The sequence below is a fragment of the Micromonospora taraxaci genome (assembly GCF_007830095.1).
Lineage (GTDB): Bacteria > Actinomycetota > Actinomycetes > Mycobacteriales > Micromonosporaceae > Micromonospora > Micromonospora taraxaci.
In genome coordinates this window covers 5,935,381-6,050,723 of record NZ_VIWZ01000001.1, presented here as the reverse complement: position 1 = coordinate 6,050,723, position 115,343 = coordinate 5,935,381, and the positions used below count along the sequence as shown (strand labels likewise).

Annotated in this window: 97 protein-coding genes and 2 pseudogenes (2 of these 99 only partly in view); 69 read left to right on the top strand and 30 right to left on the bottom strand. The window is 70.4% G+C overall.

The window, feature by feature from the left end; genetic code table 11:
• The 5 genes in view from lepB (FHU34_RS27335) to FHU34_RS27315 are tightly spaced (at most 53 nt apart) and all read left to right on the top strand, a layout consistent with a single transcriptional unit that may run on beyond the window.
• Positions 1–695, top strand: partial view of a signal peptidase I gene (gene lepB, locus FHU34_RS27335; RefSeq protein WP_145785080.1) — the 3' portion only. 178 nt of this gene lie to the left of the window's left edge; only the last 695 of its 873 coding nucleotides appear in the window; its start codon lies off the left edge, out of view; it ends in the stop codon at positions 693–695.
• 10 nt (positions 696–705) lie between these two features.
• Positions 706–1,341: a signal peptidase I gene (gene lepB, locus FHU34_RS27330; RefSeq protein ID WP_145785079.1), complete on the top strand. Its 636-nt coding sequence runs from the start codon at positions 706–708 to the stop codon at positions 1,339–1,341.
• Between the two features lie 53 nt (positions 1,342–1,394).
• A complete protein-coding gene (locus FHU34_RS27325; RefSeq protein ID WP_145785829.1) occupies positions 1,395–1,928 on the top strand; it encodes an NUDIX hydrolase in 534 nt (177 codons plus the stop codon).
• Positions 1,922–2,734 (top strand): ribonuclease HII, encoded by an 813-nt coding sequence (locus FHU34_RS27320; RefSeq protein WP_145785078.1) that lies wholly within the window; start codon positions 1,922–1,924, stop codon positions 2,732–2,734. Before FHU34_RS27325 ends, FHU34_RS27320 begins: the two co-directional genes overlap by 7 nt.
• Entirely contained in the window at positions 2,731–3,054 is a 324-nt protein-coding gene (locus FHU34_RS27315; protein WP_007075222.1) for a DUF2469 domain-containing protein, read from the top strand. The genes FHU34_RS27320 and FHU34_RS27315 overlap by 4 nt, the downstream gene beginning before the upstream one ends.
• Positions 3,055–3,108: 54 nt before the next feature.
• Here FHU34_RS27315 and FHU34_RS27310 read toward each other — a convergent pair whose 3' ends face one another.
• Positions 3,109–4,251 carry a sulfite oxidase gene (locus FHU34_RS27310; RefSeq protein ID WP_145785077.1) on the bottom strand — a complete coding sequence of 381 codons (1,143 nt, stop codon included), beginning with the start codon at positions 4,249–4,251 and terminating at the stop codon, positions 3,109–3,111.
• A 237-nt stretch (positions 4,252–4,488) separates the two neighbouring features.
• Here FHU34_RS27310 and FHU34_RS27305 point away from each other — a divergent pair, with 237 nt between their 5' ends.
• Both FHU34_RS27305 and FHU34_RS27300 read left to right on the top strand, forming a co-directional pair.
• A complete protein-coding gene (locus FHU34_RS27305) occupies positions 4,489–4,935 on the top strand; it encodes a DUF4240 domain-containing protein (RefSeq protein WP_167524913.1) in 447 nt (148 codons plus the stop codon).
• Between the two features lie 130 nt (positions 4,936–5,065).
• Positions 5,066–5,773, top strand: coding sequence for a murein hydrolase activator EnvC family protein (locus FHU34_RS27300; RefSeq protein WP_145785075.1), 708 nt, complete (start codon positions 5,066–5,068; stop codon positions 5,771–5,773).
• Here FHU34_RS27300 and FHU34_RS27295 read toward each other — a convergent pair.
• The 5 genes from FHU34_RS27295 to FHU34_RS27275 all read right to left on the bottom strand — a co-directional run bounded on the left by FHU34_RS27295 (position 5,694) and on the right by FHU34_RS27275 (position 11,348).
• Complete coding sequence (locus FHU34_RS27295) at positions 5,694–6,875, bottom strand: aminotransferase class V-fold PLP-dependent enzyme (RefSeq protein ID WP_145785074.1); 1,182 nt, start codon at positions 6,873–6,875, stop codon at positions 5,694–5,696. The genes FHU34_RS27300 and FHU34_RS27295 overlap by 80 nt on opposite strands.
• Positions 6,876–6,919: 44 nt before the next feature.
• Complete coding sequence (locus FHU34_RS27290; protein WP_145785073.1) at positions 6,920–7,963, bottom strand: tyrosine recombinase XerC; 1,044 nt, start codon at positions 7,961–7,963, stop codon at positions 6,920–6,922.
• Between the two features lie 272 nt (positions 7,964–8,235).
• Positions 8,236–9,528 (bottom strand): DNA-processing protein DprA, encoded by a 1,293-nt coding sequence (locus FHU34_RS27285; RefSeq protein WP_425280588.1) that lies wholly within the window; start codon positions 9,526–9,528, stop codon positions 8,236–8,238.
• A complete protein-coding gene (locus FHU34_RS27280) occupies positions 9,438–10,958 on the bottom strand; it encodes a YifB family Mg chelatase-like AAA ATPase (protein ID WP_145785071.1) in 1,521 nt (506 codons plus the stop codon). The genes FHU34_RS27285 and FHU34_RS27280 overlap by 91 nt, the downstream gene beginning before the upstream one ends.
• Positions 10,959–10,988: 30 nt before the next feature.
• The gene (locus tag FHU34_RS27275) at positions 10,989–11,348 is read right to left on the bottom strand and encodes a YraN family protein (protein WP_145785070.1); all 360 of its coding nucleotides are present in this window, start codon (positions 11,346–11,348) and stop codon (positions 10,989–10,991) included.
• 369 nt (positions 11,349–11,717) lie between these two features.
• Between FHU34_RS27275 and FHU34_RS27270 the strand changes: the two genes are divergently transcribed.
• From FHU34_RS27270 to FHU34_RS27235, 8 genes are all read left to right on the top strand, one after another.
• Positions 11,718–12,878 carry a hypothetical protein gene (locus FHU34_RS27270; protein WP_244311854.1) on the top strand — a complete coding sequence of 387 codons (1,161 nt, stop codon included), beginning with the start codon at positions 11,718–11,720 and terminating at the stop codon, positions 12,876–12,878.
• Between the two features lie 390 nt (positions 12,879–13,268).
• A complete protein-coding gene (gene rpsB / locus FHU34_RS27265; protein WP_145785068.1) occupies positions 13,269–14,174 on the top strand; it encodes a 30S ribosomal protein S2 in 906 nt (301 codons plus the stop codon).
• Between the two features lie 134 nt (positions 14,175–14,308).
• Positions 14,309–15,136, top strand: a complete 828-nt coding sequence (tsf, locus tag FHU34_RS27260) for a translation elongation factor Ts (RefSeq protein ID WP_145785067.1) — start codon at positions 14,309–14,311, stop codon at positions 15,134–15,136.
• 161 nt (positions 15,137–15,297) lie between these two features.
• Positions 15,298–16,065 carry a UMP kinase gene (gene pyrH / locus FHU34_RS27255; RefSeq protein WP_030335195.1) on the top strand — a complete coding sequence of 256 codons (768 nt, stop codon included), beginning with the start codon at positions 15,298–15,300 and terminating at the stop codon, positions 16,063–16,065.
• Positions 16,066–16,144: 79 nt separating this feature from the next.
• Positions 16,145–16,702, top strand: a complete 558-nt coding sequence (gene frr / locus FHU34_RS27250) for a ribosome recycling factor (protein ID WP_088991032.1) — start codon at positions 16,145–16,147, stop codon at positions 16,700–16,702.
• A gap of 351 nt (positions 16,703–17,053) precedes the next feature.
• Positions 17,054–18,487 (top strand): phosphatidate cytidylyltransferase, encoded by a 1,434-nt coding sequence (locus FHU34_RS27245; RefSeq protein ID WP_145785066.1) that lies wholly within the window; start codon positions 17,054–17,056, stop codon positions 18,485–18,487.
• Positions 18,488–18,591: 104 nt separating this feature from the next.
• Positions 18,592–19,749, top strand: coding sequence for a dual-specificity RNA methyltransferase RlmN (rlmN, locus tag FHU34_RS27240; protein ID WP_145785065.1), 1,158 nt, complete (start codon positions 18,592–18,594; stop codon positions 19,747–19,749).
• A 31-nt stretch (positions 19,750–19,780) separates the two neighbouring features.
• Positions 19,781–20,935, top strand: coding sequence for a DivIVA domain-containing protein (locus FHU34_RS27235; protein ID WP_145785064.1), 1,155 nt, complete (start codon positions 19,781–19,783; stop codon positions 20,933–20,935).
• 84 nt (positions 20,936–21,019) lie between these two features.
• Here FHU34_RS27235 and FHU34_RS27230 read toward each other — a convergent pair whose 3' ends face one another.
• Positions 21,020–21,241: a DUF2631 domain-containing protein gene (locus FHU34_RS27230; RefSeq protein ID WP_088991027.1), complete on the bottom strand. Its 222-nt coding sequence runs from the start codon at positions 21,239–21,241 to the stop codon at positions 21,020–21,022.
• A gap of 198 nt (positions 21,242–21,439) precedes the next feature.
• Between FHU34_RS27230 and FHU34_RS27225 the strand changes: the two genes are divergently transcribed.
• A complete protein-coding gene (locus FHU34_RS27225; RefSeq protein ID WP_145785063.1) occupies positions 21,440–23,020 on the top strand; it encodes a Rieske 2Fe-2S domain-containing protein in 1,581 nt (526 codons plus the stop codon).
• A 140-nt stretch (positions 23,021–23,160) separates the two neighbouring features.
• Here FHU34_RS27225 and FHU34_RS27220 read toward each other — a convergent pair whose 3' ends face one another.
• Complete coding sequence (locus FHU34_RS27220; RefSeq protein WP_145785062.1) at positions 23,161–24,753, bottom strand: phytoene desaturase family protein; 1,593 nt, start codon at positions 24,751–24,753, stop codon at positions 23,161–23,163.
• Between the two features lie 146 nt (positions 24,754–24,899).
• Between FHU34_RS27220 and FHU34_RS27215 the strand changes: the two genes are divergently transcribed.
• Positions 24,900–26,063 carry an alkaline phosphatase PhoX gene (locus FHU34_RS27215; protein ID WP_145785061.1) on the top strand — a complete coding sequence of 388 codons (1,164 nt, stop codon included), beginning with the start codon at positions 24,900–24,902 and terminating at the stop codon, positions 26,061–26,063.
• 71 nt (positions 26,064–26,134) lie between these two features.
• Here the strand turns inward: FHU34_RS27215 and FHU34_RS27210 are convergent, their stop codons facing one another.
• Complete coding sequence (locus FHU34_RS27210; RefSeq protein WP_145785060.1) at positions 26,135–26,983, bottom strand: YhjD/YihY/BrkB family envelope integrity protein; 849 nt, start codon at positions 26,981–26,983, stop codon at positions 26,135–26,137.
• A 51-nt stretch (positions 26,984–27,034) separates the two neighbouring features.
• On the opposite strand from FHU34_RS27210, the gene FHU34_RS27205 reads away from it, so the two are divergent.
• Positions 27,035–27,586, top strand: a complete 552-nt coding sequence (locus tag FHU34_RS27205) for a GNAT family N-acetyltransferase (RefSeq protein ID WP_145785059.1) — start codon at positions 27,035–27,037, stop codon at positions 27,584–27,586.
• Positions 27,587–27,962: 376 nt separating this feature from the next.
• Positions 27,963–31,934, top strand: coding sequence for a CARDB domain-containing protein (locus FHU34_RS27200; RefSeq protein WP_145785058.1), 3,972 nt, complete (start codon positions 27,963–27,965; stop codon positions 31,932–31,934).
• Here FHU34_RS27200 and FHU34_RS27195 read toward each other — a convergent pair.
• Both FHU34_RS27195 and FHU34_RS27190 read right to left on the bottom strand, forming a co-directional pair.
• On the bottom strand, positions 31,931–32,260 hold the full coding sequence (locus FHU34_RS27195) for a hypothetical protein (protein WP_244311853.1): 330 nt from the start codon (positions 32,258–32,260) through the stop codon (positions 31,931–31,933). The two genes, FHU34_RS27200 and FHU34_RS27195, sit on opposite strands and share 4 nt — an antisense overlap.
• A complete protein-coding gene (locus FHU34_RS27190) occupies positions 32,257–32,496 on the bottom strand; it encodes a hypothetical protein (RefSeq protein ID WP_145785057.1) in 240 nt (79 codons plus the stop codon). Before FHU34_RS27190 ends, FHU34_RS27195 begins: the two co-directional genes overlap by 4 nt.
• A 132-nt stretch (positions 32,497–32,628) precedes the next feature.
• Here FHU34_RS27190 and FHU34_RS27185 point away from each other — a divergent pair, with 132 nt between their 5' ends.
• The 5 genes from FHU34_RS27185 (at position 32,629) to FHU34_RS27165 (ending at position 35,561) form a co-directional block, all read left to right on the top strand.
• Positions 32,629–33,510, top strand: coding sequence for a helix-turn-helix domain-containing protein (locus tag FHU34_RS27185; RefSeq protein WP_145785056.1), 882 nt, complete (start codon positions 32,629–32,631; stop codon positions 33,508–33,510).
• Between the two features lie 4 nt (positions 33,511–33,514).
• Positions 33,515–33,691 carry a DUF397 domain-containing protein gene (locus FHU34_RS27180; RefSeq protein ID WP_145785828.1) on the top strand — a complete coding sequence of 59 codons (177 nt, stop codon included), beginning with the start codon at positions 33,515–33,517 and terminating at the stop codon, positions 33,689–33,691.
• Positions 33,692–33,730: 39 nt separating this feature from the next.
• Positions 33,731–34,183: a hypothetical protein gene (locus FHU34_RS27175; RefSeq protein ID WP_145785055.1), complete on the top strand. Its 453-nt coding sequence runs from the start codon at positions 33,731–33,733 to the stop codon at positions 34,181–34,183.
• Positions 34,184–34,312: 129 nt separating this feature from the next.
• Entirely contained in the window at positions 34,313–34,909 is a 597-nt protein-coding gene (locus FHU34_RS27170) for a hypothetical protein (protein WP_145785054.1), read from the top strand.
• 151 nt (positions 34,910–35,060) lie between these two features.
• The gene (locus tag FHU34_RS27165) at positions 35,061–35,561 is read left to right on the top strand and encodes a hypothetical protein (RefSeq protein WP_244311852.1); all 501 of its coding nucleotides are present in this window, start codon (positions 35,061–35,063) and stop codon (positions 35,559–35,561) included.
• A 209-nt stretch (positions 35,562–35,770) separates the two neighbouring features.
• Here the strand turns inward: FHU34_RS27165 and FHU34_RS27160 are convergent, their stop codons facing one another.
• On the bottom strand, positions 35,771–38,887 hold the full coding sequence (locus tag FHU34_RS27160; protein WP_145785053.1) for a DNRLRE domain-containing protein: 3,117 nt from the start codon (positions 38,885–38,887) through the stop codon (positions 35,771–35,773).
• A 445-nt stretch (positions 38,888–39,332) separates the two neighbouring features.
• Here FHU34_RS27160 and FHU34_RS27155 point away from each other — a divergent pair, with 445 nt between their 5' ends.
• The 6 genes and pseudogenes from FHU34_RS27155 to FHU34_RS27130 all read left to right on the top strand — a co-directional run bounded on the left by FHU34_RS27155 (position 39,333) and on the right by FHU34_RS27130 (position 50,533).
• On the top strand, positions 39,333–47,117 hold the full coding sequence (locus tag FHU34_RS27155; protein WP_145785052.1) for an RHS repeat-associated core domain-containing protein: 7,785 nt from the start codon (positions 39,333–39,335) through the stop codon (positions 47,115–47,117).
• Positions 47,111–47,608, top strand: a complete 498-nt coding sequence (locus FHU34_RS27150; protein WP_145785051.1) for an SUKH-4 family immunity protein — start codon at positions 47,111–47,113, stop codon at positions 47,606–47,608. The genes FHU34_RS27155 and FHU34_RS27150 overlap by 7 nt, the downstream gene beginning before the upstream one ends.
• A gap of 316 nt (positions 47,609–47,924) precedes the next feature.
• On the top strand, positions 47,925–48,347 hold the full coding sequence (locus tag FHU34_RS27145; RefSeq protein WP_145785050.1) for a hypothetical protein: 423 nt from the start codon (positions 47,925–47,927) through the stop codon (positions 48,345–48,347).
• 102 nt (positions 48,348–48,449) lie between these two features.
• A complete protein-coding gene (locus FHU34_RS27140) occupies positions 48,450–49,109 on the top strand; it encodes a Uma2 family endonuclease (protein ID WP_145785049.1) in 660 nt (219 codons plus the stop codon).
• Between the two features lie 66 nt (positions 49,110–49,175).
• A pseudogene (locus FHU34_RS34310) lies at positions 49,176–49,574 on the top strand (polymorphic toxin-type HINT domain-containing protein); the annotation flags it as partial.
• Positions 49,575–49,960: 386 nt separating this feature from the next.
• Positions 49,961–50,533 (top strand): suppressor of fused domain protein, encoded by a 573-nt coding sequence (locus FHU34_RS27130; RefSeq protein WP_145785048.1) that lies wholly within the window; start codon positions 49,961–49,963, stop codon positions 50,531–50,533.
• 462 nt (positions 50,534–50,995) lie between these two features.
• On the opposite strand, the gene FHU34_RS27125 is transcribed toward FHU34_RS27130, so the two are convergent.
• A complete protein-coding gene (locus FHU34_RS27125) occupies positions 50,996–51,244 on the bottom strand; it encodes a flavin reductase (RefSeq protein WP_145785827.1) in 249 nt (82 codons plus the stop codon).
• Between the two features lie 271 nt (positions 51,245–51,515).
• Between FHU34_RS27125 and FHU34_RS27120 the strand changes: the two genes are divergently transcribed.
• The 8 genes and pseudogenes from FHU34_RS27120 to ispG all read left to right on the top strand — a co-directional run bounded on the left by FHU34_RS27120 (position 51,516) and on the right by ispG (position 59,527).
• Positions 51,516–52,238, top strand: coding sequence for a helix-turn-helix domain-containing protein (locus tag FHU34_RS27120; protein ID WP_244312012.1), 723 nt, complete (start codon positions 51,516–51,518; stop codon positions 52,236–52,238).
• On the top strand, positions 52,235–52,708 hold the full coding sequence (locus FHU34_RS27115; protein WP_145785046.1) for an NUDIX domain-containing protein: 474 nt from the start codon (positions 52,235–52,237) through the stop codon (positions 52,706–52,708). The genes FHU34_RS27120 and FHU34_RS27115 overlap by 4 nt, the downstream gene beginning before the upstream one ends.
• A 4-nt stretch (positions 52,709–52,712) precedes the next feature.
• Positions 52,713–53,901: pseudogene (locus FHU34_RS27110) on the top strand (RHS repeat-associated core domain-containing protein); the annotation flags it as partial.
• A 545-nt stretch (positions 53,902–54,446) separates the two neighbouring features.
• Positions 54,447–54,737 (top strand): hypothetical protein, encoded by a 291-nt coding sequence (locus tag FHU34_RS27105; RefSeq protein ID WP_145785044.1) that lies wholly within the window; start codon positions 54,447–54,449, stop codon positions 54,735–54,737.
• A 331-nt stretch (positions 54,738–55,068) separates the two neighbouring features.
• Positions 55,069–55,701 carry a Uma2 family endonuclease gene (locus tag FHU34_RS27100; protein ID WP_145785043.1) on the top strand — a complete coding sequence of 211 codons (633 nt, stop codon included), beginning with the start codon at positions 55,069–55,071 and terminating at the stop codon, positions 55,699–55,701.
• A 182-nt stretch (positions 55,702–55,883) separates the two neighbouring features.
• Positions 55,884–57,095, top strand: coding sequence for a 1-deoxy-D-xylulose-5-phosphate reductoisomerase (gene dxr, locus FHU34_RS27095; protein WP_145785042.1), 1,212 nt, complete (start codon positions 55,884–55,886; stop codon positions 57,093–57,095).
• Positions 57,095–58,345: a M50 family metallopeptidase gene (locus tag FHU34_RS27090; RefSeq protein WP_145785041.1), complete on the top strand. Its 1,251-nt coding sequence runs from the start codon at positions 57,095–57,097 to the stop codon at positions 58,343–58,345. Before dxr ends, FHU34_RS27090 begins: the two co-directional genes overlap by 1 nt.
• Positions 58,346–58,354: 9 nt before the next feature.
• Positions 58,355–59,527, top strand: coding sequence for a flavodoxin-dependent (E)-4-hydroxy-3-methylbut-2-enyl-diphosphate synthase (gene ispG, locus FHU34_RS27085; protein WP_112588507.1), 1,173 nt, complete (start codon positions 58,355–58,357; stop codon positions 59,525–59,527).
• 191 nt (positions 59,528–59,718) lie between these two features.
• On the opposite strand, the gene FHU34_RS27080 is transcribed toward ispG, so the two are convergent.
• Positions 59,719–60,303, bottom strand: a complete 585-nt coding sequence (locus FHU34_RS27080) for a PadR family transcriptional regulator (protein ID WP_145785040.1) — start codon at positions 60,301–60,303, stop codon at positions 59,719–59,721.
• 113 nt (positions 60,304–60,416) lie between these two features.
• On the opposite strand from FHU34_RS27080, the gene FHU34_RS27075 reads away from it, so the two are divergent.
• Entirely contained in the window at positions 60,417–61,757 is a 1,341-nt protein-coding gene (locus FHU34_RS27075; protein WP_145785039.1) for an MFS transporter, read from the top strand.
• Positions 61,687–62,526 (top strand): GNAT family N-acetyltransferase, encoded by an 840-nt coding sequence (locus FHU34_RS27070; protein WP_145785038.1) that lies wholly within the window; start codon positions 61,687–61,689, stop codon positions 62,524–62,526. Before FHU34_RS27075 ends, FHU34_RS27070 begins: the two co-directional genes overlap by 71 nt.
• A 350-nt stretch (positions 62,527–62,876) precedes the next feature.
• Here the strand turns inward: FHU34_RS27070 and FHU34_RS27065 are convergent, their stop codons facing one another.
• Positions 62,877–63,437: a hypothetical protein gene (locus tag FHU34_RS27065; RefSeq protein WP_145785037.1), complete on the bottom strand. Its 561-nt coding sequence runs from the start codon at positions 63,435–63,437 to the stop codon at positions 62,877–62,879.
• A gap of 764 nt (positions 63,438–64,201) precedes the next feature.
• Between FHU34_RS27065 and FHU34_RS27060 the strand changes: the two genes are divergently transcribed.
• Complete coding sequence (locus FHU34_RS27060; RefSeq protein WP_145785036.1) at positions 64,202–67,783, top strand: ABC transporter ATP-binding protein; 3,582 nt, start codon at positions 64,202–64,204, stop codon at positions 67,781–67,783.
• A 48-nt stretch (positions 67,784–67,831) separates the two neighbouring features.
• Here FHU34_RS27060 and FHU34_RS27055 read toward each other — a convergent pair whose 3' ends face one another.
• The 4 genes from FHU34_RS27055 to FHU34_RS27040 all read right to left on the bottom strand — a co-directional run bounded on the left by FHU34_RS27055 (position 67,832) and on the right by FHU34_RS27040 (position 72,092).
• Positions 67,832–68,899 carry an NADH:flavin oxidoreductase/NADH oxidase gene (locus FHU34_RS27055; RefSeq protein WP_145785035.1) on the bottom strand — a complete coding sequence of 356 codons (1,068 nt, stop codon included), beginning with the start codon at positions 68,897–68,899 and terminating at the stop codon, positions 67,832–67,834.
• 76 nt (positions 68,900–68,975) lie between these two features.
• Positions 68,976–70,268, bottom strand: coding sequence for a dicarboxylate/amino acid:cation symporter (locus FHU34_RS27050; protein ID WP_208745213.1), 1,293 nt, complete (start codon positions 70,266–70,268; stop codon positions 68,976–68,978).
• A 149-nt stretch (positions 70,269–70,417) separates the two neighbouring features.
• Complete coding sequence (locus FHU34_RS27045; protein ID WP_145785033.1) at positions 70,418–71,134, bottom strand: DUF998 domain-containing protein; 717 nt, start codon at positions 71,132–71,134, stop codon at positions 70,418–70,420.
• Positions 71,127–72,092: a glutathione S-transferase family protein gene (locus tag FHU34_RS27040; RefSeq protein WP_145785032.1), complete on the bottom strand. Its 966-nt coding sequence runs from the start codon at positions 72,090–72,092 to the stop codon at positions 71,127–71,129. The genes FHU34_RS27045 and FHU34_RS27040 overlap by 8 nt, the downstream gene beginning before the upstream one ends.
• A gap of 108 nt (positions 72,093–72,200) precedes the next feature.
• Here FHU34_RS27040 and pcaF point away from each other — a divergent pair, with 108 nt between their 5' ends.
• From pcaF to FHU34_RS27015, 5 genes are all read left to right on the top strand, one after another.
• Positions 72,201–73,406 carry a 3-oxoadipyl-CoA thiolase gene (gene pcaF / locus FHU34_RS27035; protein WP_145785031.1) on the top strand — a complete coding sequence of 402 codons (1,206 nt, stop codon included), beginning with the start codon at positions 72,201–72,203 and terminating at the stop codon, positions 73,404–73,406.
• A gap of 101 nt (positions 73,407–73,507) precedes the next feature.
• Positions 73,508–74,320, top strand: coding sequence for an SAM-dependent methyltransferase (locus FHU34_RS27030; protein WP_145785030.1), 813 nt, complete (start codon positions 73,508–73,510; stop codon positions 74,318–74,320).
• A gap of 4 nt (positions 74,321–74,324) precedes the next feature.
• A complete protein-coding gene (locus FHU34_RS27025) occupies positions 74,325–76,535 on the top strand; it encodes a putative bifunctional diguanylate cyclase/phosphodiesterase (protein WP_145785029.1) in 2,211 nt (736 codons plus the stop codon).
• A 50-nt stretch (positions 76,536–76,585) separates the two neighbouring features.
• Complete coding sequence (locus FHU34_RS27020) at positions 76,586–77,086, top strand: DUF456 domain-containing protein (RefSeq protein WP_145785028.1); 501 nt, start codon at positions 76,586–76,588, stop codon at positions 77,084–77,086.
• A gap of 367 nt (positions 77,087–77,453) precedes the next feature.
• Positions 77,454–79,040: an amino acid permease gene (locus FHU34_RS27015; RefSeq protein WP_145785027.1), complete on the top strand. Its 1,587-nt coding sequence runs from the start codon at positions 77,454–77,456 to the stop codon at positions 79,038–79,040.
• A gap of 14 nt (positions 79,041–79,054) precedes the next feature.
• Here the strand turns inward: FHU34_RS27015 and FHU34_RS27010 are convergent, their stop codons facing one another.
• On the bottom strand, positions 79,055–80,200 hold the full coding sequence (locus tag FHU34_RS27010) for a PQQ-dependent sugar dehydrogenase (protein ID WP_145785026.1): 1,146 nt from the start codon (positions 80,198–80,200) through the stop codon (positions 79,055–79,057).
• 91 nt (positions 80,201–80,291) lie between these two features.
• Between FHU34_RS27010 and FHU34_RS27005 the strand changes: the two genes are divergently transcribed.
• The 6 genes from FHU34_RS27005 to FHU34_RS26980 all read left to right on the top strand — a co-directional run bounded on the left by FHU34_RS27005 (position 80,292) and on the right by FHU34_RS26980 (position 89,109).
• On the top strand, positions 80,292–81,656 hold the full coding sequence (locus FHU34_RS27005) for a glutamine synthetase family protein (protein ID WP_145785025.1): 1,365 nt from the start codon (positions 80,292–80,294) through the stop codon (positions 81,654–81,656).
• A gap of 111 nt (positions 81,657–81,767) precedes the next feature.
• Positions 81,768–83,123: an aldehyde dehydrogenase family protein gene (locus tag FHU34_RS27000; RefSeq protein WP_145785024.1), complete on the top strand. Its 1,356-nt coding sequence runs from the start codon at positions 81,768–81,770 to the stop codon at positions 83,121–83,123.
• Positions 83,123–83,896, top strand: a complete 774-nt coding sequence (locus FHU34_RS26995) for a 3-oxoacyl-ACP reductase (protein ID WP_145785023.1) — start codon at positions 83,123–83,125, stop codon at positions 83,894–83,896. Before FHU34_RS27000 ends, FHU34_RS26995 begins: the two co-directional genes overlap by 1 nt.
• Before the next feature lie 55 nt (positions 83,897–83,951).
• Positions 83,952–84,746: a gamma-glutamyl-gamma-aminobutyrate hydrolase family protein gene (locus FHU34_RS26990; protein ID WP_145785022.1), complete on the top strand. Its 795-nt coding sequence runs from the start codon at positions 83,952–83,954 to the stop codon at positions 84,744–84,746.
• Complete coding sequence (locus tag FHU34_RS26985; protein ID WP_145785021.1) at positions 84,706–85,257, top strand: pyridoxamine 5'-phosphate oxidase family protein; 552 nt, start codon at positions 84,706–84,708, stop codon at positions 85,255–85,257. The genes FHU34_RS26990 and FHU34_RS26985 overlap by 41 nt, the downstream gene beginning before the upstream one ends.
• Positions 85,258–85,449: 192 nt before the next feature.
• A complete protein-coding gene (locus FHU34_RS26980) occupies positions 85,450–89,109 on the top strand; it encodes a SpoIIE family protein phosphatase (protein ID WP_145785020.1) in 3,660 nt (1,219 codons plus the stop codon).
• A 21-nt stretch (positions 89,110–89,130) separates the two neighbouring features.
• On the opposite strand, the gene FHU34_RS26975 is transcribed toward FHU34_RS26980, so the two are convergent.
• Complete coding sequence (locus FHU34_RS26975; protein WP_208745084.1) at positions 89,131–89,445, bottom strand: STAS domain-containing protein; 315 nt, start codon at positions 89,443–89,445, stop codon at positions 89,131–89,133.
• 95 nt (positions 89,446–89,540) lie between these two features.
• On the opposite strand from FHU34_RS26975, the gene map reads away from it, so the two are divergent.
• Together map and FHU34_RS26965 are read left to right on the top strand one after the other, a co-directional pair.
• Positions 89,541–90,398 carry a type I methionyl aminopeptidase gene (map, locus tag FHU34_RS26970; RefSeq protein WP_145785019.1) on the top strand — a complete coding sequence of 286 codons (858 nt, stop codon included), beginning with the start codon at positions 89,541–89,543 and terminating at the stop codon, positions 90,396–90,398.
• Positions 90,399–90,510: 112 nt separating this feature from the next.
• On the top strand, positions 90,511–91,224 hold the full coding sequence (locus FHU34_RS26965; protein ID WP_145785018.1) for a VIT1/CCC1 transporter family protein: 714 nt from the start codon (positions 90,511–90,513) through the stop codon (positions 91,222–91,224).
• 6 nt (positions 91,225–91,230) lie between these two features.
• Here FHU34_RS26965 and FHU34_RS26960 read toward each other — a convergent pair whose 3' ends face one another.
• The 7 genes from FHU34_RS26960 to FHU34_RS26930 all read right to left on the bottom strand — a co-directional run bounded on the left by FHU34_RS26960 (position 91,231) and on the right by FHU34_RS26930 (position 97,743).
• Complete coding sequence (locus FHU34_RS26960) at positions 91,231–91,968, bottom strand: nucleotidyltransferase domain-containing protein (RefSeq protein WP_145785017.1); 738 nt, start codon at positions 91,966–91,968, stop codon at positions 91,231–91,233.
• A 151-nt stretch (positions 91,969–92,119) separates the two neighbouring features.
• Complete coding sequence (locus tag FHU34_RS26955; RefSeq protein WP_145785016.1) at positions 92,120–92,620, bottom strand: nitroreductase/quinone reductase family protein; 501 nt, start codon at positions 92,618–92,620, stop codon at positions 92,120–92,122.
• 85 nt (positions 92,621–92,705) lie between these two features.
• Positions 92,706–95,474, bottom strand: coding sequence for an FtsX-like permease family protein (locus tag FHU34_RS26950; protein ID WP_244311848.1), 2,769 nt, complete (start codon positions 95,472–95,474; stop codon positions 92,706–92,708).
• Positions 95,471–96,205 (bottom strand): ABC transporter ATP-binding protein, encoded by a 735-nt coding sequence (locus tag FHU34_RS26945; RefSeq protein WP_145785015.1) that lies wholly within the window; start codon positions 96,203–96,205, stop codon positions 95,471–95,473. The genes FHU34_RS26950 and FHU34_RS26945 overlap by 4 nt, the downstream gene beginning before the upstream one ends.
• The gene (locus FHU34_RS26940) at positions 96,202–96,804 is read right to left on the bottom strand and encodes a PadR family transcriptional regulator (RefSeq protein WP_145785014.1); all 603 of its coding nucleotides are present in this window, start codon (positions 96,802–96,804) and stop codon (positions 96,202–96,204) included. Before FHU34_RS26940 ends, FHU34_RS26945 begins: the two co-directional genes overlap by 4 nt.
• Positions 96,805–96,856: 52 nt before the next feature.
• Positions 96,857–97,294, bottom strand: a complete 438-nt coding sequence (locus FHU34_RS26935; RefSeq protein ID WP_145785013.1) for a ferritin-like domain-containing protein — start codon at positions 97,292–97,294, stop codon at positions 96,857–96,859.
• Positions 97,291–97,743 carry a hypothetical protein gene (locus FHU34_RS26930; protein WP_145785824.1) on the bottom strand — a complete coding sequence of 151 codons (453 nt, stop codon included), beginning with the start codon at positions 97,741–97,743 and terminating at the stop codon, positions 97,291–97,293. Before FHU34_RS26930 ends, FHU34_RS26935 begins: the two co-directional genes overlap by 4 nt.
• Before the next feature lie 230 nt (positions 97,744–97,973).
• Here FHU34_RS26930 and rimP point away from each other — a divergent pair, with 230 nt between their 5' ends.
• The 10 genes from rimP to FHU34_RS26880 all read left to right on the top strand — a co-directional run bounded on the left by rimP (position 97,974) and on the right by FHU34_RS26880 (position 107,851).
• Positions 97,974–98,663 (top strand): ribosome maturation factor RimP, encoded by a 690-nt coding sequence (gene rimP / locus FHU34_RS26925; RefSeq protein WP_145785823.1) that lies wholly within the window; start codon positions 97,974–97,976, stop codon positions 98,661–98,663.
• Entirely contained in the window at positions 98,660–99,703 is a 1,044-nt protein-coding gene (gene nusA / locus FHU34_RS26920) for a transcription termination factor NusA (RefSeq protein WP_145785012.1), read from the top strand. Before rimP ends, nusA begins: the two co-directional genes overlap by 4 nt.
• Before the next feature lie 16 nt (positions 99,704–99,719).
• Positions 99,720–100,052 (top strand): YlxR family protein, encoded by a 333-nt coding sequence (locus tag FHU34_RS26915; protein ID WP_145785011.1) that lies wholly within the window; start codon positions 99,720–99,722, stop codon positions 100,050–100,052.
• A gap of 93 nt (positions 100,053–100,145) precedes the next feature.
• Positions 100,146–103,163 carry a translation initiation factor IF-2 gene (gene infB / locus FHU34_RS26910; RefSeq protein ID WP_145785010.1) on the top strand — a complete coding sequence of 1,006 codons (3,018 nt, stop codon included), beginning with the start codon at positions 100,146–100,148 and terminating at the stop codon, positions 103,161–103,163.
• A 90-nt stretch (positions 103,164–103,253) separates the two neighbouring features.
• Positions 103,254–103,550, top strand: a complete 297-nt coding sequence (locus FHU34_RS26905; RefSeq protein WP_145785009.1) for a DUF503 domain-containing protein — start codon at positions 103,254–103,256, stop codon at positions 103,548–103,550.
• Between the two features lie 126 nt (positions 103,551–103,676).
• A complete protein-coding gene (rbfA, locus tag FHU34_RS26900) occupies positions 103,677–104,168 on the top strand; it encodes a 30S ribosome-binding factor RbfA (RefSeq protein WP_145785008.1) in 492 nt (163 codons plus the stop codon).
• On the top strand, positions 104,165–105,223 hold the full coding sequence (locus FHU34_RS26895; protein ID WP_423436756.1) for a DHH family phosphoesterase: 1,059 nt from the start codon (positions 104,165–104,167) through the stop codon (positions 105,221–105,223). Before rbfA ends, FHU34_RS26895 begins: the two co-directional genes overlap by 4 nt.
• A gap of 101 nt (positions 105,224–105,324) precedes the next feature.
• Entirely contained in the window at positions 105,325–105,732 is a 408-nt protein-coding gene (locus FHU34_RS26890) for a hypothetical protein (protein WP_088990968.1), read from the top strand.
• Entirely contained in the window at positions 105,732–105,941 is a 210-nt protein-coding gene (locus FHU34_RS26885; protein WP_208745211.1) for a DUF6186 family protein, read from the top strand. The genes FHU34_RS26890 and FHU34_RS26885 overlap by 1 nt, the downstream gene beginning before the upstream one ends.
• 587 nt (positions 105,942–106,528) lie before the next feature.
• On the top strand, positions 106,529–107,851 hold the full coding sequence (locus tag FHU34_RS26880; protein ID WP_145785006.1) for an MATE family efflux transporter: 1,323 nt from the start codon (positions 106,529–106,531) through the stop codon (positions 107,849–107,851).
• A gap of 9 nt (positions 107,852–107,860) precedes the next feature.
• Here FHU34_RS26880 and FHU34_RS26875 read toward each other — a convergent pair whose 3' ends face one another.
• Positions 107,861–108,838, bottom strand: coding sequence for a hypothetical protein (locus tag FHU34_RS26875; protein ID WP_145785005.1), 978 nt, complete (start codon positions 108,836–108,838; stop codon positions 107,861–107,863).
• 10 nt (positions 108,839–108,848) lie between these two features.
• Positions 108,849–109,151, bottom strand: a complete 303-nt coding sequence (locus tag FHU34_RS26870) for a hypothetical protein (protein ID WP_145785004.1) — start codon at positions 109,149–109,151, stop codon at positions 108,849–108,851.
• A 199-nt stretch (positions 109,152–109,350) separates the two neighbouring features.
• On the opposite strand from FHU34_RS26870, the gene truB reads away from it, so the two are divergent.
• The 5 genes from truB to FHU34_RS26845 form a co-directional block, all read left to right on the top strand.
• Complete coding sequence (truB, locus tag FHU34_RS26865) at positions 109,351–110,235, top strand: tRNA pseudouridine(55) synthase TruB (protein WP_145785003.1); 885 nt, start codon at positions 109,351–109,353, stop codon at positions 110,233–110,235.
• Positions 110,236–110,291: 56 nt separating this feature from the next.
• Complete coding sequence (locus FHU34_RS26860; protein ID WP_145785002.1) at positions 110,292–111,221, top strand: bifunctional riboflavin kinase/FAD synthetase; 930 nt, start codon at positions 110,292–110,294, stop codon at positions 111,219–111,221.
• 190 nt (positions 111,222–111,411) lie between these two features.
• Positions 111,412–111,681, top strand: a complete 270-nt coding sequence (rpsO, locus tag FHU34_RS26855; RefSeq protein ID WP_030337594.1) for a 30S ribosomal protein S15 — start codon at positions 111,412–111,414, stop codon at positions 111,679–111,681.
• Between the two features lie 228 nt (positions 111,682–111,909).
• Complete coding sequence (locus FHU34_RS26850; protein WP_145785001.1) at positions 111,910–114,291, top strand: polyribonucleotide nucleotidyltransferase; 2,382 nt, start codon at positions 111,910–111,912, stop codon at positions 114,289–114,291.
• 47 nt (positions 114,292–114,338) lie between these two features.
• Positions 114,339–115,343 carry the 5' portion of a M16 family metallopeptidase gene (locus tag FHU34_RS26845; protein WP_145785000.1) on the top strand. 393 nt of this gene lie beyond the right edge of the window, so only the first 1,005 of its 1,398 coding nucleotides appear in the window; it begins with the start codon at positions 114,339–114,341; its stop codon lies off the right edge, out of view.

Below are 115,343 nucleotides of genomic sequence, written 5' to 3'. Positions count from 1 at the left end.
TGGAGGACACCCTCCTCGTCGGGGACCGGGTGCTGGTCAACAAGGTCGTCTACGACGTCCGCGACCCGGTACGCGGTGAGGTGGTCGTCTTCCGGGGCACCGACCGCTGGGCGCCGCAGGTCGACGAGCAGCCGAAGCCGGGCGTCGCCGGTCGGCTCGCCCGCACCGTCGGCGACCTGGTCGGGGTGAGCCGCCCCGGTGAGAAGGACTTCATCAAACGGGTGATCGGCGTTCCCGGCGACCGGGTCGCCTGCTGCGACAGCCAGGGGCGGGTGACGGTCAACGGCACGCCCCTCAACGAGCCGTACGTGCTGCGGGACTCCCCGCTGGACCTTCCGCCCAACCCGTCGGAGTGCCGCTCCCGGCGCTTCGACGAGGTGGTCGTACCGCCGGGTCAGCTCTTCGTGATGGGTGACCACCGCGAGGTCTCCCAGGACGCCCGTTGCCAGGGCCCGGTGCCGATCGACAACGTCGTCGGTCGGGCCTTCATGGTGGTCTGGCCCTCGTCACGGTGGAATTCGTTGTCGGTGCCGTCGACGTTCGACGACGTGTCCGGGCCGGCCACGGCCTCCCCCGGAGCACCACCGGTGCGACCGACCCCGCAGGGTGACGTGGTGCTGATGGTCCCGGCGTTGGTAGCCGCGCTGCGTGGTTCCCGCGCGTTCCGGACGGTGACGTCCAGTCCGGCAACGTAGGCTCCTTGGCGTGATTGACGAGCAGACCGACAAGCCGCGCAGCTCCTTCTGGAAGGAGCTGCCGATCCTGCTGGGTGTGGCGATCCTGGTCGCGGTTCTGGTCCGCGCCTTCGTGCTGCAGACCTTCTTCATCCCCTCTCCGTCCATGGAGAACACACTCAAGATCGATGACCGGGTGTTGGTCAACAAGCTGGTCTACGACTTCCGGTCGCCGCACCGCGGTGAGGTGATCGTGTTCAAAGCCCCCACCACGTGGAGCGGCAACCCCGACGGTGAGGACTTCATCAAGCGGGTGATCGGTGTCCCCGGTGACCACGTGGTCTGCTGCGACCCGCAGGAACGGCTGATGATCAACGGCAAGTCGCTGGACGAGCCGTACATCTTCTCCCTGGACGGGGTGCGCGACAAGCCCGCCGACCAGGAGTTCGACATCACCGTGCCGGAGGGTCGGCTGTGGGTGATGGGTGACCACCGCTCGGCCTCCGGTGACTCGCTGGAGCACTGGCAGCAGTCCGGGCAGAACATCACCGAGGCCACGATCCCCGAGGACGACGTGGTCGGGCGGGCGTTCACCGTCTTCTGGCCGGTCAACCGGGCCACCTGGCTCACCGTGCCCGACTCGTTCGACGGCATTCCCAAGCCGTAGACCACCGGGGCGTGGGCGATCCGCCGTCGGTCTGGCAGGCTGGTGCGGTGAACGTGAGCGCGAGGAGTGAGCTTGCGAGCCCCGCAGTCGCGAACAGCAGCAGCCGTGTCTACACCCCTCGACGCGCGGCCCGCGTGCTGCTCGTCGACGCGGCCGGTCGGGTCCTGCTGTTCGAGGGCTTCGACCCGGCCCGACCAGGGCATCGATACTGGTTCACCCCCGGTGGTGGGCTCGATCCGGCGGAGACCCCGGCAGCCGGCGCGGCACGGGAGTTGGCCGAGGAGACCGGGCTGCGGCTCGACCCGACCGCGCTGGGTGAGGCGGTCTTCTCCGACACGACCGAGTTCACCTTCGACGGCAACTGGTACCGCCAGGAGCAGGACTTCTTCCTCCTTCGGGTGCAGTCCTGGCAGGTCGACACCACCGGCTTCAACGACATCGAGCAGCGCAGCATCGCCGACCACCGTTGGTGGCTCCCGGACGAGTTGGTGGCCAGCGGTGAGCGGTTCTACCCGCCCGAGTTGCCCGCCCTGCTGACCAGCCTGAGCCAGTCGACGGCCGCAGGTCGGGACGAGGCTCCGTGCTGACCCCGCCGCGTACCGTCGTGCGCCGCGAGGCCGGCCTCTACGCCCTGGAACGAGCACTGCAGCGGCGCGGGTTCCGGCACGTCGCCGGCGCCGACGAGGCGGGCCGGGGAGCGTGTGCCGGTCCGCTGGTCGCGGCCGCTGCGGTGTTGCCCGAGGGGCGGCGCGGCGAGATCGAAGGGCTGGCCGACTCGAAGCTGCTCACCTCGGCCAGCCGGGAACGGGTGTACGCGGAGGTCGTGGACCGTGCCCTCGCGTACGCCGTGGTGGTCATCCCTGCCGACGAGGTCGACGCCCGGGGGCTGCACGTGTGCAACCTGGCGGCGATGCGCCGGGCGCTCGCCTCGCTCACCACCCGCCCGGAGTACGTGCTGACCGACGGCTTCGGCGTGGACGGCCTGGGCGTGCCCGGCCTGGCGGTGTGGAAGGGCGACCGCGTGGCCGCGTGCGTGGCGGCGGCCAGCGTGCTCGCCAAGGTCACCCGGGATCGGATCATGGTGGAGCTGGACGGGGTGTTCCCGGCGTACGGCTTCGCCGAGCACAAGGGCTACATCACCCCGGAGCACTCGGCGGCGCTGCGGGAGCACGGGCCGTGCCGGGAGCACCGGTTCTCGTATGTCAATGTCGCCGCGGTCTCCGGCCGCGACGGTCGGCCGCCGCGCGCCCGACGGCCCGGCGGCCACGCCTCGGAAGAGCCGATGGAGCGCTCCTGGGCGTCAGGGGGTACCGTCGGCGTGGCGTTGGGCGAGCAGCCTCGGCCTCCGGCGCCGGTGGGGGAAGATGTGGCCATGGAAGGCGGAGTGCGATGAGCGCGGAAGATCTCGAGAAGTACGAGACCGAGATGGAGCTGCAGCTCTACCGGGAGTACCGCGACATCGTCCGCCAATTCTCGTACGTGGTGGAGACGGAACGCCGGTTCTACCTGGCCAACCAGGTCGACCTGCACGTGCGCAACTCCGACGGCGAGGTCTACTTCGAGGTCGAGATGCACGACGCCTGGGTGTGGGACATGTACCGTCCCGCCCGCTTCGTGAAGAACGTCCGGGTGATGACCTTCAAGGACGTCAACGTCGAGGAGCTGGAGAAGCCCGACATCTCGCTGCCCGCCGACTCCGGCTTCGGCGGCTGACCGCACCCGGCCACGCCACGGGCCCCCCACCCGTGGCGTAGCACCTGCCGCCGATCACTCGGCCGGCACCACGACCTCGACCCGCTGCACCAGGTTGTTGGCGAAACCGCCACGGTTCCACGGCTGCTCGACCGGCTGGGTCCGCCCGGACGCGTCGGTCGCCCGGGCACCCAGCACGTAGCGGCCCGGGGCGGCGGTCCACTCGTACCGCCAGCGCCGCCAGGCGAAGTCCCCAGAATCCGCCGGATCCAGCTCGGCCGACGCCCAGCTCTCCCCACCGTCGGTCGTCACCTCCACGCCCACCACCGGGGCGTGCCCGGACCAGGCCCGACCGTCGACGGTGCACGGGCCGGGGCGCAGCACACGGCGGCGGGACATGAAGTCCGGGAAGCCGGGCGGGCGGACCAGCGCACGCGGCTCGATCCGGGTGACCGGCACGCCCGGGTCGTCGGCGTCCTGGCGTACCCGGTAGGCCACCGCGTTCTGGTACCCCTCGAACGGTTCGGTCCGCACCTCGATCGAGCGCAGCCACTTCACGTGCGCCATGCCGTACCAGCCCGGCACGATCAGCCGTAGCGGCGCGCCGTGCTGCGGCAGCAGGGGAGCGCCGTTCATCTCGTACGCCAGCAGCACCTCCTCGCGCAGCGCGTCGGCGACCGGCAGCGCCCGCTGGTAGTCCTGCTCGACCCCGCGCTCGACGCCGTGATCGGCGCCGGTGAAGACGATGTCCACCGCGTCCGGCCCGAGCCCCGCCTCCCGCAGCAGTGGAGCGAGGGGAGTGCCGGTCCACTCGGCGTTGCCGACCGCCTCGACCAGCCACGGCTGGCTGACCGGCCGGGGATGCAACAGGGCCCGGCCGTTGCCGGCGCACTCCAGTGTCACCTGCCGGGTGACCCGTGGCCGCAGGCGCAGGTCGGCGAGGCTGACCGTCAGCGGCCGGTCCACCGCGCCACCGATGGTCAGCGCGTGCGTCGCCGGGTCGACCTCCGGGATGTCGTAATGGATCAGCAGGTAGTGCAGCCCGGCAGGGGTGACGTCGTAGCGCAACGCCTCCAACGGGATTCCGTGGTTACGGGCGGCGAGCTGCAACTCCTCGGCGCTGATCGCCTCGTGCGGCTCCGCGAGCCGGGACGGGTCGCTCACGTCCGCCACCGTCGGGCCGGCGGGGGACGTGGTCCGGTCGTCGAGAGTGGTCATGCGGGCCTCCCCGGTCCAGACGGCGGCACCCGCCGTACGCGGCCCAGCTTAGGGCCTGTTTCATAAGGGCGGTCGAGCCGAGGCCGGTCGTCGTCCGGGCCCGCCGCAGGCCGGCCAGTTCTTATGAAACAGGCACTTAAGCCTTCCCTCGCGGCCCGAGAACGGCACCGGAGGTACGGCGCGGTGTGGGGCCGCCGGTCTCGTATCCGTTCGGCCGCGCGATCATCGTGGATTGTGATGCTCACTGATGAGGACTTCTGGCGGCTCGTCGCGATGCTCGGCGGTCGGCCCGAGCTCCAGGACGACCGGCCGTACGAGCGGTTGACCGCCGTACTGTCGGAAGAGCCGGTGGAACGGATCGTCGGCTTCGCCGAGACGCTCGCGTTCAAGCTCTACCACCTGGACCGTCGGGCGCTCGCTCAGGCTGTCCCGCCGGGCGCGGACCACCTGTCCGACGACGGCTTCCTGTACGCGCGCTGCGCGGTGGTGGTGGCGGGTCCGACGGCGTTCGATGCCGTGCTGGCCGATCCGGCGGCGTTCGCGCGTTTCACCACCGTCGAGGCCGCCCACGCGGATTCGATCCTCGACGTTCCCTCCAACGCCTACCAGAAGGCGACCGGCAGGGAGTGGGAGCACGTCGAGGAGTACGACTACGAGACCGGATCCAATGAACAGTGGTGGTGACCTGGACCGTTAGGCGTCGCGCATAGCAGATCATCGAGGGCGTCGGGTGGTCGTCCACAGCGCCGCCGGTTGTCCACAGGTTCGCCGGCCGGGCTGGCGTACCACCCGACCGTGGCCGGAGGCTGCCGTCATGCGACAGCCATCGGTCCGTTCGATCCGCCGCACCGTGCTGCTCTGCGCCGCCGTTCCACTTGCGCTGACCGTGCAGCTCTGCGGTCTGGCGGTGCTTGTCGCGGCGGTGCCCGGCCAGCCACCGACGCCGACCGTGTCGATCGCGTTCCAGGCGTCCGCTCCTGCGTCCGTTCCCGCCGAGCGCTTCCGCTGGCCGCTCGACGGGCCACCGCGACTGGTGCGCCGCTTCGACCCGCCACCCCAGCCGTGGCTGTCCGGCCACCGGGGCGTCGACCTGGCCGCCCCGGCTGGAGCTGTGGTCCGCAGTGCCGGGCCGGGCACCATCCTCTTCGCCGGTCTGGTGGCCGGCCGACCGGTGGTCACAGTGGGGCACGCCGGTGCGCTGCGAACCACCCACGAGCCCGTGCAACCCGGGGTACGCCCCGGTCAGGCGGTCGCCGCAGGCGCGCCACTGGGCGAACTGCTGCCCGGCCATCCGGGTTGCCCGGCGGACGCGTGCCTGCACTGGGGCCTGCGCCGGGGCGAGGAGTACCTGGACCCGCTCGCCCTGCTCGGCCTCGGCCCGGTGCGCCTGCTCCCGGTCAGCGGGCCCTCCGCCGGTGCCGGCCTCCTGTCGATGCGTTCGGTCAGCGCTGGGCGAGCAGGGCCGGCAACCGTGTGGCCAGCCGCTCGTACTCGTCGGCGGTGTTGTAGACCTGACCGGTGAGCCGCAGCCACCCACGGCCGTTCCAGCTCATCACCGCCACCTCGGCGGCGAGCCGCTCGCCGATCCGCGCCTGCAACGCCCGTGCGGCGTCGATCGTGGTGCCCGTGCCGGCCGGCAGCGGGATGAGGCGCAGAGACACCCCCGGTCCGCCGGGGTCGGGCAGGTCGGCGGGGGGCACCCCCAGAGCGTCCCCCACCACCCGCTGGCCGTACGCGGCGAGCGCCGCGTTGTGCGCCCGCACCCGGTCCACACCGAGACTGCGCATCGTGAACAGCCCTGCCGGGGCGGCCAACCAGGGCGTGTAGTCGAGGGTCGCCTGCCACTCGAGCCGGGCCGGGAAGCCCGACTCCTGCTCCCAGGAGACCACCAGCGGCTCGATCCGGTCCCGCCACTGCGGTGCCACCGCCAGCAGGGCGGTCCCGCGTGGGGCGTACGCCCACTTGTGCAGGTTGCCCACCCAGAAGTCGGCACCGATGCTGGCCACCGTGGTGGGCAGCATCCCCGGGGCGTGTGCGGCGTCCACCAGCACCGGCACGCCGTGTTCCCGGGCCACCCCGACGATCGCGGCGGTCGGGAAGAGCTTGGCGGTGGCCGAGGTGAGCTGGTCGACGACGAGCAGTCGGGTCCGGCCGGGGCGCAGACCGTCGCGGACGATCTGCACGAGCTGCTCGTCGGTGGCCGACAGCGGAATCGGCAGGACCCGGCTGACCGCCCCGGTACGGCGGCACTCGCGCTGGATGGCCAGGCTCACCGCCCCGTACCCGTGGTCGGTGCTGAGGATCTCGTCGCCGGGTTGCAGGCCCATCGACTGGAGCACGACGGCGACGCCGGTCGTGGTGTTGCCCACCAGGGCACTGCCGTCCGGGTCGGCACCCAGGAAACCGGCGAGGTGCCGACGGGTGTGCGCGATCCGGTCGACCAGCCCCTGGGTGAAGAAGCGCAGCGGGTTGGCCTCCATCTCGTCGCGCAGCCGCTGCTGGGCTCGCTGCACGCCGACCGGGACCGCGCCGAACGAGCCGTGGTTGAGGTGACTGACCGCCGGGTCCAGGGAGAAGAGCAGGCGGGCACCCGGGATCGACTCAGGGGGCTGCGGGACGCTCACCCGATGATCGTAACCGCCGGGGATGCTCGCCCTCCGGCCCTTGATCAGGCGCGGGGGTGGGCCTGACGGTAGGCGGCCCGCAGCCGCTCCACCGAGACGTGCGTGTAGATCTGCGTGCTGGCCAGCGACGAGTGGCCCAGCAACTCCTGCACGGCGCGTAGGTCCGCACCACCCTCCAGCAGGTGGGTGGCAGCCGAGTGTCGGAGGCCGTGCGGGCTCGTCCGGGGCAGGCCGGCGGCCTCGGCGTACGCACCGACGATCTGACGCGCTGTCGTCGGGTTGAGCCGACCACCCCGGGCACCCAGCAGCAGCGCGTCCCCGGAGTGGGTGCCCACCATCGCCGGTCGGCCCCGGTGCAACCAGTCGTCCAACGCCCGCTGAGCGGGCACCCCGTACGGCACCGAGCGCTCCCGTCCGCCCTTGCCCAACACCCGGATCACCCGTCGGCCGTGGTCGACGTCCCCGACGTCCAACCCGCAGGCCTCACTGACCCGTACGCCGGTGGCGTAGAGCAGCTCCAGCAGCACCCGGTCGCGCAGTGGCACCGCGGCTTCGCCCGATGTCGCCCCGGCCGCCCTGCCTGTGGTTGCGGGGTTCGTGGGTGCTCCGTGCGTGTTCGGTAGGTCCGCGGCTGGCGGGTTGTCGGTGGGCGTTACCCGCCGGGTCGGGCCGTCGACCAGAGCGGCAGCCTGGTCGGCGCGGAGCACACTGGGCAACTCCCGATGCGCACGAGGGCTGGCCAGCGCCGCACCGACGTCGGCAGAGAGCAACCCGGCCCGGTGCGCCCAGGCGCAGAACGCCCGCGCCGACGCGGCCCGCCGCGCCAACGACGTGCGCGCCGCGCCGGTGGTGCGTAGCCGCGCCAGCCAACTACGCAGCACCGACAGGTCCAGCTCGGCCAGGTCGACGCAGCCCATCCGTACGGCATGGTCGAACAGCGAGACCAGATCGGTGACGTACGCGCGGACGGTGTGCGTCGACCGGTTCCGCACCCGGGACAGGTGCTCGGCGAAGTCGTCGACCGCTTCGCGCAGGGCTGGCGGCAGTGCCTGGTGCATGGCCCGGGTGCTCCGGTCACTGCGGCTCATCGCGGACGCGCGGATCCGCCGGCCGGCCTGTCGACCCCGACACCCTCACTGGCTGCTGGCACACCCGTCAGCCTACGGCCGCTGGGTGCGCCCCACCGGTGACGTGATGCTCGGCTAACGGCGATTGTTCCTCTTGGCCAGGAATACGACCAGGCCAACAGCGAACACAGCGGTCGTGACGAGACAGCACAGGATGGTGACGTGCCATGGCTTGATTGCACCCATGACCGCGCACCGTACCGGTAACACCGAGTGTCGGGATGCCTCGTCACTCACCGTGCCGTGACGGTCGCGCTGCCGCGTTTGGGCGTGACAGGTGCCGCGAGCGCGTAGCCGCCGTCGCGACGTACCACCATGGACAGCTCCTCCAACAGGGACAGCTTGCGCATCGCGGTGCGGACGTCGAGGCCGGCCCGGGTCGCGAGGGCGTCCACACCGCGAGCGCCCCGCCGGGGCAGCGCCTCCAGCAGTGAACGCGCGTCGTCGTCGAGTGTGTCGGCGGGCCGCTGCGGACCCCGCGCCGGCGGCGCCAGGTCCGCGCCGATCCGGCCCACCTCCTCGAGTACGTGGGCGACGCCGGTGACCAGGCGGGTCTTGGGGTTGTCGCGGAGGAACTCGTGCGCGCCGACGGACATCGCCGAGGTCACCGGCCCGGGCACCACCATCGCCACCCGATTGGTGTAGACGGCTCGTCGCGCGGTCTGGGTCGCGCCACTGCGCGCCGACGCCTCCACCAGGACCGTGCCCACGGTGCCTGCGGCGATCACCCGGTTGCGGATCAGGAACCGGGGCCGCAGCGGCTCGGCGCCGGGCGGCCACTCGCTGACCAGTAGCCCCGTGTCAGCGATCCGGTCGAAGAGCGCGGCGTTGCCCATCGGATACGGCCGGTCCAGTCCACAGGCGAGCACGGCGACGGTCAAACCGCCCGCGTTCAGGGCACCCCGGTGAGCGGCAGCATCGATGCCGAACGCGCCACCCGACACGACTGTCCAGTCCCGTTCGGCCAGCCCGTATCCCAGCTCAGTGGCGACGTGCTGCCCGTAACCGGTGGCCGCTCGCGCTCCGACCACCGCCACCGAACGATCCAGGGCTTCGCCCAGCGGCCAACCTCCGCGTACCCAGAAACAGAGCGGTGGCGCGGTCTCACCGTCCACCCGGCGGGTGACGTCCGGCAGGCGCAGCGTGGCCAGATCGGCAACCTGCGCCGGCCACTCCTCGTCGTCCGGCGTGACCAGTCGGGCACCGAGCCGGTCCGCGCGCTCCAGCGCCTCGGCCGCCACCGCCCGGGCGTCGCCGCCCGCCAACCGGGCCGCCACCGTGCTGTGCAGCCAGCCGTCCGGACTGCCCCCGTCCAGCAGCAGATCCAGGGTCGCCACCGGGCCGAGCCGTTCCACCAGGCGGTAGACCACACGGGTGCCCGGCTCGGCCAGCCAGGTCAGCGCGACCCGGGCCAACCTGCGCTCTTCGTCGGCGCTCACATCGCTTCTCCCGTCCGGAGTTGGATCGCTTCCCGCACGTCGTCCCGGTCCGGCCGGTCTCGGCCGTCCAGGTCGGTGATGGTCCAGGCCATCCGGATCACCCGGTCGAAGCCGCGTGCCGACAACGAACCGGAGTCGAGCCGGCCGCGCAGCTCGGCGGTGACCCGGGCGGGCAGCCGCCAGGGCGGTCGACGCAGGTGCGGGCCGTCCACCTCGGCGTTGAGCCTTCGGCCGAGGCCGGCCCAGCGGGTCGCTGCCGCCTGCCGTGCCGCCGCCACCCGCGCGGCGACCGTCGCCGACGGCTCGACATCGCCGTCGGGTGCCATCAACTCGGCCGCCCGCACGGGCATCAGCCGTACCTGCACGTCGATCCGGTCGAGCAGCGGCCCGGAGAGTCGGCCCAGGTAGCGGCGACGGACCAGCGCGCTGCACTCGCAATGTGAGTCGCCGGCCGGTTTCGCGCAGGGACAAGGGTTGGCCGCCAACACCAACTGGGTCCGGGCCGGGTACACGGTGCCGCCCCCGGTGCGGCTCAGCTGGATGCGGCCGTGCTCCAGGGGTTGGCGCAGCGCCTCCAACGCGCCCTTGCTGAACTCGGGAGCCTCGTCCAGGAACAGGACCCCACGGTGAGCCAGCGACACCGCGCCGGGCCGGGCCAGCCCCGAGCCACCACCGACCAGCGAGGGCACCGTCGCGGTGTGGTGCGGCGCCTGGAACGGCGGGCGTCGCAGCAACCGGCCGCCCGGCGGCAGCAGCCCTGCCACCGAGTGCAGTGCCGTCACCTCCAGCGCCGCCTCGTCGTCCAACTCGGGCAGGAGCGACGGCAATCGTTCGGCGAGCATCGTCTTGCCGGCGCCCGGAGGGCCGAGCAGCGCGATGTGGTGCCCGCCGGCGGCCGCCACCTCCAACGCGCGCCGGCCCACCTGCTGCCCGGCGACCTCGGCGAGATCTGGCCCACCGACGACGGGTGTCGGCGTGGCCGCCGGTGGCTCGATCAGCGGGGTGCCGTCGCGGACGAAGGCGACCAGCCGGTGCAGATGGTCCACCGCTCGCACCCGTACCCCAGGGATGACCGCGGCCTCGGCGGCGTTGCCGATCGGGACGATCACCCGCTCGACGCCGGCCTGGGCCGCGGCGGCGACCATCGGGAGCACGCCGCGCACCGGTCGGACCGTGCCGTCGAGCCCCAACTCGCCGAGGACCACCACCCCCTCCAGGGGGAGCAGCGGCAACTCACCCGAGCCACCCAACAGAGCTGCGGCGATGGCCAGGTCGAAGGCCGAGCCGAACTTCGGCAGAGCGGCGGGCAGCAGGTTGAGGGTGATGCGCCGGTTGGGCCAACGCTGACCGGAGTTGACCACGGCGGCGCGGACGCGGTCGCGGGCCTCGTGCAGGGCGGTGTCCGGCAGGCCGGAGATCACCACGGCCGGGAGCCCGGCGGCCAGGTCGGCCTCCACCTCGACCAGGTGGCCGGTCACCCCGACCAGACCCACGCAGAGCACCTTCGCGTAGCTCATGACGCCGCCCGAACCTTCGGAGTACGCATCTCAGAACGCGCCCTTGAGGTGGTCCACCCGTGCCGGGCCGGCCTCGGGCAGCCGCACCGACAGCACGTCGAAACGCACCTCCTCGGCGGTCGTGCCGGTCTCGGTCAGCCAGCGCGCGGCCAGCCCTCGCAACCGGCGGGCCTTGGCCGGCACGACAGCCTCGGCGGGGGTGCCGAAGGCGTCGCCCCGGCGGGTCTTCACCTCGCAGAAGGCGAGCACCGGCCCGTCCCAGGCGATGATGTCGATCTCTCCGGCCGGGCAGCGCCAGTTGCGGGCGATCGGCCGCAGCCCTGCCTCGGTGAGGTGTCGGACGGCGCACCGCTCCCCGTACGCGCCGACCGCCTGGTTCCGCTTCGTCATGGACGGCACGGTGCCCGCCGAAGTGCGACCGCCGCGACCTCGGCAGCAGCAAATCTGTGGACAACCAGTGACCTGTGGACAACCGGACGATCAAGCCCGTGCCGTGCTAGGAAGCCACGGCCTGGCGCCTCTCCCGAACTCGATGCCGCCGGCCGCACCATGATCAAGTGATGAAAAATAGGTCTCAGGGCAGCTGTGGACCTACTTTTCATCACCTGATCAACGCTGATGGTGGGGCGTGAGGGGGGCCGGCGCGTCTCCACCGGCTTCCGCCCGCTCGCGCTGACTGCAGCGCTGATTGCCGCGCTGTCGGCAGCGCGGAGCGGGCCGAAATGGCGCGGGCGTGGCCGGTCGCATACGGTGCCTGACGTGGACGGACGACGGAGTTTTCCGGAAGATCAGGAGCCGCGCTGGTACCCCGATGAGCGGGGTCGCGGTCACGGCGAGTCGGAGTGGCGCGGCGCGGGCGAACCGCGGTACCGGGACACCGACGTCCCCGAGCAGCGTGGCCCCAACGAGAGCCACTCCGTCGAGGACACCGGCGTCGGCCGACGCCGCGAGCCGGACTCCGGGCGCTTCGGCGCCGTGGACGCAGGCCGGTTCGGCGGTGCGGCGGAGTCGGATTCGGGTCGGCTGAGCGCGGTGGACACGGGCCGGTTCGGCGGTGCGCCGGAGTCGAACTCGGGTCGCTTCGGCGCTGTCGATGCCCAGTCTGGTCGGTTCGGCGCGGGCGAGCCCGAGTCGGGACGGTTCGGCGCGGTCGACCCGTTGGGGGATGCTCGGCCGGAAATCGACGGGTACCGGGCGACCCGGTCACGGCGCGCCGACCGGGATCCTTCGGAGATCTCCGGGGAGCTGCCCGGTCGTTGGGGCGTCCCAGAGTCGACCGGGGCGGGAGCACCGCTCACCGTCCGGGATCCTTCGGAGACCTCTGGCGAGTTGCCTGGTCGCCGGGCCGCCCGGGAGTCGACCGGGACTGACGCACCGCTGACCGTCGCTCGCGAGGAGGCCGGCCGTTCGTTGACACCGGTAGGCGAGACCCCGCCCGGCGCTGTCGCCGACCAGGCTCGCCCCGCCCCCCTCGGCGGGTATCCGATCATCGAGCCCACACGTGGCGGTGGCGAGACTCCGCATCCGCTGGAAATGCCGACCGGTCCGATGCCGGGGATCGGCCCCCGCCCCGACCTGCCCACCGGCGAACCGTCGGTGTATCCGCCGGCCGCCGACGGCGTCTACCGGACCCGTCGGCCGGTGTTGGCCGTACTCTTCGCCCTGTTGGTGTTGATCTTCGAGGTGCCCGCGCTGCGGGTGCTGCTCGCGGGCGTGACCGGCGATCCGGTGGACGCCGGGAACGTCGTGGTGGGCATCGCCCTGGTCGCCGCGCTGCCGATCTTCGCGATCGGGCTCTACGGGCTCCGAACCGGAGGTCTGGCGCTTTCCGACACGGGTCGGGGCTGGCTGCGCCCACCGACGGCCTATCTGACCGTCGGCCTGGTGCTCTTCATCGCCGCCGCGCTCGCCGCCGGCTGATCCTCCGCCCGCCCGGCCGGCTGATCGGTCGGACTGATCCCCCGCGCTCGCCGCGGGCGTGATCGACACCAGGTCGGCCATGTGGGGGTGTCAGGGCCGGGGGATGGCACCACCTCGCCGACGTGGAGTCGATCATGGGGGCGGATCGGCGGGGTGCGCGGTGGCGGTGCGGCGCACCCCGGGGCGGCTGAACGGGTGAGGGGCGTACACTGGCCAACTGGCGACCGCCTCGTGCGGTCGACCTCGCGCGCCCTCTTCACGAATCGTCGTGGAGCGACGGCCTCCCTGGTCCCGATCTTGATCGGGCCCACCATGGGTCGGCGACCAGGCGCCAGGACGCCCGGCCACCGGCCGGGCGTGACAACCAGGGATCCAGAGGAGTACCCAACCATGGCCGTCGTGACCATGCGCCAGCTGCTGGAAAGCGGTGTCCACTTCGGGCACCAGACCCGGCGCTGGAACCCGAAGATGAAGCGCTTCATCATGACCGAGCGCAACGGCATCTACATCATCGACCTGCGCCAGACCCTCGACTACATCGAGAAGGCGTACGAGTTCGTGCGTGGAACCGTCGCCGAGGGCGGCAGCATCCTGTTCGTCGGCACCAAGAAGCAGGCCCAGGAAGCGATCGCCGAGCAGGCGACCCGGGTCGGCCAGCCGTACGTCAACCACCGCTGGCTCGGTGGCATGCTGACCAACTTCCAGACGGTGTACAAGCGGCTCCAGCGGATGAAGGAGCTGGAGGGTCTGGGTGACCTCAGCGGCACCGCCGCCGGTTACACCAAGAAGGAGACCCTGCAGCTCTCCCGCGAGAAGATCAAGCTGACCCGCACCCTCGGTGGTCTGCGGGACATGCAGAAGCTTCCCGCCGCGGTCTGGATCGTCGACACCAAGAAGGAGCACATCGCCGTCGACGAGGCCCGCAAGCTGGGCATCCCGGTGATCGCGGTGCTGGACACCAACTGCGACCCGGACGAGGTCGACTTCCCGATCCCGGGCAACGACGACGCGATCCGCTCGGCTGAGCTGCTGACCAAGGTCGTCGCCGCCGCCGTCGCGGATGGTCTGATCGCGCGTTCCGGCCGTCGCCGGGGCAACGACGAGAAGCCCGAGGGCGTCGCGAGCGACGAGCCGCTGACCGAGTGGGAGCGCGAGCTGCTCGAGCCGAAGAAGGCTGACGAGTCGACCGCCGCTGCCGCCGAGCAGCCCGCCGCTGCCGCTGCCGAGCAGCCCGCCACCCCGGAGCAGCCGGCGCAGGCCGCCACCGAGCAGCCGGCGGCCGCTACCGCGGAGTGATCGCACCGTCGCTGCCCCGCCGTCCGTTCTTTCGGAATCGGGGCAGCGGCGGTACGCCGGGCACGATCCGCCCGGATCCGGGTAACCGGCACCTCTGACCATCCACACGCCGTCTCAACACCGAAGAGAGAGCCATGTCCCAAATCACCGCCGCGGACGTCAAGAAGCTCCGCGACCTCACCGGCGCCGGCATGATGGACAGCAAGAAGGCGCTGACCGAGGCCGAGGGCGACTTCGACAAGGCCGTCGAGATCCTGCGCGTCAAGGGCGCCAAGGACGTCGGCAAGCGGGCCGGTCGTACGGCCGCCAACGGCCTGGTCGCCCACTCCGGCAAGGCCCTGTTGGAGCTCAACTGCGAGACCGACTTCGTCGCCAAGACCGAGTCGTTCATCGCGCTGGCCCAGCAGCTGGTCGAGCACGGTGAGCGCTCCGGCGTGAACACCGCCGAGGAGCTGCTCGCCAGCGAGCTCGACGGCAAGGTCGTCGCCGACCTGATCCAGGAGCAGTCGGCCAAGATCGGCGAGAAGCTGGTCCTCAACCGGTTCGCCAAGGTCGAGGGCACCACCGCCGTCTACCTGCACCGCAAGGCCCAGGACCTGCCGCCGGCCGTTGGCGTGCTGGTGTCGTACACCGGTAAGACCGACGAGGCCGGCGACGCCGACGCCCGTGGTGTGGCCATGCAGATCGCCGCGATGCGACCGAAGTACCTCACCCGGGACGAGGTTCCGGCCGAGATCGTCGAGTCCGAGCGGCGCATCGCCGAGCAGACCGCCCGCGAGGAGAACAAGCCCGAGGCGGCCCTGCCGAAGATCGTCGAGGGTCGGGTGAACTCGTTCTTCAAGGACTACGTCCTGATCGAGCAGTCGTCCGTCGCTGACAACAAGAAGTCGGTGAAGCAGGTGCTGGCCGAGGCCGGCATCGAGGTCACCCGCTTCGTGCGGTTCGAGGTCGGCCAGGCCTGAGCCGTCACCGGGCGCCCTGGGCGCCCGTGGGCAGGAGACGTCGACGAGGAGGCCGCCGGTGTACGTGACAGGCACCGCGGCCTCCTTGTCACATAGGGTCGGCAGCGGCAGGTTCGCGGTACGCGCCGCACGGGGCGTGCGCGTGGTGAAGGGCGGGGCGGATGACGCAGGTTGTGAGTGACCGGACGCTGGAGCTGGACGATCCGACGGCACCGCCGCCGGGGCGGGCCCGCCGGGTGGTGCTGAAGCTCTCCGGTGAGGTTTTCGGTGGTGGCGCGATCGGCGTCGACCCGGACGTCGTCCAAGCCATCGCCCGGCAGATCGCCACAGTGGTCCGCCGCGGCGTGCAGGTCTCCGTGGTGGTCGGCGGCGGCAACTTCTTCCGCGGCGCGGAGCTGCAGAAGCGCGGGATGGACCGGGCCCGCGCCGACTACATGGGCATGCTCGGCACGGTGATGAACTGCCTCGCGCTCCAGGACTTCCTGGAGAAGGAGGGCATCGAGACCCGGGTGCAGAGCGCCATCACGATGGCCCAGGTCGCCGAGCCGTACATCCCGTTGCGGGCGATCCGGCACCTGGAGAAGGGCCGCGTGGTCATCTTCGGCGCCGGTGCCGGCATGCCGTACTTCTCCACCGACACGGTGGCCGCCCAGCGGGCTCTGGAGATCCGGGCCGATGTGGTGCTGATGAGCAAGAACGGCGTGGACGGCGTCTACACCGCCGACCCCCGGATCGACCCCACCGCCAGCAAGCTCGACTCGATCACCTTCTCCGAGGTGCTGCGCCGCAACCTGCGGGTGGCCGACGCGGCGGCGTTCAGCCTCTGCATGGAGAACGGCCTGCCGATGCTGGTCTTCGGCGCGCAGGGTGACGACACCATCATCCGCGCGGTGGGTGGCGACAAGATCGGCACCCTGATCACCGCCTGAGCCCCGCCGATCGCGGTGGCGGCGGTCTGACGACTTTCAGCAGAGCCCACGACGAGCACAGAAGGAGGCGAGGAGACCGGTGATCGACGACACCCTCCTCGAGGCCGAGGAAAAGATGGAGCGTGCGGTGGAGCACGCCAAGGAGGAGTTCGGCGCCATCCGCACCGGTCGCGCGAACCCCGCCATGTTCTCCAAGGTCATCATTGACTACTACGGCACTCCCACGCCGCTGACCCAGATGGCGTCCATCGCGATCCCCGAGCCGCGGATGGCGATCATCAAGCCGTACGACAACTCGCAGATCAACGCGATGGAGAAGGCGATCCGCGACTCGGACCTCGGGGTGAACCCGAACAACGAGGGCAGCCAGCTGCGCATCCTGCTTCCCCAGATGACCGAGGAACGCCGCCGCGACATGATCAAGGTGGCCCGGCACAAGGGCGAGGAGGCCAAGGTGGCGATCCGTAACGTCCGCCGCCGTGGCAAGGAGGAGCTGGACCGCATCGTCAAGGACGGTGAGGCCGGCGAGGACGAGGGTCGCCGCGCCGAGAAGGAACTCGACGACCTGACCCAGCGCTACGTCGCCAGCGTCGACGACCTGGTGAAGCACAAGGAAACCGAGCTGCTCGAGGTGTGACGGTCCGCCCGCTGGCGGGTGTGATGTTCCGAGGCCCGTTCCCCGATGTGGGAACGGGCCTCGTGTCGTACGTCGAGGGCATCCGGCTGTGGATTCCGTCCGCGATGCCGTACCGGCTGGGTGGGCGCCGCCGTCACGCGGGCCGCCGACCAGGGCGGGGTCCGTAGGCGTGCCTCGTCCGCCGTGCCGTTCCGGTGAGTGCAGTAGGCTCGGCAGGATTCCCGGCCACCGGGTGGTGAACCATGGGAATCGACCGACCGTCGAGGCGGTCAACCGGAGAACATCGCGCGTGTAGGGGATGCTTGTGGTCGTGCGTCATGTGGTGGTCCTCGCGCCCCGTCGCGGTGCGTGATGTCCCGCCCCGACCCCTACGGCAGCGAGCCTCGCGGCTGGGACCGCCCGGAGCGCCCGGTGGCGCTGCCCTGGCCCGACCAGGAGTTGGACGCCGGCCAGTGGAGCCGCGGCCCGACCGCCGGCCCCGAGCTGTACGCCGACCCGCACACCCGGCCGTACGCCGAGCCACACCCGACGGGCCCGTACGACGAGCGCGGCCGTGCGGTCCGCCCGGACGACCGGGACCGTTTCGACGACCGTGACCGGCGCGATCGCTTCGACGACCGTGACCGGCGCGACGACGACCGGAACCAACCCGACCGGAACCAACCCGACCGGTACGAGGACCGGGGCCGCTCCGGCTGGCCCGGTGATCGTGCCCCCGTCGGCCCGGACGGCGCCCCCACCCGCCCGGAGCGGTTCGACGAGCCCGCCCGGTACGACGAGCGGGAGCCTTTCGACGGTCCGGTCCGCTTCGACGACGACGCGTACCCGACCGCGCAGCTCGCGCCGATCGGTGCCGAGTTGTTGCCGGACCCGGAGCCGGTGGACGGGCCGGAGCCGCCGGCCGGTCGACGGATGAAGGGTCGGCGTCGGGCCAGCGTCGATCGACCGGCCACGCAGCAGGTGGGCAACGGACGAGCCGGCCGTAATCTTCCGGCGGCGATCGGGGTCGGGCTGGGGCTCGGCGCGCTGATCGTGGTGCCGCTGGTGTTCTACCCGTTGGCGTTCCTGCCGGTGATCGCCGGTGCCGTCGCCGTCGGCATCTGGGAGATGGCCCGCGCGGTCCGGCGCAGCGGCGCCCACCCACCCCTGGTGCCGCTGATCGCCGGCGGAGTGCTGACCGTGGGCCTGGCCTGGTTCGCCGGCCCGGACGCGCTCAGCCTGGGGCTGCTCGTCACCGTGCTGGGCACGATGATCTGGCGGCTCGGTGACGGTCCGGCCGGTTTCCAGCGGGACCTCACGGCGGCCACCCTGATCGCCGTCTACGTGCCGTTCCTCGCCGGTTTCGCGGCGTTGCTGGCGGCGGCCCCCGGCGACGGTTGGATGCGGATCCTGGCCACCCTGGTCGCGGTGGTCCTCTCCGACACCGGCGGGTACGCGGCCGGCGTCTCGTTCGGCAAGCACCCGATGGCCCCGTCGATCAGCCCGAAGAAGTCCTGGGAGGGCTTCGCCGGCTCGGTCACCGCAGCGGCCCTGGGCAGCGCGTTGCTGCTGTGGCTGATGTTCGAGGTGGCTCCCTGGTGGGGTGCGCTGTTCGGGGTGGCGGTGTCCTGCGCGGCGGTCCTCGGCGACCTGGCCGAGTCGATGATCAAGCGGGATCTCGGCGTCAAGGACATGAGCAACCTGCTGCCCGGCCACGGCGGTCTGATGGACCGACTGGACTCGATCCTCTTCGCGGTGCCGACCGCCTACCTGTTGCTGGCCGTCCTGGTGCCGGTGGTGAACTGAGGCATGGATCACGGCGTTCCGGTCGTCCGGCTGCGGGGGTCGCGGCCTGTTCGGCACCTCCGGATCGGCACCTGCCGCCAACGGCGTGACACACTGGACCAGCCATGACGAGCCTGCCGTTGATCCCCGCCATCTCGGATGCCCCCGCCGCGCGCCGGGCCTCCATGCCGCCGAAGCACCTCGCCGACCTGGACCTGGCCGGCCGCCAGGCGCTGGTCACCCAGTTGGGTGAGCCTGCCTTCCGTGCGAAGCAGGTCTCGAACCACTACTTCGGGCGGCTGGTCCGCGACCCGCAGGCCATGACCGACCTGCCGGCGGCGACCCGGGAGCGGCTGTCCGAGCAGTTGATGCCCACGCTGCTCACCCCGGTGCGCGAGCTCGCCTGTGACGACGGCGCGACCCGCAAGGCGCTCTGGCGGCTGCACGACGGTGCGCTGGTGGAGAGCGTGCTGATGGGCTACCCGGACCGGGTCACCGTCTGCATCTCCAGCCAGGCGGGCTGTGGCATGGCGTGCCCGTTCTGCGCGACCGGCCAGGCCGGGTTGACCCGCAACCTGTCCACGGCCGAGATCGTCGACCAGGCGGTGTACATGGCCGGGGTGGCCGCCTCCGGCGTGGTCGCCGGGTCACCGCCGCGGCTGTCGCGTGTCGTCTTCATGGGCATGGGCGAGCCGCTGGCCAACTACAACCGAGTCATCGCGGCGATCCGTCGGCTGGTCAGCCCTGCTCCGGAGGGGCTCGGCCTGTCCCAGCGGCACATCACCGTTTCCACGGTCGGCCTGGTTCCGGCCATCCGCCGACTGGCCAGCGAAGACCTCTCTGTGACCCTTGCGCTGTCGTTGCACGCGCCCGATGATGATCTGCGCGACGAACTCGTGCCGGTAAACCAGCGCTGGAAGGTAGCCGAGGTGCTGGACGCAGCGTGGGACTACGCCGCCCGGACGGGCCGTCGCGTGTCGATCGAGTACGCGATGATCAAGGACGTGAACGACCAGCCCTGGCGAGCCGACCTCCTCGGACGGCTGCTGGCCGGCAAATTGACCCACGTGAACCTCATTCCGCTCAATCCGACGCCGGGCAGTCGCTGGGACGCGAGCCCGAAGCCGGTCGAGCGGGAGTTCGTCCGGCGGTTGCGCGACGCCGGGGTGTCCACCACCGTACGGGACACCCGAGGTCGCGAGATCGACGGTGCGTGTGGCCAACTCGCCGCCGCCGAGGACAACGACACCAACACCGACCGCGCCGGAGAGGCACCGGCGTGACCGGGCGTGGCGAACGAGACCAGGAGACATAGTGGCGAGTCAGGGTCAGCGTTTCCGGCGCAAGGCGCTCCGCCGGGGATACAAGGTCGACGAGGTGGATGCCTTCCTCGACCGGGTCGAGGCGACGCTCGACGGCCGACAGGTCGGTGCGCCGGTGGCCTCCCAGGAGGTCCACGACGTCGTCTTCCGGGTCCGGTTCAACGGCTACGACGAGTGGCAGGTCGACCTTCACCTCGACCGGGTGGAGCGGCAGTTGGCCGAGCTGGAGGAGCGCAACAGCGCCGGGCGCGGTGGCGACCCCCGGATGGCTGACCGGTTGGGCCCACCGGACCGGATGGGGCCGCCGATGCGCGATGAACGGGGCATGGCCCCGCCGATGCCGCCGCGTCCGATGCCCGCCCAGGCTGGCCCGCCCGCCGACCGGTACGGCCGCTACGACGAGCCGACCGGCGCCTTCGCGGGTGGGTACGACGGCCCCCGCGGCGGTTACGACGCCCCGCGTGGCCCGGCCGGCCCCGGCCCGATGGGCCCCGGTGGTCCGATGGGCCCTGGCGGTCCGATGGGGCCCGGCCCGATGGGTGGTCATGGCGCTCCGCCGCGCGGTCTCCCCGCCGGCCCTTCCGGCTATGGCCAGGACGACCAGCGCGCGCCGGGTGGTTACGGCCAGGACGAGCAGCGCGCGCCCGGCGGGTACGGCCCGCCGGAGGAGCCGCGTTTCGACGGCTTCGAGGCCGGTCGGCACGGCCGCACCGACATGACCGCCGAGATCCGGATGCCCGAGCGGGACCTGCGTGACATGCGCCGGGGCCCGGCTGGCCCGCCTCAGCTGCCCCAGCAGGGCATGGGTGGCCCGCCGATGGCCGGTCCGCCCGCTGTCGCCGGTCCTCCGATGGGCGGCCCCCCGATGGTCGGTCCGCCGATGGCCGGTCCTCCCGGCAGCGACCTGTACCGGGTCGACCAGATCCGCCGCAGCTTCCAGGTCCGTCGGTTCGGCAGCGGGTACGACCCCGACCAGGTGGACCGGTTCTTCGAAACCCTGCTGGGTGGGATGCAGCGCCGCAACCCGATGCCGGTCGACCCGAAGGACCTCGACACGCTGCGGTTCGGGCTGGTTCCGGGCGGCTACTTCGAGGCCGAGGTGGACGCCGCGCTCAAGGACGTGCAGGACATTCTCTTCGGGCGCTGACCCGACGCGTACGGACGAGGGCCCGTCCCCGGGTGGGGGCGGGCCCTCGGCGTACGTCGGTCGGTCGTCCGGCGGACGGTCGGGTCAGGAGCGCAGACCGCTGCGCCGCAGCACGATGTCGCCGATCACGATGATCAGCAGCAGTGCGGCCAGGCCGATCAGCCAGAGGTCCTCGACCCTGCCCTCGTGGTTGCCGCAGATCATCGCCAGCAGCGCCAGCGCCGACAGCACCGCGCCGATCTGCCCGGCTTTGCGGTGCCCGGGCTTGTGCTGGTCTGGCGACGTTACCGGCTCGCTTCCTGCCACTGTCGGTCCTTCCCTCGCGATCGGATCTTTGGTTAGTCTGGCACGCCTCCCGCTCGGGGCGGCGAGGTGGGGGTTTCCTGGCCATCAGGCTCTGCCCACCCGGGCCGGACGGCACTACCGGCGTCGCGGGGCGACGGTCAGACTCACTCCGGTAGCGTTTGGCGTACACCTGATTGTCTGTTTGAGGGGGACTGTGCGGTGCGAGTGACCGGAACCGGGCACGCCAGCATGCGGATCGACACGGCCGCGGGCAGCATCCTGTGCGACCCGTGGGTCAATCCGGCGTACTTCGCCTCGTGGTTCCCCTTCCCGGACAATTCCCTGCTCGACTGGGAGAGCCTGGGCCAGGTCGACTACCTGTACGTCTCCCACCTGCACCGGGACCACTTCGACGCGAAGCACCTGCGGGACTTCGTCTCGAAGGACGCCACCGTCCTGCTGCCCGAGTTCCCCACCTCGGAGATGGAGGACGAGTTCCGGGCGCTGGGCTTCACCAAGTTCCTGAAGGCGCCCAACGAGCAGGTGGTGGAGCTGCCCGGCGGGCTGAAGATCATGATTCAGGCGTTGACCAGCCCGACCGACGGCCCGATCGGCGACTCGTCGCTGTGGGTCGAGTACGACGGGGTGCGGCTGCTCAACCAGAATGACGCCCGTCCGACCGACCTGAGCGTTTTCGCCGAGCTGGGGCACGTGCACGCGCACCTGCTCCAGTTCTCCGGCGCGATCTGGTACCCGATGGTCTACGAGTTGCCGCAGGCGGCGAAGACCGCGTTCGGCAAGCAGAAGCGTGACCGGCAGTTCGACCGGACGTGGCGCTACATCGACGACCTGAAGGCCGACCACGTCTTCCCGATCGCCGGCCCGCCCTGCTTCCTCGACGACGAGCTGTGGCAGTTCAACGACATCCACGGCGACGAGGGCAACATCTTCCCCGACCAGTCGGTCTTCCTCACCGAGTACGCGAAGGTCGGCGGCACCAACGGGATCGTGCTGCTGCCGGGCAGCGTCGCCGAGGTCACCACCGAGGGCGCGAGCACCACCCACCCGGTGCCGGTGGAGGAGTTCTTCGCGAACAAGGTCGCCCACCTGGAGGAGATGCGGGAGCGTAAGCGCCCGGTCATCGAGGCGGAGAAGGCGTCCTGGCGGCACCCCGAGGTGGACGTGCTCGGCGAGATGAAGCGTCGGATCGAGCCGCTGCTCGACGAGTCGATCTACCTGGCCAAGGGTGTGGGCGGTCCGGTCCGTTTCGACCTGGTCGGGTACGACGGCGAGAGCGTCGAGTCGATCGTGGTGGACTTCCCTGGTAAGGAGGTCCGGCCGTACGCCGACGAGAAGGTCCGCTACCGGTTCCGGACCGAGCGGTCGTTGATCGAGCACCTGCTCTTCATCGACGAGGTGGACTGGGTCAACTCGCTCTTCCTGTCCTGCCGGTTCTCGGCGGCCCGGATCGGTCAGTACAACGAGTTCGTCTACGCGTTCTTCAAGTGCCTGTCCGAGGAGCGCCTCCAGTACGCCGAGGGCTGGTACGACGAGCACGAGCGCACCACCGACGCCGAGGACATCACGCTGGGCGACTGGGTGGTGCAGCGGCGCTGCCCGCACCTGAAGGCCGACCTGACCCGCTTCGGCATCGTGGACGGTGACCAGCTCACCTGCCAGTTGCACGGCTGGCGCTTCGACCTGCCCAGTGGGCGCTGCCTGACGAGCGTCGGCCACAAGGTCCGCGCCCACCGGGTGGACGCGGAAACCCCAGCCCCCGCCGGCGAAGCCCTCTCCTAACCCCAACCCGCCCCACCGACCCGGTCCAGCCCAGCCCGTTCCGGCCCGTTGATCATGAAGTTATTACCACGACACGCCGCGGTGTCGGGCAATAACTTCATGATCAACGGGGTCAGGGTGCGGGGCAGGGCGGGGCGGGGTTAGGGGAGGTCGGCGAGGATTCGGCGGGCGGCGTTGTGGCCGGCGGCGCCGATGACGCTGCCGGCCGGGTGGCAGCCGGCGCTGCCCGCGTACACGCCGTCGATCCCGGTGGCGTAGGGCATTCGGTCGGTGAACGAAACAGTGTTGTCGACGTGGTGGATGTGCCCACCGGTGATGCCGAAGTGCGCCTCGATGCCGGGCGGGGGCAGGGGCACCGCGTCGGCGATCAGGTCACCGGTGCCGGGGGCGTACCGCTCGACGATCTCGACCAGCCGGTCGACGTAGCCGGGCAGTTCCGCGTCCCAGGTCGTGCCGGCCAGCTCGTAGGGGACCGACTGGACGAACAGCGCCGACGAATGGTGCCCGGCGGCGTCGGAGAGCGACGGGTCGACGGTGGTGTGCAGGTACCACTCGATGGTCGGCTCGGCCGGCAGTCGCCCGGCCTGCACGTCCGCCCACATCGCCCGCAGCGCGGTCATCGGCGAGGTGGCCTCCCCGCCGACCAGCGAGGCAGAGCCGGGCAGCAGGTGGATGGTCGAGCCGAACGGGCTCGGCGTGCCGGCCGGCAGGCAGGAGAACCGGGGCAGCCCGGTGAGCGCCAGGTTGAGCTTGAGGGTGGTGCCGGGGCGGCGGACCGCCGCCATCCGTTCGCCGAGTGGCGCCGGGAGCGCGCCGTCGGGCAACAGGTCCATCAGCCGGTACGGGTCACACGCGCCGAGCACCACAGGCGCGGCGACCTGTCGGCCGTCGGCCAGTACGACACCGCTGGCCGCGCCGCCGTCCAGTGTCACCGCGCTCACCGGCGTACCGGTCAGGATGGTCGCCCCGGCGGCGCGGGCGGCCTCGGCGAACGTCCGTGAGACGGTGCCCATCCCGCCCTCGGCGATCATCCAGGTGCCGCCCGACCCGGGGAGTCTGCACATGTTGTGCACGAGAAAGTTGTGGCCAGTGCCGGGGTCGTCCGGGCCGGCGTTGAGGCCGGACAGCCCGTCGGTGACGGCGTACATGCTGACCAGCAGCTCGGAGCGGAACTCGAACCGGGCCAGGTAGTCGGCTACCGAACCCTGGACGAGGTCGACGAAGACCTGCCGCAGGGCCGGTCGGACGTGCTGCTCGGCGGTCTCCTGGACACTCAGCGGTTCGGCCAGCCAGGCCGGGGCGAGGTCCTCCCGCAGCGCCGCCAGCTCGGCCTGCATGGCGTCGTCGGCGGCCACGTCGGCGGGGGAGAAGAACTCGGCGAGCTGCGCCCGGGTCGCGGCGGTGTCACTGCCGAAGAGCAGGTACGGCGAGCCGAGGCCGCCGGGCGTGGGCAGGAAGTAGTGCGGGTCGCGGCGCAGCACCGGGATCCGTACGTCGAGGGTGGCGAGCAGTTCCGGCGGCATCAGCCCGAGCAGGTACGAGCCGGTGGAGTGGCGCAGCCCCGGCACCTTCGGGAAAGGGTTCTCGGTGCGGGTCGCGCCGCCGAGCACGTCGGCGGCCTCCAGCACCAGGACGTCCAGTCCGGCGCGGGCCAGCAGGACTGCGGAGACCAGGCCGTTGTGCCCGGCACCGACGATCACGACGTCGGCGCGGGCCGGAATCTCACTGCTCATGCCGCGGCAGCCTAGTCCGCGCCGCCCGGCCAGGTCAGCCCTTCGCCCGCCCAGCCGTCACCCCTCGTTCACCGGGCAGTGGCTGCGATCGATGCCGCTGCGGTCCTACCGTCGGTTGGACATCGACCACTCCGGGAGGTTCACCGATGGACCGTCGTACCGTCCTGCGTTCCGCCGTCGCCGGCGCGGCCGCCTTCTCCGGCAGCCTCTGGGCCGGCGCTGCCCTGGCTGCCCCCGCCCAGCCCGGCCCCGGCCCGTACGGGGACCTGTTGGCGGCAGACGTCAACGGCATCCAGTTGCCGGCCGGTTTCACCAGTCGGGTTGTCGCTCGTTCCGGTCAACGGGTCCCGGGCACCTCGTACCTCTGGCACTGGGCTCCGGACGGCGGCGCCTGTTTCCCCGCCGGCGACGGCTGGATCTACGTGTCGAACTCGGAGGTCCCGTTCGTCGGGGGCGCGTCGGCGGTCCGCTTCGCGGCGGATGGTGCGGTCGTCTCGGCGTACCGGATTCTCGGCGGCACGAACGTCAACTGCGCCGGTGGGGCGACCCCGTGGGGCACCTGGCTGTCTTGCGAGGAGGTGCCACTCGGTCGGGTCTTCGAGACGTGGCCGGACGGCAGCCGGTCGGCCGAGGAGCGGACCCGGATGGGCCGGTTCACCCACGAGGCCGCCGCGTGCGATCCGGACCGCGGGGTGGTCTACCTGACCGAGGACGAGGAGGACGGCTGCTTCTACCGCTTCGTGCCGGACACCTGGGGCGATCTGCGTACCGGTCGGGTGCAGGTGCTCTGCGCACCGGCCGACCAGGTCGCCGGGCCGGTCACCTGGCGGGACGTACCGGACCGGGACGGCTTCCCGATCCCCACTCGGCTGCAGGTGGGCGCGGCGAAGCACTTCGACGGCGGCGAGGGTTGCTGGTACGACCGGGGTACCTGCTGGTTCACCACGAAGGGCGACAACCGGGTCTGGGCGTACGACGCGGTCAACCAGCGTCTCGACCTGGCGTACGACGATTCGTTGGTGCCGGTGGGCGCGGCACCGCTGACCGGGGTGGACAACATCACGGGCACCGCCTCCGGTGACCTCTACGTCGCCGAGGACGGCGGCAACATGGAGGTCAACGTCATCACGCCGGCTGGAGTGGTGGCACCCATCGTGCGGATCATCGGGCAGTCGTCGTCGGAGATCACCGGCCCGGCCTTCTCGCCGGACGGCTCCCGCCTGTACTTCTCGTCCCAACGCGGCACCAGTGGTGCGTCAACCGGTGCCAACGGCATCACCTACGAGATCCACGGCCCCTTCCGCCGCTGACCCCACCCGCTGCCCTGGTGATCAAGAGGTTTGCGTCAGCGGACGGCGCGAAACTGACGCAAACCTCTTGATCAACCTGGCTGGGCGGGGGTGGCGGCGCGGTTGGTGCGCCAGGTGGAGAGGGCCAGGGTGGCGGAGTAGCCGGCCAGGACGATCACGTGGAACAGGTACAGCCAGAGGAGCACGGCGACTCCCGCGCCGATCTCGTCGAAGCCGCCGAACGGCACCCCCAGGTTCAGGGGGAGCGAGGCGAAGAGCACGAAGCCGTGCAGGAAGCCGGAGAGGTTGGCCGCTGTGAACGACCCGATCGCGAGCGTGGAGAGCCAGTCCGGTGAGGCCGGCCCGACCACCCGGAACACCCACATCAGCACCGGCGTGAGCACCAGCCAGACCGCGAGGAACGACAGGACCACGCCGAGGACACCGAGCCAACCGCCCTGGCGTACGAGGCCAGTGGTCAGCGGGAGCGCCAGCAGGATCGACAGCAGCAGCGCGGGGGCCGGCGCGAGCAGTGGCAGCAGCAGCAGTCGGCCCCGCCAGCCGACCAGGTGCTCGTCGGTCCGGGGTGCGGCCACCGACACGAAGGCCCGGCGCAGGCCCTCGCCGTAGAGCGACGCGGGCAGCAATGAGGCCAGTGCCAGCAGCGGGGTCAACTCCACACCGGCGTTGACCAGCGCGTCCACCGCCCGGGGTGCGCCGATCGCGGTGGGTAGGGCCTCCACGGCGTGCGAGGTGAGCCGGCGTACCCGATCGGCCCCGGCCAGCAGTGCGGTGAGCCAGATGGCGAGGAGGGCGACCGGCACCACAGCGATCGCCCCGTAGAAGGTGATCGCGGCGGCGTGCAGCGACAGGTCCCGCCCACGTACCGGGCGGAACGCGGCGCTGGTGATCCGCTTCGCCCGCTGCCATCCGTTGCCCATCGCCGTCTCCTTCCCTGTCGTCGGGGCCGCCACTCCTTAAGATCGCCGGTCATGACTGTTGTCACGACCGAACGCCTCATCCTGCGCGATTGGACCGATGATCCGGCGGACCTGGCCCGGATCTACGACATCTACTCCCGCCCGGACATCACCCGTTGGCTGGCCGTGTCGCCCGGCCTGCCGATGACCGACCCGGCCCAGGCCGCCGAGCGGCTGCAGATCTGGCGGGACCGGCACGCGGCCGACGACGGCCGGTACGGCACCTGGGCGATCGAGGTGCGCGAGACGGGTCAGGTGGCGGGCACGGTGCTGCTCAAGCCGCTGCCGGGCATCGACGAGGCGGTGCTCACCGAGCACATCGAGACGGGTTGGCACCTGCACCCGGACTCGTGGGGTCACGGGTACGCCACCGAGGCGGCCTCCGCGCTGTTGGCGCGGGAGTTCGCCGCCGGCGCCCCGGAGGTCTACGCGTTGGTGTCGCCGGGCAACGAGGCGTCGATGGCGGTCTGCCGGCGACTCGGGATGGCGCACGTGGGTCAGCGCACCGACTGGTACGGCGGCGAGCTGTTGGAGACCTTCGTGTTGCGGGCACCAGATGCCTGATCGTTCCGTTACGGCCTAACGCAAGATCCGCGCAAGTTCGGGGAAGGTGTCGTCTCCAGTCGTCGGAGGCGGCACCTTCCTTCGCGTTGTCGGCAGTCGAGAGTGGGCAACTCCGTCAATAGTTACGGCGGTCGAAGTGTTGACGCTCCCGTAGCACGTCAGTAACCTTTGGTCAAAGTAGCGCAAGATTTCGACAAAGACGTGCACGGTTCTGTGCATGCATGCGGAAGATTCAACGGGCCTCCTGGGGAGGCCCGTTGATGCTCGGTACCCCCTCGTCGCCGACCCGCCCTCACCGGCCGGCGACGCACCGCCGCTCACCCCCACCCGTGGTCACCCCCGCCCGCGGCAACCGTCCCCCGACGACAGGACAGCCATGAGACGAACGAATCTGTTCAGGATGGTCGCGGCGACAGCCGCGGCCACGCTGATCGCCACGGCGGGAGCGACAGCAGTCGCGAACCCGGCCGGCGCCGCCCGCCCTGCCGACGCGGCGGCAGCGCCGAGCAGCGGCTTCGCCCCGGCAGCCACCAACCTCGCCCAGGGCCGACCCACCCAGGAGAGCGGCCACGCCGACGTCTACGACTCGTCGAAGGTCGTCGACGGCAACGCGGGCAGCTACTGGGAGAGCCTCAACAACGCGTTCCCGCAGTGGGTGCAGGTCGATCTCGGCTCATCGCAGAGCGTCAACCAGGTCGTGCTGAAGCTGCCGACGAACGGCTGGGCGACCCGTACGCAGACGTTGAGCGTGCGGGGCAGCACGAACGGTTCGTCCTTCACCGATCTGGTCGGGTCGCAGACGTACACCTTCAACCCGGCGAGCGGCAGCACTGTCACGATCAACTTCAGCTCGACCTCCACCCGCTACGTCCGGATCACCGTCACCGCGAACAGCGGCTGGCCGGCCGGGCAGCTCTCCGAGCTGGAGGTGTACGGCAGCGGAGGCACCACCCCGGACACCACCGCCCCGAGCGTGCCGGGCAACCTCTCGTACACCCAGTCGGGCACCACCATCAGCCTCAACTGGGTCGCGTCGACCGACAACGCGGGCGGCAGCGGCATCGCCGGCTACGACGTCTACCGCAACGGCGCGTTCCTCCAGTCCGTCGGGAACGTGACCACCTTCAACGACACGCAGCCGGCCACGGCGACAGTGTCCTACTACGTGCGGGCGCGCGACGCCGCCGGCAACCTGTCCGGTAACAGCAACACGGTGACCCGCACCGGCAGTGGCGACACCACCGCGCCGAGCGTCCCGGGGACGCTGTCGCAGAGCACGTCGGGCAGCACGATCACGCTGAACTGGGGTGCCTCCACCGACTCCGGTGGCAGTGGCCTGGCCGGCTACAACGTCTACCGGGGCGGCAACCTGATCGCCACGCTGGGCACCGTCCTCACCTACCAGGACACCCAGCCGGCCACGGCGACCGTGTCCTACTACGTCCGGGCCCGCGACGGCGCCGGCAACCTGTCCGGCAACAGCAACACCGTCACCCGGACCGGCAGTAACCCGCCCGCCTGCACCAACGTGGCACAGGGCAAGAGCATGACGGCGAGCGGCTCCACGTTCAGCTTCACCCCGGACAAGGCAAACGACGGACAGCTCGGCACCTACTGGGAGGGCGCGGCCAGCTACCCGCAGAACCTGACCGTGGCACTGGGCGCGAACCACTCGATCTCCGGCGTCACCGTCAAGCTCAACCCCGACTCGGCCTGGGGCACCCGTACCCAGACCATCCAGGTCCTCGGTCGCGACCAGGCGTCGTCGTCGTACACCAGTCTGGTGTCGGCGGCGGCTTACCAGTTCGTGCAGGGCACCAACGTGGTGACCATCCCGGTCAGCGCGACCACGGCGGACGTGCAGTTGCGGTTCACCGGCAACACCGGCGCACCGTCCGGTCAGGTCGCGGAGCTTGAGGTGTGCGGTACGCCGGCACCCAACCCGGACCTGGTGGTCAGCTCGGTGACCTGGTCGCCGTCGTCGCCCAGCGAGGCCAGCGCGGTCACCCTGTCGGCAGTGGTGCAGAACATCGGATCCGCCGCCGCAGGCTCCACCACTGTCAACTTCAGCCTGGCCGGCGCGGTCGTCGGCAGCGCCACGGTCGGCGCGCTCGCCGCGGGTGCCTCGACCACTGTGTCGTTCAACGCCGGTACGCGGCCGATGGGCAGCTACGCCGTCTCGGCGGTGGTCGACCCGACGAACACGATCGTCGAGCAGAACAACGGCAACAACAGCTTCACCGCGGCGTCGCCTCTTGTGGTGACGCAGGCGCCGGGCCCGGACCTCCAGGTGCTCAGCATCGCCTCGAACCCGCCGAACCCGGCGGTCGGGGCGTCCGTCACCTTCACCGTGGCGGTCCGCAACCGGGGTACCACCGCGACCGGCGCGACCACCGTCACCCGGCTGGTGGCGGGCAGCACCACGCTCAACACCAACACCGCCTCGATCGCGGCCGGCGCGACGGTCACCGTGGCCGTCAGCGGCAGTTGGACCGCCACCAGCGGCGGTGCCACCCTCACCGCCACCGCTGACGCCACCAACGTGGTCGCCGAGACCAACGAGACCAACAACGCGTTCAGCCAGTCGATAGTGGTCGGACGCGGGGCAGCCGTCCCGTACACCTCCTACGAGGCGGAGGCCGGTCGCTACCAGGGCACGCTGCTGGAGACCGACCCGCTGCGTACCTTCGGCCACACCAACTTCGCGAGCGAGTCCTCGGGCCGCAAGTCGGTACGGCTCACCAGCACCGGCCAGTTCGTGGAGTTCACCTCGGCCAACCAGGCCAACTCCATCGTGGTGCGCAACTCCATCCCGGACGCTCCCGGTGGCGGCGGCATCGAGGCGACCATCAGCCTCTACGTCAACGACGTCTTCTCCCGGAAGCTGACCCTGTCGTCCAAGCACAGCTGGCTCTACGGCAACACCGACGGGCCGGAGGCGCTGACCAACACCCCGCAGGCCGACGCCCGACGGCTCTTCGACGAGTCGAACGCGTTGCTGGCGCAGTCGTACCCGGCGGGCACCCGCTTCAAGTTGCAGCGCGACTCGGGTGACACCGCCTCGTTCTACGTCATCGACATGATCGACCTGGAGCAGGTGGCGGGGCCGGCGAGCCAGCCGGCCGGCTGCACCTCCATCACGTCGTACGGCGCGGTGCCGAACGACGGGATCGACGACACCGCAGCCATCCAGCGGGCGGTGACCGACGACCAGAACGGTGTCATCGGCTGCGTCTGGATCCCCGCCGGGCAGTGGCGGCAGGAGCAGAAGATCCTGACCGACGACCCGCTGAACCGGGGCATGCACAACCAGGTCGGCATCAGCAACGTCACGATCCGGGGTGCCGGCATGTGGCACTCGCAGCTGTACACGCTGACCGAGCCGCAGAACGTGGTGGGCGGCATCAACCACCCGCACGAGGGCAACTTCGGCTTCGACATCGACAAGAACACCCAGATCTCCGACATCGCCATCTTCGGCTCGGGCCGGATTCGGGGTGGTGACGGCAACGCCGAGGGTGGCGTCGGTCTGAACGGCCGCTTCGGAGCCGGCACGAAGATCAGCAACGTCTGGATCGAGCACGCCAACGTGGGTGTCTGGGTCGGCCGCGACTACGACAACATCCCCGACCTGTGGGGCCCGGCCGACGGGCTGGACTTCAGCGGCATGCGGATCCGCAACACGTACGCCGACGGCATCAACTTCAGCAACGGCACGCGCAACTCGCGGGTGTTCAACTCGTCGTTCCGCACCACCGGTGACGACGCTCTCGCCGTCTGGGCCAACCCGTACGTGAAGGACCGCAGCGTCGACATCGCCCACGACAACCACTTCGTCAACAACACCATCCAGTTGCCCTGGCGGGCCAACGGCATCGCCATCTACGGCGGCTACGACAACTCGATCCAGAACAACCTGATCTACGACACCGCCAACTACCCGGGCATCATGCTGGCGACCGACCACGACCCGCTGCCGTTCTCCGGCACGACGCTGATCGCCAACAACGGGCTCTACCGCACCGGCGGCGCATTCTGGAACGAGGACCAGGAGTTCGGTGCCATCACGATCTTCCCCGCCACCCGGGACATCGTCGGGGTCACCATCCGCGACACCGACATCATCGACTCCACATTCGACGGCATCCAGTTCAAGAACGGTGGCGGCAACATACCGAACCTCGCCATCACCAACGTGCGGATCGACAAGTCCAACAACGGTGCCGGCATCCTCGCGATGAGCGGCGCGCGCGGCAACGCCAATCTGACGAACGTGACAATCACCAACTCGGCCGACGGCAACATCGTCATCCAGCCGGGCTCACAGTTCGTCATCAACGGCGGCTAGTCCGCCGCTTGATCACCACGTTTCAGTGAGGTCGGGGTGTCCGCGGACTGCGGACACCCCGATTTCCATGAAGCCGAGTCGATCGCCGCAGCGCAGGGTCCGTCGTGGGCGTCGCGCCGCCGGCAACGACCGGCATCGTCGAGCAGGCCGTCACAGAACACTCGGGTACGCAGGAACTGCGCGTCCTCCTCGCTGAGCGTGGTCTCGCCGAAGTCGACGACGGCGAGGTGACCGAGCGAGTCGCGGAGCGCCACGGCCAGGGCGGTCACCTCGTCGAGGCTGGTCAGGGTGGTCGGCAGGTGGATGATCCACCGTGGCGCGGTCATCGCAGCGCCACAGTTCCTCCGGAGAGCAGCGTCTGGATCTGCCCGTCGGTCAGGCCGCGCTCTTCCAGGACGCGTCGGCCCCAGCGGTGCAGCCGGCACGGGTGCGCTGCCTCGTCCTTGCGGCAGCGCGCACCGTCGGGCTGCTCGGGGGCGTGCACGGTGACCGCTCTCAGCGCCAACACGACGTCAACCGTGGTGACGTACTGCGGCAGCGGTAGATCATCGACAGGTCCCATGGTCCTCCCGTCCCGAATTGTTCTCTGGCTGTCCACGAATGGTCGTTTCACTGCTGGCCCAACGCAATCTTTCGCGGCAGAATCCAGACCAAGGGGCGAGGTGTCTTACACGACGACAGTCAGGGAGATGACGTGGACGACTCCGGCAGCACAGTCCCACGGAGGCAGCTCGGCAGATATCTGAGAGAGCTTCGCGAAAATGCCTATGTGACGGTCACGGCGGCGGCCAAGGAATTGGAATGGTCGGCACCCCGAATCTGGCGGTACGAAACCGGCCAGGTCCCCATGCACCCGAACGACGTGGCGGCCATGTGCCGGGTCTACAACGCGTCTCCGGAGACGATCGAGACGATGCGGGCGCTGGCCCGGGAGACCAAGGCGCACGGCTGGTGGCACAGCTACGGCGAGGCGATCAAGGACTGGTTCAAGCTGTACGTCGGTCTGGAAGCCGCCGCCACCCGCATCCGCAAGTACGAGGCGGACCTCATTCCCGGGCTGTTGCAGACGGTCGAGTACATGACCGAGGTGATCGCCACCGACCATCCGCAGCTCGGCGAGGCGGAGCGCAAGGCTCGGGTGGACATCCGGCTGCGTCGGCAGCGCTTGCTGGCCCGTGCGGTGCCCCGCGCCCCGCATCTCGACGTCATCCTGAACGAATCGGTGTTGCGCCGGCCGCTGCGCGATCGATCGGCCATGGTCCGGCAACTGGAGGCCCTGGTGGTGACGAGCGAGCGGCACAACATCAACCTGCGCGTGCTGCCGCTGACCGCTGGGCTGTTCCGCTGGGCATCGTCTGGCACCTTCACCATGCTCGACTTCCCGACCGACGTGCGGTCGCCGGAGCCGACCACGATCTATATGGACGGTCCCTGCGGCGCGGTTTACCTTGACAAGGCGCACGAAATCGAGGTCTACGAGACCGTATGGCGCTCACTCGGGGAGCGGGCGTTGACCCCGATTGAGTCCCGCGAACTGATTGCGGCGATAGCGAAGGAGATGACCGATGCAGCGTGACGGAGTGTGGCGCACGTCGACCCGATCCGGTGGCGACGGCGACTGCGTCGAGGTGGCGGGCTTCGCCGAGTCGGTAGGCGTACGCGACAGCAAGGACCGGCAGGGGCCGGTGTTGACCTTCACACCCTTGGCCTGGGCCGCGTTCGTCCAGTTCACGGCGGTGAGTCAGCCCGTGCAATGATCAAGGCCGGCTCGCTGGCGGGGAGGCTGAGAAATCACGATGGGTGTCGTCACGACGGGGCTCTGTCTCGTCGTACCCGCTCTGTTCGTGCTCTGGTTGTGGGGCCGACCTCTGCTCACCGGCCGCTGGAAGACTCCGGGCTGGTTCGCCGCGACGGCCGGGCTCTCGATCGTCGCCACCGCCGTCACCTGGTTCGTCGGGGTGTTCGCGGGTTCCTCCATGAACTCGGAGGAGTCCTGTCGACAGGCCGGCGTCAGCTACGACAGTGCCTACCGCGCGGCCCACTGGCGTGAGTCGTCGCGGTGGTTCCCCCTCCACGACCGATGCAACGCCACCCATGACCTGGTGCCCGCCTGGGTCAACCCGGCCCTGGTGTTGCTGTCCCTGCTCGCCGTCCTCTGCATCGGCGCAGCGGTCCGGCTGGCCGTCGTGCGACACCGGACCGCAAGGAGTCGGCGACGGTACGCGCAACTGTCCAACGACGTGGCGTAGAGGCGGCGAAGCCAGGTGACCAGCGATTCGGCACGCTGCGAGACCCTTGCCGGAGATGATGACGGTCGATCGAAGAGATCAGACAGGTGGATGGCAGGCCCAGCGAACGTCGTTGCGATGATGGCTCGGTTGTCGAAGAGCCGCGGGCAGACTTTCGACAGCGTGCTGCGCGCCGCGGAGGTCGATCAGTCCGAGATCGAAGTGGCCGGTCCGTCAGCCCTGCGACGACTCGCTCCCGTGCTCGGTGTGCACCCGGCAGACCTCTTGGTCCTCGCCGGCCTCGACGTGCCGAGTGACCTGGCACCCTGCGCGGCTCCGGTCGGCTCGATCCTGGACCACCTCGTGAAGACCGCTCTTCGTCTGCCCGTCGAGCAGCGCGAACACCTTCTCGGGGCGGCCAGATCGATGCCGCTTCCGGAGTCGGCAGCACCGATCGTGCGGGGGCGAGATCCGTTTCCGTACGGACCCGGAGCGGTGATCGTGCGCCTGCTGCGTAACCGCAATCTGGACAGCCTGAACTCGGCGAAAATGGTGTACCGGCTGGCCGGCATCGGGCCGTTGTCGGCGGCGACCATCAATGTGGTGGGCCTCGGCCGTAAAGAACTTGACCCCCAGCTGTTGTTCGCTTTCGCGACAGTGCTCTCCTACCGGGTCGAGGATCTGGCCGCGCTGCTCGACATCGAATTGCCGCAGACCTTTCCGCCTGCGGACACCGCGTCCCGTTAAGTGGCAGAGCTGATCTGGGAGGCGCGTCACCTGAGTGCCGATCGGCTCCGCGCCCTTCAGGAGAAGCTGGTGCCGGCCGTCTGACCAGGGCTCATGGTCATCGGGGAATGTGGCTTCTGGTCGAGTGGAGTGAATGACTAAGCTCCCCGCCATGGCGACGCCGATGACGATCTCAATGGGTGGTGAGCAGCGGTTCGTCGCCGTGATCCTCGCCGGCGACGCTGCTGCCCCTGGCCGGCTGTGGGTCTGCGTCAGAGGAGACCATGCACCTGTGCGTAGCAGTTGGTTGGGCTGTTGGAGCAGCGCGAAGGATGTAGCGGAGCCAGGCCTTCACCAGTTCCTCGAAGAACTCGACGAGAGGTTGGCGCAGGGTGGCCGCTCGGGGCCGCTCGGTCTCTACCTGGACGAGCATCACTTCCTCGAGGGTTGGGATTCGTGGGGCTGCGGCATTCCGTCGCCGCTGGCGAGTGTCGTGCCGGACGAGGTCGTGACCAGTGCCGGACATGCCTTGTCGATATCGGAGCTCGTTAGTGGTGTCTTCGGGTCGGGTGAGTGCGATCAGGACGGCAGTCGGCTGTTGTGCGAGCCGTCCGACTTCTCGATCGGCCAGGCCGAGGTGCGCAACGGGGAAGGGGTAGGCGAGGAGGCTTGAGCCGACCCTTGATCGACACAAGGTCGGCGAGCTGGGGGTGTTGGGTAGCGGGGATACCACCAGGTCGGCGACGTCGTGTTGATCAAGGACCGGGGAGGGGCCTTTCGACTCATCGATCAAGTGCAGTGCGGCTGATTTCGAGGCGCAGACCGCCGTAACGCGACGACGGGCCCGAGCGAACAGCTGCTCAGGCCCGTCGTCGCGCGGTCTCAGCCGAAGGACTTGACCCCGCGCCAGTCGTCGCCCAGGACGACCTTCACCGGCCCGCCCGTGTCGGTCTTGGACGGGTGGTAGATCCGCATCATGCCGTCGGTGCCGGAACGGGTCCAGAAGTCCGGAATCCGGTCCCCGCTGACGTCCGGGATGCTGATGATCGCGCTGATGTTGGCCTCGGACCATCCCGTCCCGTACGAGACGTCGCCGCTGCGGGATGCGGCCGCCGTCTTGAGCGAGTCCAGGTTCACGCTGCCCGGGAGTGAGCCGGGCTTGCCGTGCCGGACGTACATGTTGCCGTTGTCCATGTTCCGCCAGAGCATGTCCGGCGTGCCGTCCAGGTCGATGTCCGCCACGTTGACGATCTCGCGGCGGGCCCAGGCGGAGCCCTCCATCAGAGTCGCCTCCTGGAAGCTGCCACCGGTGTAGCCGCTCAGTGTCCAGAACGCGGTTCCGGCTCGCAGGATCAGGTCCGGAAGCTTGTCGCCGGTGATGTCACCGACCGCCTTGATCTGGGTCCAGGTCGAGGGTGCCGGTATGGCGGTCCCACCGACGCCGGTGGGCGGCAGGAGGACCCGCAGGCGGCGGTCGACGTCGAAGGTGCCGTACCCGTCGCCCGGGTAGATCCAGAACCCACCGTCGGGGGTACGGACGAACATGTCGGTCGTACCGTCGCCGGGATAGACGTCGGAGTGCTTGGCGAGCAGGGCTGCGTTGCCGGTGGCCGGGTCAAACCAGTGACCTGTTGGGTTGAGCTTGCCGTCGGCGGTGTAGGAGCCGACGAGCCAGGCGTACAACTCGCCGCCCGCGTCGCCGGCGTAGTTGCGCAGGTTGCCCGAGGAGTCCACCAGGAGCAGGTCGGGAATGCCATCACCGCCCGTGTCACCTGGACCGTCGGCCGTCGAGCGGGGCGGCACGTAGAACGTGTAGTCGGTGCGGGCGCTGCGGTTGCCGACCGTGTCGAACGCGTACACGTGCAGGGTCGTGGGCCCGGCGTGCCGGGGTGCCAGGTTGGGCACGGTGGCAGTGCCGTTGGTGGCCGGGACGGCCACGGCGCCGATGCTCTCGAACGAGTACGTGAAGCTCGTGGCGCCGGAGGCGCTGAACGTGATGGGACCGGTCTCGCCGAACTTGATCGTCGCCCACGTCGCGCCGTCCGGGGTGGCCCGCTTGAAGACGTCGCTGGCGACGTCCGGGGCCGGAGGTGCGGAGGCGTCGATGGTGATGCGGCACGGCTCGGTGCCGGGTGGGAAGAACGAGGAGGAGGCGCCGACCGCGTCCTCGGCGCTCACCTCCCAGGAGTAGACCGCCTTGTCCTCCAGGTTGCCGGCGGGGATCGTCAGGCTGGCCTTGCCGTCGCTCGTCGTGGCGACCACGGTGCCCGCCGGAACAGCCGCGCCGTTCTTCCAGAATCGGAAGCGCAGGCTCTTGAGGTTGCCGTCGCCGTCGGAGGAATTCGCGGAGAGCACGATGTTGGTCTTCGCCACCGTCACGCCAGCGCCGGGCCCGGGAACGCAGGGGCCGCCGGGGGAGGTGGCGCCGTTGACCGGCTCGTTGGGCGGCCGGTTGTAGGTGACGGTCAACACCGCGGAGCTGACCGCGAACTTGCGCCAGGTGATCGTGTCGGACTCGCTGGTGGCGCGCATGCCGAAGGTGAGGTTCGACCAGCCGGCGTTGGCAGCGGCCTGGGCGCCCTTCTTCACGTCGAAGCTCGCGTAGTCGTCGGCGCAGCTACTGCCGTAACCGTAGGCGAAGGACCGCCGGGACTCCTCCTCCACCCACGTCGGTTGCTTGTTCCAGGTGCTGCCGCTGGAGATGGCGCCCGTGCGCCAGAGCTGCATCTCCCGGGCCGTGCACTGCCACGAGTGGTTGTTCAGCACCTTGAAGGTGGCGGAGGTTACCGCCGCGCCCTTGATCTTGGTGTCGTAACCCATGCGCCAGAACGAGCGGGCGCGCAGCGGGGTGTCCTCGTCGTAGCCCACCCGGGCGTCCGTCGTTCCGGAGTTGAAGTTGGTGCCGTTGTAGGTGTTGGTGTTGGGGTGCTGCGAATAGACGGTGGCCCAGGCTTGCTTGCCGCTGGTCATCGTCGGATCCAGGAAGACGGGGAAGAGCACGTCCGCGTCGGTGAGCAGCCCGGTGGCGGCGGCGTCAAGGTGCAGTCGGGCGTCACCCGTGCCGTCACCGTCGAGGCGGGTGGGCATCTGGGCCTGGCGTGCGCCGGGCTCGCCGCCGACCAGGCCGGACAGCTTCAGCACGTCGGCGGGCGTGGCGACGGACGTACGGGGGGCGCTGTCCGGTGCCTCGGGGTCGCGTCCCGCGGAGTCCCAGGCGAAGGGGCTGGGGATGGAGCTGACCTCTTCACCGCTGACCTTGTCGAGGGCCTGGACACCGCCGGTCGTCGCGTCGCGACGGAAGATCACCGAGTCGGACCGCAGTCCGTAGGTCAGGGTGCTGACCGCCTGGATGGTGGCGGCCGCACGGTTCTTGACGATCAGCAACTGTCCGAAGCCGCCGTCGTCGCGTGCGACGAGGAGCAGGTCCACCCCGGGTCGGACCTCGGGGTAGAGGGCGCGCGGCCCGTCGAGCACCGGCTTCGGAAGCCGACCGGGCCAGGTGTACGCGATGGTGTGTCCCTCGACGTCCATCTCGGTCAGGACGGTCGCCGAGTCGTCTCGCTGGTCCGGCGCGCTGCCACCGGAGAACCGCACGGGCGTGGCGGCGTTGACGGGGCGGATGGTCAGCCCGCCGGCGGCCGTCCCGGCGCGGGTCAGCGTGTTGTCGACGGCCACCCACTGTCCAGCGGTGTCCTTCGTCCGCTGGGGGGTGGCGTGGGTCGTCGTACGCAGGTGCCCGCTCGGCAGCGCCCAGGTGAGTGAGGTGGCGCTGGTGGCGGTTTCCACGAGCACGTCCGTGCCGGTCCGCAGCGCATCGGCCATCGCGGTCGCCTCGTCGCGCGGGGCGGGAGGCATCGGCGCGAGGGCGCTGTCGCGAGGTTGGTCGGTCCACGGCGTCGGGAGCGGGATCGCGACGAGTGCGGCCAGCAGGACGCCCAGGGTGAGGATCAGCCTGGTGCGCGTACGCACGAATGGGCTGAGCAGGCGAGGCACGGTCACGGCGCTTCTACTCCCCTGGGGGGCCGGCAACAAGGAAGGCACAACAAGTGGCCCCTTTCGGCGGGCCGAGGGGCAAAATGCGAGCACACGATCGCACGACGTGAGGGCGTTTCGTCTATCCCGTCAACGTTATGAATCCGTTACACGCCATCTCGGCATTGCCGGAAGTTCGGGCAGATTTTGATCTTGTGTCGGGTTTGGCAGGGCGTTTCACGGGGCCCTGTTGCTATCTGCCCGAATGACCCGGTTCCTGCACGCCGCAGCTAACTGATCATCAATGGCGGCGTGACCCAGATCACATTCTGCTGTGCGGGTGACGATCGGCTGGCCTTGAGTAGCGGCCGCTCCTACCGCAGAGTGCTCACGCACGTGCCGATCCGGTGCGTGCTTTTTCGCGGTCTTCCGCGCCTTCTCGTTGTTTTGCGCCTGGGTGGAGTCGACACGTATGCGTGGTATCGGGTTGCTGTCCCGGCGGTGGCATGGCCGACGGACCTCGACGGAGCCGCTTCGCCCACAAGGGCGTCGCGCCCGTACGGCGATCGTGCTGTTCCTGTCCACGACGCTCGTCGCGACATCCGTGCCCGCGCCGGCCTGGGCGGTGCCCGGTGCCGGCATGAGCCGCGAGGACACCCAGGTCCAACTGCCCGAAATTCCGACGACCAAGCAGGTCGATCAGAACGGGGAAGCCGAGACCGACCTGCTCACCGCCGACCAGGTGCCGGTCGTCCCGTACGTGCCCGGTGCCGTCGAGCCGTGGCAGCAGGACACCGGCGCCGTGGACCTGACCGGCGTCGAGCCCGGCGCGACCAAGCAGGTCGACGATCTGCCCGTCTCGCTCGGCGTACCGGAGGGTGGTGACCCGGCCGCCCTCGCCGGCACCTGGACCGTCGACCTTGCCGCCCCCGAGGCGTCCCAGGCCGCCAGCGTGTCGGGCCTGATCATGAAGATCACGCCGCCGGCAACCGCCGACCCGGCCGCCGAGGTCGCCCTCGACGTCAACTACACCGACTTCGCCGACCTGTACGGGCCGCTGGCCGCCGACCGCTTCGGCGTCATGCTGCTGCCCGACTGCGTCTTCGACGCCCCCGACTCCGGCGACTGTGCCACCGCCGGCACCAGCGGGATGACGTCGTCCGCGCCCGCCACGACGAGCGCCCGGACGGTGCCCAGCGAGGTGACGCTGGTGCCGACCAAGCAGGCGTCGGCGCGGATCGCGGCCACCGCTGACGAGCCGATGCAGCGGGTGGTCACGGGCAAGGTGCCCGTGGGCGCGTTGCTCGCGGCGCAGGATGCCGGCATCGCCCCGGGTGCCCGCGCTGCCGCTGCGGAAGGGTCGAGCGTCGTCGGGGTGATGGACACCGGAGCGTCCGCGGCGGGCGACTTCACCGCCACTCCGCTGCTGTCCTCCGGCTCCTGGGCCGCTGGTTCGTCGTCCGGTGCCTTCACCTACTCGTACCAGGTGCAGACCCCCGAGACCGCCGCCGGCCTGATGCCGAAGGTCGCCCTGTCGTACTCCTCGCAATCGGTGGACGGCCGCACCTCCGCCACCAACAACCAGGCCTCCTGGATCGGCGATGGCTGGGACTACAGCGCCGGGGCGATCACCCGCAGCTACGCCACGTGCCGGGAGGACTCGAAGAAGCCGGGTGCGAACAACTCCTCGCACCGCACCGCCGACCTCTGCTGGGGCTCGAAGAACAACGCCACCCTGTCGCTCGCCGGGATGACCACCGAGCTGGTCTGGGACGAGGGCAAGGAGGCCTGGTTCACCGCCAACGGCGACGGCTCGAAGGTCCAGCTGGTGAAGGACACCAGCCTGGCGAACGGCGACGCCGACGGCGAGTACTGGATCGTCACCACCCGGGACGGCACCCGCTACCACTTCGGCCGTAACCGCCTGCCCGGCTGGTCGGACCGGGGCAGCGCCGCCGACGACCCGGTCACCAAGTCGGTGCTCACCGTGCCGGTGTACGGCAACCACCTCGGCGAGGACTGCTACCAGGCGAACAACTGGGCCGGTTCGGTCTGCACCCAGGCGTGGCGGTGGTCCCTCGACTACGTCGAGGACATCCACGGCAACGCCATGAGCCTGTGGTGGGAACGCGAGACGAACCACTACGCCCGGAACTTCAACTTCAAGGACCCGGTCAGCTACGACCGGGGTGGCTATCTGGCCCGCATCGACTACGGGCAGCGCCGGGACACCCTCTTCTCGGAGGCGCCGCTGGCACGGATCGCCTTCAGCGTGGCGGAGCGCTGCTTCGCCGAGGGCTCCCTCACCTGCACCGACGAGAACTTCGCCAGCGCCAAGCCGGACAAGTACCGGATCTGGTACGACACTCCGGCCGACCTGCGCTGTGCTGCCGGCCAGAAGTGTTGGAACGCCTCGCCGTCCTTCTTCACCCGTAAGCGCCTCGACAAAATCACCACGTCGGCGCAGCGGACGTCGGCGAAGACCCTCCAGACCGTGGACGAGTACCAGCTCAAGCAGTCGTTCCCGATCCTGAAGACCGGCCCCAACACCGCCCTGTGGCTGGAGTCGATCACCCGCACCGGCCACGGCAGGAACAACGACAAGATCGCGCTCAACGCGGTGCGCTTCGAATCCAACACCGAGGAGATGCCGAACCGCGTCAAGCGGGACAACCGCCCCGGCTTCGCCCGGCTGCGTATCGCCCGGGTCATCAACGAGTATGGCGGCGAGACCGTCATCAACTACAAGACGCCCGTCGGCGACTGCAAGACCGGCACAGGGCTGCCCGGCAAGAGCGACACCGCGGCGCTGAAGTCCAACGACCGGTTCTGCTACCCGGCCTTCTGGCATCCCGACCCGGCGGTCGAGGACATCGACTGGTTCCAGAAGTACGTCGTCGACAGCGTCGAGGAACTCCCCAACCTGGACGGCGCGTTCACCACGACCACCCGGTACGTGTACGGCACGCCGGCCTGGCGGCTCGCCGAGCAGGAGTTCACCAAGAAGTCGACTCGCACGTACTCCCAGTTCGCCGGGGTCGACCAGGTCACCGTCTACACCGGCGCGGACGATCCCGACATCGGCAGCAAGCGGACCAAGTCCGTCACCCGATACTTCCGGGGCCTGGGTGACAACGTCTCGGTCAAGGACGTGGCCGAGGTCGAGATCGCCAAGGACCGGGAAGCCTTCGCCGGCCGGGTCGCCGAGGAGTTGACGTACGCCGACGCCGGCGACGCCGACGCCAACTGGCTCACCCGCAGCGTGACGTACCCCGCCGCGCAGGAACTCGCGTCTCGCTCCCGCGACGACGGGCTCAGCCCGCTGCAGGCCTGGCGGGTCACCGAGCCTCGGCAGGCCTCGTACACCCGGTCCTCCGGCACCGGCGACGACACCCGGACCCTGCGGACCGTCGAGACGAGGACCACCTTCGAGGCGACGCACGGCCTGCCCACGCACATCGAGTCGCTCGGCGACACCGGCAAGACCGGTGACGAGTCGTGCACCCTGGTGGACTACCTGCACCGCGACGACAAGAACATCATCGGGCTGACCAAGCAGATCCGGACCAGCCCGACGACCTGCGCCACCGCGACCTTCGACGACCTGAAGACGCTCAGCTCGGCGAGCCGCGTCGCCTACGACGGCCAGGCGTACGACGTCGCCCTGGGCGCCTCGACCCGCGGCCTGGCCAGCCAGACCTGGTCGCTGAAGGGCGACGGCACGGGCTTCCAGCCCGACGGCACCACCGGCTTCGACGCCATCGGTCGCGTGGTCAGCAGCACCGACCCGGACGGCAAGACCTCAAAGATCACCTACACGCCGTCCACCGGCCAGGCCACCAGCGTCACCGAGGAGAACTCGCTGGGGCACAAGCAGACCCGGGAGTTGGATCCGGGCCGCGCCGTCACGGTGAAGACCACCGACCTGAACGACCGGGTCAGCGAGGCGAAGTACGACGCGCTGGGCCGCCTCGTCGAGGCGTGGGGCCCCGGGCGTACCCCGTCGTCCACGGCCGTCCCGGACTTCCGGGCCCAGTACGTCGTGCCCGCCGGGAAGCCACCGGTCATCACCACCTTCAACCGGGGGCACGAGAACCGGATCCAGACCTCCGTCACGATCTACGACGGCCTGGGCCGCGAACGGCAGACCCAGGAAGAGGCCACCGGCGGCGGCCGGCTGATCACCGACACGGAGTACAACAGCTCCGGCGAGGTGTGGCGGACCAACAACGCGTACCTCGCCAACGGCTCGCCCGGCGGCCAGTTGTTCACGCCGTTCGTGGACCCCGACAACCCGGGGCCCGTACCCAACGCCACCCTCTACACCTACGACGGCCTCGGCCGGGTGACCCAGGAACTGCCCGTCCTGAACGGCGTCGAACAGCCGAACCGGGCCACCCGCTACGTGTACGGCGCCGACCACTCCACTGTGGTCAACCCGGCGGGCGCGACCTCCTACCGGATGTTCACCGACGCCCTGGGCCGGACCACCCGGGTCGACACCTTCACCAACAGCGCCCGCACCGAGTTCACCAGCATGCGCTACCAGCACGACGCGCGTGGTCAGCTCGCGCAGGCCACCCACTCGGCCAGCCCGACCCGCCCGTGGACCTGGACGTACGACCAGCGCGGCCGGATGGACAGCTCCACCGACCCGGACTCCGGCACCACCCGGATCACGTACGACCACCGGGACCGGCAGCTGACCTCCACCAACGCCCGCGGCATCACCGTCTGGAACGGCTACGACCAGCTGTCCCGCCCGACGTCTCAGCGGCTCGGCAGCAGCACCGGCACGCTCCTGGGCGAGTTCACCTACGACACCGTCGCCAATGGCAAGGGCCTCCCGGCCAGCGCCACCCGCTACACCGACGGCCTGCCCTACACCCAGCGGATCAACAGCTACAGCGACGACTACCAGCCCACGTCGACGACCCTCACGCTGCCGCAGTCCATCGCCGACACCTGGGGCCTGCGGACCTCCTACACCTACGACAGCACCTACACCGACACCGGTCTGCCCGAGTCGGCGACCCTGCCCGCCGTCGGCAGCCTGCCGTCGGAGAAGCTCCTCGTCCGCTACACCAAGGACGGTCTGCCGCTCTCGGTGTCCGGCAACAACTGGTACGGCGCGGAGACCGTCTACTCGCCATACGGGCAGGTGCTGCGCTCCACCCTCGGCGCCCAGCCGTACCGGGTGTGGACCATGGCCTCGTACGACGACGCCAGTGGTGCCCTCAACAGCCAGCAGGTCTACCGCGAGCAGACCGGCGACAAGAGCATCGTCGGCGGCAACCTCGTCTCCAACCGCTCCTACGCCTACGACGACGCCGGCAACGTCCTCGCCATCCGCGAGGAGGCGACCGGCATCGCCGAGCGGCAGTGCTTCCAGTACGCGCTCGGCCGGCTGAAGACGGCCTGGACCGCCAAGAACCAGGCGCAGTGCTCCCCGGGCCCGGTCAACACCGACGGCACCCTCAACGTGGCCGCCGGCACGGACAAGTCCGGCTACTGGCAGGAGTACGAGTACGACCTGCTCGGCAACCGCACCAAGCTGGTGGAGAAGGACCTGACCGGCGCCACCGCCAAGGACGCCACCACCACGTACACCTATGGCAAGGCCGACGGCAGCCAGCCGCGCACCCTCACCAAGGTCACCAAGAACTACCTCACCCCGGCCGGCGCCGCGATCACCGCTGCCGCCGAGCGGCTGTACGAGCTGACCGGCGAGACGAAGTCCGTCACCTCCATCCAGAACGGTGACCAGCAGACCCTGTCGTGGACGTACGACGGCCAGGTCGAGCGGATCGCCGGCGAGGGCACCAAGGGCCGGAGCTCGTACGTCGGCCTGGCCAACAAGTGCGTCGACCTCAGTCGTGGGTTGACCGTCCCGAACCAACCTTTGCAGTTGTACGGGTGCAATGGATCACCCGCGCAGCGGTGGGGCTTTGCTGCCACGCCCAACCAGAGCAACCCGAACCTGGGCACGCTGGCTGCGTACGACACCTGGTGTGTGCAGCCGGCCGCCAACACCGCGGGCTCGGCCTTCGCGGTGCAGAGCTGCACGGGTGCCGCGGCCCAGCAGGTGGAGCGCCTGTCGACCGGTCAGCTCAAGCACACCGCCTCCGGCCTCTGCATCGCCGTCAAGGACGCCGCGACCGCCGATGGCACGCCGATCGTGTTGGCGGCGTGCGCCACAGTGCCCGCGCAGCAGTGGGAGGCGCAGGACGAGACCCGGCACATCTACGGGCCGGGCGGCACGCGTCTGCTGACGATCCAGCAGCGTCAGGCCACCCTGAACCTGGGCGAGGCGCAGCTGACGGTGCAGAAGGGCGGGGTGCAGGTCTCCGTCCAACGCACGTACGCCGTGCCCGGTGGCACCGTGGTGCGCTACGCGAACAACAGCACTGCCAACTCGTACCTGCTGGCTCTGGCCGGTGACCATCAGGGCACCACGTACGCCGAGGTCGGCATGTACGACACGGCGATGCCGGTGCGGATCCGTAAGCAGGATCCGTTCGGCAACGAGCGGGGTGCCCCGCCGTTGAATGCGAACTTGCTGAACAACACCGGGTTCCTTGGTGCCGTCCGCGATGACGCTTCGGGTTTCACTCCGCTTGGCGCGCGTCTGTACGACCCGACGGTGGGACGGTTCCTGTCCGCGGACCCGGTCCTGGACCTGGCCGACCCGGCGCAGTCCAACGGGTACGCGTACGCCCACAACAACCCGGTGACCCACTCCGACCCGTCTGGTCTGTCGGTGGCGTTGACCGCGTCGGAGACGGCAGCGGCGCTGGCCGGTGCGGGTTTGTCGACGGCGATGGTCGCTCAGGCGCAGGCGAACATGGGCCGGTCGCTGACGTCGGTGATCCTCTCCGCCGCCTGGGACACCCTGAAGATGTTCATCGGCCTCGACGACGCCATGAACTGCTTTGGCGGTGACCTGTGGGCGTGCGGCGAGTTGATCCTCGGGGCGATTCCAGTTGGCAAGATTCTCAAGGCTCCGAAGGTGGCCAGGGCCATCAGCCGGACGATCGACGCCATTCAGGCCTGGCGATCGGCGAAGAGAGCCGCCGAGGCTGTCCTGGCTGCCGCCAGAGCGGCGGAGACGGCGGCGCTCAACGCCAAGAAGTTGGCGATCGAGCGAGCAAAGCAGGCGGCGCAGGCAGCCAAGAAAAAGGCCGCCGACAAGGTCAACACGACGAGCAACAAGGCGACCAACACCTCGAAGAAGACTGGTAATCCGGTCCAGAAGGACGCCCAGGCCAAGACCAACCCGAAGGGCTCGTCGGCCGCGTCGAGTGGTGCCGGCAAGGGCGGTGCCGGCAAGGGCGACTCGAAGCCCGGCGGCAAAGCAGGTGCCTCGGAACGTAGTAACGGCGGCTCCAGCGGTGGCTCCTGCAAGACCCCTGGAAACAGCTTCGTTCCCGGTACCAAGGTGGTCATGGCTGACGGGTCGGCCAAGCCGATCGAGGACGTCGAGCCGGGCGACAAGGTCCAGGTGACTGATCCGGAGACGGGTCGGGTCGAGGTGGAGACGGTCACCGCCGCGATCAAGGGCGAGGGTGTCAAGCACCTGGTGAAGGTCACCATCGACACCGACGGTGAGCATGGTTCGGACACGGCCGAGGCTACCGCGACGGACGGTCACCCGTTCTGGGTGCCGGAGTTGAACGAGTGGGTCGACGCCACCGACCTGCGATCCGGGCAGATGCTGCGGACCAGCGCCGGCACCCTCGTGCAGATCACGGCGATCGAACGCTGGAGCACCGCCTGGGCCACCGTCCACAACCTCACCGTCGCCAACATCCACACGTATTACGTGCTCGCCGGCACAACGCCGGTGCTCGTACATAACTGTGGCGAGGTCGAGTACGGTAGTACTGATCTCAGCGTTGAAGTCGTCAAGAAGCGCTTGGAGGAGGGCAGTCAGTTGCATAATGGCGCAGCTGCGCGCTATCTCGACGCTGACGGCAATGAGCAGATTGCAGTGGCTTTCTCAGGTGGTGGTAAGGGCCGGAAGTTCCACGCAGAGCAGAAGCTAATTGCCAGACTCGGCAAGGAGAACATCCTAGAGGTATATTCCGAGCTGCGACCTTGCTCGGGCAGGGGGGCGAGTTGCTCAGCCTCCTTGGGGGGTATCAAGCAGTCTTGGTCATGGGAGTGGACGACGTCGGCCGCAAGTGCCGCTTCAAGAAAAGATCAGGCTAACGCGATTAAGAAGGTGTTTGCGGAAGCGGCGGCGGGAATATGGTGACCTTTGGCGGGTCGGAGTCTAGATTCCGGTACGAGGAGAGCATTCTCGCTCTAATCCGGAAGTCGGATGCGCGGGGCTACCTGGCGCATCGGGGCCTTCCTGTGGATAATCCTTTGTTTTCTCCCGTGCCGGCCTATTCGCATACTGAGGAGGGCCGCGAGTTCATCGTCATCGGCAATGACGGAACCGATGATGTTGGTCTCTATTGCGTGGATATCGATACAGGTGAAGTCGCAATCATGAGCCTTGACTTGGAAGCTGGAATCGGACATGTCAACGCGTCGCCGTATGCCTTCGATCGGTGTATCTCGGAGTTCATCCGCGGCTGTCCGTATGGGAGCCGGGACAGCGAGCGGGAGGAGCTGGAATTGATAAGCGAGGATCTTGGTCGCGTCTTGTCGGGTATTGACGGCTCCATTTTTGACGAGGATCCGGGATTCTGGTACACGCTGCTACATGATGTAGCGATCGGCGACTATGCAGGGCCGTGAGGATGGCGGTGGCAGGACCTGGGGCGGCCGGTCATGCAGGTGGATCACTGATGAGGCTGGCTGAGTCGGTGTCAATGCAATTGGTGACAAGTGTGGATGTCGCACGCCCTCGGCAACCTCTTCGGAATTCCCGAGTGGCACTTGAGTCGAGAGTCACCAGCCGGTCTCGACGTTCATTATCTCATTGCGTCCGCAATTGATTATTCCGCAGATCCTTCTTCCGCAATGTCGTGCCTGCAGTGGTGCACAGGGCAGGGCGGCCGCTCAGATGAAGCGCGGCGGCATAAACCCTTGCACGGATTTCTGAGGTTAATTTATGTCCGATCAGGCCGGATTTTCAGCAACCTATCGGCATTGCATTCCCTGGAGTACGCTTCGGATCGAAGGTGTGGGGACGTCTGGGGGAATTCCCGAGATCGAAATCCCTGAGATCGACTTCTCTGAATCACTCTTCGCCTTCAATGGAGGGTGCCTCACTCTTGCTGTTGCACCAGCGGAGGTTGAGGTTGAAATCAGGGTTTCAGCCGAGGGTCCGCCGCCTGGTCAGGCGGTGATCTTCACAGGAGTGCTAGCGGTTCCTGACGGCGTGCTCGAGGTCGGCGATCTAGTCGCTGATGACTTTGTGCACCGATTCCGAGTTCCTGCGGGCGCGACGGAGATAGTCGTCTCGGTCGACGTTCCGGAGGAGGCTGTAAGGGTCGGGATAACCGTGCCGGCGATTTTAGGTGATCTGCTCTGAGGAAAAACGTGGGCGACGGACTGGGTGTGCGATGGCGCGCAACTGGGGCTGCGGTGGTTAGGCTGACCTGAGCAGAATGTCCCGCTGAGGGGGTGAGCCCGGATGGCCCAGGCCGCGTTCGCGCCGGAGCCGGCGCCGCAGCACACCGAGCCGTCGTTCGACGTGCTGCGGCGGCACGACGAGCCGTGGACTGCGCAGCTCGCCCTTGACCTGTTGCCGGAGACCAACGGCCCCAAGGTTGAGGTCCTGAGCGGAAGCGTGATCGTGACACCACATGCCGGGTACGACCATCAGGATGCGGAGCTGGACCTCGCGTATCACCTGAAGCAGGCGGCCCGCCGTGCAAAGCTGTGGCTCTATCTGGAGACGAACGTCGTCTCTGGTGAAGATCTCTTCATCCCCGACATCGTGATCCTCGACGCGCCGGGCGGTGGCCGGACGACGATGGACATCGGGCACGCCGTGCTGTTGGGCGAGATTGTCTCCCCCGGGAACCGGCGCAAGGACATCATCGACCGGCCGCGTGAGTACGCAGCCGCTGGCGTGCCCTTCTTCCTCCGGGTCGACCTGCGTAATCGGGTGCCCACGATCGCGCTGTACGAGTTGATCGAGGGGGAGTACCGACCGGTGGCCGCTGCGGCTGCCGGAACACGGTTCGTCATGCGAGAGCCGTTCGAGTTCTCCATCGATCCGGGCGACCTGCTGGGCGAGGAGGCGGCACCGACCGGGCCGGGGCACGAGTCGACCGACAAAGAGGCTTGATCGACACGGTTTCCTAGAAATCGGGGTGTCGGGGTGCTTGGGATGCCGCGACTTCCGTGAACCCGAGAGGACGTCAAGCCGGGCGACAAGGTCCAGGTCACTGATCCGGAGACGGGTCGGGTCGAGGTGGAGACGGTCACCGCCGCGATCAAGGGCGAGGGTGTCAAGCACCTGGTGAAGGTCACCATTGACACCGACGGTGAGCATGGTTCGGACACGGCCGAGGTCACCGCGACGGACGGTCACCCGTTCTGGGTGCCGGAGCTGAACGAGTGGGTCGACGCCACCGACCTGCGATCCGGCCAGATGCTGCGAACCAGCGCCGGCACCCTCGTGCAGATCACGGCGATCGAACGCTGGAGCACCGCCTGGGCCACCGTCCACAACCTCACCGTCGCCAACATCCACACGTACTACGTGCTGGCGGGCGCCGTGCCGGTCCTGGTTCACAACTGCGGTAATGCCCGGTTCGAAGTGGATTCCAGCGGGGTTGCGAGTGACCTAGAAAATCCGGTCACGGCCACAGTTCCGGACAATCGGGCTACGCACTACGGTGGCTCGCAGACAAATGGCCCTGGCGGTCGGGCGGCGCGAGCAGCGGGTGAGGGTCAGCCGTGCCCGGAGTGCGGCGCTACGATGACATCAGGAACCCCTCATGCCCCCGTTCCGGAGCATGACCCGCCGCTTGTTCTCCACTACTATCGCGGCGGCGGGTCGGAAATGACGAACGCAGAGCGAAGAGCCTACGCAAGGGATGACGGCATCAATGGGGCCGCATGTAAGGTCTGCCAGCTAGCGCAGGGGGCCGAGATGGCGAAGGTCTCCAAGGCGATTAAAAGGAATCTGGGACTATGGCCGAAGATAGCGAAAGATTGTCTGCCCTTGAGCGGCATGTTCGGAGATTCTGGGATGGCCATATTGTGGAAGCCGCGTCCTGGGATCGCGGGCCGATCCTGGAGCGAGTTCCACACTTCGCCGCCTATCGGGTCTACCCCCAGCGTGCTGGTGACGCTTGGGTTTACGTAACAGTCGGGTCCTCTGTGCAAGGATCTGCAGTCGATGGAATCGAGTTCTTCGTAATGTCCTCCGTGGCTGCCGACATGCACTCGGAAACGCTGGCAATGGTGAGTCACTTTCACTCATTCGAGGCTCATCAGTTGGACGTGGGATCTGTCATCAATATTGGCCGGCCTTGGATGCCGGGTTCGCACATGGATCACCTCTTGGTGAGCCTTCCTTATCCCTACGGGCCCGAGCTTGAGTGGGCTCCGGCGGAAGCGGGTGGTGCGCGATTCTTGTGGCTGCTTCCGATTTACAAAAGCGAGGCTGATTTCATCAAGCGTGAGACTCTTGATGAGTTCGAATCCATGCTGGACGCGGAGGGCGTAAACGTATTAGATCCCAACAGGCATCCGATTGTCTGAGGGAATCCTTGCCGCCTTGCAGCTCGCATTGAGAGCCGTAAGGCGCTTGGATCCTTCCAGGCTACCCCTCATCGCTATCCGTGGGACGCAGGAAACCGCTGTAGGGCCTCGCCGGAAATATGGTATGGCGGGGCCCTACGGCGGTTTTACGGCAACGCTGACGGCAACGTCAGCGGACAGCGATGGTGACAGACGGGTCGCTGGGTTCTCCGCCGGTGGGCTGAGGGCGTCGTTCAGGGTGTCGATGGCTGACCTTGTGTCCCGGCATCGCCAGTCAGGAACGTGTATCTACCTGTAGACCGTGACTGCCTATGCCAACGGCGTAGCCACCACGGACGAGTTCGAGGCAGCGCACGACATCGCCAAATGGAAGAACGCCCGGGCGGCGGAGACGGCCGCGTTGAACGCCAAGAAGCTGGCGGTCGAGCGGGCGAAGAAGGCGGCGCTTGGTCGGGGCGCCCGCTACTCGTTGCGTAGTGCCGCTGAACGTGGCCAGGCCAGAAAGCGTGCGTGCAGGACCCCCGATGGGGTGTGCGGCAGGTCCTCACACGCCTGCACCAGGTACGCCGACAGGTGCAGCATCAGCGACACCCGCGCACCGGTGAACTCCGCCACGAGCTGCCGCTTACGAGTCCGACACGGCCACGCCGCCCCGCACCCCGCGCAGATCCACTGCGGCCGTACCGGCTGATGCACCGACAACAACCCCACCACCCATCCGGCTCGTTGGAAGGGAGAAGGGGCCACCGCCGACACCCGACCCGACCGCATCCCGGGCCGGCGACAACCCCTTCCCCCCTGGCACCCACCAGCCCGGCGAATCTGCCGCAAGCGAACCGGCGAGGCCCTGCCGCAGAACCTACGAATCAGCCCCGGGCACCCCAACGTCCCGACGGACACCACCCCGGACACTTCCACGACCTGGCGCGTCCCGCTGTGTCCACTACCGTGGGACGGTATGAGTCACCGCCTCCGCGCGTCCATGCTCCGCGCCCACCTCGACCCCGCCGCCCTCGCCACAGCCGTCGGTGTCGACGTCAAGACCGTCACCCGGTGGCTCGCCGGCCGCGTCCCGCACCAGCGCACCCGCCTCGCCGTCGCCGACGCCCTCGGCGAAACCGAAGCCGACCTGTGGCCCCAGACCCGCCCCGACCAGGCACCCGGCGCCGAAGCCACCGCCGAGGTCGTCGCCGCCTACGCCCACCGCGCCGACATCCCCCACCACGTCTGGGCAGCCCTCCTCGCCGGCGCCACCAGCCGGATCGACCTGCTCGGCTACGCCTACCCGTTCCTCCTAGAGCTGCTGCCCAACACCATGCAACTCATCACCGACAAGGCGGCCAACGGCGCCCGGTTCCGGCTCGCATTCGCCGACCCCGACTGCCCGCACGTGGCCGAACGCGACGCCCTCGAACAGATCGGCGGCACCCTACCCGGCCGCATCCGCAACGCCCTCAACTTCTGCGAACCCCTCAACCACGTCGCGGGGGTGGAGATCGGCCTGCACACCGTGCACCTGTACAACTCGGTGTTCCGCTTCGACCACCAGATGATCGTCACCCCACACCTGTACCGCGCCCGCGGCTATCAACACCCCGCCCTGCACCTGCGCGAACTCTCACCGCACGGCATCTTCGCCGCCCACGCCGACCAGTTCGAACAGATCTGGCAAACCACCACCGCTTACGCGAAGGAGACCCGGTGACCGGCCGGCGCGACTACTACCACGACCAGGACGCCCCCACCGCGAACAGCCTTGTCCCCGGTGCTGCCGCGATCGTCACCGACACCCACGGCCGCGTCCTACTGCAACGGCGCACCGACTCCGGCAATTGGGCCCTACCCGGCGGCGCCATGGACATCGGCGAAACCCTCCAACAGTGCGCCGTCCGCGAGGTCAAAGAAGAGACCGGCCTCGACATCGAGATCACCGGCCTGCTCGGCATATACACCGACCCTGCGCACGTCATCGCATACGCCGACGGCGAGGTCCGGCAGGAGTTCACCGTCACCTACCTCGCCCGAGTCACCGCCGGCACGCTGACCGTCAGCGACGAGTCCACCGAGGTCCGCTTCATCCACCCCACCGACTTCGACCACATCCCCATCCACGACACCGTCCGCCTCCGCCTCCACCACCACGCCCAGCGCCGCGACAGCCCCTACCTCGGATAACGCCACAACCCGGCACATCTATGGGCCGGGGGGCACCCGTCTGCTGACGATCCAGCAGCGTCAGGCCACCCTGAACCTGGGCGAGGCGCAGCTGACGGTGCAGAAGGGCGGGGTGCAGGTCTCCGTCCAACGCACGTACGCCGCGCCGGGTGGCACCGTGGTGCGCTACGCGAACAACAGCATCGCCAACTCGTACCTGCTGGCTCTGGCCGGTGACCATCAGGGCAGCACGTACGCCGAGGTCGGCATGTACGACACGGCGATGCCGGTGCGGATCCGTAAGCAGGATCCGTTCGGCAACCAGCGGGGCACCGCTCCGCTCGCCGTCAACATGCAGAACAACACCGGTTTCCTCGGGGCGGTCCGTGACGACGCCTCCGGGTACACCCCGCTCGGTGCGCGTCTGTACGACCCGACAGTGGGACGGTTCCTGTCCGCGGACCCGGTCCTGGACCTGGCCGACCCGGCGCAGTCCAACGGGTACGCGTACGCCCACAACAACCCGGTGACCCACTCCGACCCGTCTGGTCTGTCGGTGGCGTTGACCGCGTCGGAGACGGCGGCGGCGCTGGCCGGCGCGGGCCTGTCGGCGGCGATGATCTCCCAGGCGCAGGCCAACATGGGCCGGTCGCTGATGTCGGTGGTGCTCGACTCGGCCTGGTACATCCTCAAGGAGTTCATCGGCATCAACGACGCCATGAACTGCTTCGGCGGTGACATGTGGGCGTGCGGCAGCTTGATCATCGGGGCGATCCCGTGGGCCAAGCTCGGCAAGATCCCGGCCGTGATGCGAGCGGTCAACCGGACGATCGACGCGATCCAGGCGTGGCGGGCAGCGAAGAGAGCCGCCGAGGCGGTGCTGGCTGCCGCCCGGGCGGCGGAGACAGCCGCGTTGAACGCCAAGAAGCTGGCGATCGAGCGGGCGAAGAAGGCCGCGCAGGCAGCCAAGAAGAAGGCCGCCGACAAGGTCAATACGACGAGCAACAAGGCGACGCAGGCCTCGAAGAAGACGGGTAACCCGGCTCAGAAACAGGCCCAGGCCAAGAGTAATCCGAAGGGTTCGTCGGCCGGATCGAGCGGTGCCGGGAAATCCGGCGGTGGCAAGAGTTCCGGCGGCGCCGGCAAGGAGGGATCCAAGTCCGGCGGCTCCTCAGGCGCCTCCTCCCGCGCCAGTGGCGGTAGCAGCAGGGCTGGCGGCGCTGGCAAGGCCAATGACGAATACACTGAGTTCTACACAGTTCAAGGACCCGATGGTGCGGCTCGGCTGAGGGCGGGAGGAGATCCTTTCCCGACCGAACCAAACAAGGCGCACTTTGGGCCGGGGGTGTACTCGTGGGGTACCCGTGGCGCCGCCGAGCGCTATGCCTCAAACAAGCCAGGCACCGAAATCATGACATTCAGGATTAGAAATCGAGACATAAAGGGTTTGGCGCAGGCTCATTTGGGTGGCATGTCAGACGACGATGCGACTTATTTCATGAACAGGTATAGCCCTTTGTGGGACGGTGACGCGAGCCATGGGCTCGACTACATATCCAGAGCAACGGGCTTGGAATCAGTGGAGCACTATTTCTCTTCCGGAGTCTTTAATCTTTTGGAGTTCGACTGAATGGGCGCGCCTAGGTCATTCCTGTACCGAGTCATCAAATCCTCATGGGGTATTCGAATCTCGATTGTCGCGCAGGCCGTCTTTCAGGAGGAGGGAGGGGTTCTAGACGGCGTTAAGGTCGTCCCTTCGGTGCCGGTAGGGCTTGCCTTCGAAGGATCTGTCGCAGAGTTGCCTCCTGCCTACAAGGAAGAATTGCGGAATGGGCTTGGGGTGGTCGCAGCCGAGATCTCCGAGAGTGTCGGTGGCCGGCCGGTGACCGTATCGGTACTGAATTTGACCTACCAAGAGTGTGATTTTCAAGTAGAAGGGCTTGCGGTTGCCATCTGTCGATGGGCAGAGCAAGAATTTGGATTAGCCTCCCATCGTGTTGACGAATCTTTCGATCGGGAACGTAATCGTTACGTCTTTGATTGGCATTGAACTGGCCGTGACGGGTGTCTGGGCGTCGCTGGCTCTTCCTGTCGTCAGGGCTGAAGACGTCGTAGTAGTATGCCGTCTATTCACTTCATGTGAATATGTGGTTATCGGTGTTCAAGTCCTGCACGTTTAGGGCCAGTTCTTGGGCCGCTCTCCCCCTGTTGGTTGCGGTCACCGGCTGCGCTGGGATCGCTGCTTAATTGGCTCACCAGTGGCAGGGGCGATGCCGATGTAGGTGGCAAAAACGTCGCACTGGGTGTGCGATCCCGTACAACTGGGGCTGCGGTGGTTAGGCTGGCCTGAGCAGGATGGTCCGCTGAGGGGGTGAGCCCGGATGGCCCAGGCCGCGTTCGCGCCGGAGCCGGCGCCGCAGCACACCGAGCCGTCGTTCGACGTGCTGCGGTGGCACGACGAGCCGTGGACTGCGCAGCTCGCCCTTGACCTGTTGCCGGAGACCAACGGCCCCAAGGTTGAGGTCCTGAGCGGAAGCGTGATCGTGACACCACACGCGGGAATCGATCATCAGGCGGTCGAGCGGGAGTTGCCGTACGTGCTGCACCGCGCTGCGCGGAAGGCCGGATTCTGGGTCTATCCGGAGATCAACGTCATCTCCGGGGATGATCTCTTCATCCCGGACATCGCTGTGCTTCGTAAGTCCGGGGGTGGCCGCGCGACGGTTCCCATTTCCGAGGCGGTGTTGTTGGGGGAGATCGTTTCGCCAGGTAATCGGCGCAAGGACGTGATCGACAGGCCTCGCGAGTACGCCGCGGTCGGGGTGCCGTTCTTTCTCCGGGTGGATCTGCGTAACCGCGTGCCGACCATGGCCCTGTTCGAGCTGTCCGACGGTGAGTACCGGCCGTTGGCCGCCGCTGCGGCGGGGAGCACCTTCGCGATGCGGGAGCCGTTCGAGTTCTCCATTGATCCGGCCGAGTTGCTGGACGAGGAGGAGCCGGCCGAGGAGGGCTGAGCCGCCTCCTGATCGACACGAGGTCGGCGAGGTGGGGGTGTCGGGTAGCGGGGTTACCGCTAGATCGGCGATGTGGTGTTGATCAAGGGCGGGCGCGAAGGTGGGCGCAGCGGGGTGGGACGGCGCGGGGGAGGGCTGAGGCTCCCAGCGGGCTTGCAGTGACGGTGGGGAAGAATGGCCCTGTGACTTCACCCCGCGATCTTGTTCTGCTCGGGTCCACAGGTTCGATCGGTACACAGGCCATCGACATCGTCCGGCGCAACCCGGACCGGTTCCGGGTGGTCGCCGTGGGTGCGGGCGGCGGCAACGTCGAGCTGCTCGCCGCGCAGGCCCTCGAACTGGGCGTCGACGCGGTCGGGGTGGCCAGGGCGTCCGCCGCGCAGGACCTCCAGCTCGCGTTCTACGCCGAGGCGAGCCGGCGCGGGTGGGCCACCGGTGACTTCAAGCTTCCCAAGATCGTGGCCGGCCCGGACGCCATGACCGAGCTGGCCCAGTGGCCGTGCGACATCGTGCTCAACGGGGTGGTCGGCTCGCTGGGCCTCGCTCCTACGCTGGCCGCGCTGGGTGCTGGTCGTACCCTCGCGCTTGCCAACAAGGAGTCGCTGGTGGCCGGCGGCCCGCTGGTCAAGGCCGCGGTGACGCGGCCGGGGCAGATCGTGCCGGTCGACTCGGAGCATTCGGCGCTGGCCCAGTGTCTGCGCTCCGGGTCGCGCGGTGAGGTGCGACGGTTGATCGTCACGGCCAGCGGCGGCCCGTTCCGGGGCCGGCGACGCGACGAGTTGACGCAGGTCACACCCGAGCAGGCGCTCGCGCACCCGACCTGGAACATGGGGCCGGTCGTCACGATCAACTCGGCGACCATGGTCAACAAGGCGCTTGAGGTGATCGAGGCGCACGAACTGTTCGACGTGCCCTACGCCGACATCGCCGTGATGGTGCACCCGCAGTCGGTGATCCACTCGATGGTCGAGTTCGTCGACGGGTCGACGATCGCCCAGGCCAGCCCACCGGACATGCGGCTGCCGATCGCGCTCGGCATGGGCTGGCCGGACCGGGTCCCCGAGGCGGCGACCGCTGTCGACTGGACGGCGTCGCACACCTGGGAGTTCGCGCCGCTGGACGACGAGGCGTTCCCGGCCGTCGCGCTGGCCAAGGCCGCCGGGGAGGCCGGTCGTAGCCGCCCGGCGATCTACAACGCGGCGAACGAGGAGTGCGTCGCGGCGTTCGTGGCGGGCCGACTGCCGTTCCTCGGCATCGTCGACACCCTCGAACGCGTGTTGGAGGAGGCTCCGGACTTCGGGGAACCAGGTACCGTCGAGGACGTGCTCGCGGCCGAGTCGTGGGCACGCGCGCACGCGCAGGAGATCATCGCGGGTTCGGTGGAAGGAGCTTGATGTCGTACCTGCTCGGGGTGGTCCTCTTCGCCCTGGCCATTCTCATCTCGGTCAGCCTGCACGAGGCGGGGCACCTGCTCACCGCCAAGGCGTTCGGGATGAAGGTCACGAAGTACTTCGTCGGCTTCGGCCCCACGATCTGGTCGTTCAAGCGGGGTGAGACCGAGTACGGCCTCAAGGGCATCCCCCTCGGCGGCTTCTGCAAGATCGTCGGGATGACGCCGCAGGACGACGACGTCGAGCCCGGCGACGAGTCCCGGGTGATGTGGCGCTACCCGGTCTGGAAGCGGACGATCGTCATGGCCGCCGGGTCGATCACGCACTTCGCGCTCGCCCTGGTCACGATCTGGATCCTCGCTGTCTCCGCCGGCCTGCCCAACCCGGACTTCCCGACCACCGACGCGCAGGCCCGCCAGGAGCCCGCCGTCATCCAGCTCAGCCAGTGCGTGGTGCCGGAGAACGCGGCGCGGGCGTGCACCTCCGCCGACGCCGCCAGCCCGGCCGCCCAGGCGCAGCTGAAGAACGGCGACCGGATCACAGCGGTCAACGGCACGACGGTCAACTCCTACGGCGACCTGCTCACCACCTTGCGGGCGCTCAAGCCCGGCGACACCGCGCAGATCGCATACGTCCGCGACGGGCAGCCGGGCACCACCAGCACCGTGCTCGCGCAGACCCAGCGTCCGCCGCTGGACAACCCGAACGGCACCGTCGCGCCGGTGGCCGCCCTCGGCGTCGGGCTCGTCCCCAGCACGCCCACCCGCGTGACGTACGGCCCGGTCGGCGCCTTCGGCGCCACCGCCGACTTCACCGGCCAGTTGGCCGTCGGCACCGTCCAGGCATTGCAGCGTCTCCCGCAGAAGGTCCCCGCCCTGTGGACCGCCCTCACCGGCGGCGAGCGTGACATCGACACCCCGATCAGCGTGGTCGGCGCCAGCCGACTCGGCGGCGAAGCGGTGGAGAACAACGCCTGGCTGGTCTTCTTCATGCTCTTCGTGTCGCTGAACTTCTTCATCGGCGTGTTCAACCTGCTGCCGCTGCTCCCGGTGGACGGCGGCCACATCGCCGTCGCCTGGTTCGAACGCGCCCGCTCCTGGATCTACAGCAAGATCGGCCGCGCCGACCCCGGCCGGGTGGACTACCTCAAACTGATGCCCTTCACGTACGCGGTGATCCTGATCGGTGGCGCGTTCACGCTGCTGACCATCGCCGCGGACGTCGTCAACCCGATCACGCTCTTCTCAAGGTGAGTGCCTGAAGTGACAGCTATCAGTCTCGGTATGCCAGCCGTGCCGCCTCCGCCGCTCGCTCCCCGTCGGGCCAGCCGCCAGATCATGGTCGGTTCGGTCCCGGTCGGTGGCGGTGCGCCGGTGTCCGTGCAGTCGATGACCACGACCCTCACCTCCGACATCAACGCCACGCTCCAGCAGATCGCCGAGCTGACCGCGTCCGGCTGCCAGATCGTCCGGGTTGCCGTGCCGTCCCAGGACGACGTCGAGGCGCTGCCCGCGATCGCCAAGAAGTCGCAGATCCCGGTGATCGCCGACATCCACTTCCAGCCCAAGTACGTCTTCGCCGCGATCGACGCCGGCTGCGCCGCGGTCCGGGTCAACCCGGGCAACATCCGCCAGTTCGACGACAAGGTCAAGGAGATCGCCCGCGCCGCGGGTGCAGCGGGGGTACCGATCCGTATCGGCGTCAACGCCGGCTCGCTGGACAAGCGGCTGCTGTCCAAGTACGGCAAGGCCACCGCCGAAGCGCTCGTCGAGTCGGCGCTCTGGGAGTGCTCGCTGTTCGAGGAGCACGGCTTCCGGGACATCAAGATCTCGGTCAAGCACAACGACCCGGTCGTGATGATCCGCGCGTACCGGCAGCTCGCCGAGCAGTGCGACTACCCGCTGCACCTCGGTGTCACCGAGGCCGGGCCGGCGTTCCAGGGCACCATCAAGTCGGCGGTCGCCTTCGGTGCGCTGCTGGCCGAGGGGATCGGCGACACCATCCGGGTGTCGCTGTCCGCGCCGCCGGTCGAGGAGATCAAGGTCGGCAACCAGATCCTGGAGTCCCTCGGTCTGCGCGAGCGCGGCCTGGAGATCGTCTCCTGCCCGTCCTGTGGGCGCGCCCAGGTGGACGTCTACAAGCTCGCCGAGGAGGTCACCGCCGGCCTGGAGGGGCTGCCGGTGCCGCTGCGGGTCGCCGTCATGGGCTGCGTCGTCAACGGTCCCGGCGAGGCCCGCGAGGCTGACCTCGGTGTCGCCTCCGGCAACGGCAAGGGCCAGATCTTCGTCAAGGGGCAGGTCGTCAAGACGGTGCCCGAGGCGCAGATCGTGGAGACGCTGATCGAGGAGGCGCTGCGGATCGCCGACGAGATGGGCGCCGAACTCCCCGAGGAGTTGCGCGGGCTGGTCACCGGCCCGACGGTCACCGTGCACTGATTTTCCACATGGAAAATGCGGCCGTTCCCCGTGCGGGGGAACGGCCGCTGTCGTCGTACCCGATGCCGTCCTGCTGCCGTGCGCGGCGCGGGTCGCGCGCGCCGGCCTGCGTCGTGCGGGCGTCGGCGCTGGTCGTGCGGACGTTGGCGTTCGGGCCGACGTTGGCGTGCGGTTGGACGTTGGCGTTCGGGTCACTCGGATTCGGCGAGGATCGCGTACAGCTTGCGGCGCGTCTCGTCGAGCACCTGGGCGGCCCGCTCGCGTTGGTCGTCGGTGCCGTTCATCATGACCTGGCGCAGAGCGTTCATCGCCTGCGCGCCGGAGTCGCGGATGTCGTGCCAACTGGTCACCGTGGTCTGGGCGACGTCCGCCCATGCCGGGGTTTGCGCGGCCTCGGTGGCCTCCGCCTGCCCGGCCTCGGTGACCGTGAACCGCTTGCGCCCGCCGCCGGACTCTTCAGTGCTGGCGACGATCACGCCCTCGTCCTCCAGTAGCTGGAGGGTGGGGTAGATCGACCCGGGGCTCGGTCGCCACGCACCGCCGGTGCGGGAGTCGATTTCCTGGATCATCTCGTAGCCGTGCATCGGCCGCTCGGTGAGCAGAGCCAGCACGGCGGCCCGGACGTTGGGGCGTCGCCCCCGACCTCTGCCGCGACCCCGGCCGCCCCAGGGGCCGCCGTGTCCGTGTTCCTGCCCGTGGCCGGGCGGCACCGGCGGGAAGCCGAAGCCTCGCATCCGCGCCTCGTGCATCGGGTGGTGCTGTCGATGGAACCTCATCAGGTTCTCCTTTTCTCCGCACTGTCGCTGATGCATCAACGATATATCGGCAATGCATCGTCGACAACCCCCGTCCTTGCAAACCGTACGTACGTCTTGCTAGCGTCCCGACCATGAGCCTGCTTCCCCCACCGGGCCCGGCCCGGATCCTCACCCTCGGAACCCTGGTCAAGACCGTCGGGCGTGGCCTCTGGCTCGTCGCGAGCGCCCTCTTCCTCACCCGATCGGTAGGCCTGTCGGCGACCCAGGTCGGCATCGGATTGACCATCTCGGCGCTCGTCGGGGTCCTGGCCAGCGCGCCGAGTGGCTACCTGGCCGACCGAGTCGGCCCGCGCGGCGTACAGGTCGGCGCGCTGGTCGTCGCCGGCACCCTCACCGTCGGCCTGATCGCCGTCCGGTCCTTCCCCACGTTCGTACTGGTGGGTGCCGCCACCGCACTCGCCGATGCGGTCGAGCGCGGCGCCCGGGGCGCGTTGATCGCCGGAGCGATCCCGGCCGACCAGCGGGTACGCACCCGCGCCTACCTGCGCGCCACCACCAACGTCGGGATCTCCGTCGGCGCGGTCCTCGGCGGCTTCGCCATCGCCGCCGACACCCGGACCGGGTACGTCGCACTGATCCTGACCACCGCAGCGGCGTCACTCGCCGCCGCACTGGTCTTCCTCCGACTGCCCAGCATCACCCCGGTCGCCGCCCCGACGCACGGCCCCCGACTGATCGCCCTACGGGACCGGCCGTTCCTGGCCTTCACCCTGGTCGACGGGCTGATGTCCATGCACTTCAGCCTGCTCACCATCGCCCTGCCGCTGTGGATCGCCGGGCACACCAAGGCACCCATCTGGATGATCTCCGCGTTGACGTTGGTCAACACCGGGCTCGTGGTCCTCCTCCAGGTACGCGCCGCGAGCGTCGCGGCCACCCTGCCCGCAGCCGCTGGCGCCGCCCGTCGAGCCGGCGTCGCCATCGCCCTGGCCTGCGTACTCTTCGCCGCCAGCGGCGCGCTCCCCACCGCCGGGGCGGTGGGCCTGCTCGGCGTCGGGTCGCTCGCCCACGTGATCGGGGAACTGTGGCACTCCGCCGCCGGCTGGGCGATCTCCTTCGGGCTCGCGCCGACGAACGCCCAGGGGCAGTACCAGGGGGCGTACGGCATGGGCTACGAACTGGGCAAGATGCTCGCCCCGGTGGTAGTGACCACCCTCGCCCTCGGCTGGGGCGTACCAGGCTGGCTGGTGCTCGGTGCGCTGTTCCTCCTGCTCGGAGCCCTCGTACCACCCGTCGTCCGGTGGGCCGAGCGGACCCGCCCCATCGGCGAGCCGGCCGAGCCGGTGCCGGCCTTGTCACTTGACCGGCGGAGCAGGGGGTCGATCTGGCAGGCTGGTAGTCGTGCTGACGGTGCCGGTACGGCAACTGGGGGAATCGGAGCGCCGCGCGGTCGAGCGTCTACTCGACCATGACCCGTTCGCGGGCGCGCAGGTCGCCGAGCGAATCGCCGCGCGCGGCCTCTCGTGGTGGCGGGCCGAAGGCAGAATCCTGGGGTACGGCGCACGCCGCAACCTGGAATCGCTGTGCTGGCTCGGCGGCAACCTGACCCCGGTGCTGGCGAGCGACGCCGCGGTGGCCGCCTTCGCCGACCTGCTCGCCGGCGAGGAGCGGCTGTGCTCCTCCATCGTCGGCCGGGCCGACGCCGTACTCGGGCTCTGGGACCGGCTCTCCGACACGTGGGGGCCAGCGCGAGACGTCCGCCCCAACCAGCCACTGCTGGCCGCTGACACCCTGCCATCCGTACCTGCCGACCCAGAAGTACGCCAGGTCCGCCCCGGTGAGGTCGACCGACTCTTCCCGGCGGCCGTAGCCATGTACACCGAGGAGGTCGGCGTATCCCCGCTGGCCGAAGACGGCGGACGCAGCTACCGCAGGCGGGTCAACGACCTGGTCCGATCCGGTCGCGCGTACGCCCGCTTCGTCGACGGCAAGGTCGTCTTCAAGGCCGAGTTGGCCGTGGTGACCAAGCGGACCGCCCAGGTCCAGGGCGTCTGGGTGGCACCCGAGTGGCGGGGCCGCGGGATCGCCACCGCCGCCATGGCAGCAGTGGTCCGCGACGCGCTGCTGCGGGTCGCTCCCACGGTCAGCCTGTACGTCAACGACTTCAACCTCCCCGCCCGCCGGGTCTACGAACGCTGCGGCTTCCAACCGATCGGCACCCTCGCGACGGTCCTGTTCTGACCGCTGGGTGCCTGGTCGTCTGTGACCGTTCCGCCCTTCCACGTTGGTAGGCGCGCGTGGTCGCGGGTCGAGTTGGCCTGTGGCAGTTGCCCGGCTCGTCGTCCTGGGCACTGCCCGGTTCGCCGTTCAGGTGGTCGAGCTGACCCGCCCGTCGCCGCAGCCGCCGACCACCGCCACCGCGAAGGCGGCAGCGGCACATCCACCCCGAGATCTTGGACAGTTTCCGTTCATGCCTAACGGAAACTGTCCAAGATCTACGGAGCTGCGCGCGACCTGCGCCTCGGGAGAACAAATGCCGCTGGCCGGCACCCGTTGTGGGGTGCCGGCCAGCGGTCGGTTGGTGCGGTGGGTCAGCTGTTCCAGTACTGGCCGACCAGGTCGGTGGCCTGCTGCTCCCACTGCGCGTACGCGTCCGGGTAAGCCGAGACCTGTACGGTCTGCGCGGCATCCGTCAGGGGCATGTCCTGCCACCCGTCGACCTGCTTCAGGCCCTTCAGGAACGCCGTCGTCGAGTAGGCCGGGTCGGTGATCTGCTCCGGCGTGCCCCAACCCGAGCTCGGGCGCTGCTGGAACAGGCCCAGCGAGTCGTGGTCGTTGGCGTCGCCGAGGTGGCCGAGGTTCTCCAGCTTCGACTCCTGCAGGCTCGTCGCGATCGAGATCACCGCGGCGCGCTCGGGGAGGCCGGCCTTCTTCGTCGCGGCGATGATCGCCTTGACGTTGGCGGTCTGCTCGTCGTTCAACGTGATGTGCGACTGCTCGCCCTGCGGCTTCGGCGCAGCCGCCTGCACCGCAACAGCGGCAGGCTTCGCGTCAACGGGGTTGGCGTGGGCGGCGATCGGACCAGCGAACACACCACCAGCGAAAGCCAGACCAGCAACAGACAGCACACTCTTACGCATGATCGTGTTCATGGGGGAAGCTCCTTCGGGGGTAAGGACACCCGCCTGAATACAGCGGGCGTGAGCACCTCGTCCGGCGCTGCAACAAAAGTCTTAGGGGTTCATCGGCGGCCTGCGAGCGGGGGGCTCGCGGCGCCGGGTCCCTGTGTAACGACCCGGGGGCCGGGGTCATTCCGGCTCCGTGGCACCCGGTGGAGCGGGGTGCCGGTCGGGGCGGGGTCCAGGTGTAACGACCCGGGGTCGGGGGTCATTCCCGGGGGTGGACCATCGCGCCGACAGGCCGTGGTCCTGCGATCGTCAGGGTGTGTAACGACCCCGACCCGGCCACGATTCCGGCCGCGAAGTGGCCCCGACCACACGCCGATACCACCCAAACGGAACAAACCGCACCAGCCAACCCCACCTCAGACCCCAAAGCACCCAGGGCGGCGGGCGGAACGCACCCAGCTCACGCATGATCCACACGACTTCGCTGATGTGGGGGTATCCGAGAGGGGTTGATACCGCGACTTCGCCGAAACGGAGTCGATCATCCCCATTCGGGAGGTTCGGGCGGCGTCACGAAGGTGATCGTCGAGGTGCGGTGATCCGTTCGGCGAGCGACCCGACCAGCCCCGGGGGGCATCGCCCGATGGCGTCATCGAGGTGTCCAGGGCGCGGCGCGGCGGATGAGGGAGACGGTCGATGCCCTGCTCAGAGCCCGGAAAATCGGTTGAGACGACGTGTCGACGCCGGCAGGCTGAAGTCTCCGCCACCCCACGTCCGGAGGACTTTCCATGCGCCTGCTCCGAGATCTGTGGGGCACCTCGACGCGTCGTATGACGATCGTGGTCATCCTGATCGTGCTCGGCGCCGCCGGTCAGGCCGGTGCGTCGGCGTTGGCCGGCGCGGTGCTGGTGCACCGCTCGACCGGTTTCTTCGCCGTGCTGGCCGCGGCGCTGGTCGCCGTGGTCCTCAGTGACCTCGCCGTGAGCCTGCTGATGGCAGGCCTGACCGCGGACTGGTCCGCCGACGTGCGCCGCCGGCTCTGCAGGGTGGCGCTCGGGCAGGACCTGCCGACCCTGGAGACCACCCCGGTGGGCGAGTTGCTCGACCGGATCGACGGGGACGTCTACCAGGTGGCGTCGGCGATCCGTAACCAGGGCACGCGGCTCGCCCAGGGCCTCTGCGTCGGTCTGTTGTCGATGGTCGTGGCGCTGGCCGTGTGGTGGCCGGCCGGGGTGGCGATGCTGCTGCTCACGGTGGTGCTCGCCGTCAGCCTGCGCCGGCCCACGGCCCGGATCGGCCCGGCCCGGATGGCCGAGGAAGAGGCGTGGTCAGACCTGGCCGCGGTCATGGAGGAGGCGGTGCACGGCCAGGACGACGTGCGGACCAGTCTGGCCCGGCCGTACGTGCTGCGGCTGTACGCGCGGCGGGCCGCCGCCGTGCTGTCCCGGGGTCGCCTGGTCTGGGTGCTGTCCGCCAAGGTGGCGTCGGCCGCGACGGCGACGATCCGGGCCGGCATCGGCGTGGTGGTGCTCGGCGGGGCCTGGGCGCTGGCCACCGGCCGGGTCGACGCCGCACGCCTCACCGCCATCTGGCTGTTGGCGTTGGCCTTCGGGGCCACCGCGGAGCATGTCAGTCGGATGGTGCCGGAGATCCAGGAGGCTCTCGGCGCGTGGGCCCGGGTGCAGTTGCTCCAGCGGGCTCGGCAGGAACCCGTCGGTGGCGCCAGCCCGACCGAGGGTGACCTGCGCATCGAGGACCTGACGTTCAGATACCAGGAGGGCGGCCGGGGGGCGGCGCTGCGCGGGCTCAGCCTGACCTTCGCGCGCGGCCGCTCGTACGCGCTGATCGGGCGGACCGGTTCGGGTAAGTCGACACTGGCGAAGGTGCTCACCAGGGCTGTCGACGTGCCAGCGGGATCGGTCTTCCTCGGCGACACCGACCTGGGTGACCTCGACGTCGAGCAACTGCGCCGCTGGGTGGCACTCGTGCCGCAGCGTACGGAGATCCTCGCCGGCACGCTCGCCGAGAACGTCGCACTCTTCGACCCGGACCTGCTCGACGCGGCAGCCCGGGCGCTCGACGAGCTGGGCCTGGCGGGCTGGATCGCCGAGTTGCCGGACGGCTTGGCGACCCGGCTGGGGGAGGGAGGGCACGTGCTCTCCGCCGGTCAGGAGCAGCTGGTGGCGTTCGCCCGGATCCTGGTCCGTGACCCCCATGTGGTGATCCTCGACGAGGCCACCGCACGCCTCGACCCGGTGACCGAGGCGCGGGTGCAGCGAGCCACCGAACGGCTGCTGCGCGACCGGATCGGGATCGTCATCGCCCACCGGCTCTCCTCGGTTCGCCGCTGCGACGAGGTGGTGGTGCTGGCCGACGGCGCGGTGGTGGAGGCCGGCCCGCTGGAGACGTCGACGCGCTTCGCCGAACTGCTGGCCACCAGTCACGCTGCCGCCTACGCCACGGCGGCAACGGCCGGCCGCGCCGGCGGCGGCACCGATCTGCTGGTCGGTCCCGACCCGGCCCGGGACTGGCCAACCGACCCGGCGAGCGCGTGGGCCGAGTCGAACAAGCAGACCGTGCCGGCCGAGCCGGACGAGCAGATCGAGCCGACGACCACGCGGGTTGAGCTGGCCGGGTCGACACCCGCGACGTCCGGGGTGACCCGCGCCGACCCGCCACCACTGCCGCCCGTGCCGCCGGCCCGGACGTTGCGGGAGATCTTCCGGCTCTGCCTCAACGACCCCCGGTACGGGATGGCCGCGATCGGGCTGTTCCTCGGGCTCAGCCTGCTGGGGCTGGACGGGCCGGTGCTCCCCTGGCTCTGGGCCGATCTGGTCGACGGGACCGGCAGCCCGTACCTGCCGGCGATGGGGATCGTGGCCGGGTTGCTGATCACCATGCCGCTGCCGTACTACACCCACGTCTGGTTCCCGGGCTGGTGGGTGCGGCAGATGCTGCGGATCGGTCTGCGCCTGGTGCACGGTCAGACCGGGCCGCGCCGGGTCAGCTCGCACACCCCGGCCGAGGTCGTGGCGCAGGGCGGCGACACCGAGCGGGTGGTCCAGCTCGCCGACAACGTGCTGGACCAGGCGGTCGCGCTGGTCCTGGTCGTCGCCATGACGGCGGTCACCGGCAGTGTCGTGCCGGGGCTGTTCTTCCTCGGGACGATGGTCGTCTCCGGGCTGGCCGCGACGCTGTTCGGGCCGAAGCTCGAACGTGCGGCGCGGGCCACGGTGGCGGCGCGGGCTGCGTTCGCCACGGCGCTGGTCTCCGCGCTGTCCGCGGCGCGGACGGTGAAGCTCGCCGGTGCGACCACGGCGGTGCTACGCCATCTGGCCAGCCTGGACGTGCTGCGCAGCGACCGGCAGCGGCGGGAGATCTCGGCGCAGGTGTGGGCGCGTTCCACGCCCTCGATGGCGAGCGGGCTGTTGCCGATCGGCGCGTGGGCGCTCTACCTGGGCGGCGGACTTTCCGCCGGGGCGGTGCTGGTGGCCGTCTCCACGCTGGGCGCGGCCCGCTGGTTCGCCTGGACCACCGCGTCGTTGATCTCGCAGCTGCCGTCGGCGCGGGTCTGGACCCGGCGCACGGCGGCGATGACCGGAGTGAGCGCGTACTCCGCTGGGGTTCCGGCTGTCGACCTGGCCGCCGGGACGGCGCCGGCGCCGACGCCACCACCCCGGCATCCGCTGCGCCGCCTGGAGCTGCGCGACTTCGGAGTGGTGCACTCCGACGGTACGGTGGCCGTCCGGAATGTCGACCTGACCGTGCAGCGTGGGCAGTTGGTGCTGGTGGTCGGGCCGGTGGGGTCGGGCAAGTCCTCGTTGCTGCGGGCGCTGGCCGGGATCGTGCACCACACCGGTGAGCTGGCCTGGAACGGTGACCCGGTCACCGAGCCGGAGTTGTTCCTGCGCCCCAACCAGGTCGGCTACGTCGGCCAGTTGCCCCGGGTGTTGTCCGGCACGGTCGCCGACAACATCGCGCTCGGGCACCAGGTCGACGCGGCGGGCGCGGTCAGCACCGCCCAGCTCGACCATGACCTGGTCGCCGCCGGCGGTGGGCTCGGTCTGCTCATCGGGCACAAGGGCACCCGGCTCTCCGGCGGGCAGTTGCAGCGGTTGGCGCTGGCCCGCGCGCTGGCACCGCGTACCGAACTGTTGGTCGCCGACGACGTGTCGTCGGCGCTGGACGTCACCACGGAGCTGGCGTTGTGGCAGGCGTTGCGCGACCACGGGGTGACAGTGGTCGGCTCGACCGCGAAGCGGGCGGCGCTGGTCCGGGCCGACCATGTGGTGGTGTTGCTCGGCGGGGCGGTCGCGGCCCAGGGCACCTGGCAGGAGCTGGAGGGCGACTGGTCGCACCTGGCCGGCTGACGGTCGGGCGGTTGCCGGGGTACGGCAGCCGCCCGACCACGTCAGGTGTCAGTAGGCGCGGGCGTACTGGTCAGGCCCGCTGTACGTGACGCCGAGCTTCGCGGCGGCCCGGCGCGGCCAGTACGGGTCGCGCAGCAGTTCCCGGCCGAGCAACACCAGGTCGGCTTCGCCGCTGGCAACGATCTGCTCGGCGTGCTCGGGCTCGACGATCAGGCCCACCGCGCCGGTCGGCACGCCGGCCTCGCGGCGGATCTGGGCGGCCAGCGGCACCTGGTAGCCGGGACCGAGCGGGATGCGCTGCTCGACGCTGACGCCCCCGGACGACGCGTCGACCAGGTCGACGCCGACGCTGGCCAACTCGCCGGCCAGCACCACGCTGTCCTCGATCGTCCAGCCGCCCTCGACCCAGTCGGTGGCGGAGATCCGGGTCAGCACCGGCACGTCCTCGCCGACCGCGGCGCGTACCGCGCGGGCCACCTCCAGGGTGAGCCGCATCCGGGCGGTCCGGTCGCCGCCGTACGAGTCGGTGCGGTGGTTGGTCAGCGGCGACAGGAACTCGTTGAGCAGGTAGCCGTGCGCGGCGTGGATCTCCACGACGGTGAAGCCGGCGTCCAGCGACCGCTCGGCGGCGGTCGCGAACGCCTCGACCACACCGGCGATGCCGGCCTCGTCGAGGCTGGTCGGCGTCCGGTAGCCGGCGGTGAACGCCTCGGAGCCGGGCGCGACGGGCGTCCATCCGCCCTCGGCGTCCGGCACACCGCCGCGTTCCGGTGCCCACGGCCGGTACGTGGAGGCCTTGAACCCGGCGTGCGCGAGCTGCACGGCCGGCACCGCGCCGTGGGCGGCGACGAACGCGGTCACCGGACGCCAGGCGTCGACGTGGGCGCCGGACCACAGCCCGGTGTCCTGGGGGCTGATCCGGCCCTCGGGGAGTACGGCCGTCGCCTCGGTCATCACCAGACCGGCGCCGCCGACCGCGCGACTGCCGAGGTGGGTCAGGTGCCAGTCGGTGGGCAGACCGTCAGGGCCGGAAGAGTACTGGCACATCGGGGCCATGGCGATCCGGTTGGGCAGTGTGACGCCACGCAGGGCCAGGGGGGTGAACAGGGAGCTCATGGGGGACATCCTCTCGAAACGGCAAAGGCGACGGGCCCCCGGGGAGAGGGGCCCGTCGCCGTACCGGGTGATGTGGTCAGGCAGGAACAGGGGTCAGGTCGGGCCGGGTCTCCGCGACCGGCTCCGGCTCGGTCAGGTCGCGTCGACCGGCGGACTCGTACGCGACCCGGTCGAGGGTGCCCTCGCGGGCGGCGACGACGGTCGGCACCAGAGCCTGCCCGGCCACGTTGGTGGCGGTGCGGATCATGTCCAGGATCGGGTCGATGGCCAGCAGCAGGCCGGCGCCGGCGAGCGGCAGGCCCAGCGTGCTGAGGGTCAGGGTCAGCATCACGATCGCGCCGGTCAGGCCGGCGGTGGCCGCCGAGCCGACCACCGAGACGAAGGCGATCAGCAGGTAGTCGGTCAGGCCGAGCTGCACACCGAACACCTGGGCCACGAAGATCGCGGCGAGTGCCGGGTAGATGGCGGCGCAACCGTCCATCTTCGTGGTGGCGCCAAACGGCACCGCGAACGAGGCGTACTCGCGGGGCACGCCGAGACGCTCGACGGAACGCTGGGTCACCGGCATGGTGCCCACCGAGGAGCGGGACACGAACGCCAGCTCGATGGCCGGCCAGGCACCGGCGAAGAAGCGCAGCGGGTTGAGCCGGCCGGCGAGGATCAGCACCAGCGGGTAGACGACGAACAGCACGATGGCGCAGCCGACGTAGACGGCGGTGGTGAACTTCGCGAGGGGGGCCAGCAGGTCCCAGCCGTACGAGGCGACGGCGTTGCCGATCAGGCCGAGGGTGCCGATCGGGGCGAGGCGGATGACCCACCAGAGCGCCTTCTGGACGATCTCCAGCAGGGAGCGGTTCAACGCCACGAACGGCTCGGCGGCTTCGCCGACCAGCAGGGCGGCGGCACCCACGACGACGGCGAGGAAGACGATCTGGAGGACGTTGCCCTCGACGAACGCGCCGATCGGGTTGGTGGGCACGATGCCGGTGAGGAAGTCGGTCCACGAGCCGGTCTTCTTCGGTGCGGCAGCGCCACCCAGGTCGAGGCTCACGCCCCGGCCGGGGTTGGTGAGCAGGCCGAGCCCGATGCCGATGCTCACCGCGATCAGGGCGGTGATGCCGAACCACATCAGCGTCTTGAGGGCGAGCCGGGCGGCGTTGGCGACACCGCGCAGGCTGACCACGCTGACCACGATGGCGGTGAAGACCAACGGCGGCACGGCCAGCTTGAGGAGCTGGACGAAGAGGCTACCGACGGTGTGCAGGGTGCTGGTCAGCCAGCTCAGGTCGTTGGTGCGGGCCAGGAAGCCCAGCGCGACGCCGAGCACGAGGCCGAGCAGGATCTGCACGGAGAAGGGAATCTTGCGCAGGCTGAAGGGCATGTTCTATCCATTTGTCCGGTCTGATTCAGGGCAGGCGTGAAAGCGCGGCTAGCCCGGACAGATGCCACTGGCCTGCAGTCGGAGATCGACATACAGGCGGACAGTGAGGCCCCAGACATTGGTCATCTTCGCCGACGTTACGCCGATTTCCGCTCATCGGAAGGAGCGGTCGGCGTGAGGCTCCTTACAGCGGTTGAACTTTCCGCTGCCAGGGCCAGTGCGGTGGCGGTGGCCACACCCCACAGCACGGCGAGTGCGAGGATCAGCCGTTCCAGCACGCCCACGAACGTGCCCCGACCGAGGACGAGCATCGCCAACCCCACGGCGGCGCAGAGCGGCAGGGCCAGCGCGGCGGCCGGGCCGGCCAGTCGGCGTACCGCCGGGCCCGCCGGCCCGGACACGGCCAGCGCGACCATGGCGAAGACCACCGCCGCGGTCGCCGCGATGCTCGCGCCGCCGTGCACCAGATCCGCCACCGTCGCACGCTCGAACGGCGGCAACGGGCAGCCGGCGGAGCAGGTCACCGCCCCGGACACGGCGGTGAAGACCGCGCCGGTGGCGAGCAGCGCCGGGGCCGCCCACACCCCGGGGGGCAGCGCCGCGCCGATCAGCAGCAGCGCGGCGGCAAGAGCGAGGATCCCGATCCGGTACGTCAGGGCGTGCGCGCTGCCGGCGATGCCCGCCTCGCTGACGTACCCGGTGAGCCCAGGACCGGGACCAGCGACCACGGCGACCGTCACCGCTGCCGCACCGGCCACCGCGCACCCGGCCGCGGCGGACCCGGCGACCCGGCGGGCGACGTCGGCGCGGACCGTCGGCGCGGTCGTGGTGCCGGGCCGACCCGGCTCAACCACGCCCGTGCGGCGTGCCCCAGCCGGACTCGTCCGGCCCGAGCGGCACAATTCCGGTCGGGTTGATCTCCCGATGGGTGGCGTAGTAGTGCCGCTTGATGTGGTCGAAGTCGACCGTCTCGCCGAAGCCCGGGGTCTGGAACAGGTCCCGTGCGTACGCCCACAGCACCGGCATCTCGGTCAGCTTGCCGCGGTTGCACTTGAAGTGCCCGTGGTACGCGGCGTCGAAGCGGACCAGCGTGGTGAACAGCCGCACGTCGGCCTCGGTGATCGCGTCGCCCATCAGGTAGCGCTGCCCGGCCAGGCGTTCGGAGAGGACGTCCAGTCGGGCGAAGAGAGCCCGGAACGCCTCGTCGTACGCCTCCTGGGAGGTGGCGAACCCGCACCGGTAGACGCCGTTGTTGACGTCGGTGTGGATTTCGGCCATCAGCGCGTCCATCTCGGGACGCAGTTCCTCCGGGTAGAGGTCCGGCGCCCCCGCACGGTGCAGCGACCGCCACTCCGTCGAGAAGTCGAGGGTGAGCTGCGGATAGTCGTTGGTGACGACCCGGCCGGTCAGGGTGTCCACCAGCGCCGGCACCGTCACCCGGCCGGTGTAGTCCGGGTCGGTGGCCAGGTACGCCTCGGACAGGAAGCTCACGCCGAGGACCGGGTCGAAGCCGTCCGGGTCGAGGGCGAACGCCCAGCCCCGCTCGTCCCGGATCGGGTCGACGGTGCCCAGCGAGATCGCGTCGTCCAGCCCGAGCAGGCCGCGCACGATCCTCGCCCGGTGCGCCCACGGGCAGGCCCGGCACCAGATCAGCCGGTACCGGCCGGCCTCCAGCGGCCAGCGGTCCTGCTCGTCCGGACCGCCGCCGGGCGGCGAGGTCGAGTCGGCGGTGACCCGCCCGGTGAATCGGTTGGGCTGACGGACGAACGCGCCGCCGCCGCTGGTCTCTGCGCTGAACTGGGCCCGGGCCATGCCGTCAACCTATCCGCTGCCGGCGCGGATATCCTGGCGCCCGGTAGCCCCCGCGACCCGGTGGGCGTGCCCCCACCCCCCGCCGTCTGCACCCCCGAAGGACTCGCGATGACAGTGGCATACCTGGTGGCCGGTGTTCGTACCCCGATCGGCCGGTACGCCGGCGCGCTGGCCGGCGTCCGCCCCGACGACCTGGCCGCGCACGTGATCCGCGAGCTGGTCGCCCGGCACCCCTCGGTGGACTGGGCGCGGGTGGACGACGTCGTGCTCGGCTGCGCCAACCAGGCCGGCGAGGACAACCGCAACGTCGCCCGGATGGCGGCGCTGCTGGCCGGCCTGCCCGAGGAGGTGCCGGGCAGCACCGTCAACCGGCTCTGCGGCTCCGGTCTGGACGCCCTCGCCACCGCCGCCCGGTCCATCGTCGCCGGCGACGCCGAGATGGTGATCGCCGGCGGGGTGGAGAGCATGAGCCGTGCGCCGTTCGTCATGCCGAAGGCGACGTCGGCGTACTCCCGGTCGGCCGAGGTGTACGACACCACCCTGGGTTGGCGGTTGGTGAACCCGCTGATGCGCGACGGCTGGGGCGTCGACTCGATGCCGGAGACGGCGGAGAACGTCGCCGCCGAGTACGGCGTCAGCCGGGCCGAGCAGGACGCCTTCGCGTACCGCTCGCAGCAGCGCGCCGCCAAGGCGCAGGCCGACGGCCGGTTCGCCGAGGAGATTGTGGCGGTGTCCGTGCCCGCCGGCCGTCGGGAGACCCGGCTGGTCGCTGTCGACGAGCACCCCCGCGAGACCTCGCTGGACAAGCTCGCGGCGCTGCCGACCCCGTTCCGCGACGGCGGCACGGTGACCGCCGGCAACTCGTCGGGCGTCAACGACGGAGCTGTCGCTCTGCTGGTCGCCAGCGAGGCGGCGGTGCAGCGGTACGGCCTGACGCCACTGGCCCGGGTCCGCGGCGCGGCGGCGGCCGGCGTACCGCCCCGGATCATGGGCATCGGCCCGGTGCCGGCGACCCGCAAGCTGCTCGACCGGGTCGGCGTCGAGGTGGGCGCGGTGGACGTGGTGGAGCTGAACGAGGCGTTCGCCGCCCAGTCCGTGGCGGTGCTGCGGGAGCTGGGGCTACCCGTGGACGCCGAACACGTCAACCCGAACGGCGGCGCGATCGCGCTGGGGCACCCGCTCGGGGCCAGCGGTGCGCGCCTGGCGCTGACCGCCGCCCTGGAGTTGCGTCGTCGCGGCGGTCGCCGGGCTCTGGCCACCATGTGCATCGGCGTCGGTCAAGGCATCTCGCTGTTGCTGGAGTCAGCCGCCTAGAGTGGTCCACACCACACGACCCGCGGGTCTGCCGGTGGTCGCGCACGTCCGTCGACGCCGGTGCCGTCCCGCGCCGCGGCGACGAACTGGGGAGCACACTGATGCCCGACGGACTGCCGACCGAGATCGATCTGACCAGGCCGAGTGCGGCCCGGGTGTACGACTACTTCCTTGGCGGGGCGCACAACTTCGAGATCGACCGGCAGTTGGCCGAACAGATCGCGAGCATGACCCCGAACCTCGCCGCCACCATGCGGTCCGGCCGTGAGTTCCTGCGCCGGGCCGTCCGGGTGCTGCTCGACGCCGGCATCGACCAGTTCCTCGACATCGGCTCCGGAATTCCCACCGTCGGCAACGTGCACGAGGTGGCCCAGGGGGTCAACCCCAAGGCCCGGGTGGTGTACGTCGACATCGACCCGGTCGCGGTCGCCCACAGCCGGGAGTTGCTCGCGGGTAACGAGCTGACCGGGGTCATCCACGCCGACCTGCGCGAGCCGGAGCGCATCCTCGCCGAGACCCGGCAGCTCGGGCTGATCGACTTCAGTCGACCGATAGGCATCCTGCTGGCCGGGGTGGTGCACTTCATCCCCGACAGCGACGGGCCCGAGGAGATCCTGGCCACCCTGCGGGCCGCCGCCGCACCGGGCAGCTTCCTGGTCCTCTCGCACTCCACATTCGAGGACCAGCCACAGGAGATGCTGGACGCCCAGCGACTCTCCGCCCGAACGGACACCGAGATCACCCTGCGCTCCCGCGCCCAGGTGACCGGCTTCTTCGGCGACTGGACCGTCCTGGAGCCGGGCGTGGTGCACATGCCGCTCTGGCGTCCCGACTCACCGTCCGACGTGGACGAGCACCCGGAGCGGTTCGGCGCCTTCGGTGGCGTCGCCCGGTACGACCAGCCCGCCGGCTGATCCCATGGCCGCCGTCCCGGATCCCGCCGGGGTTCATGCCGGCCGGGACCCCGCCGGGGTCGATGCCGGCCGGGACCCCGCCGGGGTCGATGCCGGCCGGGCCGACGCCCAGGGGTACGCCGCCGACTGGGCCCGCGCGGTACGCCGCCTCGGTTTCGTGCCGCTCAGCGCGGCCGAGACCGAGCGGCTGCTGCTGGTGCACACGGTCCGGCTGGCGCAGGCGGTACGGGCGGAGCCGTTCACCGCCCGCCCCGCCGAGGAGGTCGGCGCGGCGCTGGTGGAGGCGCACCTGACCGAGCCGCAGGCCCTGGACTGGACGGTGCACGCCCTCGGTGCGGACTTCCCGCGCCGGGTGCTGGCGGCCACCGACCGGCCGGCGGACGTCGCCGACCGGATGGCGGCGTTGCAGGGCGGGCTGGCCGCCGGATTCGCCCGGGCGCTCCGCGACCGCACGTTCAGCCAGCAGGAGCGGATCGCCCGTTCGGCCTGGCAGGCCCGCGACGAGGTCGAGCAGGCGCTGCGCGACAGCGAGGCGCGTTTTCGGGCCGTCTTCACCGGTGCCGCGATCGGGATCGGCATCGCCGACGTCGACGGCCGGATCGTCGATGTCAACCAGGCATTCGCCGACATGCTCGGCTACTCGATCGAGGAGCTGTGCGAGACCAACGTGGCGTCGTTGTTCCACGCCGACGACGCCGTCGGCATGTGGGAGCTGTACCAGGAGCTGGTCGAGGGCAAGCATGAATCCGCCCGGGTGGAGAAGCGTTACCACCGCAAGGACGGCAGCATGGTCTGGACCGACCTGGCCGTCTCGCTGATCCGCCACGACGACGGTAGGCCCCGCTACACCGTTGCGATGATCGAGGACATCACCCAGCGCTACGAACTCCAGCAGCGGCTGCGTTTCCAGGCGCTGCACGACCCACTGACCGGGTTGCCCAACCGGACGTTGTTCTTCGAGACGCTGGGTCGGGTCCTCGACGGCGCGGGAACCGGGCAGCGGGTAGGGGTGTGCTTCCTCGACCTGGACGGCTTCAAGGCGATCAACGACAGCCTCGGTCACGACCTCGGTGACCAGCTGCTGGTGATGATCGGCCGGCGGTTGAACGCGTGCGTGGCCGACCACGGCCACCTGGTCGCCCGGATGGGTGGCGACGAGTTCGTGATCCTCGTCGACGGAGGAGACGACGTCGACGACGCGGTGGCCGTCGCGGAGGCGGCGCTGTCCGCCGTCGCGGCCCCGGTGCACGTCGGCGACCACCAGTTGGCCGTCTCCGCCAGCGTGGGCATCGTGCAGTGCCCGGCGGAGGAGACCAGCCCGTCGGAGCTGATGAAGGCCGCGGACACCACGCTCTACTGGGCGAAGGCGGCGGGCCGGGGCCAGTGGGCGGTCTACGACCCGGAGCGCAGCGCCCGGGACATCGCCCGGTCGGCGCTGGTCGCCGGGCTGCCCGCCGCGCTGGACCGGGGCGAGTTCGTCCTGCACTACCAACCGATCGTGTCGCTGCTGGAGGGCAGCATGCTCGCGGTGGAGGCGCTGGTCCGCTGGGAGCACCCGGAGCTGGGCCTGATCGGACCGGACCGGTTCATCGGCCTGGCCGAGGAGACCGGCTTGATCGTCCGACTCGGGGAGTGGGTGCTCCGGCAGGCCTGTCACGACGCTGAGCGGTGGTGGCGGGAGTTCCCCGACGCCCGGCTGGTGGTCAGCGTCAACCTGGCCGCGCGACAGGCCGACGACCCGACGATCGTGGAGACCGTGGCGGACGCCCTGCACACCAGCGGACTGCCCGCGGACCTGCTCCAACTGGAACTGACCGAGAGTGCGGTGATGGGCAGCGCCGACGAGCCGTTGCGCAGCCTGTACCGGCTCGCCGCGCTGGGTGTCCGGCTGGCCGTGGACGACTTCGGCACCGGGTACTCCAACCTCGCGTACCTGCGGCGGCTGCCGATCCACTGCCTGAAACTCGCCGGGCCGTTCGTCGAGGGCATCCGCGCCGACAATGCTGCCGACCACCGCGACGAACGCATCGTCGACGCGCTGGTCCGGTTGGCGCATGCGTTGGAGTTGTGGGTGACCGCCGAGGCGGTCGAGACCGGGGAGCAGGCGGAACGGTTGCGGGCGCTGCGCTGCGACACCGGGCAGGGCCGGTTCTTCGGCGCCCCGGCCCCGGCCGGTGTGATCACCGCCCGGCTGCGTGGCGATGTGTCGGTGTGAGCGAGCGGGTGAACGTTGCGGGCTGACCGGCGGCAGGGCAAGGTGACTGCGTGGACCTGACCGACTCGCAGACGGCGGTGACAGTGGTGGCCGGGTTGGCCATCCTGGCCGGTTTGGCTGGCGTGGTGGTGCCTGGCCTGCCGGCGTTGCCGCTGTGCTGGGGTGGCGTGCTGCTCTGGGCGATCTTCGGTGGCGCGGGCATGACTGGCTGGGCGGTGTTCGCCGCTGCAACGGTGGCCGCCGCGGGTGGCGTCGTGATCAAGTACGCGTGGCCCGGCCGGAACCTGAAGAACTCGGGTGTGCCGACGTCCACGCTGGTCGCCGGCGGGGTGCTCGGCATCATCGGGTTCTTCGTGGTGCCGGTCGTCGGGTTGGTGCTCGGCTTCGTCGCCGGGGTGTGGGCGGCGGAACGCCTCCGACTGGGCAGCAACCGCCTCGCCTGGCCGTCCACAGTGCAGGCGCTCAAGGCCGCCGGCCTTTCGATGCTCGTGGAGTTCCTGGCCGGCGTGATCATCGCCGCCCTCTGGGTAGCCGGCCTCCTCCTGACCTAGAACCCCACCCTCACCGTGTTGATCAAGAGGTTTGCGTCAGGCAGAGCCCGAAATCTGACGCAAACCTCTTGATCACGCCGGAGAGAGGGGGCGGGAGAGGGGCGCGGGGCACTTTTCGGGTACGGCGGGAGGCCGTACGTGAGAGAGAGGTGTGCCCCGCGCCTCCGGGGTCCGGGCGGTCCGAGTGCCCGGGGTCGGCCCTGATCGGGCCTGGTCACGGGGTCAAGGATGCGCGTCGGGATGGCTGGACGGCAACGCAATTAGCCCGATGGCGGTGACATTCCCACCGACCATGTATTGACCGTCTTGATCGGCCGGGATCACACTTTGCCCACTCGCACGCGGAACCACCTCAGGGAGGTGTGCAGTGGCAACGACCCCCGTGCCAACCGCCGAGCAACCGATGGACGACGATGCCCGACGGCTCGCCGAACTCGGCTACAAACAGGAGCTGCGCCGCAAGTGGAGCGGCTTCTCCAACTTCGCCATCTCGTTCTCGATCATCTCCATCCTGGCCGGCTGCTTCACCACCTTCGGCCAGGCGTGGAACAACGGCGGGCCGGTCGCCATCTCCTGGGGCTGGCCGCTGATCTCGCTGTTCATCCTCATCATCGGCTTCTGCATGGCGGAGCTGGTGTCGGCGTACCCGACAGCGGGCGGGATCTACTGGTGGGCTGCCACCATGGGCCGCCCGGTGCACGGCTGGTTCACCGGCTGGTTGAACCTGATCGGCCTGGTGGCGGTCACCGCCTCGGTGGACTACGGCTGCGCGACGTTCCTCAACCTCACCCTGTCGGCGCTCTTCGACGGGTGGGCCGGGACGCTGCGCCAGGCGTTCGTCCTCTTCGTGATCATCCTGGTGCTGCACGGCCTGATCAACATCTTCGGGCACCGGATCATCGACGTACTCCAGAACGTCTCGGTCTGGTGGCACGTGGCCGGCGCGGCCGTCGTGGTGGCCATCCTGGTCTTCGTCCCGGACGACCACCAGAGCTTCCAGTTCGTGTTCACCGAGCGCTTCAACAACTCCGGCTTCGGTGACGGGGACGTCGGCGGGTTGACGTTCTGGTTCTACGTGCTGCCGCTGGGCTTCCTGCTGACCCAGTACACGATCACCGGTTTCGACGCCTGCGCGCACGTCTCCGAGGAGACCCGTGGCGCTTCGCAGGCCGCCGCGCGCGGGCTCTGGCAGTCGATCTTCTATTCGGCGGTCGGCGGCTGGATCCTGCTGCTGGCGTTCCTCTTCGCAGCCACCGACGTGGAGGCGGTCAACGCCGCGGGCGGCTTCTCCGGCGCGATCTTCGAATCCGCTCTGACTCCGGTCTTCTTCAAGATCGTCATCATCATCTCGACCATCGGCCAGTTCTTCTGCGGCATGAGTTGCGTGACCTCGATGAGCCGGATGGCCTACGCGTTCAGCCGGGACCGTGCGGTGCCCGGTTGGCGGCTCTGGTCGACTGTCGACCGCAACGGCACCCCGGTCAACGCGATCATCGGCGCCACACTGGCCGGCCTGGTGCTGACCCTGCCGGCGCTGTACGAGAGCTCGGCCGGCATTCCGGTCGCGTTCTACGCGGTGGTGTCCGTCGCGGTGCTTGGGCTCTACCTGTCCTTCCTCATCCCGATCGCCCTGCGGCTGCGGATGGGTGACCGGTTCGTCCCCGGCCCGTGGACGCTGGGGCGGAAGTACAAGCTGCTCGGCTGGATCGCGGTCATCGAGATCGCGGTCATCGCTGTCTACTTCGTGCTGCCGATCGTGCCCGCCGGGGTGCCCGGCAACGACGGGTTCACCTGGTCGGCGGTGAACTACGCGCCGCTCGCCGTCGGCGGGGTACTGCTGGTGGTCGCCGTCTGGTGGTACGCCTCGGCCCGCAAATGGTTCACCGGTCCGGTGCGTACCGTCGAGGACCCGGCGGACGAACGACGGTCGGCGGCGGTCGACGGGCCAGGCTGATCCGGCTACCCGGATCAGGGCTGCGCGGGGACGGCGGCGTGGGATCCGGCACGACCGGCGGGCGGCGGCTGCCGCTCGCCGGTCGTGAAGCGCAGGATGCGGTCGTCCGTGGGTACCGGCGTGCCATTGCCGTCACGATTGCTGGTGGCCACCCAGAGGGAGCCGTCCGGGGCCAACTCCACGGTACGAAGCCGGCCGTAGGCACCCACCAGTTCGGCGACCGGAGTGCCAACCGTGCCAGTGGCGCTGACCGGAATGGTCCACAGCCGGGCCCCGCGCAGCGCGGCGACGAACAACGTGCCGTTGGCGAAGGTGGCGCCACTCGGCGACGCCTGTGCCGGGGGCCAGACCACCACCGGCGCGCGGAACCGGGGGTCGGTGCTCGGGCCCTCCACGATCGGCCAGCCGTAGTTGCCGCCCCGGACGATGACGTTGACCTCGTCCCAGGTGTTCTGACCGAACTCGGTGGCGAACAGGCGCCCGCGTGGGTCCCAGGCCAGCCCCTGTACGTTGCGGTGCCCGTAGCTGTAGACCGGCGAGCCAGGGAACGGGTTGTCCGCCGGGATGGCACCGTTCGGCCGGATCCGCAGGATCTTGCCATTGCGGCTGGACAGTCGCTGCGCGTTGGCGGGGACACCGGCGTCACCGATGCCGGCGTAGAGCAGCCCGTCCGGGCCGAAGGCGATCCGACCACCGTCGTGGAACGATGCCCGAGCGATGCCACTGATGATCACCTGCTGGGTCTGCGGCGCATTGAGGCGGAACCGCGTGATCCGGATGTCGGAGGCGGTGGTGAAGCAGACGTAGACCCACCGGTCCAGCCGGTAGCGCGGGGAGACGGCCAGGCCGAGCAGCCCGGCCTCGCCGCTGGCGACCACCCCGGGGATCTGGGCGACCTGTACGGGCGGCTGCCCCGGTCGGATCCGCAACACGGTGCCCAGGTCGCGCTGTGCCACCAGAGCGCTGCCGTCGGGGAGGAAGTCGAGCCCCCAGGACACGTCGAGCCCCGTCGCGACGACCTCCGGGTCGGCGAAGTCGAAACCGCCGGCACCCAGTGTGACGACCGACCCGGGTGCCGGATGCGCCTCCGCCTCGGCGTGCACCGTCGTGCCCAGCGCGGTGACGAGGGCGGCGACGGCCGTGATTGCTCGCAGACGCATGACAGCTCCTCGCGTGGTTTGCCGCCGACCGGGCCGGGGGCATTGACGGTGATCCGGATTGCCAGTAGACCTTGGTGATGGAGGCCCGCTAATGAGCAGAACGCCGTTGACGCTGGAAGAGTTGCGGGTCGCCGTCGAGGCCGGCGAGATAGACACCGTGGTGTTGGCCCTGGTCGACATGCAGGGCCGCTTGCAGGGCAAACGGTTCCACGCGCCGTTCTTCCTCGACCAGGTGGTGGCCAACGGCAGCGAGGGCTGCAACTACCTGCTCGCCGTGGACGTCGACATGAACACCGTCGACGGGTACGCGATGTCGAGCTGGGAGCGCGGCTACGGCGACTTCGCGATGGTGCCGGACTTCGGCACGTTGCGCCGGGTCCCCTGGCAACCCGGCTCCGCGATGCTGCTGGCCGACCTGACCTGGCTCGACGGCTCGGGTGACGTGGTCGCCTCGCCTCGGCAGATCCTGCGCCGCCAGCTGGACCGGCTGGCCGAGCACGGGCTGACCGCGTACGCCGGCACCGAGCTGGAGTTCGTGCTGTTCCGCGACTCGTACGAGGACGCCTGGCGGCGGGGCTACCGGGACCTCACCCCGGCGAATCAATACAACGTGGACTACTCGTTGCTCGGCACCGCCCGGGTGGAGCCGCTGCTGCGCCGGATCCGCACCGAGATGGCCGCCGCTGGGCTGACGCCGGAGAGCGCCAAGGGCGAGTGCAACCTCGGCCAGCACGAGATCGCGTTCCGCTACGACGAGGCGGTGGCATGCGCCGACCACCACGTGATCTACAAGAACGGTGCCAAGGAGATCGCCGCCCAGGAGGGCATGGCGATCACCTTCATGGCCAAGCCGAACGAGCGGGAGGGCAACTCCTGCCACATCCACTTCTCGCTGCGCGACTCCTCCGGCTCGTCGGCGATGCTCGGTGACGGGCCAGCGCATCTGAGCGAGACCGGGCAGCGGGTGCTCGCCGGGCTGTTGGCCACCATGCGGGAGTTCAGCCTGCTCTTCGCCCCGAACATCAACTCATACAAGCGTTACCAGCCGGGGTCGTTCGCCCCGACGGCGCTGCGGTGGGGGGTGGACAACCGCACGTGCGCGCTGCGGGTGGTCGGCCACGGTCAGGGGATGCGGGTGGAGAACCGGGTGCCCGGCGCCGACGTCAACCCGTACCTGGCGATCGCCGGGCTGGTCGCCGGTGCGCTGCACGGCATGGACCAGGAGCTGGAGCTGGGCGACGAGTGCACCGGCAACGCGTACGACGACCCGGAGGCCGAGCGGGTCCCCGGCACGCTGCGCGACGCCCTGGCCCTCTGGGAGGGTTCGACGGTGGCCCGGGAGGCGTTCGGGGCGGAGGTGGTGGCCCACTACGCCAACCAGGCGCGGGTCGAGCTGGCTGCCTTCGACGCCGCGGTGACGGACTGGGAGCTGACCCGTGGCTTCGAACGCCTGTGAGACCCCTGTTGACGTCGATCATGGAGTTGTGGTGGACGGTATGAGGTGGATCGCGGCTTTGATGGGGCACCACAACTCCATGATCGACGAGGCGGGGGCGGGGTGGGGCTTGTGACGCTCGTGGTTGACCCCTCTAGCGGGGTGGGGTTTCGGGAGGTTCCTGGGGCTTCCCTGGACGAGGTCGACGCGGCCATCGAACGGGCGGCTCGGGCATTCGAGGGGTGGCGGAAGGTCGGGCCGGGGGATCGGGCCCGGTTGCTGCGGCGGTTCGCCTCCGTCGTCGACGCGCATCTGGACGAGTTGGCCGCGCTGGAGGTCCGCAACTCCGGGCACACCGTCGGCAACGCCCGGTGGGAAGCCGGCAACGTGCGGGACGTCCTGGACTACTATGCCGGGGCGCCGGAGCGGTTGACTGGGCGGCAGATCCCGGTGCCGGGTGGGCTGGACGTCACCTTCCACGAGCCGCTGGGCGTGGTCGGCGTGATCGTGCCGTGGAACTTCCCGATGCCGATCGCCGCCTGGGGATTCGTGCCGGCCCTCGCCGCCGGCAACACAGTGGTGCTCAAACCCGCCGAGCTGACCCCGCTCACCGCGCTGCGGCTGGCCGAGCTGGCCCGCGAGGCCGGCCTGCCCGACGACGTGTTCACCGTCGTACCGGGCGAGGGGGCTGTGGTGGGGGAGCGGTTCGTCAGCCACCCGGCGGTCCGCAAGATCTGCTTCACCGGCTCGACCGAGGTCGGCACCCGGATCATGGCCGGCTGCGCCGCCCAGGTGAAGCGGCTCACCCTGGAGTTGGGGGGCAAGAGCGCGAACATCGTGTTCGCCGACGCGGACCTGGAACGCGCCGCCGCGACCGCGCCGGGCGCGGTCTTCGACAACGCCGGCCAGGACTGCTGCGCACGGTCGCGGATCCTCGTCCAACGGCCGGTGTACGACCGGTTCCTGGCGCTCCTCGAACCAGCGGTACGCGCGGTGCGGGTCGAGGACCCGTCCCGGGACACCGCCGAGATGGGCCCGCTCATCTCCGCCACCCAACGGGACCGGGTCGCCGGCTACCTGACCGACGCGACGGTCGCGTTCACCGGGTCCTGCCCCGACGGCCCCGGGTTCTGGCACGCGCCCACTGTGCTGTTGGCCGACTCACCTGCCGACCGGCACTGGCGGGAGGAGATCTTCGGGCCGGTGGTCTCGGTGCTGCCGTTCGACGACGAGGCCGACGCGGTCCGGCTCGCCAACGACACCGAGTACGGCCTGTCCGGCTCCATCTGGACCCGGGACGTGGGTCGGGCGCTGCGCCTGGCCCGCGCCGTCGAGGCGGGCAACCTCAGTGTCAACTCGCACTCCTCGGTGCGCTACTGGACCCCGTTTGGTGGGATGAAGCGTTCCGGGCTCGGCCGTGAGCTGGGCCCGGACGCGCTGCACTCCTTCACCGACGTCAAGAACGTGTTCATCGCGACAGAGGAGTGATGCGGGTGCAGGGTCGGTTGCAGGACCGGGTGGCAGTGGTCACCGGCGCGGGCAGCGGCATCGGGTTGGCCACCGTCCGGCGGTTCGCCGCCGAGGGGGCCAGGGTGGTGTGCGTGGACATCGACACGACGGCCGGCACGAAGGCGGCCGAGGAGTGCGGCGGCGAGTTCGTCCACACCGACGTGGCCGACGAGTCGGCGGTACGTGACCTGTTCGACGGGGTGGCCGACCGGCACGGCCGGGTGGACGTCGCGTTCAACAACGCCGGCATCTCCCCACCCGACGACGACTCCATCCTGGACACCGGCCTCGACGCGTGGGAGCGGGTGCTCCGGGTCAACACGACGAGCGTCTACCTGTGCTGCAAGTACGCGATCCCGCACATGCGTCGCCAGGGCAAGGGGTCGATCATCAACACCGCCTCCTTCGTGGCGCTGATGGGCGCGGCGACGTCGCAGATCGCGTACACCGCGAGCAAGGGCGGGGTGCTGGCGATGACCCGGGAGCTGGGTGTGCAGTTCGCCCGCGAGGGCATCCGGGTCAACGCGCTCTGTCCGGGCCCGGTGGCCACCCCGCTGCTGTTGGAGTTGTTCGCCGCCGATCCGGAGCGGGCCGCCCGCCGCCTCGTGCACGTGCCGATGGGCCGGTTCGGACAACCGGAGGAGATCGCCGCCGCGGTGGCGTTCCTGGCCAGCGACGACGCCTCGTTCATGACCGCCGCGCAGTTCGTGGTCGACGGCGGCATCACCGGCGCGTACGTCACGCCTCTGTGAGCGCGAGGAGTGAGCCGGTCTTGCGAGCCCCGCAGTCGCGAACGGTGCCAGCGCTGTGAGGAGGCCGCTGATCGGGATCAGCGCGTACGTCGAGCCGGCCGGTTGGGCGGTGTGGAGGGACGTACCGGCCGTTCTGCTGCCGGAGGCGTACGCGCGGGCGGTGACGGCCGCCGGCGGTCGGGCCGTGGTCCTGCCGCCGGACGACGTGGACGGTGACGTGGTGGCGGTCCTGGACGGGCTGCTGTTGGCAGGTGGCGCCGACGTCGGTCCGGGGCGGTACGGGCAGCGGCCCGACCCGCGTACCGAGGACCGGCCGGACCGGGACGCCGGCGAGTTGACAGTGTTGGCCGCCGCGCTCGCCGCCGAAATGCCGGTGCTGGGCGTATGCCGGGGCATGCAGTTGCTCGCCGTCGCCTACGGCGGAACCCTGCACCAGCACCTGCCCGACGTGGTCGGTCATGATGCGCACCGCCCGGCGCCCGGTGTCTACGGCAGCCACCCGGTGCGGTTCGCGCCGGGAAGTCTGGCGGCGACGGTGCTGGCCGGGGTGGACCGGGTCAACTCCTACCACCACCAGGCGGTCGCCGACCCGGGCCGGCTGTGGGTCACCGGTTGGGCGGAGGACGGTGTGGTGGAAGCGGTGGAGGATCCGGCCCTGCCGTTCGTGCTCGGTGTGCAGTGGCATCCGGAGAACGAGCCGGACCCGCTGCCGATCACCGCGCTGGTGCGGGCCGCCGGGCGGCTGGTCGACAGCGGGTGTGACGCTCGTCGCCCCCGTGCGGTGGCGTCACCGGTGGGAGGATCGACGGATGGGCAAGGTCTATCCGGAGATCGACAGTCGACTGGGTGACTTCATCACGGCTCAGCCGCTCTTCTTCGTGGCCACCGCGCCGTCCGGCGCAGAGGGGCACGTCAACGTCTCGCCGAAGGGCATGCGGGGCACCTTCGTGATCCTCGGGCCGCACCGGGTGGCCTACCTCGACTATCACGGCAGCGGGGTGGAGACCATCGCCCACCTGCGGGACAACGGCCGGATCACGCTGATGTTCTGTGCCTTCGACGGGCCGCCGAAGATCGTCCGGCTGCACGGCCGGGGCATCAGCGTCGCCGTGACCGAGGAGACCTTCGCCGACCGGCTCGCCGAGTTTCCGGCGCCTCCGGACGTGCACGCCGTCCGGGCGGTGATCACCGTCGAGGTGGAGCGGGTCAGCGACTCCTGCGGCTACGCGGTGCCCCTGATGGACTTCCGCACCGAGCGTGATCTGTTGCTCACGTCACACTCCCGTCGTACGGCCGAGGATCTGGTGGCCTACCGGGCCACCAAGAACGCGGCAAGCATCGACGGGCTGCCGGTCTTCTGACTGGTCGGAGCGCTTCGACCACCGCCGTTCGACGCCGCGGCGCACCCGCGCTGTCCGGTGTCCGACGGCTCGCACGAACGTCAACAGCGTCCATCTGTCGTGATGCGTTACGTTGCTGGTCCGCTGGGGTACAAGTCCGAGCACGGCGGGAGAAGATCAACGGTCGCGGGGTCGGCCGGAGCGGGAGGCTGCATGAGCTCGGCCCAGGGGGGCGCGGACGAACGGCATCCTGCCGCGTCCGGCAGCGAGGCCTCCCCGATGCTGTCGGCGGCGTTCGCGGCCGGTGGTGAGTTGGGCGAGCGGCTGGCGACCTTCGACTGGTCCTCCGGCCCGTTGGGCACACCTGGTCAGTGGCCTGTCGCGCTGTCCAACGCGGTCGGCATGATGCTCGCCTCCAGCGCGCCGATCGCCATGTTCTGGGGTGACGACCATCTCGCCTTCTACAACGACGCCTACCGGCCGACCATCGGTGCCAAGCACCCCTACGCCATCGGCCAACCGGCCCGCGCGTCCTGGGCGGAGACCTGGCCGGTGCTCGGCCCGCTGCTCGACGGCGTCCGGACCACAGGTCGCTCCTACCGTGGCGAGGATCACCCCTTCCTGCTGGACCGGCACGGCTTCGTCGAGCAGACCTACTTCAACGTCTCGTACGACCCGATCCGCAGCGCCGACGGTTCGGTCGGTGGCGTCTACTGCATCGTCAGCGAGACCACCGGACGGGTGCTCGGCGAGCGCCGGCTGCGGGCACTGGCCGAACTGGGCGCCGAGCTGAACGACATCGGCAGCGCCGCCGAGCTCGGCCGAACCGCGGCCGAGGTGCTCGGCCGGCACCGGGCGGACGTGCCGCTCGCCCTGATCTACCTGGCCGACGCCAGCGGTCAACTCGCCCTGGCCGGCTCGACCGGCAGCGTCCCGCCGGCCGTCGACGCCGTCGCGCAGGTGCTGGCCCGGGTGACCGCCGACGGCACGCCCGCCACGGTCGAGGTGGCCGACCTGGTCGAGTCGCCGCCGGTCGACGCCGCCGACCAGGCCCTCGTACTGCCGCTCACGGCGACCAACCAGACGGTGGGCGCGCTGATCGTCGGCGTGGGCCGTCAGCTACCGCTCGGCGACGACTACCGGAACTTCCTCGACCTGGTCGCCGCGCAGATCTCCCGTGCGGTCGGCACGCAGCGTGCGTACGAGCAGGAACGGGCCCGGGCCGCCGAGTTGGCGGCACTGGACCGGGCGAAGACCAACTTCTTTGCCAACGTCAGCCACGAGTTCCGCACCCCGCTGACCCTGGTGCTCGGCCCACTGGAGGACATGCTGGCCGACCCGGCGCTACCCGCCTCCGGGACCGAGCGGCTCACCACGATGCACCGCAACGCGTTGCGCCTGCTCAAGCTAGTCAACACAGTGCTGGACTTCTCCCGACTGGAGTCCGGTCGGCTCGCCGCCCGCTACCAGCCCACCGACCTCGCCGGCTACACGGCCCGGCTGGCCAGCACCTTCCGGTCGGCCACCGATCGGGCCGGATTGCGGCTGGTGGTGGACTGCCCGCCGCTGCCGGCGCCGGTCTTCGTCGACCGCGACATGTGGGAGAAGATCGTCCTCAACCTGGTGTCCAACGCTGTCAAGTTCACCTTCGACGGCGAGATCCGGGTGCAGGTCCGGGCGTTGGACGGCGCGGCCCGGCTGGAGGTGACCGACACCGGCATCGGCATTGTGCCGAACGAGATTCCGCACGTCTTCGAGCGGTTCCACCGGGTGCCCGGGGCGCGCGCACGCACCCACGAGGGCACCGGGATCGGCCTGGCGCTGGTCCGGGAGCTGGTCGAAATGCACGGCGGCGAAGTGGGGTTGACCAGCCAGGTCGACGAGGGCAGCACCTTCACGGTGACCATCCCGACCGGTGCGGAACACCTGCCGGCGGACCGGGTCGTCACGTTCGGCCACCAGCCGACGGGTGAGCCCGAGCAGGCCCGCCTTTTCGTGGCAGAGACCGCGTTGTGGAGCGGCACCGGCCCGGCACCCGAGTACGACAGCCGGCCGACCGACGGCACCCCGGCCGGCCGGATCCTGGTCGTCGACGACAACGCGGACCTGCGCGAGCACGTCACGCGGCTGCTCTCCCCGACCTGGGAGGTGGTCACCGCGAACGACGGGCTGGCCGCGCTGCCGCTGGCCCGCGACGGCGGGTTCGACCTGGTCCTCAGCGACGTGATGATGCCCCGACTCGACGGGTTCGGGCTGGTGAGCGCGCTGCGCGCGGACCCGCGTACCCGGCATGTGCCGATCGTGCTGCTCTCCGCCCGGGCCGGTGCCGCGGAGGCCGTCGCCGGTCTCTCCGCCGGCGCGGACGACTACCTCACCAAGCCCTTCGCCAGCCAGGAGTTGATCGCCCGGGTCCGGGCCAACGTCGAGCTGGGCCAGCTCCGCGGGCAGATCATCCGCCGGCTCCGGGCGCTGGCCGACGCGGCGGTGGCGGTCAACACCGCCCGGTCCACCGGCGACGTGCTCCAGGTCGCCGCCCGACACGCGCTCAGCCTCGCCGAGGCCGCCCGAGTGGTGATCACCGCGGCCGGGGTCCGCTCCGAGGCGGACGGCGGTGGCGCCGCCGCCGCGGACCCGTCCTTCGTGACCGAGTTGACGGGCACCGCCGGTGACACTCTCGGCGAGCTGCGGGTCTGGCGACCCGCCGGCGATGACGCGCAGGCCGACGACGCCGCGCTGACCCAGCTGGCCCGGCTGGTCGGGGTGCGGTTGGAGAACGCCCAGCTCTACGAGGCCGAACACCGCATCGCCACCACCCTGCAACACAGCCTGCTGCCGCGAACGCTGCCGCAGCTGCCTGGGGCGGTGCTGGCCAGCCGTTACCTGCCCGGCACCGCCGACGTCGAGGTCGGCGGTGACTGGTACGACGCCATCGCCCTCGACAACGGCGACCTGGTGCTGGTCATCGGCGACGTGGTCGGCAAGGGCGTCCAGGCCGCCGCCGCGATGGGGCAACTGCGCAACGCCCTGCGGGCGTACCTGCTGGAGGGCTACGGCCCGGGCGAGTCGCTGACCCGGCTCAACCGGCTGGTCGGGTCCACCGAGCGCCGCTCCTTCGCGACGGTGGTCTGTCTGGTGTTCGATCCGCGTACCAGCCGCCTGCGGTACGCCAGTGCCGGTCACCCGTCCCCACTGCTGATCAGAGGAGCCGACGTGGCGTTCCTGCACGTCCGCGCGCTCGGCCCGCCGGTAGGTGCCATCCCCGACGCGACGTACGAGGCGGTCGAGGGTGAGTTGGCGTCGGGCAGTCGGTTGCTGCTCTACACCGACGGGCTGATCGAGGACCGGCAACTCGACATCGACGGCGCGCTGGCCCAACTGTGCCTGGACGCGGCTACCCCCAGCGAGCACGTGGCCGACCTGATCGACGCGGTGGTCGAGCGGGTCGACGGGCGGCCCCGCCGTGACGACGTGGCGGTGCTCGCCCTCGAAGCGGTGGAGCTGAACCGCTTCGCCTTGCGGCTACCGGCGGACCCGACCCGGCTGAGCGTGCTGCGTAAGCGTCTGGAGGACTTCCTGGTCGCGCACGAGGTCGGTGAGACCGACGTGTTCGACCTGACCGTCGCGGTCTCCGAGGCCGCCGCGAACGCCATCGAACACCCGGTCCACCCCGCCGAGGCCACGATCAGCGTGGAGGTGGCCATCGAGAACAGGACGGTGACGGCCACCGTGCGGGACAGCGGGCAGTGGCGTGAGTCGACTGGCTCCGGGTTCCGGGGGCGTGGTCTGGCCCTGATCAGGGCGTTGGGTGACCTGTCGGTGCGGCGTACCGACGAGGGCACCGAGGTGACGCTGCGCCGGCAGTTGCGGGACTGACCGCGCGCCCGGCGCGGTCGTTCAGGTTGGGCTGAGCCAGGTCTGCTCGCCCAGGCCGGAGATGTCCAGCACCCGACGGACCTGCCGGGACGGCAGGACGGTGAGCGTGCCCGGAAACTGCTGGGCGAGCCGGACCAGGGCGTGGATGGCGGCCGAGTCGAAGAAGGTGACAGTGCGCAGGTCGAGGGTGATCCGCTCGGCGGGCTCGCGCAGCGCGGTCTGGAGCATCGTGTCCGCGGTCGCCATGTCGACCTCACCGGCCACCACGACGCGAAGGTGGTCACCGTCGATCTCCGCGCTGGCGGAGAAGACAGGTGGTGCTCCCCCTTGATCCACGCAGACACCATGGCACAGCGACACTTGCAGGGCAACAACCTCCTCCCAGCAGCCGTGGCGCGGGTCACCAGCGCTCCCGGCGATAGGCTTGTGGCATGACCGTCCGCCCTCCGCTGACACCCGGCACGCTCTCCCCGCTGCGACCGGTGCCGTCCCAGATCGCCCGACCGGAGTACGTGGGCAAGAAGCGTCCGCAGGAGTGGCGTGGCTCGCACGTGCAGACGCCGGAGACCATCGAGAAGATGCGGGTCGCCAGCCGACTCGCCGCCCAGGCGACCCAACTCGCCGGCGAGCACTGCAAGCCCGGCGTGACCACCGACGAGATCGACAAGGTGGTGCACGAGTTCCTCTGCGACCACGGCGCCTACCCGTCGACGCTGGGCTACAAGGGCTTCCCGAAGTCCTGCTGCACCAGCATCAACGAGGTCATCTGCCACGGCATCCCGGACTCCACCGTCATTCAGGACGGCGACATCATCAACGTCGACGTCACCGCGTACATCGGTGGGGTGCACGGTGACACCGACGCCACCTTCTGCGTCGGTGAGGTCAGCGAGGAAGCCCGACTGCTGGTCGAGCGCACCCACGAGGCGATGATGCGCGGCATCCGCGCTGTCGCCCCGGGCCGGCAGATCAATGTGGTGGGCCGGGTCATCGAGTCGTACGCCAAGCGGTTCGGCTACGGGGTGGTCCGCGACTTCACCGGCCACGGCATCGGCGAGGCCTTCCACAGCGGGCTCTACGTGCCGCACTACGACAGCCCGCGTCCCACCGACATCATGGAACCAGGGATGACGTTCACCATCGAGCCGATGATCACTCTCGGCACCTACCAGTACGACATGTGGGACGACGGGTGGACCGTCGTCACCAAGGACCGGAAGTGGACGGCCCAGTTCGAGCACACCATCGTGGTGACCGACGACAGCCACGAGATTCTCACCCTGCCGTGAGCGCGAGGAACGCAGCGAAGCGGAGTCCCGCAGTCGCGAACGAAAGCAGATCCGTGAGCGCGAGGAACGCAGCGAAGCGGAGTCCCGCAGTCGCGAACGAAGGGCAGGCACCGTGACCGACGCCCCAGCAGCCCTGCGCGAGGCGCACCACGCCGACGTCTCCGGCGGCTGGCTGCGCCCGGCCGTCTTCGGCGCGATGGACGGCCTGGTCACCAACATCGCCCTGATCGCCGGCGTCGGCGGCGGCGGGGTGTCGTCGCACAGCATCGTGCTCACCGGCACCGCCGGCCTGGTCGCCGGGGCGATCTCCATGGGCCTCGGTGAGTACACGAGCGTCCGCTCCGCCAACGAGCAGGTCGCCGCCGAGGTGGCCAAGGAGCGCCGGGAGCTGGAACGCCACCCCGAGGCGGAGGCCCGCGAACTTGCCGACGCCTGGGTGGCCCGCGGCCTACCCCGGGACCTCGCCACCCAGGTCGCCGAAGCGGTACGCCGCGACCCGGAGGAAGCCCTGCGGGTGCACGTCCGCGAGGAGTTGGGCGTCGACCCCGACGACCAGCCCAGCCCGTGGGCGGCGGCGACCTCGTCGTTCCTGTTCTTCTCGCTGGGCGCCCTGATCCCGCTGTTGCCCTACCTGTTCGGCGCCACCGAGCTGTGGCTGGCACTCGCTGTCGGCGGGCTCGGACTGTTCGCCGCCGGGGCAATCGTCGCCCGCTTCACCAAGCGGCCCTGGTGGACCGGCGGCCTCCGCCAACTGCTGCTGGGTGCCGCCGCGGCCGGTGCCACCTATCTCATCGGCACGCTGATCGGGGTGCAGGGCGGGCTGTGACGCTGGTCAACCCGTGAGCAGTTCGTCGATCGTCCCGTCGACCGCACGACCACGGGCGGCCAACTCCTCAGCCTGCCGGGCCAGCACCGCACCCACCTCGGTCATGTCCGCCCCGGCCAACCCGGTGCGCCGCACCGCGTCCCCCGGGTCACGGAAGTAGGTGCGGCTCAGCAGACCCGTCACCGTGGCCGCAGCCAGCCGGGCCTCACCGAGCATCAACAGGGCCTGGTCGGTCTCGTACCACTCGGCGAGCCGGGCCGCCCGGGCGTGCGCCGCGCTGCCCCGATACCAGGCCTGCCGGGCCGCGGTGCTGAACTCCGCCGGTCGAGCCCGGGCCAGCCGGCCCAGATGCTCGTCGCGCAGCGTCCGCAACCAACCCGACGGGTCGTGCAGCGCCTGCGTGGTGACGTAACGGTCGGCGGTCAGCGGCCACAGCGGAGAGACCACCCGAGCCTGCGCCAGATAGTCCTCCGCACCGGCCACTGTCAGATCGACGAGCACTCCGTCCACACGACGGGTCGCCGGCGGCGGGCCGGCACCGGACCGGTAGGTGACCACCAACATCCCCGCCTCGCGGTCCCCACCGCCGTCGTCGTCACCGTGCGCCAGGGGCCCGTGCACAGCTACCGCGAGCACATCGGCCGGGAAACGCCGCCGGACCGCCTCGGCGACCCGCTCCGCGACCGCCCAGCGTCCATCGTCGAGACCCCGATCGACACCGGTCTGCCCGCCGCTCGCGCTCACGGCGTCACCTCCCGCTACTGGGCGCCACGATCCGCGCGAACATCAGGGATGTTGGTGTCTCCCACGGGTTGGAGGCAGCGACATCCGGGACGTTGCTCGGATCGTGGGCGTGGGGCGTGGGGAAACTCGACTCGCCAACTGCCGTCGAAGTTTAGCCAGCAGGCGGCGGGTCGGCGGGCGCGCCGCGCCCGGTCGGCACCAGCCGGAAGATGTGGATCTCCCGGCCGCCGGCCCGCTGCACGTACGTGTGGTACGCGGGCCACTCAGTGACCAGCAACTGCCACAGCCGGTCCCGCTCGGCGCCGGACGCCCGGACGGCGCGTACCGGGATCCGTCGACCCTTCACGTCCACCGTGGCGGCTGGGTCGGCGAGGACGTTCATCGCCCAGCCGGGGTGGTGCGTCTGCCCCCAGTTGGAGCCGATCACCACGTAGGCGTCGTCGTCCCGCACGTACAGCAGCGGGTTGCTGCGGGGCTTGCCGGAGCGGCGACCGGTCGTGGTGATCACCAGGGACGGCATCAGGCCGAGCGCGACCACCCGGCCCCGGGTGAGCCGACCGATCACCCGGTCGGCGGGAACCAGCAGACGCGCGGCGGCGCCGAACCACCGGTAGTGACCAACTCGGCGGGTGAGATTTCCCAGCACTGACACGCGGATCAGTCTGCCGGTTGCCCGGCCCGCGCGGCACCCCCCGCACGCGCACCAATCGCCGACCGGCGGACGGGGTGCCCAGCGGTCAGTCCAGTCTCCGCTCGATCGGCAGCCGGGCGCGGGTGAACAGACCGGCCCCGAGCATCGCCACCACCGGCACCAGCACGAGCACCCCGAGCGTGGGCCACGGCACCAGGATCGGGTACGGATCGGGTACCGGCCAGTCGCTGGCGTACTGCCGGTTGACCGAGAACAGCACGATCGCCGCGGTGCCCAGCCCGGCCACGATGCCGAGCACCGAACCGAGCCCGGCGATGACCCCGGCCTGGCAGATCGCCAGCAACCGGCGTAACGCAGGTGCCGCGCCGACGGCCGCCAGGGTGGTCAGTTCGGCGCGTCCCTCGGCGGCGGCGAGCGCCGTGGCGATACCGGCCGCTCCCACCGTGATCAGGCCGGCCGCCGCCGCGATCAGCAGGAGCAGCGGTGAGACGTCCCTTGGCGCGGAACCCTGCTCCACGTTCAGCGAGAAGGTCCCGAACGACCGCAGGGCGGCGGTGAACCGTGCCTGCTGCTCCTCGTCGGGCGGAATCGTGGTGCCGACCACCCAGCCGGACGAGGACCAGCTCACGCCGAGTTGTCGGGCCGCGCCGGTGGACAGCAGCAGACGGGGATAGCCGACCGCCCGGGGCAGCGCGTACCCCGGCAGATCACGCAGCGTGGTCAGTTGATCCCGTCCGGTATCCACCCGGCTGACGCGTACCGTCACCAGACCGTCGTGCAGGTAGCGCGGGTCGGTCACCACCACGCCGCCGGCACGCAGCACCGCCGAGGCCGCCGCTGTCGTCGTCGGGTCCGCGCCGGTGAGAAGTGGTAGCGCGCTGCCGTCGTCCACCTCGGGCTGCACGTAGCCCTCGGAGGGGTCCAACTCGCAGCGTGGGTCGGACCGAGCCTGCTGGCGGTGCGACGCGGGAAGGTCGTCGCCGATCTGCCAGGGGCATGCCCGGCTCGCGGGGAGCACCGGCGCGATGTCGCAGTAGACGGTGCCCGTCGCGTCGCAGTCCGGCGTGTGGACCGCGGCCACCGCGTCGACCCCCAACTGATCCTGGGCCGCGTCGACCACCTGGGCCAGCGTCGGTTGCTGGCCCGACCCGTTCTGGTAGACCAGCATGTGACCGGTCGGCAGCATCGGCTGATAGGCGCGTGCGTCGCGGACGCCGTCACTGGCCAGGTACCCACCGAGCGCCACGCTGCTGGCGACGGCGGCCATCACGGCGCAGATTGCCGGCACCGCGGCGGCTCGGTTGCGGCTGGCGTCGCGCAACGCGATCCGCGGCGCCAACGGCAACAGCCGGCCGAGGCGGGCGAGCGTCGTGATCAACGTCGGCGTGCAGGACACCAGCCCCAGCTCGCCGAGGATCAGACCGGTGAGGATCACCGCGGGGGAGGTCCGGCTGGACCCGTACGCCGCCAGCCCCGCCCCGCCCACGACCAGCGCCAGGCCGACGACCAACCACCGGGCCGGGGACACCGGTGGGGTACGTCGCCCGGCGAGCCCGGCGCTGACGTCCTGCCGGGCGGCCGTCCACGCCGGTGCCAGCGCGGCGAGCACCCCGGCCAGCACCGCTACCGCACCGAGCAGCACCAGGGCGGCCGGCCAGCAGCGGTAGCCGCCGAAGCGCAGGCCGAAGACGTACTCCTCCATCAGCGGGCGACCGGCGAACGCCGCGCCGACGCCGACGATCAGGCCGACGGCGGCGCCCAGCACGCCCAGCACCACACCGTCGGCCAGCACGACCCGGCGCAGTTGGGCGGCATCCCCACCGGCCACCGCGACCAGCGCCAGATCCCGCCGTCGACGACGGACGCCGACGGCGAAGGCCGGCCCGACCAGCAGGACGACCTCCAGCAGCCCGAGGCCGGCGATCAGGACGCCGGTGCTCAGGTCGTTGGCGTCGCTCGCCCCGATGAACCCGAACCGGGTCCGGTTCGCTCCGTCGCCCGGACCGTCCGAGTGACGTGCGGTGACCACCACTCCCCGGTCGTTGAGCCGGGACACCAGCGCGGCGTCGACGGTCCCGGGTATGTCCGCCAACCAGACGCTGTCCGGCCCCGGACCGGTCTTCGGTACGGCTCCCGGGTGCAGCGCCACGACCGGACCGAGGTCGTCGGGGAACTCGACCACCCCCACCACTGTGTACGCCCTGCTCCCGTCGGCGACCGTGACGGCGTCACCGAGGCGCAGGTCCAGGCGGCGCAGTGCCGCCGGGCTGACCGCTACCTCGCCGGGCTGCTGTGGTGCCCGGCCGGCCAGGAACCGCACCAGCCCTCGGGCCAGCGGGTCGCCGAGGTCCAGCACCCGACCGGACACGTTCTCGTCGCGGTCCGGGCCGCGCAGGGTCAGCGGGGCGTGCGGGCGCACCTCGGTGACCCGACTGCCCGGACCCAGCAGCGCGGTCATCTGGGCTGCGGTGACCCTCGGAGGGGGCTTGCCGTCCTGCGTGTTCCAGCCCTCACCCCACTCGTCCTGTCCCACCGGGCCGTTGGCGACCCACTGCAACTCCGCGTCGGCGACGCCGAGTCGACGGTCGACACGTTCCTGCGCGGTCAGCTCGGCCATGTCGTAGTTCGCCGCGAGGAAGGCCAGCGCGGCCACCGGCAGGGCGATCATCGCGAGGACCAGGGCGGTCCGTCGCCGGGCCCGGCGGGACTCGCGTCGCGCGATCCGCAGCGCGGTCCGCCAGGAGCCGGTCAGCTCGGCGATCCGCCGCCGGCCGACGAGGACGGGTGGCTGGACCGGCGACGCCGGCACGGGGTCGGCCCGGCCAGGGGCCTGCCGCGTACGGCGGGTGATCACCGCTCGCTACCGGACAGCAGCTGCTCGACGCTGCCCAGCGGTGCCGTCGTGTCGACGAGTACGCCGTCGCGGAGGAACACCACCCGGTCCGCCCAGCCGGCGTGTCGTGCCTCGTGGGTGACCAGTACCCCGGCGGCGCCCGCGTCGATCCGGCGGCGCAGCAGGTGCAGCACCGCCTCGCCGGTCTGCGAGTCCAGTGCGCCGGTGGGCTCGTCGGCGAGTACCAGCCGCCGCTCACCCACCAACGCGCGGGCGATGGCCACCCGCTGCTGCTGCCCGCCGGAGAGCTGGTCGGGGAAGCGGTCACCCAGCCCGGGCAGGCCCACCTCGGTGAGCGCGGCCCGGGCCAGCGCGCGGGCGCGGCGTCCGCTGGTGCCGTCGAGCTCCAGCGGGAGCGCCACGTTCTCCAGCGCGGTCAGACTGCCCAGCAGATTCAGCTGCTGGAAGATGTAGCCGATCCGGCGTCGACGCAGTTGGGCCAGCCCGCGACGGTTCAGGGCCCCGAGCGGTTGCCCCTCGACCCGGACCTCGCCGCCGGTCGGACGGTCCAACCCTCCGGCCAGCGCCAGCAGCGTCGACTTGCCGGATCCGGACGGCCCCATCACGGCGACCAGTTCGCCGGGCCGGACGGCCAGGCTGACGCCGCGCAGCGCGTGCACCGCCGCCGGTCCGGTGCCGTGGGTGCGGTGGACGGCGCGGAGCTCCAACACCGCGTCGTCCGACCCGCTCACCGTCGCGCCTCCTCGCCGGCCCACCTCGCCGAGTCCTGCGCGTCGGCGTCCCCCGGTCGGGGCACGGGAGGTGCCGGGCCGCTGGGTTGGTGCCGCACCAGACTGCTCTCGCAGTGGTCCAGCCAGCGCACCTCCGCCTCGGCCTGGAACACCATGGAGTCCAGGACGAGGCGCCAGGGGAGGTCCTCCGGCCGGTTGCTGCCGTACTTCAGCCGGGTCAGCTCCTGTAGGGCACGCATCGTCGCGCTGCGCTGGGCCTGCACCACCGAACGGACGTCCACTCCGGGGGTGGTCAGCGCCAACGCCAGCTTGATGGCCAACTCGTCGCGGGGCCGGTCGGTGCGGCTGATCGGGGTGGCGAACCACAGCGCCAGGTCCGCCCGGCCGGCATCGGTGATCTCGTACGGGCGCTGCCCGGCCTCGCTCTCCGGCAGCGGGCGCACCAGACCGTCCCGTTCCAGCCGGGACAGCGTGGTGTAGACCTGCCCGATGTTCAGCGGCCAGGTCGAGCCGGTCGACTCCTCGAACGCGGCGCGCAGCTGGTAGCCGTACATCTGGCCGCGTTCGAGCAGGGCGAGCAACCCGTGACGGATGGACATGGCAACGGAGTATGCATACCTGGTATGCGCTCCGCAACCGGAGTGGGCCTGTTCAGGCAGGTCGACCGGGAAACGGGACGGTCAGCGGGGTCAGTCCGGCCGTCTTGCGCCACCGGGTGGCGCGTACGGCGTACTCCACCAGGGCCGCCAGCGCCTGGTCCCGGTCGGCGCCGGTGGTGGACGCCAACGCCGCCCGCCAGTGCGCGGCCGTGCGTTCCTCCACCTCGGCGGCGAGCCGCAGGGCGCTCGCCCGGTCGGTGACCGGGAACGGCAGCGCGTAGCCGGCCCGGTCCGGCGGTACGACGCCGCCGGCGGTGGTGAGCTGCACCACCAGGGTGTCGCGCCGACGTCGATGGGCGGCCTCTGCCTGGTGTGCCGCCTCCCGTGCCGCGCCGGTGAGCCGGACACCGATCCGCCCGTAGGCGTAGATGGCCGCGTACTCGGCGGACAGGGCGGAGGCGAGAGCCTCCCCGGCGGACGGCTGCCTCACTTCAGTGCCTCCTGGTGGGTGGCGCGGGCGGCGACGATCGACCCGAGCAGTGCGGCCCGCTCGGCGGGCGCCGCCGCGCAGGACTCGGTGGCGGACTTCTGGGCGCTCTTCTCGAGTGCGCGCAGCGCGGCGAGCGCGCCGGCCTGGTCGGCCGCCGCAGCGGTGGTCGGGGCGCTGGCCCCCGCCGAGGGCAGGGCCACGCCGATCACCCGGGCCAGCTCGGTGGCGTGGGCGGTGTGCGCCTCGCCGATCGGGCCGAGGCGGTCGGCCAGGTCCGGATGTGCGGCGGCGCTGCTCCGGTACGCCTCGGCCAGCGCGAGCGCCTCGTCCACCATCGGCCGCAGCGGGTCCGGCGGCGGCGCTGGCTTGTCGTCACGGTCGAAAAGATCACAGCCGGTCAGCGGCGCGGCGGTGCCACCGAGCACCAGCAGCGCCCCGCCACGCAGGATCTTTCGCCGGGAATGTCCGGATGCCTGGTTGCGCTGTGTCGTTCTGCCGATCCCCACCGGGCAAGTCAACACCATGAGGGCCGGTCCAGGGGCCACCGGCGTCGGTGCGCCGCCCGGCCCGCCGCCGGGCAGGCGCGTTACGCTCTGCGCAGCCACCGGCGTGTCCGCTCCGGTGGCGTGCCGGCATGGCGGGAAGACCCACCACCGTCGACCAGGGAAAGGGTGCGGAGATGACGCAGCGTGGCCGTGCCACCAGGCCGACAGGTCGGCCCCGCGTTGCCGCGGGTCCCCGCGGTGGTGACCTCGCCGGGCGACGTGCCCGGTTGCGAGAGGTGATCGAGCCCGTCGTCAACGACGCCGGCTACGACCTGGAGGACCTGTCGGTCTCCCGGGCCGGTCGTCGGCACGTGGTGCGGGTGATGGTGGACGCCGACGGCGGGATCGACCTGGACGCCGTCGCGGACGTCTCCCGGGCGGTCTCGGCCGCGCTGGACGCCGCGGAGGAGACCGGTGGCGACATCGTGGCCGGGGAATACCAGCTCGAGGTCAGTTCGCCGGGCGTCGACCGGCCGCTCACCCTGCCCCGGCACTGGCGGCGCAACGTGAGCCGACTCGTCAAGGTCACCGTCCGGGGCGCGACCGCGCTGCCCGGCCAGCGCGGCGAGCAGCCCGCCGGCGATCGCCTGCTGACCGGCCGGGTGGTCGCGGCCGACGACGAGGGCGTGCAGCTGGAGACCGAGGACGGCCGGACCTCCTGGGCGTACGCCCAGCTGGGCCCGGGTCGCGTGCAGGTCGAGTTCACCCGCCTCGCCGAGCTCGGCGAGGCGGACGACGAGTTCGACGACGCGGACGATTCAGACGAGATCGACGATTCAGACGACATCGACGACGAAGATGATGTGGAGGACGAGGAGAGGTGAACATCGACCTCGCGGCGCTGCGCGCACTCGAGCGCGAGCGGGAGATCCCGTTCGACACGATTCTCGCGGCGATCGAGACCGCGTTGCTGACCGCCTACCGGCACACCGACGGCGCCGAGCCGCACGCCCGGGTGGAGATCGACCGCAAGTCCGGCGCAGCCCTGGTGTACGCGCAGGAGATGGACTCCGACGGCAGCCTGGTGCGGGAGTGGGACGACACCCCGCACGACTTCGGCCGGATCGCCGCCATGACCGCCAAGCAGGTGATCCTCCAGCGTCTGCGGGAGGCCACCGACGAGGTGCACTTCGGTGAGTACGTGGGCCGCGAGGGTGACCTGGTCACCGGCGTGGTGCAGGCGCACGAGACGCGTACCGAGAAGGGCATCGTCAGCGTCGACCTGGGCAAACTGGAGGGCGTGCTGCCGCAGTCCGAGCAGGTGCCCGGCGAGCGGTACGCCCACGGTGAGCGGGTCCGCTGTGTCGTGGTGCACGTGGCCAAGGGCATGCGCGGGCCGCAGATCACCCTGTCCCGGTCGCACCCGGCGCTGGTCAAGAAGCTGTTCGCGCTGGAGGTCCCGGAGATCGCCGACGGCACTGTGGAGATCGGCGCGATCGCCCGTGAGGCAGGTCACCGTACGAAGATCGCGGTGCGCTCCACGACCCCCGGCGTCAACGCCAAGGGTGCCTGCATCGGGCCGATGGGCCAGCGGGTGCGCGCCGTGATGAGCGAGTTGCACGGCGAGAAGATCGACATTATTGACTGGTCGGACGACCCGGCCACCTTCGTCGGTAACGCGTTGTCGCCGGCCAAGGCGCTGCGGGTCGAGGTGGTCGACCTGGCTGGTCGAGCTGCCCGGGTGACCGTTCCCGACTTCCAGCTTTCGCTCGCCATCGGCCGGGAGGGGCAGAATGCCCGACTCGCTGCCCGTCTGACCGGTTGGCGGATCGACATTCGCTCCGACGCGGAGCAGAGCGCCCCGGCCGCGCGTGCGGGAGCCGATCACGTGCGGGAGCCGGGCGGAGCGATCTCCGGCGGCTAGGGGTAGACTTCTTCCAGTGGTACGACGCACGCAGCCGGAGCGCACCTGTGTGGGCTGCCGACAACGTGCGCCGGCCAGCGAATTGCTGCGGATAGTCGCGGTCAGGGACGAGGCTGGTCACAGCCTCCGGCCTGATCCGCTTCGCAGGCTGCCGGGTCGGGGAGCGAACATGCACCCGGATCCGGCCTGCTTCGCGCTGGCGGTGCGGCGCCGCGCCTTCGGGCGTGCGCTGCGCATCACCGAGGTCCTCGACCACGGTGTGCTGGCGGAGCACGTCGATGCGCCAACCACTACGTCCGGTCAGCCCGACCGGGCGAGGGTCGCTAGCAGGGTAGGACGACCGACATGAGCACACGATGAAGTCCCTGAAATGACCAGGCTTCAAGTGCACGAGTGAGGTCGCTGCGGGTGCTGCCCGCACGACCTCGGAGTGAGGAGTGCAGTGGCAGGCAAGGCCCGCGTACACGAGCTTGCAAAAGAGCTCGGGGTCGAGAGTAAGACCGTTCTCGCCAAGCTGAAGGAAATGGGCGAGTTCGTGAAGTCCGCGTCGAGCACCGTCGAGGCGCCCGTCGCCCGGCGGCTGCGTAACGCATTCGTCGCGTCCGCCGGTGCTCCGGCAGCGGCTGCCCCGTCGGCGCCCGCGTCGACGCCGGCTTCCAATCCGACCCCGACGACGTCCCCGACCCCGGGCGCGCCCCGGGTCTCGGCCAAGCCGATGCCGCCTCGGCGGCCGGCCGCGCCGGTGCCCGGCCCGAAGCCGAAGGGTCCGGTGCCTGCTGCGCCGCAGCCGCCGGCTCCGGTCGCCAAGCCGGCGAGCGCCCACGACATCGAGGTGGCGGCCGCGGAGGCGCGTGCCGCCGCGCTGAAGGCTGAGCAGGAGGCCGCGGTCAAGGCCGCGCAGGCCGCCCGTCAGCAGCAGCGGGAGAACCCCGTTCGCCGGGAGCCCCCGGCAGACGGCGGCAACCGTCCCGGCCCTCGGCCGGGTCCGGCCGCGATGCCGCCCCGTCCCGGTTCGCCGGCAGCTCGCCCGAGCACGCCTGCTCCGGGTCCGGGTGCCCGACCGGGTGGTCGCCCGCCGGCGCGCGGCGCCGGTAACAACCCGTTCGGCATCCAGGGTGGCCAGCAGCAGCGGCCTCCGGCCGCTGGTGCGGGTGGTCCCCGGCCCAACACCCCGGCGGGTATGCCGCCGCGGCCGAGCCCGAACTCGATGCCGCCGCGGCCCAGCCCGGCGTCCATGCCGAGCCAGCGCCCGGCTGCCGGTCGTCCCGGTCCCGGTGGCGCTGGTCGTCCCGGTGGCGGCGCAGGTCGTCCCGGTGGCGGTGGCGGTGGTTTCCGTGGCGGTCCCGGCGGTGGCGCCGGTGGCGGTGGCGGTTACCGCGGCGGCCCCGGTGGCGGCGCGGGTGCCGGCGGTGGCGGTGGCTACCGTGGCGGTCCCGGCGGCGGTGGCGGTGCTCCCGGTGGCGGTTTCCGTCCGGGTGGTCCGGCCGGTGGCGGCGGTCGTCCGGGTGCGGGCGGTCGTGGCCGTGGCGGCGGCGCCGCGGGTGCCTTCGGGCGTCCGGGTGGCCGGCCGACGCGCGGTCGCAAGTCCAAGAAGCAGCGCAGACAGGAGTTCGACAACCTGTCGGCTCCGACCATGAGCTCGGGTGCTCCCCGGGGTCAGGGTCAGGTCGTCCGGCTCTCCCGTGGCGCCTCGCTGTCGGACTTCGCCGACAAGATCAACGCCAACCCGGGTTCGCTGGTCCAGGAGATGTTCAACCTGGGCGAGATGGTCACCGCGACCCAGTCCTGTTCTGACGACACCCTGCACCTGCTGGGTGAGCACCTGGGCTTCGACATCCAGATCGTCAGCCCGGAGGACGAGGACCGCGAGCTGCTCGCGCAGTTCAACATCGACCTCGACGCGGAGGTGGCCGAGGAGCGTCTGGTCAGCCGTGCGCCGGTGGTGACCGTCATGGGTCACGTCGACCACGGTAAGACCAAGCTGCTCGATGCCATCCGTAAGGCGAACGTCGTTGCCGGTGAGGCGGGTGGCATCACCCAGCACATCGGTGCGTACCAGGTCCACGTCCCGCACGAGGGCGAGGACCGGGCGGTCACCTTCATCGACACCCCGGGTCACGAGGCGTTCACCGCCATGCGTGCTCGTGGCGCCCAGGTCACGGACATCGTGATCCTGGTCGTCGCGGCCGACGACGGTGTGATGCCGCAGACCATCGAGGCGTTGAACCACGCCAAGGCGGCCGACGTGCCGATCGTGGTCGCGGTCAACAAGGTCGACAAGCCGGATGCCAACCCGGACAAGGTTCGCCAGCAGCTGACCGAGTACGGCCTGGTCGCCGAGGAGTACGGCGGCGAGACCATGTTCGTCAACGTGGCCGCCAAGCCGGGCATCGGCATCGAGGAGCTGCTCGAGGCCGTCCTGCTGACCGCCGACGCGTCGCTGGAGCTGACCGCTCCGATCGACGGGCCGGCGCAGGGTGTGGCCATCGAGGCGCACCTGGACAAGGGCCGCGGTGCGGTGGCGACGGTGCTGGTGCAGAAGGGCACCCTGCGGGCGGGCGACTCGATCGTCGCCGGTGGGGCGCACGGCCGGGTCCGGGCCATGCTCGACGAGAACGGCAACCAGCTCTCCGAGGCTGGGCCGGCGCGTCCGGTCATGGTGCTGGGTCTGACCGCGCCTCCCGGCGCGGGCGACACGTTCCTCGCCGCGGCGGACGACCGCACGGTGCGGCAGATCGCCGAGCAGCGGCAGGCACGGCGGCGGGCGGCGTCCTTCGCCAACTCCCGTGGTCGGGCCACCCTCGAGACGCTCATGGAGCAGCTCAAGGAGGGCGAGAAGACCTCGCTCAACCTCATCCTCAAGGGCGATGTCTCCGGTTCGGTGGAGGCCCTGGAGGACGCGCTGTTCAACCTCGACATCCCCGAGGAGGTTCAGCTCAAGGTCCTCGACCGGGGCGTCGGCGCGATCACCGAGAGCAACGTCATGCTCGCGAGTGCTTCGTCCGAGCCGGTCACGATCATCGGCTTCAACGTGCGGGCCTCGAACAAGGTCCGTGAGATGGCCGACCGCGAGGGCGTGGAGATCCGGTACTACACCGTCATCTACCAGGCCATCGAGGAGATCGAGGCAGCGCTCAAGGGCCTGCTCAAGCCGGAGTACGAGGAGGCCGAGCTGGGCACCGCGGAGATCCGCGACGTCTTCCGCTCGTCCAAGATCGGCAACATCTCCGGTTGCATCGTCCGGTCGGGCATCATCCGGCGCAACGCGAAGGCTCGACTGCTTCGGGACGGGACGGTCGTGGCGGACAACCTCACGATCACCTCGCTCAAGCGGTTCAAGGACGACGCCACCGAGGTCCGCGAGGGCTTCGAGTGTGGTCTGACCCTGGGTGGTTACAACAACGTCCAGGTCGGCGACGTCATCGAGACCTTCGAGATGCGGGAGAAGGTTCGCGCCTGATCCGGCAGTGACACGCTGATCAAGGGGTTTACGCCGAACGGCGTAAACCCCTTGATCATGCGGGGCGGGTTGGCGGTATCGTCCGGGGCGATGTTCACCGGAACCGCGGTCTTCGACCTGCTGCTGCCGGGCGACTCCCGGTCGCTCAAAGCCAAGAGATCATATGTACGGCCGATCGTGGCGGCGCTGCGCCGCTTCGAGGTGTCGGCTGCCGAGGTGGGAGCGCTCGACCTGCACGGTCGGGCGCAGATTGCGGTGGCCGTGGTGGCCGCCGAGACAGTGCACGTCCGCGAGGTGCTCGACTCCTGTGAGCGCCTGGTGGCCGGCCGTCCCGAGGTCGAGCTGTTGTCGGTTCGACGCCGGCTGTACGGCGTGGACGACGACTGACCACGGTGCCGGCTGTGCCGGGCGACCGGTGCGGCCGCGAAGGTAGTGTTCGAGATGTTGGCCGGTCGGCCGGCGGCCTCCGGGTCGCCGGGTCGACCGGGAGCAGGACGCCGTGGAGGTGGCGAGATGTCTGATCCGGCCAAGGTACGCCGGCACGCCGAGCGGGTGCGTGAGCTGGTCGCGTCGGTGGTGCGGAGCCAGATCAAGGACCCGCGGCTCGGGATGATCACCATCACCGACGCCCGGATAACCGCTGACCTGCGCGACGCGACGGTCTTCTACACGGTGCTCGGCGACTCGGTGGCCCAGGCGGACACGGCCGCCGCGCTGGAGAGCGCCAAGGGGATGTTGCGCAGCACTGTCGGCAAGGCGCTCGGGCTTCGGCACTCGCCGACCCTGGCGTTCGTCCTCGACGACGTGCAGGACCAGGTCAAGCACATCGACGACCTGCTCGCCGCCGCCCGCAACGCCGACGCCGAGGTGCAGCGGCTCGCCGCCCAGGCGAAGTACGCGGGCGAGGCCCAGCCCTACCGGGTGGACGACGAGGACGACGAGACGGACGAGGCCGACGAGGTCTCCGACGTCAAGGAGACCCCGCGGGGTGGGGAAACGCGGTGACCAGCGCCACCAGCGCCCCGCTGACCGGGGCGGCCGGGGTTGTCCCCACCGAGGCGGACTGGGCTGCGGCCGAGGCGCTGCTGCGGGATCTCCCGGTGGGCGCCCGGGTGCTGTTGATCTGTCATGTCAACCCGGACGGCGATGCCCTGGGCAGCATGCTCGGCTTCGCGCTGGGCCTGCGGCAGCTCGGCGTACGCGAGGTGCAGGCGACCTTCCCCGGGCCGCCGGAGGTGCCGGAGCCGTTGCACGGGCTTCCCGGTCTTGAGCTGCTGGTCCCGGCCGACGCGGCGGACCCCGCACCCGATCTGGTGATCTGTTTCGACGCGGCGAGCGAGTCGCGTCTCGGCGAGTTGGCCGGGCGGCTGTCGTCGGCGGGTGCGGCGTTGGTGCTCGACCACCATGCCTCGAACCCGGGCTTCGGCACTGTCAACCTTGTGGATCCGGGCGCTGCGGCGACGTCGGTGGTGGCTGAGCGGTTGCTGGCCCGGCTCGGGGTTGTGGTCGATCGGGAGATCGCCGAGTGCTTCTACGTGGCCCTGACCACTGACACTGGTTCGTTCCGGTTCGCGGCGACCACCCCGGCGGTGCACGAGATGGCCGCCCGGTTACTGGCCACCGGCATCTCGCCGGGCGACATCTCGCGGCGGGTGTTCGACACCCGGCCCTTCGGCGCGGTCCGTCTCTTCGGTGAGGTGCTCGGCCGGGCCCAGTTGGAGCCGACCGCCGCCGCTGGCCGAGGGTTCGTCTGGACCTTCGCCACCCTGGACGACCTGGCCCGACACGACCAGCGGCCGTACGTGCTGGAGGCGTTGATCGACTCGGTGCGCTGCACCGCCGAGGCGGACGTGGGCTGTGTGTTGAAGCAGACCACGTCGGGCGAGTGGGCGGTGTCGATGCGCAGCAAGGGCGCTGTGGACGTCAGCCGGGTCGCGGTCGCGCTGGGCGGCGGTGGTCACACGTTCGCGGCCGGTTTCACCGGTCGGGGCACCGTCGAGCAGGTGGTCGAGTCGATCCGTGACCAACTGGACGGGGCGCTGGTCCAGCCCACGAGCTGACGCGGCGTTTACCGCCATCGATCCGCCAAGCCCGAAGATCAGGGTCAGCTCCGGGGAGTGTCGGTCTTCCCGCGCTCCGTGAGACCGGGAAGAATTGCGGGATGGAGCAGCCGCACGACCTCACCGTGGAGGCCCCCCGCGCCTGGGACCGGCCCGCCGTCTCCGTTCCCGTCCTGGTCTGCCTGTCGCTGGTCGGTGGTCGGTTCGCCTCCTTCTCCACCGAGGCGAATTTGTTCACCCTCGGCACCGGCGGGGTGCTGATCTGGCTCGGTCTGAGCAACCGCGTGCCTCGGCGACCGGCGCCGCGCCGTCTGGGCGCGGGAGCCGCCTGGTGGGCGGTGCCGGTGGTGGTCTTCGGCGTCTTCGAGGGTGCGACCTTCGTGCTGGCCGCCGGTGATGACTTCCCGACCTTCTCCCGGCTCGCCGACCCTCTCCTGGAAGATCAGCTGACTCGTTCGGCGGCCTGGTTCGCCTGGCTGGCGGCCTTCTGGGGGCTGGTGCGGCGATGATGCGGGCGCTTGCGATCGGCGGCTTCCTGGCCGCGCTGGTGCTCTTCGCCGTGGTCGAGTGGATGGCCCGGCGGGAGGGCTCCCGGATCCCCACGCTCGGCGAGGTCTGCGCGTACGTGATGCGCTACGAGGTCGGTCTGGTGCCGGTGGGCCGGATCGGTCTGTTCGGGTTCTGGTGGTGGCTGGGATGGCACTTCCTGGCCCGTTGAGCCGGGTTGCCGACCGTCCAGATGGCGGGAACCGTGAGCAGCATATGGACCTGAACGATAACTTGGGAGAGGGCCGGCGCCGCGTGGCGGTGCAGGTCATGGGTGGTGGTGCCACACCTCGTGCTGCCTCCCTCCAGGGTCGGACCGACCCGGGCTCAAGCTGCCCAGGCGGCTGCTCCGGTAACCCCGGACCGCCGTGGGGCGCTCAGCAGGACCGCCCGTGAGGGCCACCGTGTGTCGGTGGCTCGCTCCCTGGAAGGACCACCACCGTGCCGAACAAGCCCAAGCCCGAGACCACCACCGACGACGCCCGTGAGCAGGCTCGCCGCGCGCTGCAGACGTCGATGGACACACGCCAGTGACCCGACCGGGCCAACGCTGATCCCTCTGGTCGGTGCGGTCGGACAGGGGCGGACGCTTCCTGGTGTGCCTTTGACCAGAGAGGCCGACACCCCGACTGCCCGCTGGCAGGTCCTGCGCGGGACGTGACGACGACCCTGAGCGCCACCCGCTGGGGGAGCTTGCCGACGAGGTAAGCAGTCGGCGGGATTGCGATCCTTACTGCGGTCGTGCCAGGATCGGCGGCGATGAGCCAGACCGCCACAACCGACCGATCCGTCTCGCCGCGCCGGATCGCCAGCCTCGCCCTGCCGGCCCTCGTGGTGCTCGCCGCCGAGCCGCTCTACGTGCTTGTCGACACGGCGGTGGTCGGTCACCTCGGCCGGGTGCCACTCGCCGCGCTCGCCGTCGGCGGCACGGTGATGACGCTCACCGCCTGGGTCGGCACCGTGGTCGCGTACGGCACCACCGGGCGTGCGGCCCGCCGCTTCGGCGCGGGAGACCGGGCCGCCGCTGTGGCCGAGGGCGTCCAGTCGTCCTGGTTGGCGTTCGGTGTCGGTCTGGTGATCGCGATCGGCATGCAGTTCGGCGGAGCCGCGCTCGCGCGTACCCTCGCCGGTGGTGCTGGCGACGTGGCCGACGCCGCCGCACACTGGCTGCGGATCGCGGCCCTCGGCGCCCCCGGCCTGCTGCTCGCCGCGGCCGGCAACGGCTGGCTGCGCGGCGTGCAGGACACCCGCCGCCCGCTGTACTTCGTGCTCGGCCCCAACCTGCTCTCCGCGGTGCTGTGCCCGCTGCTGGTCTACCCCGGTGGGCTGGGCCTGATCGGCTCGGCGGTGGCCAACGTCGTCGCGCAGACCCTCTGCGGTGCGCTCTTCGCCGCCGCGCTGGTCGCCGAACGGGTGTCGCTGCGGCCCCGACCCCGCGTGATCCGCCAGCAGTTGGTGCTCAGCCGGGACCTGCTGATCCGAGGGCTGGCGTTCCAGGCGAGCTTCCTCTCCGCGACCGCCGTCGCCGCGCGCTTCGGCGCCGCCGCTGTCGGCGCCCACCAGATCGCCCTGCAACTCTGGTTCTTCACCGCGCTGGTGCTCGACGCCCTCGCCATCGCCGCGCAGTCGCTGGTGGGTGCCGCGCTCGGTGCCGGCGACGACGCGGGCGCGCGGGCGCTCGCCCGCCGGATCGGGCTGCTCGGCGGAATCTGCGGCGTCGGGTTCGCGCTGTTCGTCGCCGCCGGCGCCGGCGTGGTGCCGACATGGTTCAGCTCCGACCCGGGGGTACGGGAGCAGGCCATGGTCGCGTGGCCGTGGTTCGTCGTGATGCTGCCGCTGGCCGGGGTGGTGTTCGCCCTCGACGGCGTGCTGATCGGCGCTGGTGACGTGCGTTACCTGCGCAACCTCACCATCGTGGCGGCGCTCGGTGGTTTCCTGCCCGCGATCTGGCTGGCGTACGCCCTCGACCTGGGGCTGGGCGGCATCTGGGCCGGGCTCACAGTGTTCGTGGTGATCCGGCTGGTCGCTCTGCTGCTGCGCCTGCGCAACGGCAGGTGGGCGGTGGTCGGCGCGGTCCGCTGACCGGCTCGATCAGCAGCGGGTGGTGGTCGGCGGGGGCGCGTCGAGGTCGAAGATGGTCCCCGGGTCACCCGCCGGCAGTTGGTCCAGATGCCGGTCGGCGCTCCACGTCTGCTCCTGCACCCAGCCGTCACGCAGCCCGTCGCATCGCAGGTTCCAGCTCACGGCGTCTGCCGAGGCGAGCCAGAGGCCCTGGCTGGCGGCCTGCACGTCACCCGTGTGCGGCACCTGCCAGATCACCTTGTCGCGGATCACCACCACGCCCGCACCGGCCGGCGCCCGCACGTCCACCTTGAACGAGTACGCCCAGACGAACTCCGTCGTCACCTCCAGCAGCCGGATGTCGTCTTCCTCGGTGGCCCGGTAGCTGATCCGCCCGTTCGCCCGGGTGTCGTCCCACCTCTCAGGTGTCGAAATCCGGGTGGCGAAACTCAGGAAGCCGCCGTCTCTGAAGTATGGGCCGACCTGCTTGGCGGCGTCCGGGCCGAACAGCGCGAGGAACGGCACCCGGTTTCCCAGCAGCATCGAGGAGTCGACCCGGCCCTTGATCAGTGCCTCGCGTACCGACTCCAGTGCGGCACGTACCTCAGCCGCGCTGAACGGGCCGGTGGCGTTCGCCGTCGGCAGCACCACGGCTTCCTCGGCGGGAGCGAAGGAGGCGGCGGGGGTGTCAGCGAACAGGTCCCGCGGTTCACCTGGATCGCCGGACGGTGCGGCGGTCGTGCCGCCAGCGACGTGGGTGACCAGCAGCCCGCCGCCGACAACCATCAGCAGGGCCAGGACCAGCCCGAGGCCGACCAGCAGTGCGCCGTTGTGCCGGGCGGAGAAGAAGCGGACCCGGTCCCAGCCGGTGGGCTGGTGCTCGGTCTGTGCCGAGTGCATCCACTCGGGCAGGCGTACCGGGTTGACCTCGGCTACCGCAGCGGGTGGCGGTGGTGGTGGGTCTGCCGGGCCCGTCGGTGTGGGCTCGTTCGACGATGTGTCAGTCACGGTTTCTCCGTCAGTATTCGCCGCTGGTGGCCAGCGCGAGCAGATAGTAGGCGCCGGTCACCAACGCGGTGCCGATGACCGTGGCCACGACGAACGACAGCACGGCGACGATGTTCGGATGCGACTCGCCCCATCGGCTCCGGCTGCGCCAGTGCCACACCGCCCGGCGGGCAGTCCGTAGCGGCGGCCAGCCCTCGATCAGGTCGTCGACGTAGCGTGCCGGGGTCCGCCGCTTCGGTGTCGGCTCCCGCATCCACTGCGGCAGGTCGACCCGGGCGCGGTGCTCGTGGCCCGGAGGTCGGTCGGAGGTCATCGGCGGTCCTGATCTCGGGGCGCGGTCAGCGGGCAGATGATCTTCGCACCCGTTTCGGTCGGCGGCTGTCCCGCCGGACAAACCGCCGGATCGACGTCGCATCCCGGCCAACCGCTCAGGCCGCCTGGGCGGAGGCTCCGGTCACGCCGGGCGTGCCCACGCACCGCGCGGTACGGGCCGTCTGGCAGGCTTGGCCGACGTGAGCACCGATGGTCTGATCGTCGTCGACAAGCCCGGCGGCATGACGTCGCACGACGTGGTGGCGCGGATCCGCCGGCTGGCCAAGACCCGACGCGTCGGCCACGGTGGCACCCTCGACCCGATGGCCACCGGTGTGCTGGTGATCGGTGTGGGCCGGGCCACCCGCCTGCTGACCTACGTGATCGGCGCGGGCAAGAGCTACACCGGCACCATCCGGCTCGGCCAGGCCACCATCACCGACGACGCCGAGGGCGACGTGATCGCCAGCACTCGGGCCGGTCATCTCACCGACGACGCGATCCGCTCGGCGTTGGCACCGCTGCGCGGTGAGGTCGACCAGGTACCGAGCGCGGTCAGCGCCATCAAGATCAACGGTCAGCGCGCGTACAAGCGGGTCCGCGAGGGGGAGAGCGTCGAGCTGCCCGCTCGGCGGGTCACCATCTCCCGCCTGGAGGTGCTGGCGATCCGCCGCACCGAGCCGGACCTGGTGGACGTGGACGTGGACGTCACCTGCTCCTCCGGCACGTACATCCGGGCCATCGCCCGGGACGCGGGCCTCGCGCTCGGTGTCGGCGGACACCTGACCGCGCTGCGCCGGACCGCGGTGGGCGGCTTCACCCTCGCCGAGGCGGCCACCCTCGACGAGCTGGAGCAGCGCGCCCCGGAGGTGGTGAACCTGCCGCTGGACGCGGCAGCCGACCGCTTCTTCGCGCGTCGGGAGGCCACGCCCGAGGAGGCTCGGGTGCTCGCCCACGGCGGGCCGTTGGACCCGGCCGGCCTCACCGGGCCGTACGCCGTCTTCGGACCCGCCGGCGGTCTGATCGCTATCGTCAGCGAGCGGGACGGGCGGGCCCGCGCGGAGATCGTGCTCGCCCCGGCCTGACGGCGGGGCGCAGGTCCGCCGGCCCCCGGCCGGCGGGACAGCAGGGGAGGAGCGGCATGCAGCGGTGGCGGGGGTACGACGCGGCGCCCGGCGGGTGGGGGCGTTCGGTCGTCACCATCGGCGTCTTCGACGGCGTGCACAAGGGGCACCAGGCGACCATCGGGCACGCCGTGGCCCGAGCCCGGGAGCTGGGCGTGCAGTCGGTGGTGGTGACCTTCGACCCGCATCCGGCCGAGGTGGTCCGGCCCGGCTCGCACCCGGCGGTGCTCACCGAACCGGCCCGCAAGGCCGAGTTGATCGAGGCACTCGGCGTGGACGTGCTCTGCGTGGTGCCGTTCACCCCGGAGTTCTCCCGGCTGCCGGCCGAACAGTTCGTGCACGACGTCCTGGTCGAGCACCTGCACGCGACGTTGGTGGTGGTCGGTGCCAACTTCCGTTTCGGGCACCGGGCGGCCGGCGACGTGGCGCTGCTGGAGCAGTTGGGCCGCACCTTCGGGTTCGGCGTGGAGGGCGGCCCGCTGGTCGCCGAGGACGGCACCGTCTTCTCCTCCACGTACATCCGCTCCTGCGTCGACGCGGGTGACGTGGGCGCGGCCGCCGCCGCGCTGGGCCGCCCCCATCGCCTGGAGGGAGTGGTGGTCCGCGGCGACCAGCGGGGCCGGGAGCTTGGCTTCCCCACCGCCAACCTGCTCTGCCACAGGTACGCGGCGGTGCCCGCCGACGGGGTGTACGCGGCCCGGCTGATCCGCCGCGGGCAACGTGAGCCACTGATGGCGGCGGTGTCCGTGGGCACCAACCCAACCTTCTCCGGCCGGGAGCGGCGGGTCGAGGCGTACGCGCTGGACTTCTCCGGCGACCTGTACGGCGAGCGCCTGGCCCTGGACTTCGTGGCGCACCTGCGCGGCCAGGTCCGGTACGACTCGATCGAGCCGTTGATCGCCCAGATGAATCAGGACGTCGAGCGCACCCGGCACGCCCTGGCCTGATCGGCGGGCCCGGCGGCGGCCCTTGGCCGGGTGTTACCGGCGAGTGCTGGTAGTCTTGCCGGGACGTCGGGTGACCGGCGTGGGGCCTCGCGTGCCTGCTCGACGCCGCGGGTGCGAGGTACCGGTCCGTTCCCGGTCCATCGGGACGACGGACAACCTACTTTGATCAACCCATCGAAACAGGGAGAACATGGCGCTCGACCAGGAAGCCAAGGCCAGCATCCGCGCGGAGTACGCGACCGCCGAGGGCGACACCGGTTCGCCGGAGGTCCAGGTCGCGGTCCTCACCAAGCGGATCGCCGAGCTGACCGAGCACCTGAAGGTGCACAAGCACGACCACCACAGCCGCCGTGGGCTGCTGCTGCTGGTCGGCCGTCGCCGTCGGCTGCTCAACTACGTCCAGAAGAAGGACATTGCCCGCTACCGGTCGCTCATCGAGCGGCTCGGCCTGCGCCGGTGACGTGACGGGGGAGTGGCCGACCGGTCGCTCCCCCGTACCGCGTCCCCACCAGAAGAAACATGGGCCGCGCGACCACCCGAGAGGGAGCCGGTCAGCGTACCGGTCTCCGGTAGTGGCCCCCGGGAACCCCGGCAACATGCCGGCACCCCGGGCGCTTCGATCGAAGACCGGCCGGCTGAGCAGCTCCCCGATGTCGTGGGCCCACGACGCGAAGGAGCACGACAGCACATGACCGAGACCAAACTCGGCACCGAATCCCGCACCGCCGTGATCGACAACGGGTCCTTCGACACCCGTGAGATCACCTTCTCCACCGGCCGGCTGGCTCGCCAGGCCGCCGGTTCCGTCATCGCCCAGCTGGGCGAGACGGTCGTTCTCTCCGCCACGACCGCCGGTAAGCACCCGAAGGAGCAGTTCGACTTCTTCCCGCTGACCGTCGACGTCGAGGAGCGGATGTACGCCGCGGGCCGTATCCCCGGCTCGTTCTTCCGCCGTGAGGGCCGGCCCAGCGAGGACGCGATCCTCACCTGCCGCCTGATCGACCGGCCGCTGCGCCCGTCCTTCGTCAAGGGCCTGCGCAACGAGGTCCAGGTCGTCGAGACCGTCCTCGCGCTCGACCCGCAGCACCCGTACGACGTCGTGGCGATCAACGCCGCCTCGATGTCGACCAAGCTCTCCGGCCTTCCGTTCTCCGGCCCGATCGGTGCGACCCGCGTCGCCCACATCGACGGCCAGTGGGTCGCCTTCCCGACCCTGGAGGAGCTGGCCCGTGCCACCTTCGACATGGTCGTGGCCGGCCGCACCCTCGAGGACGGCGACGTCGCCATCATGATGGTGGAGGCCGAGGCCACGCCGAACGCCGTCGCCCTCATCTCGGCCGGCGCCACCGCCCCGACCGAGGAGATCGTCGCCAGCGGCCTGGAGGCCGCCAAGCCGGCGATCCGTGAGCTGTGCCGCGCGCAGAGCGAGCTGGCCGAGGTCGCCGCCAAGCCGGTCACCGAGTTCCCGGTCTTCCTGGACTACCAGGACGACGTGTACGACGCCGTCGCCGAGTTCGCCCGCGGCGACGTGGCCGAGGCGATCACCATCGCCGGCAAGGCCGACCGCGAGGAGGCCCTGGACCGGGTCAAGGCCCGGGTCGCCGAGGAGCTGGGCGGTCGGTTCGAGGGTCGGGAGAAGGAGCTCAGCGCCGCCTTCCGGTCGCTGACCAAGTCCGAGGTGCGCAACCGCGTGCTGCGCGAGCAGGTCCGCATGGACGGCCGTGGCCCGCGCGACATTCGGGCGCTGACCGCCGAGGTCGGCGTGCTGCCCCGGGTGCACGGTTCGGCGCTGTTCGAGCGGGGCGAGACCCAGATCCTGGGCGTCACCACGCTGAACATGCTCCGCATGGAGCAGATGGTGGACACGCTGTCCCCCGAGAACCGCAAGCGTTACATGCACAACTACAACTTCCCGCCGTACTCGACCGGTGAGACCGGCCGGGTCGGCTCGCCGAAGCGTCGCGAGATCGGCCACGGCGCTCTCGCCGAACGCGCGCTGATCCCGGTGCTGCCGACGCGCGAGGAGTTCCCGTACGCCATCCGCCAGGTGTCCGAGGCCCTCGGTTCCAACGGCTCCACCTCGATGGGTTCGGTCTGCGCGTCGACGCTGGGCCTGCTCTCCGCGGGTGTCCCGCTGAAGGCGCCGGTCGCCGGCATCGCGATGGGCCTCATCTCCGACGAGGTGGACGGCAAGACCCAGTACGTGACGCTGACCGACATCCTCGGTGCCGAGGACGCGTTCGGTGACATGGACTTCAAGGTCGCCGGCACCCCGGAGTTCGTCACCGCGCTCCAGCTCGACACCAAGCTCAACGGCATCCCGTCGGACGTGCTGGCTGCCGCGCTGCAGCAGGCGAACGAGGCCCGGCAGGTCATCCTCGGTGTGATGAAGGCGGCGATCGAGGCTCCGGCCGAGATGTCGGACTACGCCCCGCGCGTCACCACCGTCAAGATCCCGGTGGACAAGATCGGCATGGTGATCGGCCCGAAGGGTCAGACCATCAACGCGATCCAGGACGAGACCGGCGCCGAGATCTCCATCGAGGACGACGGCACGATCTACGTCGGCGCCACCAACGGCCCGTCGGCCCAGGCGGCCGTCGACCGGATCAACGGGATCGCCAACCCGACGCTGCCGAAGCAGGGCGAGCGGTTCCTCGGCACGGTGGTCAAGACCGCCGCGTTCGGTGCGTTCATCTCGCTGCTGCCGGGCCGCGACGGCCTGCTGCACATCTCCAAGGTGGGCGACGGCAAGCGGGTCGAGCGCGTCGAGGACTTCCTCAACGTCGGCGACCGGGTCGAGGTCGAGATCGCGGACATCGACGCCCGCGGCAAGATCTACCTGGACAAGGTCCGTCCGGAGGGCGCCGAGGCGCCGGCCGCCGGTGAGGCTGCCGGTGGCGACCGCCCCGCTGGTCGTGACCGTGGCGACCGGGCTCCGCGTGACCGCGGTGACCGTGAGCGTGGCGGCGACCGGGGCGGGCGTGGCCCGGAGCGTGGCGGCGAGGGCGGCGGCGGCGAGGGTGGCGAGGGCGGCGAGCGTCCGCGCCGCCGGACCCGGCACAGCTGACCAGTAGCACCTGCGACACCCACCCCTCGTCGAACCGGGAGCAACACGTGAGTCGGGCCTTCAGTGCGCCGTTTCCGCCGGATCGACGGGGGGTGGCCCCTTCTCGGGCCGCAGGGGTGGGCCGCTCCGGCGGCACCACCCGCGCGGTGACCCGGACGCTCAGCGACGACCCGCTGGGCGGCACGGTACGACGTACCGTGCTGCCCAGCGGCCTGCGCGTGCTCACCGAGGCGATCCCCGCGATGCGCAGCGTCTCGTTCGGCATCTGGGTGGCGGTCGGCTCCCGCGACGAGACCGGCCCGCAGGCCGGCGCCGCGCACTTCCTCGAACACCTGCTCTTCAAGGGCACCAACAAGCGCAACGCCCTGGAGATCTCCTCGCAGATCGAGGCGGTGGGCGGTGAGACCAACGCCTTCACCACGAAGGAATACACCTGCTACTACGCCCGCGTGCTGGACGAGGACCTGCCGCTGGCGATCGACGTGATGTGCGACCTGGTCGCCGACTCGCTGTTGGAACCGGCCGACGTCGAGACCGAACGCGGCGTGATCCTCGAAGAGATCGCCATGCACGACGACGAACCCGGTGACGAGGTGCACGACCTCTTCGTCCAGGCGGTCTACGGCGACCACCCGCTGGGCCGGCTGATCTCCGGCACCGCGGAGACCGTCACGCCGATGACCCGGCGGCAGATCCAGAACTTCTACCGGGGCCGCTACACGGCACCGCAGATCGTCATCGCCGCCGCCGGCAACCTCGACCACGCCACAGTGGTCAAGCTGGTCCGCCAGGCGGTGCGGGGCACCCCCCTGGACAGCGACCCGGCCACCCCGGCGCCGTACCGCGCGGCGACGCCAGCGGTACGCACCAAGCCGGCGACCACCGTCGTGGAGCCGAAGGAGACCGAGCAGGCGCACGTCATCCTCGGCTGCCCCGGCATCGACCGCCTCGACGAGCGGCGCTTCGCTCTCGGGGTGCTCAACAACGTGCTCGGCGGCGGCATGTCCAGCCGCCTGTTCCAGGAGATCCGCGAACAGCGCGGCCTGGCGTAC

Bases quoted from the DNA above. Each gene is read 5' to 3' on its own strand.
- FHU34_RS27315 (WP_007075222.1), top strand. From the start codon at position 2,731: ATGAGCGCGGAAGATCTCGAGAAGTACGAGACCGAGATGGAGCTGCAG.
- FHU34_RS27310 (WP_145785077.1), bottom strand. From the start codon at position 4,251: ATGACCACTCTCGACGACCGGACCACGTCCCCCGCCGGCCCGACGGTG.
- FHU34_RS27305 (WP_167524913.1), top strand. From the start codon at position 4,489: ATGCTCACTGATGAGGACTTCTGGCGGCTCGTCGCGATGCTCGGCGGT.
- FHU34_RS27300 (WP_145785075.1), top strand. From the start codon at position 5,066: ATGCGACAGCCATCGGTCCGTTCGATCCGCCGCACCGTGCTGCTCTGC.
- FHU34_RS27290 (WP_145785073.1), bottom strand. From the start codon at position 7,963: ATGAGCCGCAGTGACCGGAGCACCCGGGCCATGCACCAGGCACTGCCG.
- FHU34_RS27280 (WP_145785071.1), bottom strand. From the start codon at position 10,958: ATGAGCTACGCGAAGGTGCTCTGCGTGGGTCTGGTCGGGGTGACCGGC.
- FHU34_RS27275 (WP_145785070.1), bottom strand. From the start codon at position 11,348: ATGACGAAGCGGAACCAGGCGGTCGGCGCGTACGGGGAGCGGTGCGCC.
- rpsB (WP_145785068.1), top strand. From the start codon at position 13,269: ATGGCCGTCGTGACCATGCGCCAGCTGCTGGAAAGCGGTGTCCACTTC.
- tsf (WP_145785067.1), top strand. From the start codon at position 14,309: ATGTCCCAAATCACCGCCGCGGACGTCAAGAAGCTCCGCGACCTCACC.
- pyrH (WP_030335195.1), top strand. From the start codon at position 15,298: ATGACGCAGGTTGTGAGTGACCGGACGCTGGAGCTGGACGATCCGACG.
- FHU34_RS27245 (WP_145785066.1), top strand. From the start codon at position 17,054: ATGTCCCGCCCCGACCCCTACGGCAGCGAGCCTCGCGGCTGGGACCGC.
- rlmN (WP_145785065.1), top strand. From the start codon at position 18,592: ATGACGAGCCTGCCGTTGATCCCCGCCATCTCGGATGCCCCCGCCGCG.
- FHU34_RS27220 (WP_145785062.1), bottom strand. From the start codon at position 24,753: ATGAGCAGTGAGATTCCGGCCCGCGCCGACGTCGTGATCGTCGGTGCC.
- FHU34_RS27215 (WP_145785061.1), top strand. From the start codon at position 24,900: ATGGACCGTCGTACCGTCCTGCGTTCCGCCGTCGCCGGCGCGGCCGCC.
- FHU34_RS27210 (WP_145785060.1), bottom strand. From the start codon at position 26,983: ATGGGCAACGGATGGCAGCGGGCGAAGCGGATCACCAGCGCCGCGTTC.
- FHU34_RS27205 (WP_145785059.1), top strand. From the start codon at position 27,035: ATGACTGTTGTCACGACCGAACGCCTCATCCTGCGCGATTGGACCGAT.
- FHU34_RS27200 (WP_145785058.1), top strand. From the start codon at position 27,963: ATGAGACGAACGAATCTGTTCAGGATGGTCGCGGCGACAGCCGCGGCC.
- FHU34_RS27195 (WP_244311853.1), bottom strand. From the start codon at position 32,260: ATGACCGCGCCACGGTGGATCATCCACCTGCCGACCACCCTGACCAGC.
- FHU34_RS27190 (WP_145785057.1), bottom strand. From the start codon at position 32,496: ATGGGACCTGTCGATGATCTACCGCTGCCGCAGTACGTCACCACGGTT.
- FHU34_RS27175 (WP_145785055.1), top strand. From the start codon at position 33,731: ATGGGTGTCGTCACGACGGGGCTCTGTCTCGTCGTACCCGCTCTGTTC.
- FHU34_RS27165 (WP_244311852.1), top strand. From the start codon at position 35,061: ATGGCGACGCCGATGACGATCTCAATGGGTGGTGAGCAGCGGTTCGTC.
- FHU34_RS27155 (WP_145785052.1), top strand. From the start codon at position 39,333: ATGCGTGGTATCGGGTTGCTGTCCCGGCGGTGGCATGGCCGACGGACC.
- FHU34_RS27150 (WP_145785051.1), top strand. From the start codon at position 47,111: ATGGTGACCTTTGGCGGGTCGGAGTCTAGATTCCGGTACGAGGAGAGC.
- FHU34_RS27145 (WP_145785050.1), top strand. From the start codon at position 47,925: ATGTCCGATCAGGCCGGATTTTCAGCAACCTATCGGCATTGCATTCCC.
- FHU34_RS27140 (WP_145785049.1), top strand. From the start codon at position 48,450: ATGGCCCAGGCCGCGTTCGCGCCGGAGCCGGCGCCGCAGCACACCGAG.
- FHU34_RS27130 (WP_145785048.1), top strand. From the start codon at position 49,961: ATGGCCGAAGATAGCGAAAGATTGTCTGCCCTTGAGCGGCATGTTCGG.
- FHU34_RS27120 (WP_244312012.1), top strand. From the start codon at position 51,516: ATGCTCCGCGCCCACCTCGACCCCGCCGCCCTCGCCACAGCCGTCGGT.
- FHU34_RS27100 (WP_145785043.1), top strand. From the start codon at position 55,069: ATGGCCCAGGCCGCGTTCGCGCCGGAGCCGGCGCCGCAGCACACCGAG.
- FHU34_RS27090 (WP_145785041.1), top strand. From the start codon at position 57,095: ATGTCGTACCTGCTCGGGGTGGTCCTCTTCGCCCTGGCCATTCTCATC.
- FHU34_RS27080 (WP_145785040.1), bottom strand. From the start codon at position 60,303: ATGAGGTTCCATCGACAGCACCACCCGATGCACGAGGCGCGGATGCGA.
- FHU34_RS27075 (WP_145785039.1), top strand. From the start codon at position 60,417: ATGAGCCTGCTTCCCCCACCGGGCCCGGCCCGGATCCTCACCCTCGGA.
- FHU34_RS27065 (WP_145785037.1), bottom strand. From the start codon at position 63,437: ATGAACACGATCATGCGTAAGAGTGTGCTGTCTGTTGCTGGTCTGGCT.
- FHU34_RS27060 (WP_145785036.1), top strand. From the start codon at position 64,202: ATGCGCCTGCTCCGAGATCTGTGGGGCACCTCGACGCGTCGTATGACG.
- FHU34_RS27055 (WP_145785035.1), bottom strand. From the start codon at position 68,899: ATGAGCTCCCTGTTCACCCCCCTGGCCCTGCGTGGCGTCACACTGCCC.
- FHU34_RS27040 (WP_145785032.1), bottom strand. From the start codon at position 72,092: ATGGCCCGGGCCCAGTTCAGCGCAGAGACCAGCGGCGGCGGCGCGTTC.
- pcaF (WP_145785031.1), top strand. From the start codon at position 72,201: ATGACAGTGGCATACCTGGTGGCCGGTGTTCGTACCCCGATCGGCCGG.
- FHU34_RS27030 (WP_145785030.1), top strand. From the start codon at position 73,508: ATGCCCGACGGACTGCCGACCGAGATCGATCTGACCAGGCCGAGTGCG.
- FHU34_RS27025 (WP_145785029.1), top strand. From the start codon at position 74,325: ATGGCCGCCGTCCCGGATCCCGCCGGGGTTCATGCCGGCCGGGACCCC.
- FHU34_RS27010 (WP_145785026.1), bottom strand. From the start codon at position 80,200: ATGCGTCTGCGAGCAATCACGGCCGTCGCCGCCCTCGTCACCGCGCTG.
- FHU34_RS27005 (WP_145785025.1), top strand. From the start codon at position 80,292: ATGAGCAGAACGCCGTTGACGCTGGAAGAGTTGCGGGTCGCCGTCGAG.
- FHU34_RS26995 (WP_145785023.1), top strand. From the start codon at position 83,123: ATGCGGGTGCAGGGTCGGTTGCAGGACCGGGTGGCAGTGGTCACCGGC.
- FHU34_RS26985 (WP_145785021.1), top strand. From the start codon at position 84,706: ATGGGCAAGGTCTATCCGGAGATCGACAGTCGACTGGGTGACTTCATC.
- FHU34_RS26980 (WP_145785020.1), top strand. From the start codon at position 85,450: ATGAGCTCGGCCCAGGGGGGCGCGGACGAACGGCATCCTGCCGCGTCC.
- map (WP_145785019.1), top strand. From the start codon at position 89,541: ATGACCGTCCGCCCTCCGCTGACACCCGGCACGCTCTCCCCGCTGCGA.
- FHU34_RS26940 (WP_145785014.1), bottom strand. From the start codon at position 96,804: ATGTCCATCCGTCACGGGTTGCTCGCCCTGCTCGAACGCGGCCAGATG.
- rimP (WP_145785823.1), top strand. From the start codon at position 97,974: ATGACGCAGCGTGGCCGTGCCACCAGGCCGACAGGTCGGCCCCGCGTT.
- FHU34_RS26905 (WP_145785009.1), top strand. From the start codon at position 103,254: ATGTTCACCGGAACCGCGGTCTTCGACCTGCTGCTGCCGGGCGACTCC.
- rbfA (WP_145785008.1), top strand. From the start codon at position 103,677: ATGTCTGATCCGGCCAAGGTACGCCGGCACGCCGAGCGGGTGCGTGAG.
- FHU34_RS26890 (WP_088990968.1), top strand. From the start codon at position 105,325: ATGGAGCAGCCGCACGACCTCACCGTGGAGGCCCCCCGCGCCTGGGAC.
- FHU34_RS26885 (WP_208745211.1), top strand. From the start codon at position 105,732: ATGCGGGCGCTTGCGATCGGCGGCTTCCTGGCCGCGCTGGTGCTCTTC.
- FHU34_RS26880 (WP_145785006.1), top strand. From the start codon at position 106,529: ATGAGCCAGACCGCCACAACCGACCGATCCGTCTCGCCGCGCCGGATC.
- FHU34_RS26870 (WP_145785004.1), bottom strand. From the start codon at position 109,151: ATGACCTCCGACCGACCTCCGGGCCACGAGCACCGCGCCCGGGTCGAC.
- FHU34_RS26860 (WP_145785002.1), top strand. From the start codon at position 110,292: ATGCAGCGGTGGCGGGGGTACGACGCGGCGCCCGGCGGGTGGGGGCGT.
- rpsO (WP_030337594.1), top strand. From the start codon at position 111,412: ATGGCGCTCGACCAGGAAGCCAAGGCCAGCATCCGCGCGGAGTACGCG.
- FHU34_RS26850 (WP_145785001.1), top strand. From the start codon at position 111,910: ATGACCGAGACCAAACTCGGCACCGAATCCCGCACCGCCGTGATCGAC.